This is a genomic window from Robinsoniella peoriensis (genome assembly GCF_000797495.1).
Taxonomy (GTDB): Bacteria; Bacillota; Clostridia; order Lachnospirales; family Lachnospiraceae; genus Robinsoniella; species Robinsoniella peoriensis.
The window spans coordinates 1-115343 of sequence record NZ_JTGN01000006.1 but is presented as its reverse complement, the minus strand read 5'-3'; the positions used below and the strand labels follow the sequence as shown (position 1 = coordinate 115343).

Sequence of the window (115343 nt, the reverse complement as noted above, 5' to 3'; positions counted from 1 at the left end):
AAATAAACGGTCCGATTCCTACCATCTGCGGCTGCAATTCTTTTAGGAATAACAGATCCTCCGCCAGATTCCCGGCAGTCTGACAGGGGGATCCTACCATGAATCCACTTCCCACCTGATACCCAATCTTTTTCAGATCATACAGACAATTCTTTCGTGCTGCTCCGGATAGCTTTGCGGGGTGCAGTCTGGCATAATGTTCTTCATTTGCCGTCTCATGACGCAGCAGATAACGGTCCGCCCCTGCATCAAAGAACAATTTGTAGGTCTCATAAGATTTTTCTCCCACAGACAGTGTGATGGCACAATCCGGATACTTATCACGTATACTTCTTATGATATCCGCCATCCGTTCATCGGTATAGTAGCCATCTTCACCGCCCTGCAATACAAACGTACGAAATCCCAGCAGATATCCCGTTTCACAGCAGCCTAAAATTTCATCTTTACTCAATCTGTAACGAATGGCCTTCTTATTGCCGCTTCGGATACCGCAGTAATAGCAGTCGTTCCTGCAGTAATTGGTAAATTCAATCAGTCCCCGGATATAGACATCGTGGTTGTAATATCTGGTTCTGACCTGTCTCGCCTTTTCAAAAAGGTAGTCACTGACCTCCTGATCATAATTCAGAATCAGATAGGTGAATTCTTCCGCACTAAGAACCTGACAGACAGCGAGCCGGTCAATATATTCTTTGCAAATTTTTCTATGTTCCATATATTTTTTTAACACCTCCCTAATCAGACTTTTGAGTAAACGGTCTTGGTATTGACACCGCTTAGCATTCCCAGTTTACCAGACAGTGCACTGATCGCATCCTGCGGAGCATCCAGGATAACACTGATAATTGAAACTTCTTTCGGACGGTAAGGTACCCCCATCCTTCCCACCACATATTCTGCATATTGGTGGAGCAGATGATTCACTTCCTCTGCCGCCCGGTTGTCTTCTACTATAATTGCAATTACTGCAATCCTTGTATCCATATTTCACTTCCTTTCCACGCAAAAAAGCCGGTACTAATTACAGCACCGGCTATAGAGCATGTTTAACAAATATACACTGCCGGAAACTGCTGTTCCGCCAGTGTTTTCATTTTGCCTAAATTAATGACTTTGTCTTCATGGCCCTTTCCCCTCAGGTGCTGCCCTTTGGAGTTTGGAGATATGATAATTATACCATGGTGCTATATTATTCACAAGATAAAGTTCCTTTTTCTCGCTACTGGCTGGATTGAGTACTAGTTACAAAGTCACAATATCAGAGTCTGTTTGAGAATGCATAGCGCTACCTCCACGTAGTCAGAGTCTGTTTGAGGATTCAGAGCGCTACCTCCACGTAGATGGAACAAATAAAATCAGCATCGGCAGCAGTTCCAGTCTTCCTGCCAGCATATCAAAAGACATCACAAGCTTAGACAGATCGGAAAAAGCCGCATAATTTCCGGTAGGACCTACTACGCCCAGTCCGGGCCCTACATTGTTTAAGGTTGCCGCGATTGCGGTAAAGTTTGTGGTCATATCCATATTATCCAGGGAAATGATCATCAGGGAGATTACAAAAATAACTGCATAGATGACAAGAAATGCATTTACAGAACGTACAACATCATGTTCGACCAGCCTTCCATCTATTTTAACTTTCTTGATGCTCCTTGGATGGGAAATCATTGTAATCTCCTTTTTTACCCCTTTAAATAAAAGGATTATACGGGATACTTTAATTCCCCCTCCGGTACTGCCTGCACAGGCACCAATAAACATTAACAGCACCAGTATCGTCCGTGCTATTTCCGGCCAGGTCTCATAATCTACCGTGGCATAACCGGTGGTGGTGATAATGGATCCTACCTGGAATGCGCTTTGGTGAAATGCCATAAAGAAAGAAGGAAACATATCCCTGACACTAAAAGCAATCACCAGTATGGACGTACCTATGATTCCAAGATATGCCCATAATTCACCGGTCCGCAGCGCTTCCTTCGGCCGCTTAACCAAAAACAGATAGTAAACATGAAAATTAATTCCAAACAAAATCATGAAAACCGTAACAATTCCCTGCAAATAAGTGGAATAACTGCTTATGCTGTCATTTTTAATGGCAAAACCACCGGTACCCGCAGTACCAAAAGCAATGGTAAGGGCATCAAACAATGGCATTCCCCCTATTAAAAGAAATACAATCTCTACGACGGTCATTCCCAGATATATGCCATATAAAATCATTGCGGTTGTCCGAACCTTAGGTACCAGTTTATTAACAGATGGTCCCGGTGATTCCGCTCTCATTAAATGAATGCCCGAATCACTTTTCGTAGGGATAATTGCCAGTATAAATACCAGCACACCCATACCCCCTACCCAATGGGTAAAGCTTCGCCAGAACAATGCTGTCTGGGACAAACTTTCCACTTCTGTTAATATACTGGCTCCGGTTGTGGTAAATCCGGAAACGGTTTCAAAAAATGCGTCCGTCATAGAGGGTATTTCCCCTGATATGACGAAAGGCATGGCACCTAAAATACTCAGTATAATCCAGCTTAGGGCAACAATAACCAGACCTTCCTTTGCGAACATGGTCCTGTCTTTCGGTTTCTTAAATGTCATGGTGAAGCCGATAGCCGCACACAACAGCATAATAGCAGCAAAAGAAAATCCGCTTTTCTCTTTGTATATTATAGATACGATGCATGGGAGTGCCAGGAAGACAGCTTCAAAATAACAGATATATCCCAACATGTATCTAATCATTGCGTAATTCATAGTTCCCTCCGGGCCGCCTTTTACAGCGGCTCAAGAGCGTACACGCTCTATACCTTTCTTTAATTTAGTAAAATATCGCTGATATCGTTCAGCCCCATATTTGTAGTAACAATTACAACCGTATCTCCCATTTTTATTACATCTTTTCCTTTGGGGATAATAATCTGTCCGTTTCTATGAATACAGGCAATTAAAAGACCATTTTTCAGTTCCAGCTCTTCTAATGAAATATTCAGAAGCGGCGCGTTATCTTTTATAATAAACTCCAGTGCCTCTACTTTATTTCCAACCAGCCGGTACAGTGTCTCAACATTACTGCCTATGGAATTTTTCATTGCCCGGACGAAACGGATGATACTTTCTGTCGTAACATATTTGGGATAAACAACACTATCCAGATCCAGCCCATCAATGACTTCATCAAAATTAATGCTGTTGATCTTTGTTACCGTCTTCATCTCGCCTTTACTTCTGGCAAACAACGACAATACAATGTTTACTTCATCCAGGTTGGTAAGCGCGATAAATGCATCCATACGGGCAAGTCCCTCTTCCAGCAATAAATTTTGGTTGATTCCATCTCCGTGAATCACCGTTGCTTTCGGAATCAGCTCACTGAGTACTTCACATCTGTCCCTGCTTTTTTCCACAATTTCCACATCAATTCCCATGCGGAGCAGCTGATTTGCCAGATAATAGGCAATGGAACCTCCTCCGACGATCATTGCTGTATGTGCACGGTTTGTTCCAACCTTAATATGTTTAAAGAAACTATTTGACAATTTTGGCGGTGCAACAATCGATACAATATCTTTTTCATGCAGTACAAAGGTACCGGTAGGAATGATGACTTCGTCCTTACGTTCAACCATACATACCAGAACATTACATCGCAGCTTTGATGTAATTTCCCTTACCTCCATATTATGTAAAACAGAACCTTCACGGATCTTGAACTTCAGCAATTCCACCCTGCCTTTTGCAAAGGGCTCAATTTTAATTGCCGATGGAAATCTCATAACCCGTGCAATTTCCATTGCAGCTTCATACTCGGGATTTATAACCATTGCAAGTCCCAATTCTTCCTTAATAAACCGAATCTCATGATTGTATTCCGGATTTCTTACTCTGGCTATAGTCTGGCAGTTACCTGCCTTTTTCGAAATCAAACAGCAAAGCAGGTTCAGTTCATCCGAACCGGTAACCGCGATCATCAGATCCGCTTCTTCAATTCCCGCCTCTACCTGGGTTAAATAACTGGCACCATTCCCCACCAGTCCTATTACGTCAAATTCATTGGATAAACTCTGCACCACATCATATTTGCGGTCAATTACTGTTACACTGTTTTCTTCCTTACTAAGCTGCTCCGCCAGGGTTGCCCCAACTTTTCCGCAGCCTATAATAATAATCTTCATGTTTTCCTCCAAAGTGTCTTAATAAAATCTTTTTTTCTTTTCGCATAATTTTAATATAAAATTATCATGATTATGTAAAATTTTAATGCGAATTTAGTATTATGCCACCAATTTTAATGTGTTCTTAATACGCATAAAGACATTGTACTCAAAGTGGATGAAATAAGCAATAGGGAAAAGGTTTTTTTAGGATAAACTTATGAATCATTACTTAAAATAAAGAATCCTATGTACAAATAAAAATCTTAGACGTGGAAATGAGAATGCGGCTGGCAATAGCCAGCCTCATTCTCACTCTGTTCACCGCTTCTTATCTGCAATACATATTTTCACAGTAACATTCTGCTACTTTGATACCCCCGCCGTTTCAATCACAAATTTAACACTACTCTCTTTATCATCCGCAGTGCCGGCGAAAGTTTTATACTCCTTTCCGGCATCCAGAACTTTATCCAATCTGTCCAGGACACTCTGAATATCCCCGTCAACCGTATCTTTTAATTTGTCCACTGCCTCTTTATCAAACTTTTTCATGCCCTTATTTAATTCTTTGGCACCATCATACAATTCGCCAACACCAGAAGACAGATCCGTGCCTCCTTTTGCCAAGGCGGCAGTTCCTGTTTTTAACTGCGTACTTCCATCTGCAAGCTTTCCGATTCCATCACTGAGTGTGGCTGCTCCTGCTGACAGCCGGCTGCTTCCCTCTGCTAATTGTTTGGTGCCGTCATACAGTTTTGACGCACCGGTATTTAAATCCTGGCTCTTATCTGTCAGAGCTTTCGTCCCTTCTTTTACCGTTTTTCCGGCCTTTTCCAGATCGGAAGCTCCGGATTTTAATTTTTTCCCTTCCTGTTTAATCCGCGCAGCACCGTCTTTCAGGTTTTTAACTGCTTTGTTTAATTCTGCTGCTCCGGTTCTTAAGTCTTTTCCGGCACCCAATACAGCTGAAGCACCGTCTTTCAGGGCTTTATCGTTGCTACCTAATTCCGCTGTTCCTTCTTTTACCGTTTTACTTCCCGCCTGTACGGCTGCTGCACCGTCCTGGAGCTCTTTGTTATTTTTCTGCAGCTCTGAGATTCCGTTCGTTAATTCCTGGTTGTTTGCCGTCAGATTTTTAGCGCCTTCTGTCAGTCCGTTTAGAGCCTGTGGAAGATCTTTTGTCTGCTCAGACAACAATCCACTTAAACCGCCAAGCTGTTCTAATCCCCCTGCCAGAGATTCCGATCCTTCTGATACTTTCTGAATACCGTTTGCCAGTTCTCTGGCACTCTTCGCCAGCTGGCTGACGCCCTGGCCGTTAATATCATTACTCTGGCTTTGGTTTGGCTGATTTGACTGGTTTGTCTCATTTGACCGGTTAGGCTGTTTCTGGTTTTCCGGTTGCTGATTCTGCTGGGCAACCAGGGAATTCAGGACTGATTTTTGTAATTCAATACTATAGTTCATCTCCTGGATACTTGCATCCAATGCCCCTGAATAAGTTTGATAGGCATCACTAAACTGTGACTTTAAAAGTTCAGGAACGGAAGAAATTTTACTTCTGACATCATTTAAGGTTCGCAGGACTTCTTCATTTTGGGCAATCGATGACTGCAGGCTTGTGATAGCACCTGACTGGTCTGTTCCCACGGAATCAGTCCGGCTGCCCGGATTTCCTGAAGCATTCCCAGATCCGCTTACTGATCCGCTCATAGACTCCAATACCGACGCCAATTGGTCACTTTTTTGATATAAAGTATCCATATTTTCGGATAACTTAGCCGCATTTTCTCCTGCGCTTTTGATTCCGCCGTTAATTCCCGTTATTCCGTCCGGCAGACCGGATGCGTTTTGCCCCAGCTGCTGAACACCTAAAGCAAGGTTTGTTGCACCTGCCACGTATTTTGCCGCACCCTCTTCCACTTTTCCTGCTCCCGCCACATACTGTGCGGTTCCTGCTGCCAGCTGGTCAGCTCCTGTCACATATCCCAAAATTCCGGATGACAGTTTCTTAGAGCCTTCAACATACTGAATTGCTCCTGCTGCCACCTGTTCTGCCCCATCTGCATACTTTGCGGCTCCATCTGTTAATTTTTTAGCTCCATTCACATACCGGGTAGTTCCATCTGCAAGGGCTCCTGCTCCATTTACATATTGTACGGCTCCGTCAGACAGTGTATTGGCACCCTTTATATACTGGCTTAAACCACTGCTAAGTGTACCGACACCACCGGTATACTGACCAATCCCGTTTTTCAGGTCAGATGCTCCGGTGTGCAGAGTTTCGATCCCATCATTTAACGTATTCAGCCCGGTAATCAGTTCTCCCTTTTTACTGTTCAGGGTTCCGATTCCTTCAGCCAGTTCTCCCATTTTTTCATTTACGGTTCCGGTTCCGTCTTTCAGAACTATGCAGGCATTCTTTAACGTCTTTACTCCTTTCAGAAGATCTCCGCTGCCATTTACCAGCTTTTCCGACGCAGATTTCATATCATTCAGAGAATCCTTCAATTCATCAAGGCTGTCTGTCTTATCCAGTCCAAATTCTGACAGAGTATCTGCTGAAGCAACCGTAGCAGTCATAGCCAGTGTAAAATCGGTTGCATCTGCCGTTACATCAAAGGAATCCGGCAAGTCAATATCTTTTCCAAAATCAGTATCCTTTAGTTTCAGGGAATCTGACAGCCCGGGGAATCCCATACCGATTACGATATTTTTACTTCCATCTGAGATTACCTTTCCGTTTGTGACCTGAACATTGGTAAAATTGGCAGTCGGAAGAATAATACCGGTCACCATCGTAAATGGCGTATACACTTCTCCATCTTTGGCTTGGTTGATATAAGAAAAATGGATTCTGACCTTTCCGCTCTTTCCCGCCAGATCATCCGGGCTGATTTCTTTCTCATCCAGAAAATATGTCACTTTCACTTCAACGGGAAGGGGCTTATCCGTCTCTCCCTGGTAGTAAATATCATTGCCGTTCGCTTTCCAGACAAGGCTGCTGCCATTCTGTTTAAATGTTTCATCACCTTTGACATTTTTAATATTCTGCAGATCTGAGGCATCCTGGATTACCACATCCGTTCCTGAATTTTTCAGCCAGTCGCTGACAATCACCTTATCGGTACTTCCATCTGCTTTAGCTTTTACATAAACCGTTTCTTCTTTATCAACATCCTGCTTTGCCTCTGTCTGGTTTTCCACCTTTTTTGTTTCCTGTTTACCATCTTTTTTTCCGGCATCCTTATCGGAAGCATATACCACTCCTGCGTCCAGACAGCAGGTACTGCCAGCCACCATAACAGCTAGACCGGCAGCCAATGTTTTCTTTAACACTCTATTCTTATTCATGATTCTTATCCTCCTCACCTTATTTTTGCTTTTTAGGTTTAAATCCAATGGATGTGTTTATAATAACTTTGTCAAACACTACAAACATTGCGGGCAGTACCAGGATAACTACCACCGTACTGATTATGGCACCTCTTGAAAGCAGTGTACAAATCGAACTGATCATATCAATCTTAGAATAAAGTCCTACCCCAAATGTTGCTGCGAAGAAACTAAACCCGCTGATTAATATAGATTTCATGGAAGACTGGTGTGCCGTCCGGATCGCATCCATTTTCCCTGCTCCCCTGCTTCTCTCCCTCTGATACTTACTGGTCATCAATATGGCATAATCAACTGTAGCTCCCAACTGTATGGTACCAATTACAATACTCGCCACAAAAGGAAGCGTAATACCGGCATAATAGGGAATCGCCATATTTACAAAAATTGCAAATTCAATTACTGATACCAGAATTACCGGGAGCGTAATTGATTTAAACACAATCATAATTATTACAAAGATTGCTGCAATGGAAGCAATATTTACATTTTTCAAATCCACATCGGTTACATCCGCCAAATCTTTGGTGAGGGGTGCTTCTCCTATTACCATAGATTCCGGACTATATCTTTTAACAATCTCATTTACATCAGCAATCTGTTTATTAACTTCATCCGTTGCAGTCTTATAATCCGAGCAGATAAACTGGACCTCATAATGACCACTTTTCAGCATGCTCTTAAGGTCATCCGGAATCATATCGTCCGGCACTCCGGCTCCTACAAAGGAATCCATGCCAAGCGCCCATTTAACGCCTGCCACTTTCTCTATCTCATCCAGCATCTCCTGTTTATCTTTGACATCCAGCCCATTCTTCAGCAGCACCATATATACATTATTCATATGAAATTCATCGCCCAGTTTTTCGTTTGCAACAGAACTTGCCAGATCCCGGGGAAGTGATTTATCAATATTGTAATACACTTTCGTATGCGCATTTCCGTAAGCCGCTGGTATAATCAGAATGAGAAACAGTACCATCCAAATCCGATAATGCCTCGTAATAAATGCTGAAATGTTATCCAGGCTTGGAATCAGGGATTTATGCTTTGTCTTTTCAATGGGCTTATCAAATATTAATATCAGGGAAGGCAGCAGTGTAACACAGCAAATAACGCCAATTACAACACCTTTTGACATTACAACCCCAATATCACGTCCGAGGGAAAATGTCATAAAACAAAGTGCCACAAACCCTGCGATCGTAGTAACGGAACTTCCTGCCACAGATTTGAATGTATTGGATATGGCATGTGCCATTGCACGATTCTTATCTCCTTCAAACCGTATCTTGTTTTCCTCATATGTGTTTAACAGGAAAATGGAATAATCCATGGTAACTCCCAACTGTAACACCGCTGTCAGTGCCTGGGTGATATAGGAGATCTGCCCCAGGAACACATTACTGCCCAGGTTATAAACAATCGCTGCTCCGATACTGAATAAAAATAATACCGGTACAACAAAAGATTCCATAGTCAGGCTTAACACCAACAGGGATAAGAGTGCCGCAATTACCACGTAAACCGGCATTTCCTGCAGAGAGAGATTCTTTATGTCTGTAACCACACCGGACATTCCGCTGATAAAACACTGCTTAGAACAGAGGGTACGCATCTCACTTACCGCTTTCATCGTGTTGTCTGCAGAAGTGGTGTCATCAAACAATGCGATCATCATCGTAGCATTACCCTGGTTAAATGCCTCCCGAATACTGTCCGGCAGCATCTCTATGGGAAAGGTAATATCCATAATGCTGTCATACCAGAGTACATCCTTCACATGATCCACATTTTTAATCTCTTCTTTTAGCTTTACCACATCTTTTGGCTCCATATCTTCCACAATCACCATGGAAAATGCACCCATGCCAAACTCATCTACCATAATATCCTGTCCTTTTACTGTCTCCAGGTAGTTTGGCAGATAGCTCAGGATATCATAATTGATTCTTGTGTTCAGATAACCAATCCCTGCCGGTATCAACAGCAGAAGGGATAGTATAAAAATAGGAATACGAAACTTTACAATCTTTTTGCCAATCTTAATCATCATCCTTTTTACATCTCCTTCTTTCATTTAAATGACCACTAGTCATTTACTTTCAAACATGTTATACTATAAAAGTGACCATTAGTCAATCTTTTGAGTATAAATTTTACAATTCTTTTAGAAATAGAATTTGTCCCATTGACTTTTAGTCATTTCTATAGAATAATGATTGTAACACTTCTATGCGAAGGAGATGATTTTGATGAGTAAATTAGAGAGTAATAAAAAGCAAAAAAAAGATGCCCTGTTAAACACCGCCTTTGACTTGTTCATCACAAAGGGTATTCAAAAGACATCCATTGCCGATATTGTAGAGAAGGCCGGGGTAGCCAAGGGAACCTTTTATTTGTATTTTACGGATAAATATGACCTGCGCAACAAATTAATTTCCCATAAGGCAAATCAATTGTTAAGTTCCTCCTATGAGGAAATGAAGACGAAGAATTTTGAAGCCTTTGAAGAGCAGATGATCTTCATGGTAGACAATATCATTGACCACCTGGTTGCAGACAAATCCCTGCTGTTTTTAATTGCCAAGCATTTAAGCTGGGGTATCTTCAAAAATGCCATGACAAGAATGGATAACGATTACGATAAAAATGTATATGAGCTCTACGAACAGATTCTGGCAGAATCCGGAAGAACTTTTGAGGAGCCTGAAATCATGATCTATATGATCATTGAACTGGTAAGCGGCAGTATATACAGTCCCATACTATATGACCAGCCTGCTCCTATTGAGGTGATAAAACCCTATATTTATGATGACATCCGACACATTATCGGAAAACACAGCAAATAAAAAAGCGATAAACTACGATCGCTTTTTTATTTCTTATATGATTTCCCAGGGCTGCTGCTTAAGGCTGCACCGGCAATTCTGCCTCCCTGCCATCCAGAATTCTCATGAATTCTTCTCCGGTAATGGTTTCCTGATCATAGAGATGTTTTGCAAGTTCATGCAGCTTGCCAATATTCTCTTCTATAATTTTTCTTGCCTTCCCGTGCTGTTCCCGTACTACCTCCACAACTTTTTTGTCCACCACAGCTGCCGTATCACCAGAACACATAAGAGAAGTATCCCCGCCCAGATATTGATTCTGGACAGTTTCCAATGCCACCATGTCAAATTCATCAGACATTCCGAATCTGGTGATCATTGCCCTTGCAAGTTTCGTTGCCTGCTCAATATCGTTGGAAGCTCCTGTAGTGACCGAGTGAAATACCAGTTCCTCTGCCACACGCCCGCCTGTAAAAGTTGCGATTTTATTTTCTATTTCCGCTTTCGTCATCAGGTTGTGTTCCCCTTCATCCACCTGCATGGTGTAGCCAAGGGCACCTGATGTTCTCGGAATAATCGTAATCTTGGTAACCGGAGCCGAGTGGTTCTGTTTTGCAGCAACCAGCGCATGTCCGATTTCATGATAAGAGACTATCAGTTTTTCCTTATCCGACAATACCTTGTTCTTCTTCTGATAACCTGCTATTACTACCTCCACGCTTTCCTCTAAATCTCTCTGGCTGACAAACTTTCTGCCATCCCTGACTGCACGGAGTGCTCCTTCATTGATCATATTGGCAAGTTCTGCACCGGATGCTCCCGATGCCATTCTGGCAATTGCATTAAAGTCCACATCATCCGATATCTTTATCTTCCTGGCATGTACCTTCAGGATATCTTCCCTTCCCTTTAAATCAGGAAGTTCCACCGGAACTCTGCGGTCAAATCGTCCCGGTCTTAAAAGTGCCGGATCCAGCGAATCCGGTCTGTTTGTTGCCGCCAGAATAATAACGCCTTTTCTGCCGTCAAAACCATCCATCTCGGTGAGAAGCTGATTTAAGGTCTGTTCTCTTTCATCATTACCACCCATTCCGCCATTATCACGTTTTTTACCAATCGTATCAATCTCATCGATAAATACGATACATGGTGCTTTTTCATTTGCCTGTTTAAAGAGGTCACGAACCTTTGCCGCCCCCATACCTACAAACATTTCCACAAATTCCGAACCGGAAATTGAGAAAAAGGGAACACTGGCTTCCCCGGCAACTGCTTTTGCAAGCAGCGTTTTACCAGTACCCGGAGGTCCTACCAGCAGTGCACCTTTTGGCATGGTTGCACCAATCTCGGTATACTTTGCCGGATTATGCAGGAAATCAACGATTTCTGTCAGAATTTCTTTAGCCTCATCCTCACCTGCCACATCTGCAAATTTAATACCCGTTGTGGACTCTACATACACTTTGGCATTGCTTTTCCCAAAGGACATGGCATTTCCCATTCCACCTCCGGCACCAACCTTTCCCATCATCTTTTTGATAAAGAAAGTTCCAATTCCATAGAGCAGAACAATTGGCAGTATCCAGGTAAGCAGAAAACTCAGAATCGGTGACATCTGCTGAACGATTTCCTGGGAAAACTTGGCTCCGGAACTGTACAGTCTGTCAACCAGCTGAGGATCATTCATAGCACCGGTCCGATAATAATTAGGCTTTTCTGCTTTGTCCGAGAATAATATTTCGTCACTGGAGACTTCCACTTCATTAATCTGCTTGTTATTCATCATTTCCAAAAATGTCCCATAATCCACATCCTGAACTTTGGGAGACAGCAGTTTTGGAAATAAAAGCCCATTTAATAAAAATATGACTATCACTGCTGTAACATAATAAAAAATAAGAGGCTTTTTTGACGGTTTTACTTCTTTCATAATCCTTTCCTCCTTATCTGATATAAAAGACCGAACATCAATCTTTTATCTTAGGTTAATTATTAATATAAAGTCTATCTTAGGTGAAGTATTCTGAATTGTCAACGAAGCAAGTGTAAAATATTCATAAATAATTTAGAAAGTCTATCCTCATACATTCTTTTTTAATACACAAAAGGGATGGATGCCTGTCTGATGTGAAGGCTTCCATCCCGCAGATACGTTTATAATTATTATTTCTCTCCGGCTAACATTTCATTCAATTGTTCTTCGGAAATCACAGGTATTCCCAGGTCCTGTGCTTTCGTCAGCTTGCTTCCGGCATTTTCTCCAGCCAGAACATAGGATGTTTTTTTCGAAACAGAACCGGAGACTTTTCCGCCGTGCTTCTGAATCAGTTCACTTGCCTCTGTCCTTCCAAGTGTAGGGAGTGTCCCCGTTACCACAAAGGTCATGCCCGCAAACAAATCATCCCCATCTTCCTCTTCTGCAGTCATGTTTACGCCGTATTCCCGCAGTCTCTCCATCACTTCCTGATTTACCGGGTCATCAAAGAATCGGCGGATAGATACGGCACTGATTTCTCCAATATCGGAGACTGCAACCAGCTCCTCTAAAGTAGCCTCTTTTAACCGGTCAATGGAACCAAAATGACGCATCAGCTCCCTTGCCGTTGCCTTGCCTACATTTGCAATCCCCAGTCCGGAGAGCAGGCGCTGTGGTTCATTCTTTTTTGCTTCTTCAATCATCGCCAGTAATTTATCCGTATTTTTCTCTTTTCCGATGATTCCGGCTTCTATCATTTCATCTCTGTGATCTTTAAGCACAAAGATATCTGCGACATTTTTCAGATATCCCTGCCGGACAAGTTCCATAATATAACTTTCGCCAAAGCCTTTTATATCCATGGCATCCCTGCCCACAAAATTAATGATGTGCCGTTCCAGCTGTGCCGGGCAGTTGGCGCCGGTACATTTGATATCCGCCGTATCTTTTTCCCGGACAGCCGGAGAGCCACAGACAGGGCATACATCCGGCAGCACATAACGCATGGCACCTTCCGGCCTTTTTTCCTTTACAACATATTTTATCTTTGGAATAATTTCTCCAGATTTATAAACGACAATGGAATCTCCAATCCTTATGTCCAATTCATCAATAAAGTCCTGATTATGCAGCGTCGCTCTTGCCACACTGGTCCCGCATAGCCTGACGGGTTCAAAGATTGCCGTAGGTGTGATTCTTCCGGTTCTTCCTACCGAGAGTTCAATTTCCTGCAGCACGGTTTCTTTTTCTTCCGGAGGGTATTTATAAGCTACTGCCCACCTTGGCACTTTCGATGTGCTGCCAAGGGTTTCCCTGTCAGAAAGCCGGTTAATTTTCACTACCGCTCCGTCAATGTCATAAGCCAGAGATCCCCGCAGCTCACCTATTTTCTCAATGGCTGCCCAGACTTCTTCCCCTGTATGGCAAATCGTATATTGGTCAATTACCTTAATGCCATTACTTTTCAGGTATTCGTACCCTTCTGTGTGGGTTTCAAATGTCCTTCCCTGGGTTTCCTGGATGTTAAAGATAAACATAGAAAGATTCCGCTCTTTCGTCACCTTGCTCTCTAACTGACGCAGGGTTCCCGCTGCACAGTTTCTCGGATTGGCAAACGGCTTCTTACCCAGTATTTCCTGCTTCTCATTCACCTGGTCAAAAGCAGCATTGGTCATGTAGACCTCTCCACGGATTTCCAGATAAGGAATCGGATGTTTCAGTTTTTTCTTCACATCTTTGATTACTTTTGCATTTTCCGTTACATCCTCTCCCTGAGTTACCCCATCCCCTCTGGTAATGGCTGTAGTAAGAACACCATCCGTGTAGCGCAGAGCCATGGACAGACCATCAATCTTCGTTTCAACCACAAATTCAGGCTCCTGAAGCTGCTGCCTCATGTCCTCTACAAACTGGATTACATCTTCTTTGGAAAAGACATCCTGAAGGCTTAACATGGGAACCCTGTGTTTCACAAGTATTCCGGCTTCCCTCTTTGCACTCCCACCTACTTTCTGCGTGGGGGAATCCGGAGTCACCAGCTCCGGATTCTCTGCTTCAATCTTCTTTAATTCCTGCATCAGCTGATCATATTCATAGTCGCTAATTTCCGGTGCATCCATGTTGTAATAACGATCTGCGTGGTAATTGATCTGTTCTTTAAGTTCGTCGATTCTCTGTTTCATAATATGGCCTCTCTTTACTGATTCTTAAACTCTACAGCAATGTGCTTATATATTTATAACTCATTCATCCCCTATATACGGCTTGTGTATTCCGGTCCATTACTGGAATCCTGTATCATCTGATAAAGTTCTTCGATTTCCTTATCGGTCAGTTTACGGTATGTTCCTGCTTTCAAATGTCCCAGGCGGATATTCATAATACGTACACGCACTAACCTGGTCACTTTATACCCCAGCGCTTCACACATCCTTCGAATCTGACGATTGAGTCCCTGGGTCAGAATAATGCGAAATTGCTTTTCTCCGATCTTCTCCACTTTGCATGGTCTGGTCACGGTATTCAAAATCGGAACTCCTTTTGCCATCTGCCGGATAAATTCATCCGTAACGGGCCTGTTCACCCTGACTTCGTATTCCTTTTCATGATAATTTCCCGCACGCATAATTTTATTCAGGATTTCCCCATTATTTGTCATCAACAGCAAACCCTCCGAATCCTTATCCAGTCTTCCAATAGAAAAAATCCGTTTGGGATAATGCAAAAAATCTTCTATATTATTGCTTCCCCATTTCTTCTCTGAGGTACAGATAATCCCTACCGGCTTATTGACAGCCAATAATATCATCTCTTCTTCTCTGCTTACTCTTTTTCCATTGACACGGATATCCTGAATGGGCAAAACTTTCAGACCCATAGCAGCCGTCTGCCCATCCACAGTCACCTTACCGCTTTCGATCAGCCTGTCCGCTTCTCTTCTGGAACACACACCAGTTTCAGCCAGAAATTTGTTCAGCCGTACCGGTTCATGTTTATCTTTCCCTGAAAATTCTTCCTGCATCCTATTTTTCATAAATATTCTAAAGCCTGCTTTCTTTCACTTTATTACATATCCTCACTATTATATGGTAATTCTAAATGAACTGCAAGTAAGATTTGAGGTTAGATGGGATGTTTTGTTGAGAAGCAGACGCTTTGTAGATGGGGGCAGTGTACGAAAAGATGGGGCGTGGAAAAATTGCATGCCCCATCTTTTCCAGATTCAGGTTGTCGCTACAAAGCTGGTTTTCTCAACTAAATATGTTCAAACTCAATTTTAAGCACATCCTCTTCATATTTTGCACCAGCCACTTCATAACCCCGCAGTTTTGGCGGAAGTATCAGATTACGCCTTTCATTTTTGATCGTAAGTGCCAGTTCCTCTCCTTTTTGTTCCAGTTCCAATTCCCGTTTATCCACAAATGGGATTGCAATTTTTAAGTAGTATTTCTCCTGCTCTTTTTCCAGGACAAATATATTCTGAACCGCCAGAACTGCCGTCGGATCCGTATCTCCGTATACCATATCCGCAGCTGTTCTGAGTCGCTCTGCCGTTCTCAATTCATGCTTTAAAAACTCCATTTCAAATACCGGAATATCAAAAAAACTCTGTCTGATATCCTGCAGGCTGTTCTGCTGGTTTTCTATCCATTGATTAAAGTATCCCGATAAAGATGACCTGGGATACACCTTATTTACAATGATTGCATCTACATTGTAATCATACATGTGGAGATAAGCAAAATTTCTTTTTGCTTCTTTTACCACGATTTTTTCCGGGGTAGTCACGATACGCAGGCTTAGAACATCCTTATCAGACATCAGATCCTGCAGCTGTTCTATTTTGGAACACAAGATCTCTACTTCATCGAAAAGAGTTTCTTTTGGCATGGGAATCTTGGTTGTTTTTTCTACCAGGGGACCTGCTACTTTGATTGCCTTTCTCTTCATCGGCATTATTTTCCCCAGCAAGTCACCAAACATTTCGGGAAATTTTAACAGTGATATTGTCTCACCGGTAGGTGCACAGTCCACAATCAACACATCATAATTTTGCGCTTCGTATATCTCCAGAATTTTAAACAGAGAGAACAGCTCTTCAAATCCTGGAAAAACCAGCAGTTCCTCTGCTTCTATGCTTTCCCCTGATCTGGATGTCAGCAGCTTTTTCAAATAATCCTTTATATTTCCCCAGGCACGTTCGCTTTCCGCTACGGCATCGATTTCCATTGCAAATAAATGCTCCGTTATTTTCACCGGATCATTGCTGAGTTTACAATCAAAGGAGTCACCCAGGCTGTGTGCCTGGTCTGTGCTCATAATCAGAACCCGTTTTCCACTTTCCGCGATTTTACAGGCCGTTGCTGCTGCTATGCTGGTCTTCCCTACACCGCCTTTACCCGTATATAATAATATTCTCATGTTCCTTCCCCCTACTCAATGATCACTTTTTTGGTGCGTTTCGTTTTTTCTGATTTCTTCGTAAAATTATCTCCGGTGTACATATCTGCTTTTTCAGACTCGTTTTCCCGACTCCCATCTCTTTCGTCTTTACAAGATTTCGTCTCTTTTTTTCCAGCCAGATAAATTTCAACCGCACAGTCCTTTAACCAATCTCCCGCTCCGGTCCTCCAATTTTTCATCCTGTCATTTAGTTCATCCGGCAACAGCTCCTGAAATGCTTCTATTTCTAATTTCTTTGCCTGAACAATTTTTGTTATAAATGTCTTATTCATCCTCTTCCTCCTTAACAAACTGTATGTGCAGGGACTGGTCTTTCATCTTTGCGGACTGTACATAATGTCCCCGCAGAGTAGATGGCATGGGAATTGCTCTTTTAAAGTTCCCGATCTTCACAATAAGGTCCCGGCCCGCTTCATGCATTACGATTTCCTCTTTTTTCACACACGGCAGATATACCTTTAAAAGATAGCCATTCTCTGTTTTTTCATAGACTTCATTCGGTATGATTCTCTTTACTGCAAACAGATCATCTTCCTGCAGCGCATCTTCACACACCCGGTCCAGTGACGTGAGACCGTTTAAATCGATATCATACCATTTAATGGCATACACCGGGACGCTTTGGAATACCTCTTTTAATTCCTTGATATACTGCTGCTGGATCCCCAGCCATTCATCAAAAAAGGGATTATTAATATCCGTCGGCAAAACCCGGTTAATATAGAGTCCATCCACATTAAAATTATAGAGATTCAAATACATATAATTTCTCTTTGTTTCCTCCACTACCATTTTTTCCGGTATTGCCACAAGCCTTATACTGCTGATCTCCCTGTCCTTCATCAGCTCCTGCAATTCAGCCAGTTTCAAATACATTCTTTCGATATCATTCATAGCCTTTTTATCCGGCAATTGAATTTGAAAAAGCTTTTTCGTTACCGGCCGCATCACTTTAACCGCCACTTTTCCCAGTGGGAACAGTTTTTCCATATACCAGGAAAGAAGTTCCGGAAATTTCAGCAGGGAAAGCGTCTCTCCGGTAGGCGCACAGTCCACTATAATCAACTCGTACTCTTTACGATTATATATTTCCTGAATTTTTAACAGGGAAAATAACTCTTCGATTCCCGGTATCATATCCAGGTCATTCATTATATTTTCTTCCCCGCTTCCTGCCGGGAGCATATTTGCAAAAGCATTCATCATAGATGAAAAATCATGCTCCATTTCATAGGCAGGATCTATTTCCAGAGCAAATAAATGCTCAGCTACCTGCATTTCTTCTTTTCCAAGAGGCTGCTCAAATAAATCGCTTAAATTATGCGCCATGTCCGTACTTACAATTAATGTTTTTTTCCCTTCTTTGGATGCTTTCCTGGCGTGTGCCGCTGCAATGCTGGTCTTACCTACGCCTCCTTTTCCTGTAAAAATTATGATTCTATTCATAAATCTCCTTTCCCGGAAAATAGCTCCCCGGTTCAACTTATATTATTTCATTTTGTATATTCTATTTATTTCTTCGTTCGAATTATTCGAAACTCGAACTATTTATTATTTTTAAACAGAGCCGCAAAGCTCTGTTAAAATACAGTTTAACCAACATTCAATTTCAGATTACTCAATTGCAATCTTTCGGACTTTTTTCTCCTTTGGCTTTTCACCAGTTTTTTCCCTCTGGTTCAATACTGCAAAGATCTTATCTGCCATGCCAAAGAGGGTTCTCTTCTCCTCTTCCGAAAATGCAGCCATCACTCTGGTAAAATAATTTCCCAGTTCCATCATTTCGTGATACATGAAATCTGTTCCTTTTTCACTGAGTGAAATGGTTACAACCCGCTTATCCTGATCACTTCTCTCTCTGCGTACCAGATGCTTTTTTTCAAGACGGCTGATGACTCCGGTAACCGTATTAAGCGGAATGTTCATATATTCTGCTATTTCACTCATATTCACCTGTTTCTGGCGGTAAACGAACAGTAAAGCAAAGATTTCATTCTTCGAGCAGTTTAGAAACAGATCAAACCGCTGTTCCGGATAAAAAACAAATTTGCATTTATCCATTATTTCAAATACCATTTCCTCTACGGATGCCGGAAACTCACTCATAGGTAATCACTCCTTTACTTCGTTTCTCGAAGTATATTTTAATTCTACTCTCGAAGTAATAATTTGTCAAGAATTTTATATTCCAAACTTGTTTTCTGTGCTATAGTATACATAACGACGCTAAAGGAGGCCTCTTTATATGAAAGAAACCATATATACCATCCCCTTAATGGATGCATTTAATGCAAACGACGAATGTCCGTTTTGTTTTATAGAGCGAAACCTGGAACAGCATGCAATTTCTTTTATTCTTGGTTCTGCCTATATGGAAGATGACGTCCGCATGGAAACCGACAAGATCGGATTCTGCCGCCATCATTATAAAATGATGTTTGACTATGGCAACCGCCTTGGGAGTGCTTTAATACTAAGTACCCATTTCCACAAATTGAATGAAGAACTGCAGGCACAGATCAAATCATTTGCTCCCGGTAAATCATCCATGCTAAAACGTATCAAAAAAACAACCATCGAACCGGAAATCCGTAAAACAAACATTGGAGCCTGGATTACAGAAAAAGAAAATGATTGCTACGTTTGTAATCATTTTAATGATAATTATAACCGTTATCTGGATACCTTTTTTGAAATGTTAAAAAATAATCCCGAATTTGTAGAAATAGTGAAAAACAGCAAAGGTTTCTGTCTCCATCATTTTGCAGATGTCATCGAAACTGCGGAAGATAAGCTGAATGATAAACAAAAAAATCTTTATTACCCCATGCTTTTCAAACTCATGGAAGATAGTATGAAGCGTCTGGAGGAAGAAGTAACCTGGTTTACTGCGAAATATGATTACCTGAATAAGGACAAGGACTGGGGCAATTCCCGGGACAGTGTTCAAAGATGTATGCAGAAGCTGGGCGGCGGTTATCCTGCGGATCCCGTTTTCCAAAGCGATAAATAATTATAATTATGTTTTACTAATATTTAGATATTCAAAAGGGTATTCGGAAAACTCTCCAAATACCCTTTTATCAATTTTCCATATTCAATTAAAAAGTTACATTTCACAAACTTTACCGATCAAGCAGATAGCTGCAGTCCATTTTCAAGCATTCCTGTAGATCAGCTTAATAAAACGAGTGAACCTGTTTTGTCCCAAACTTCTTTTACGTATGGCTCATCGTGTAATCATAGATTGCCTGATACGTATCATTATCATAATGAACACCATCTGCCGTGCCAAATCCATTAGTCTTTAAATACGTATAGGTATCAATATAAAGATTTGGGAAAGCTGCCTTTAGCTGCATATTAAATGGTGTAATATGCTTATTTTTTATAAGATATCCTACGGATGATGCAACCTTGTCATTAACTGGATTTACTGACATCATATAGAATTTTGTATTTGGATAACTTGCAATCAATTCCTGATACACATTGATATACTGTAAGACGGTATTAGATGCGCAGTCATTAACCCCCAGGTTAAATACCACTTTTACATATGGGTTAAAATCCAGCTTCTTCTTAAGCTGAGTAAGCCCTGAAGACATCAGCCAGTTATAACCTTCGCCTACCTTTGCAATATACTGTGCATTTCCATCTTTGGAACCAATTACATTTTCCATTCCTACGGTTCTGGAATCACCTACAAATACATATGTATTATACTGTTTTACTCCGGAACTTCCGGCATTGTCATTGGGACCCTGATTAGTCTGTCCTGAATTACCATAACCCGGATTCTGGTTTTCCGGCTCCTGTGGTGCCTTTGTTTTCTTTCCGTCAGCTCCCACATAATACTTCCCTGCCTTGCAGTTCACGGCCATCGTACCATCCTTCTGCAGATAACGTCCATTCACCCAGCGCTTTTTAACCATAGCTCCTAAATTAGAGCTCTTTTTATCAAAATAGTACTTTTTACCGCCAATCGTATGCCAGCCGGTGTACATGGCTCCTGTTGTTTTAGACAAATAATAACGCTTTCCATTTATTGTTTTCCAGCCTCTTACCAGTGCGCCTTTTTTACTGCCTGTCTCATTTAAATAATAATAAGACTTCTTATAATACTTCCAACCTGTTGTTACATATCCACTCTTATCAAAATAGTAAATTTTATTCTTTATCTTTATCCATTTGTTTTTTGGATAAGTGCCGTTCTTATACTGAAACCATCGTCCTATGTAATTTTGTTTCCAGCTTCCTGATGTACTTTTGACTGTTTTAGCCTTTTTCACAACATTTACAGCAGCTTCCGCTTTTATAGAAGTTACACTGCCTGCAAGTCCAAAAATTAATGCCAGTGTGAGTATTACAACTGAGATTTTGATTTTCTTCATTCTTTACCTCTCATGACCAATCAATTACTTGCTACCTGTAACACTATAACACAAAAAAATAGAAGTCTCAACTATTTTTTAAGAGAAACTTCTATTTTCTTACGATAATATTAAGAAATTGTATACTTTATTGCGCTTCTTTTTTGTTTTTGGAAATTAAATAATATGGTATTGCAACAAACACTGCACCGCCAATCATATTACCAATTGTTACTAAAGAAAGGTTGTAGAAATAACCGCCTATTGTAACTGCCGCATCGCCTTTATTCAGTAAACCTACGCCAATAATACTCATATTCGCTATACTATGTTCGCAGCTGCAAATCATAAATACGTAAATGCACCAAAAAACCATAATCAGCTTAGCTACTTCATTTTTTAATTTAATACTGCACCATACCGCCAGACAAACAAGGATATTACACAATATACCTCTTGTCAGCAGTTCTACCGGTCCAAGTCCCACTTTTGTTGCTGCAGTAGAAGCAAACATTTCCCCAACTGCTCCCTTCGGTACACCGGTCAGCTGAAAAACAAAAACTGATGCGATAGACCCCAGGAAGTTACCAATATAACATATAATCCATAGTTTAATTGTATTACCCCATGTTACAACTTTATTAAGAGATGCAGAGGTCATTACAAAATTATTACCAGTAAATAATTCTGCTCCGGCTGCTACCACCAGACTTAAAGCCGCTGCAAATGAGAAAGCCATTACAGCCTTCATCATCGGATCTCCCGCTTCTTTCAGAGGCGTTCCCATAACAAAGGTTACAAAGGAACCAAATGAAATGAACATTCCAGCTACCATTGAGGAAACAAAATATCCAAGAGGATTATTTTTCAACAACCCATATTTTGCTTTTCCTGAATTACAAACTGCTTGAAATTCTTCCTGAAACATAACAAATACCTCCTCTTTCCTTTAGATCCTCTATATGCAGGAAAGGTCCCCACCTTCCCTGCATATTAAATAATTAGAACAATCCGGAAATCTTTCCTGTCTCGTCTACGTCGATTCTTTCTGCTGCCGGTACTTTTGGAAGTCCTGGCATGGTCATGATCTCTCCTGTGAGGGCTACGATAAAGCCTGCTCCTGCGGAGATCTTTAAGTTACGTACTGTTACTTCAAAGTCTGTCGGTGCGCCAAGCTTTGTCTGGTCATCTGTCAGACTGTACTGTGTCTTAGCAACACAGATCGGGCAGTTCCCGAATCCAAGGTTTTCCAGTTCTTTCGCCTGCTTCTGAGCATTTGCTGTGAGAACTGCTTTCTTTCCGCCATATACTTTCTGTACGATTGCATTTAATTTATCTTCGATACTTCCTTCTAATTCATAAGAATAGTGGAATTCACTTGGCTCTTCTACCAAACGGATTACTTCTTTTGCAAGAGCTTCGCCGCCTTCGCCGCCTTTTGCCCATACTTCAGAAAGTGCTACGTTTACACCAAGTTCTTTACATTTTGCTTCTACCAGGTCTAATTCAGCCTTGGTATCCGTTGGGAATGCATTGATTGCCACTACGCATGGAAGWCCGTATACATTTTTGATGTTGCTTACATGTTTCAGTAAGTTTGGCATACCGTTTTCCAGTGCTTCTAAGTTTTCGTTATTCAAGTCAGYCTTTGGAACGCCGCCATTGTATTTTAATGCACGCACRGTTGCTACGATAACAACTGCGGAAGGGGTAAGCCCTGCCATACGGCATTTGATATCCAGGAATTTCTCYGCTCCAAGGTCAGCGCCGAATCCTGCTTCTGTGATTGCGTAATCACCCAGTTTTAATGCCATCTTTGTTGCAATTACAGAGTTACAGCCATGTGCGATATTRGCAAATGGTCCGCCGTGAACGATTGCAGGCACGTGTTCCAGAGTCTGAACCAGGTTTGGTTTCAGAGCATCTTTTAACAGTGCTGTCATAGCGCCCTGTGCATTTAAGTCGCCTGCGGTTACCGGTTTCTGCTCTGCAATTTTTCCATATGTATATCCAACGATAATCTTGGAAAGTCTCTCTTTTAAATCTGTGATATCTTTTGCCAGACATAATACTGCCATAATTTCAGATGCAACGGTGATATCATATCCATCTTCTCTAGGCATTCCGTTTGTCTTTCCGCCCATTCCGTCTACGATGTTACGAAGCTGGCGGTCATTCATATCCACACATCTTCTCCATGTGATCTTTCTAGGGTCGATGTTTAATGCATTGCCCTGGAAGATATGGTTATCCAGCATCGCTGCCAGTAAGTTGTTGGCTGCACCGATTGCATGGAAATCGCCTGTAAAGTGAAGGTTGATGTCTTCCATCGGAACTACCTGTGCATAGCCGCCGCCTGCTGCGCCGCCCTTTACACCGAATACCGGTCCTAAAGATGGCTCACGAAGTGCAACCATAACGTTCTTGCCCAGTTTCTGTAAACCATCAGCCAGACCTACCGTAGTTGTCGTTTTTCCTTCACCTGCCGGAGTCGGGTTGATTGCTGTTACAAGAACTAATTTTCCGTTAGGAGCATCACTTTCTTTTAACAGATTGTAATCAATTTTTGCTTTGTATTTCCCGTATTGCTCAAGATATTTCTCGTCAATACCTGCTTTTGCTGCGATTTCTGTAATTGGGGACATAGTAGTCTCCTGTGCAATTTCGATGTCTGATTTGTAACCCATAGTTAAATATCTCCTTTCATATTAACCGCTTTTGCGGTGATTTACGTTATAAATTATACTACGGTCCCCGTAAGGACATGCGTCTGCCTGCCATTCTTAACCCATAAAAAAAGCAGTTGAATCATTTGCCACTCAGCAAATAACACAGCTGCCCAATATCGGGACTGCCTGCTATACTGCACAAAGAAATAGCATCTGACCATACACATTCTAAATAATATAGAAATAACAATACATCTTTTACGCAGTAGCGGGAGCGATCTTATAACGCGGAAGTCTCCTTCGTTCACCAAAAGCCTCCCCCTTTGGTGACACTTTACGTATAACATCTACTCTACTTGAACATTATTCAATTTTTAATATAGAAAGAAATAAGTCAAGCAGATTTCTTTCGGTACCGGATAGAATTCTAACACCTAAAGTGTATTAAAAAAGGGCAACATCATAGATAACAAATGCTGCCCAGACGGTCGACCTTATCATATAATTTTGATTTCCCTGTGGTACTCCACAACTATCCGTCAGTAATCAAAACCTTTGTTACGATATATATACTATAAAACAAAGTTAAAATTTTGTCAAGAATTTTGTGGATATTTCACATAAAAATGTTACAATTGATCTCCTTTATTGTTATATTCCATTTCAGGTTCAAATAGAACCACCCGGTTGCGGCCTTCAGCTTTTGCCCGGTAAAGAGCTATGTCCGCTTTTTGATAGAGACTGGTAAAGGTTGTGCCGTCTTTGGGGTACATAGCTGCCCCGATACTGGCTGATATTTCGATATCCCCATTGACCCAGCGGGCAACTCTTTTACGGAGGGTTTCCAGGCGTTTTTCAAGAGCATGGCTGTTCCCAACGTTTTTCATACAAATGACAAACTCATCTCCGCCAAGTCTTGCTATCACATCATCCGCCTTTCCGGCACTTTTTAACGTATAGGCAATTTCTTTTAAGACCTGGTCTCCGATGATATGCCCGTAAGAATCATTCAGCATTTTAAAATTATCAATGTCTACCATAACAAATCCATGGTTATGGCGTTTTTCACTTTTCACTAACATCTTTGTTACCTTTTTCACAGCCTCCGCCCGGTTCAGAACACCGGTGAGGTCATCATTTTCCAGCCGGTACTGCAGTTGGAATTCTTCTTTCTTTTTCTCATCAATGTCGTTTAAGGCCACAAATGCAATAATGTCCTTAGAGTATGGGTCCTGTATCAGCTGTATGTCGCCTTCTACCCAAAAGTAATTTCCTTCCGGATTCAGACGCCGGAACTCACAATGCAGAGTTTTGATACCTTCGCAATAGCGTTTCATCAAGTTGGCATAAGAGAACATAATCTTGTAATTTTCCTGATCTTCTTTATATATGAAGTGTTCCCATACATATGCGGCCGCTGCCGTAAAGGAAGTACGCGCACTTTTAGGGATTTCTTCTCCCATAGTCCCCTTGATATACTCCACAGTATCTCTGGTAATATTATAACGGTAATTTATTACGTTTCCCGTCAGCTGGCTTTCATAAGAACGTTTCCACCGCTCATGTTCGATCTCTTTTTCATGAGCTTTGGTCATATCTTCCATGGATATCACTGCAAAGCGCCCATCATCGGTAATCGTATAGTCATGGCGCAGCCAGACCTGACGGTTCAGTCTGTGGTTGATTTTCACAATGGTATCAGAGGCTGGGATTCCCGCTTTCATCCTTTTGAAAAACTCACGGTATTCTTCCTGGCTTTCTTCTGCCACCATTCCTTCCGTTATGAAGGTCTCCGGCATGTTTTCAATAACCTGGCGGTCAAAAAACTCCGATGATTTTTCATACAAATATAATATTTCTGTATCCAGTTCATAACGGGCTGCCATTTTCTTCGTGTGTTCCCATACAATCAAACGATATGTTTCTTCCTGCCCATACAATCCTTCGACTGCATCTTTGCGAAGGCTAAAATCCAGGCAGATACACATGATTCTGCTGGTCCGTTCACTGTCGCCTTTACATCGCAGCATAAACCAGCCGGTATCTCCATTCTTTTTCTTCATCCGAACCTCCAGCTCCAGAGTTGCAGCCGGATTGCCGGGACAGAAGCCAGCCATATTACACATTTCTTCCCAGTCTTCTTTTAACACCAGTTCCTTCATTTCAGACGGCATTTCCTGCCGTTTTTCATAACCCAGCATTGCATGAAAAGTAGTATTCACATACGTCAAAGACAGCGCCTCGTCTCCCAGAAACTCACAGACTCCTGCAGGAAGTATGTCAAATTGCGCATAATCAACTGTCTCATTCATCATTTTCGTCACATCTACTTTCTCTGTAAAATGATTCTCAGCAGAGCACTCGTTTATTTTACAGTGATTTTTATTACTTTTTTAACACCGTTACATTTTACGGTAATATTTGCCGAACCCCGTCGAAGCCCGGTTACTACACCTTTCCTGTTTACCGCAGCCACTTTGGGCTTTGAGGATTTATAAGTGATTGTTCCTTTCGGAATGGCATTTACTTTTATCGCATATGTTTTATTTTTCTTTACCTGTGCAGAAGTATGCCGCAGGTTAAGGATTGGGTCTTTTACGATTACTTTGCAGGTTTTCTTCACTTTATTTGCTGTCGCCGTAATATATGCAGTACCTTTTCGAACTGCCGTAACCTTACCCTTTTTGTCAACTTTTGCTATCCGCTTATCACTGCTGCTCCAGTTTATTTTATTACTGGCCCCCCGGATATCCGCTTTTAGAATTACAGTCTTTTTCCCAGAGGTGTAAAGCACCGTAGAGGTTCTGTTCAGGCTGACTTTCGGCTTCTTTACCGTTACTTCGCAAACTGCACTTCGCTTTCCTACTTTTGCCTTTATTTCAGCTTTCCCAACTCCCACTGCAGTAATGACACCATTTTTTACAGTAGCTACCTTTTTTTGATTACTGCTCCATGTAATCTTCCTGGAATCTGTTGTATCCGATGGATAAAAAGTTACTTTTAACTTGCTGGTCATCTTGGGTGTAAGCGTTAGTTTTGCTTTTGTCAAAACAATATGATTCAGCGGGGATTTTACTGTAATCCTGCATTGTGCGGTTAGATTCCCCACCCTGGCAGTAATTACCGTACTTCCAGCACGCAGCCCCATCACTTTTCCATTTTTATCCACAGAAGCAATTTTACTGTTTTTACTTGTCCAGGTTACTTTTTTATCAACCGTAGTATCTTCCGGAGAATAAGACACACGAAGCGTAGATGTTCCATTTTTATTTAAGGTCAGATTTGCTTTATTTAAGAAAATTTCCTCAAGCAGTGTGGTACGCGGATTAGGATTCGGAACAGCTGCATTAGCGGTAAATGCTTTGATCCGTACGCTGTAACCTTCATTATCCCCATCATACCATACATTTCCGTTCTTATTACCCACAAAGCTCTGCCCGGCTTCCGTATGGTTTGTTATATGCATATCACTGTATCTCGTATCCGACTTATCAATGTTCAAAAGTACATTTGTGCCGCTCCGATTGGTAAATGTGATAACTACGGAGAATTTTTCTCCTTTATCCAAATGCACTTTTTCTTTCAGTGGAATGGTATAATATCCGGAATAAGACACATTTCCACTTTGCTCACTGGCATAAACCGGCACGCCGCTTGCAGGATTTGTTTTATCCCTGACATTTCGATAGATCTGTATCTTATAAGATAGATTGGGTGTCTCACTCATAAAAGAGACCGCTTCCAGTATCTCTCCGTTTGCTTTCGCTGAAGCCGTTTGATAGATATTTCCGGCGCTGTATCCATTTTGTATCCTTACATAACCATCGTATATGGTACCGTCATACTGGTAAATATAATCGTAATTATCCGCTGCTTCTCCTTCCATTACAAATGCATAAGAGTCGCTTCTGTTCAAATAGTTATCTTCATAAGAAATCCAGAAATATCCCTTGTCTCCCCAGGCACTGCCATAACTGTTTTTTGCCAGCCAGGCTCCGTTATTCTTTGGCTTACAACCCTCCGGAAAATTTTCCCTGCTGTACGTATCATCCCAGCCTACCAGAGTAACGGCATGATTCATGTCATCATATCCCTGATAGTTATAGGCTGCTGTACTGCGGTTAAAAAACTGCGGCTGGTATACCAGTGAAATATATGATGCACCATAATTTAAGATCCATTGCTTTACGGTTGTCCGATCCTTTGTACCAACCCATCTGGCATTTTGCAGATGCACTTTATCCTGATAGGCAATGGCATTATTTAAAGGACGGATGGATGCCGTATTTTTCGGATAAACAGATACCGATTCGTCCGCAGCTCCTGTCCAGCTGCTCATAGCCATCACTGCCCACTGGGCATTCCCGCCAAAATCCAGATACCCCTTGTCCACATTCTGCCTGAGGTAAATCTGAACCTGATCTCCTGCCGTATTCCCAAATAAATCTGCAGCCCTGTAGTATGTAAAATAACCCAGGTGCTGTTCAGATAAATCCAGTCCGGACGCACTCCATCCATCTTTAATTAAAGAAGCTTCCAGCGTTCCCTGAAATGCAAATGCCCAACAGGCTCCCCAGGGATTCTGATCCTTTACCGAAGTAATATATCCGTTATTTCTGGAATCATAAGCTGATGGAAGCGCCATCCTTGCTCTGGGTGCCGCACCCCTCTCACTCTCCGGAATATTGTAGGGCGTCAATTCTTTTAAATCAGGCTCCAGCTCCTTTTGAGCCTCGATTTCATCCTCTGTGAGCGGACGTCCCTTTATATAATCCAATCCCTTGTCTACTTCCCGGGATGCATATACCGTAACCGGAAGCTGAAATAACAAAATCAGCATTCCCAAATAAATAATCCATTTCTTTTTTAACATCTCTATCTCCACTATGTTGCTTTTCCATGTATTCTATGCTAAACTTCTGTACATAATATCTATGCCTTTGATTCATAACAATTGATCTCATTAGTGTGTTATAAAATGTTTCTGCAAGCTGTGTGCCACACATTCCATTAGATTCGCTCCAATTCAGATACTCCGCTGTGATCGGCAGGATATCTGACCCTGGCGGCAGTTTCCAGCTGAATCCCCAAGCGCATCCGTTTGGTTCGTTATCCGCAGAAAAGTGACCTGAATTTGCTGCAAATATGCCGTGCAGTGATGCGCAGTCAGCAGAAATGATTTTCATAGACGCACTGGAAAGGAGTGTAATCACCATGAACTTTACGTTTCAGAAAAATCAGATTGCCTTACACAATACTACCAGCCAAAAGATGCTGGCAGAAGTTACTTTTCCGGATATAGACGAAAATACCGTTGAGGTAAACCATACCTTCGTAGATGAATCCCTGCAGGGACAGGGAATTGCCGGTCAGCTCATGCTGGCTCTGGCTGAACACCTCCGCTGTGAAAACAAAAAAGCGGTTCTCACCTGCTCCTATGCCCAGCACTGGTTTTCCAAACACCCGGAATATAACGGCCTTATAAAAGAAGAATAGCATCTTATTAAAATCTGTTCTTTCATCATGTATCATTACACGGATTTATACAAGAACCGTTTCTTTCTCTAAAAACTGTTCAAATTCTTCAGGCGGCAGAGGAGTGGAAAAAAAATATCCCTGAATATAATCACAGTCCAGGCGCTTCAATATCTCATATTGATTCCTGCCTTCCACTCCCTCTGCCACAATTTGAAACTGAAGTCCCTTTGCAATCTCAATTACATTTTTCACGATCAGAAGATAAACTTCGGATTCTGCGATCTTATCCACAAAACTTTTGTCTAATTTAATACTTTCTACCGGAAGTGTTCCAATATAACTCAGGCTGGAATATCCCGTTCCAAAATCATCTATGGCAAAAGATACCCCAAACTCGATTAACCTCCGCATAATATTTATGATATAATCAAATGAATTGATAATAATGCTTTCGGTAACCTCCAGTTGGATCAGCGCCGGATCTATATGATACTTTTGAACTACCTGTGTAACGTCATCATAAAAAGTGCTTTTTGAAAATTGTACCGTAGATACATTTACGTTAATCTGTACAGGGTCCAGCCCCATTTTCTCCCTTTTGGCAATCATTCTGCAGGCCTCTTCCAAAACAAAGACCCCAAGCTGATTGATCAATCCGCTCTGTTCTGCAATGGGAATAAATTCTGATGGTGATATCCAGCCTAATTTTTTATCCTTCACCCGTAAAAGTGCTTCGCACTTGGTATATGTACCGGATTCAATCTCATAAATAGGCTGATAATAAACTTCAAAAGATTGTTCTGCTGCCTTTTCGCGAATAATGCCTGCTATCTGGTTTTTTCTCTCCATCTGTATTTGTTCCGTTTTTCTAAAATACAGCACTTCACTGGATTCTGTCTTCTTTGCCTTTGACAGCATGTATTCCGCATTATGTATCACCATTTCAGGATTCGGAGCATATTGTGGGAAATCAATTAAAACTACATCTATGAAAAGCCGAAAATTCTGTCCGTTTTTATGTGACTCATCCTGAATCACCTTGACAATCTTCTCCCGGATCAGGTTACACTGTTCCTCACAAGATGCCAGAAATGCAAATTTAGCTCCACCCACGCGATATACACGATGCTTTGGATATATCTCTACACATCTCTCCACAATCAATTTCAGTAATGCATCTCCCTGCTGCCTTCCAAAAACAAGATTGTAATTATTAAAATTCTTCATATTCAAGATACATACACAGCCATTTTTTCCATCTTGGAACAGCATAGACAGATCTTCCATAAAAGACGCCCTATTCTTAATCCCGAGCTGCATATCTTTAAATAAGGTGTCTTTCAACTGATTTTCATAAGCAATACGCTTGGATATATCGTAGCCGGTAAAAATCGCAACCGGTTTTGAGTCTGATCCTAATACTCTTACACTGTCTATGCTTAGATATTTATTTAACTTTTCATTATATATCTCCATTTTCCTGCTGGGATTATCCTCATTCAGATGGGGAATCGGGCAATGACTGCAGGGTTTCTGATTATTCCACAGTGCCTGATAACAAAGATCCTTCTCCTGAATATCCGGCAGCATGTTGCGCAGTTCCTGATTAACAAAACTGATCCTGTAATCTTCCATACCTACAGTATAAGCAGCTGCATGAATACCATCCAGAACAGTCTTCGTCATGCGGATAGACTCTTTTACACTGGTAATATCAACACCAATACATACAAAGCAAAACCCCAGTTTTTCATCCTGATATGCACTATAATCCAACTGCAGCCATTGCTGCAGGCTTTCAATCCACATTACAGATCTGACATTATTTTCCCCCTGCCCGCTTCCCATCGGACAATCCTTACAGACCTCATCACTGCCAAAAAACAGTTTATGGCAGGTAATGTCTTTTTGTAATTCAGGAAACTTCTCCCGCAAAACTTTATTCGTATATAAAAACTGATGCGTATCATAACGTATCGCATAGACAAATGCATCCATATTATCTATGATACGGTCAGTATTCCACTGATCCATGTATGCCTTCTCCTTTAAGTATCTGCTTTTATAATAGCTTTTTAATCTATTATTTAATCTGCTTATTAATCTGCTTTTTTAATCTGCCTGAAGCATAAATAATTATAACATACTTGCCTGCGAATAGGACATACTTTTTCATAAAATCTCTTTTTCTATATCCAGTACTTTATCTGCCCAGTCTCTGTAAAATTTTTCCTCATGGGAAACTAATATGACGCTCCCCTCGAATTTTATCAAAGCATTTTTCAGAGCTTCTTTCGCATCCTGATCCAGATGGTTGGTCGGCTCATCCATGATAAGGAAATTACATGGGGATAAAAGAAGCCTGCAAAGCTTCACTTTAGACTGCTCTCCACCGCTTAAAGTTTTAATTCCCCTTAGCACATGCTCTTCTTTTACTCCACACCGCGCCAGGGCCTTACGCGCCTCCTTATTTTTCATTGACGGATAGCAGTCCGATATAATCTGCAGTGGAGTTCTATTTGGATCTTCCCAACGCAGATCCTGCTCATAATATCCAATCTTTACCTGCTCTAAAAACCGGAAACTGCCTGCTAATTTAGGTATTTTCCCGATCAAAGTCTTTAACAGAGTAGATTTTCCTATACCATTAAATCCTGTGACCACGATCTTCTGGCCACCGTTAACAACAAAGCTAATTTTAGACAGCAGTGGATAATAGTATCCGATTTCCAGATTGGTAACTGAAAGTGCCTTTCCCGGCGATATTTCCGTCTCCTGAAACTGTATTACAGGCTTTGTGGTAAAGTTTGGCGGTGCGATCCGCTCCAGACGGTCTAATTGTTTCTGCCGTCCCCTTGCCATTTTTGCATTCACTCCTGCTTTATTTTTTCGTATATATTCTTCTGTTTTTTCAATTTTCCGTTGCTGGGCATGATACTGCCGGATGTAATCTTCCCTGAGATGCACTTTCTGATCCAGGAACTTCAGGTAACTTCCACTGTACTTACGCACTGTTCCAAACTCGATATCCAAAATCCCCGTGGTGATCTTCTCCAGAAATTCAAAATCATGAGATACCACAACAAATGCCCCCTCAAAACAGTTCAGGAATTCAGACAGCCAATCCACATGCTCTTTATCCAGAAAATTAGTAGGTTCATCAAGCAGCAAAACTTCTGGCTTAGATAATAATAATTTTGCAAGAATTACCTTTGCCCGCTGTCCCCCACTCAATTTTTCTAACGGCTGCTCCATCCCAACCGCATCCAGCCCAAGTCCCGTAGCAACTTTGCCAATCTTACTCCCAATCTCATAGAATTCTTCTGTAATCAATTGCTCCTGATACCTGCCTGCCCGTATCAACAGCTCTTCATTTGCCTCTTCGGCCCCCTCCTGATACAGTTTTTCCATTTTTTCTTCCATGGCATAGAGATCTGCAAACGCCGTCTGCAGATATTTCATAATGGTCATTTCCTGTTTAATTACTGCATACTGGTCAAGATGACCAAGCTGAATACCTGACTGCCACTTTACTTCCCCATGGTCAGGTACCACATCACCAAGCAATATTTTGATCAGGGTACTTTTTCCGGCTCCATTCTGACCGACAACTCCAATGTGTTCCCCTTTAAATAAATGAAACTCCGCATTCTGGTACAATGCTTTTTCTGCAAAACTGTGTGTTAATTCTGTAACGTCTAATAAACTCATATCATTTCCTCTTTTCTATTTCATAATCATAAATACAAAAAAACAGAGAGACTGCACCTGTAAGGTACGGACCCTCTGTTTTGTCAACAAACTATTTTTCTGCAAAACAAAAGGCCATGGACAAAGCAACTTGTCCATGGCCATATCTATCATTCATCTCATACGCCGGCAAATAAGTACACAAACCAAGCATAGCCAGCTGCTACACCTTGAATACTTTATCTGCCGATGAAGAACAGGGCCTAAACCCTCTGATTAACCTCTGCACAATGCTTCACCGAATCAATTTCCAGTTGTACAGAGTTAAGTTTCTCGACTAACTTCACGAATTTGTTACATATCGTAATCATAATGAATTCCTTTCACAGATCATGCCCCTTTGGAAAGACGGCTTCTGTTTGTTCTACAGTATATATACCATATGAATTTGGGAGTGTCAATGAGTATTTAAAATTATTCCGATTTTATGAAAAAAATATCTTGACGAATCCTGTCAGATCAGGTTATAATACCAAAGGTTGTTAAGTAATATATTCATAAGCAATATGATCTTAATGATATGCGGATATGGCGGAATTGGCAGACGCGCCAGATTTAGGTTCTGGTGGGAGACCGTGCAGGTTCAAGTCCTGTTATCCGCAGGCTACACATCTTTTTCAAAGCTTGAGAAAGATAAACCATAACTTGGTTTTGATTTTTAAAATAACCCCGGAGTAATTTTCCGGGGTTTTTTTAAATTCATATACCCCGTTACACTTTAGATCCCTTCTGTCCATCCGGTGAATCCATTATCCTGTAATCTGTCAAATAAAAAATTTGACAAATTTACCAAATCATAATATACTAAAAGTGTATTATCAACTATGATAATATATTTGACTCATAGCCCAGATCCCACGTCTGGGCTATACCCGACTATATTCAGTATCAAAAGGCATTTTTTACTTCCAAAGATCATGTTTGCAATGCCTGCTCTTTTAATAATCTTATAAAATCACTGCCTCGAATCAGCTATCTGGCATACTTCCAAAAATTGTTAAAAATTTTTTTAAATTTGAATTGCATTATTTGCCAAAATGTGCTAAAGTAACTATTGTATTAGCGAACAGCTAATATATTTCATAACTCACACTTCGCAGCCCCCACACGCTGCGAAGTACTCCCTAATAGCCGGTATTGTTTGCCAGAGCTATTTTTTTTATGCCTTTTTTAGAAAATTTGTATATTGACATTTATTTCACAAAGGACTATATTGAACATGAAATTAATACAGGCGTTTCCCATCGTCGCAGAGACACCTGCAATAAACACGCGACGGAGAAAAGAGGCAGAAATGATGTTAAAATTGATGAGAGCACCAGCAAAATATGTTCAGGGACAGGACGCACTGTCACAGGTATATGAAGAAACTAAGGACCTGGGAAAATCCTTTTTATTTATTTGCAGCAGAAGCGGCCATAGGAACTGCTATGAGAAGATTGGGAAAAGTTTTTCCGGAAAAGATGCAAAAATATTATTTGAAATCTTCGGGGGCGTCAGCTCTATTGGGGAAATTGAAAAAATGCAAGGTATCGTGAAAGACCAGAAAATCGATTGTGTTGTAGGTGTCGGCGGAGGTTCCGCTATCGATACTGCGAAAGCAACTGCATACTACGAAGGTCTTCCTGTTGTGATTATCCCTACCGTAGCAGCAACCGATGCTCCCTGTACAGGACTTTCTGTTATTTATAATAATGACGGTACTTTTGCAAAATATATATTCTATCCTAAAAATCCAGATGCAGTTCTTGTTGATACCGATGTAATTGCACATGCTCCTGTAAAATTCCTGATTGCAGGAATGGGCGATGCTCTTGGAACTTTCTTTGAGGCAAGAGCCTGTGAGAAAGCTAAAGCACCAAGCCTGGAGAACGGCGGCATCACCAAATCTGCAATGGCTCTTTGTAAACTGTGCTACGAAACCCTTTTAGAAGATGGTTATAAAGCACTGCGTGCCTGCGAAAATGGTGTTGTAACCCCTGCTGTAGAATCTATAATTGAAGCAACTACTTATCTGAGCGGTGTCGGGGCAGATAATGGCGGGCTTGCAGTATCCCATTCTGTATATAATGGTTTTACAGCACTGGAAGAATGTGAAAAAACAATGCACGGTTCTATTGTGGCATTTGGAACCATTGCACAGTTAATATTAGAAAATGCACCGATGGATGAATTGGATGAAGTCATCGACTTCTGTGTAAGCGTTGGACTCCCTGTTACACTGAATGAAATCGGAGTAACCGATATGAATCGCGTTCATATCGCTGCTGAAAAAGCCTGCGCTGACGGTGAAAGCATTCACAATATGATCGGTGATGTGACTCCTGCCCAGCTGTACGATGCATTAATTGCAGCCGATGTATTGGGGAAAGAATATCTGGGAGAATAACATACTGCCAAAGGCCAGACAGCTGTCTGGCTTTTGGTCTTTAATACTGCAAATTTCTATATCTTACACTTTATCTTTCCATTCTTATCATTCTATGCTAAAATACCTTATACTTTTATACAGTGTCTTTTTACAGTATCAAACTACAGACAGGAGCATTTCGTCATATGCAGGCAAAATTTAAAATCATCCTATCCATGGCTGTTTTTGGAACGCTGGGTATTTTTATTAAAAATATACCCCTGTCTTCCGGAGAAATAGCCCTTTTCCGTGCTGTCATAGCCGCAATTTCCATTTTACTATATAAATTTGTAAAAAACGAAAAGATCCCCTTTGACGAAATAAAAAAGGATCTTCTTCTTCTGTTCCTCTCCGGAACCGCAATGGGATTTAACTGGATCTTTCTGTTCCAGTCCTATCGCTATACCTCCGTATCCATTGCTACTTTGAGTTATTATTTCGCTCCGGTAATCGTTATGGCTGTCTGCCCCATATTATTTCGTGAAAATCTAAATTTGAAGCAGATCATATGTTTTGTGATGTCAACCCTCGGTCTGGTACTTGTTATTGATCCCGGGAAAATTTTACCCGGCAGCAATAGTTTTATTGGCATCTGCTTTGGATTAAGCGCCGCAGTGCTCTATGCCACTGTGATTATTTTAAATAAACTCATTAAAAATGTAACCGGAATTGATCGCACACTGATCCAGTTTTTTGCAGCGATTATCATTCTTTTTCCTTATGTTGGCCTTACAGACGGAATACATTTGTCTGCAGCCGGAACCTATGGAATAATTAATTTGCTAGTTGTGGGCATAGTCCATACGGGAATTACTTACTGCCTCTATTTTTCATCTCTTAAAGACTTAAAAGGACAGGAAGCAGCAATTTTAAGCTATACCGATCCGTTGGTAGCAATTATTGTGTCCGTATCCTTTCTGGGTGAAACCATTAGTCTGACGCAGATACTGGGCGGCATACTTATTTTAGGTTTTACTTTACTGAACGAGATTAAATCCCATGATACGTAAATACCCACGAACATAGAAACTGGATTGAAAAACCTCCCGGTACCACTTATGAGGACTTATCCCTCTATCCGGATATCCTTCCGGGGGCATGGTTTTTCCTTAAACCAGAAACTGCACCAGGCTCGCCTCCATTTATCAGGTACTCTTTCCCGGTTTCAAAACAGCTGAAAAACAATAATCTTCCCGATATCCGGGTTCTTCTATCATTTTCAATACAACCTCTGCCGATTTCCTTCCAAAAGATTCCTTCGGATGAATTATGGTGGTGATCTGCTTTCCCATTCCGGCATATTCCGTGTCTTCAAATCCTGTCACTGCAATGTCTTCAGGAACCCGAATTCCTCTTTCCTCCAGAAAACGAATCAGATAAAAAGCAACCCGGTCATCATTGCAGACAATTGCCGTACAATTCCTTACTTTTTCCCAAATTCTTTCTCCATGGGGCTGTGTAAATAGTTCATTTTCCGTTTCATTTGTATACCATATTACCTGCTCATTTTTTACCGGCAGTTTTAAATTCATCGAAGCTCTCATATATCCTTCATAGCGTTTCATTCCGGTCTGCTCATCCATCTTGCAGATTGCCCCAATATTCCGGTGCCCCTTATCAAACAGATGTTTTACCAGAAGCTCCCCGCCGCCTCTGTCATCCACTGTCACTGCTGATGCTGGAAACTGCGTATGCAAAGTCTGGGTAAATACTACCGGTATATTTGCTGTCAGCCTTTCATACAATCCATCATTAATCATAGGAAGTGCTGATTTTACAGGCTCCATGATGATACCCTGAACTCCTCCGTCAAGAACAGATCGCAGAAATTCTTCTTCTAAAGCTACCTGCTGGGATGTAAGAAATAATTGAATCCCATACCCTCTTGGGCATAACTCATCGTGAATCCCCTTTATTACGGCTGGAAACAAATAATCCTCAACTCTGTTCAAAATAACTCCAATGCATCTGCGTTTCTTTTCCTGATTTCGAAAAGGCGGAATCTGAACCTTTCTGCTCACATAAGTCCCGCTGCCCTGTACCTTATACAATAACCCCTCATTTTCCAGCACTTTAATTGCCTGTCGAGCTGTCTGACGGCTTACCGAGAACTTAACACATAATTCTTCTTCCCCCGGTATTTTTACTCCACCGGGAAATTTTCCGGAATAAATTTCATTCTTAAGCCAGTCCGCCACCTGGGAATATTTAAAATTTGCCATAGAAGATCTCCTTGTAACATTTGTACCTCCATTATACTAGGACAAATTCAGGTTTTCAACATTACAATACGTCATTTCTATTTTAATTAATAAGTAAAATATTTTTTAATTCTTTTATGTTTTTAATTCTTTTATGTTTGTATCTATCTATTCGTTCTGTTTATTATCCCTTTATATCCAAATCCGAATAATCTATTTTAGAAAGAATATAATAAATAAAAACAAAATATTTACTCAGAAAGGGAATTTATGCTAAATATCGGCTCTCACCTATCCTCTGCAAAGGGATTTTTAAACCTTGGTAAAGATGCCTTAAAAATTGATGCGAACACATTTCAGTTCTTTCTTCGAAATCCCAGGGGGACACGGGCAAAAGCCTTGAATCAGGAAGATATTGATTCCCTCCGGAATTTCATGATGGAACATCACTTTGGTCCGATCGTTGCCCACGCACCCTATACCTTAAATGCATGTTCCTCCAATGCGCATACTAGGGAACTGGCACAAGAAATGTTTCATGACGACCTTGCCATCATGAAACATCTTCCCGGCAATTATTATAACTTTCATCCCGGCAGCCATCTGGGTCAGGACAAGGATACAGCAATTTCCTTCATTTCTTCCATGCTAAATAAGGAACTAAAGCCGGGTCAGCCTACCATGGTTCTTCTGGAAACCATGGCCGGTAAAGGAACGGAGATCGGCAGGACATTTCAGGAACTGCGCGAAATTATTGATCAGGTTGATCTGCAGGAACATATCGGAATCTGTTTTGATGCCTGCCACCTTTCCGATTCCGGCTATGATATTGTTCATAATCTGGACGGCATCCTGGATGAGTTTGACCGGATCATCGGACTTGGATACCTTCACGCTTTCCATATAAATGACAGTCAGAATCCTCCGGGAAGCCACAAAGACCGACATGCGTTAATCGGAAATGGCTACATTGGATTGGAAACAATCGTACAAATCATAAATCATCCCCTGCTGCGGCATCTTACGTTTATTTTGGAAACGCCTGCCGATCTGGATGGACACGCCGGGGAGATCCGGCTGCTGCGTTCCTTGTTTCAGGATTAATAACATATTTTATTTTTAATATAGATGCCGGCATCCATCCAGATCATCTGAAGATATACAGATGGATGAAATAAATAGGAAAGTGCCCCGAGGTATGCCGGCATCTGCGGATTATCTTATTTATCTTATTACTTTCCTATATTTTACCAAAGAATACGGACCATATATTTTCTTTTTCCCTACTGTTCGGTAGGCACGTACCTTGTAATAATACGTTTTCTTTTTTGTAAGTCTGCTATCCTTATAGGTTAATGTCTTTCCTTTCTTTATCGTGGCAATGCTATGGTAAGTTCCCTTTTTACTTACAGCCCGCCTGATTTCATATCCGCTTGCTCCGCTCACTTTTTTCCACCGGAGCTTCAGATGCTTTCCGGAGAGATTTGTAACCGAAGACAAGATCACTTTTCCGGGTACCGGTTTTTTTGACTTCACTTTTGAATAACCGCTAAGCACCGTCCTGCTTTTTTCTGTGGCATAAGCACGCACCTTATAATAATATTTCTTGCCGGTCGTCAGCTTTTCATTCACATACGTGGTTTTGCTTCTGCCTTTTACCGCGGCAATCTTTTTGTAAGTTCCATTCTTTTTGGTTGAACGGTAAATCCGATAGCCGTCCGCCCCCGTAACCTTAGACCAGGTAATTTTTACTTTATTGTAACTTTTAGCTTCTATTTTCGTAATCACCGGTGATGCAAGATTCGCCGGCTGAGGCGTTGGCTCCGGTGTCGGCTGCGGCATCGGCTCTGGTTTTGGTTCTGGTGTTGGGTCTGGTGTTGGCTCTGGTGTTGGCTCCGGTGTTGGGTCTGGTGTTGGCTCTGGTGTTGGCTCCGGTACCGGGTCCGGTTTCTTCACCAAATCCGCCTGCGCTTTTATAAGTGCTTCCCTGGCTGCATCTACCGCTTCCTGTGAAATCTTCTGATCCTCTTCTGCTTTCCGTGCCTCATGTAATGCATTTTGAAATGTACTCCAGCTTTCCTCCGTATAGTTTCCCTGTTCTGTAACCTTCTCTGCATCTGCTATGGTTTGCCGAAGTGCTGTTTTATCAGTGATTCCGGCTATTTTATCGATATCACTGAGTTTAAACTTGGCCTGTCTGATATAACAGAGATCTGTCGTCACCCCTCCCTGCCAGCTCTCTGAAAAATCTTTATCCCAATGGCCGTAAGAATTCATGATAAAAGTACCGTCCGGCTGTACGATAATCCCTGCATATCCCGTATCTCCCGACTTTGCATTGTTTGCCCAGTCTTCATCAATTAAAATTCGGTATTGTCCTTCATTTTGTTCCATTAAGTCTTCGTATGTGCCGACCCAGGCTGCCCAGTCACCGGCTTTCCAGTCATTGCCGCCGTCAAATTGCTGGTTGCCGTTGAGATCGTAAATAATTTCCCTAAATGTAATCAGAAGCCGGTTGCTCACCGGATCATAAACAGCCTTGTGCCGTTCACCTGCCAGTGATCCCGGCAGATCCATCGGCCTGCTCCAGGTTTCCCCCTCATCGTCAGAATAGATCAGGGTTGCAGGATTATTATGAGACTGGCTTCTGGCGAGACCTGCAATCCGTTTCCCATCGGGAGATCGGAACATACCGATTTCACACATCTGATACGTACTTTCGATGGAACGGTAAGCACTTAGATACGGTTCAGGCTCGCTCCACTGTTCCTTTCCGTTTTCATCAAATGTGAGATAAGTCTTATAATTAACATAATCATAGTTGTGGTATACGCCCATCCATTTCTGCATGTCATTACCGTCAGCATCTTTTAACTGAATGAGGCTTGCCATGGCTACAATGGATTTATTCGGAGTACCATCGGCATGATTCGTATACCAGTGTTTATACTCTGTCCAGGTCTCTCCTCCATCATCCGAATACGACGTATTCCATCCTGTAGCATTACCTTCCAAATCCTGTCCCCAGCCCGGACAAGCTGTAATCAGCATTAATCTCTGGGTTCCGTCTTTCAGGTGAAGCTTGTACATGGTAGGCGTTTCCTGTGACCCTTTGAAGGATTCCGGTGTCTCTTTTTCTACCCAGGTATCTCCGGCATCATAGCTGATTTTCAAAACCAGAGGTCCTTTTCCGTGTCCAACCGGATAGGAGGTAACCAATGTTTGATTGTCATCCAGCATGACCATATCCGGCTGGCCTAAATACTGACGGGGTCCGCCCGGATCTTTGTCAATATCAGACAGATACTTTTCATCCAGCTCATATACCGGAAGCTGATTTGTAATGTTTAATTTTTTTGAAACAATAACTGTTACCGTATCACGATATCCCGCCGCCTGATTTTCCACGGCAATCGTTACATTCCCCTTTTTATGTGCCGTTACCAGCCCGTTTTCATCTACTGATGCCGTCTCCGGATCACTGGAAGTGTACACAATCGTCTTATCCTCCTGATCACTAATGAGATTTGTCTGTATGGCAAAATGTTCACCCACATTCAGCTCCTTATAGGTCTCCTGAATGTTCAGGCCTTTCGTCTGCATGATTGCAGCGATTTCTTCTGCTGACAGCACTCTGTTAAAAATTTTCAGCTCATCAATTTTACCGGTAAATCCACTACCGCCGATGATATCCGCCGGACATGGAAAATCATGGTTTACGGTCCATCCATTTGTCTGTATCAGAGTACCGTTTATATACATGGATAGCCCGTTCACCTTATCCTGTGTCCATGTCACATGCACCCAGGTATCTGCTGGAAATACATAATTAAAGGTCAGTACGTCCCCACTTCCCGTTCCCACATGTACTCCTGCTTTCTCTCTGTTGTCCGCCAGTCGTACGTCAAAAGAATAATTTCTGTCGTTACTCATCAATACGGAACTGCGCACAGGATCTTTCGTGCTGTTGTTCACCCAGTATCCTACCGTCCAGGTATCCGAAAGACCGGAATCGCCCTGTAAACGGACCGACTTTTCTGCCTCTGTAACAGTCAGCGCTTTTTCCGATCTGCCCGGAGAAAGTACCGCCCCCTGGTTGATGCCGTCTCTGGTCCCCCATTCATCCTTCACCACATTGTTGTCCATATGGTCAAAGGAATAGTATGCTGTCTTCGCACTCTCTTCAATAGTGATTCCTGTCACTGTTACGGAAATTTCTGTACTTTTAGAAGTATCCAGCACAGACGCCGCCGTAATGACAGCCTTTCCCATCTGCCTTGCAGTTAAAACCCCCTGTTCGGATACGGATACCACCGCTTCATCTGAGGAAGACCAATTTAATTTTTTATTGATCACATTGGATGGCAGGATCAATCCATGAAGCTGCAGTGTCCTGCCAATGGATAATTCCACACTGCCGCCTTCCTCAATCGTAACAGCTTCCACCTGATCCGTCCCCGCTTCTTTCAAAGCGAGATACTTGCCGGTAAGTTCCGCTACACCTTCTTTGAAAGTATCCATTTCCTCTGACAAAATTGCTATTTTTTCCGGGCTTAGATAAGTTTTCCCGCTGCCCGCCGTGGTGCTGACTGCATCATACAAAGCAGCGATATCTTCCTTCAGGGACGGAATCTCCTGCTCCATATATTTTAACTTGTTTACATCCCGCACGCCTTCTGCCATCTTCTCCAGGCGGACGGAACTTTTCCCGACTGGTTCTGCGGCATCTTTATGATCCGGATAGAAAAGGAAGCAGTCTCCCGGTTCAAAAGCGTTGTGGGTGACATCCGTAAGAGGGTCGGCAACCCATGCATCATATGCCCAGCGCAAAAATCCTGCCGTTCCCATTTTCCCCGCATTAATCATTGACCAGTAGCTCTCTGCCGGAGCGCTCAGTGCATAATTTCCGGGCATATGTTCCGTACACGAATACAGTGTTGTCCGAAATCCTTTTGCTTCTCTTTCCTTTAAAAGCTCTGCAAATTCAGCAGCGTTAGCCTGTGCCGCACTGTCGCCAACATTTAAATCCGTGACACGCAGTGCCAGTTCTTTTTTGTCCGCAAAGTGATCCATAGCCCCGGCTGTCTTTAATGATTCACCATGAATGTTTTTCACGGATGCAATCAAATCAAATGCTTCTTTGCTAAACCCTCGCTCATCAATGCCGATATAGGATTCGTCAAACCATCCTTTTTCCATCAGATGTTCCGTCAGTTTTTGCAGAAAATCCCCCCAAACCTGCACATACCGGGTACTCCCAGGAGTAAAAGCTTCATAGGTTAATGTTCCGTTTTCCCAGTAAGTAAATGAATTATGCCAGGGTGCATTACTGTAAAGCACAATTTTATCCCCAATTCCAAGTCCTTTATTAAATGCGATCCACTTGTCAAAATCAGTATAATCATATTGAAAGCTCCCGTCAGGGTTCCTGCTCCATTTGATCATAGAAGGGTAATGCACGTCATTAGCACTGTATGTCTGACCGTCCCACGCCTCTTCTACTATAGAAGCCGTGATTGCATGTCCTCCGATTTCCTTATACTTTCCCATAGCAGGTTCCAGGATTTTCAAATGTTCCGGTGAAAAAGGCTCCACTCCATAATATTCAGCACTGGTGTAAGGATACTGCCATAATTCAATATCAAATCCATCCTTAAATTCTTCTGCATCCGGAAGCTGTACATCCTGGACTTCTATTTCATACTGAAATACCAGCGGATTTTCAACCCCATCTGCCGTAACAGACAGCAATCCTGTATAGTTGCCTGCGGCTTGCCCTTTGGGAATATTAAATTCCACCCATACAGGCTGTACGCTATTAAATGGTATATCAACCGGCCCGGTCTGATACAGGATATCCGAAGCCTCACTCCGGTTGGATTCCGTAGCTTCCGGCACAGGCCGGTCTTTACTGCCATAACCCAGATATGCACCGTTATAGGCTAATGTGGATTTCACAAAGACTGCCCTTATCTGGTCTGCCGGAATAATGTCATCTCCATTAGACAGATCACCGGGGGTAACTGCCACGTTTTTCAGACTGCTGCCTTTGGTTAGCAAAGCCAGCTCACTGACAGCCTTATCATTTTTCCATGCCGTGAGTTTCCCCGACATTACATGTCTGTCCAGTATTTCTTCGTAACGGTTCTGGGTATACTGGGTATTGGTGTCCACAATTGTTCCCTCCAGCCGTCGTACCCCGGCAGCCACTGTCACGGATATTTCTTTTGAAATACCGGCTTCTTCACTGGTCATGCGGATCATTGTACTTCCTTCTGACCGGGCGGTTATGACCCCGTCTTTCGAAACCTCCGCCACCTGGCTATCCATACTATCGTATACAAAATCGGTAACTTTCGCATATTCCGGTATGACGGTATAACCAATCTGCCTTGTCTCATCTTCTGTCATTTGAAACTCTGTATCGGTTAATTCAATATCCTCTGGCACATAAGGGGCATGGGTAATCTGAGCATATGCCGCCTGATTTACGATCCTGTTCCCTGTCGCTTCATTCAGCGTTACCGCCTTCAGTACATGCCTGCCTTCCGGCAAATCACTTACAGCATATACGGATTGTGCCTCTGTACGTGTCTCATGATATAAATCTGCCGCCACTACATTTTCATCATCAACAGAAAACTGAACCTTTCCATGAATGGGACTCTTGTTCGAGAATATCTCAACCTTATTTCCCACAAATGGAATTTCATAATAGCATTCCTGTGCCCGTTCATCGGAGGCACCCAGATCAATATAGGCTTCGTCCTCAGAAACCGTCCATTCTTTTCCCTGGTAAGAAGTAAAAGAAAACTTATTCCAGAAACCCTCCGTCATTTTTGGCTTCACAGTTAATATCTCCACCTCCATGGCAGCATCTGTGGATTCCTGTGCAAAAACCGGTAATACATCAGAAGTAATTACCATCGAAAATACAAGCAGCATACAAAAAAATCTTTTCCATGAAAATCTCATCATAATTCAACTACCTCTCCTTTAAATACGCTCAAATACAGGAGTTTATCTGAAAAAAGCCCGCCTGCCAGAGATGTCTGTATCAAATATTTTCATTTCCACTCCTACTGATTTACAGTTGTCAATTCTCAAAAATATTCCTTATCTTTTGTTTTCGCAATCCTATAATGCATGATGTAAAACGCTTTTCCCTCTTCACCCCCTCTTTTCAGCACATTCATTCATTATTAAGCTTTAATCTTTCAGCTTATAGCGATATGCTTACTATTATATATAAAAGATATTATTTTTTCAATTATATTAATTAAAAAATATTTTTTCTTTTATTTTTTAACATGAAAAAACTCATTGCAATTTTTACTTTGCAATGAGCCTCTGTTTCATTTGAATTCAAAATACTTATATACAACACTTTTAATTATGGGTCACCACAGCCCCGCTGCCCCCATACATTTCCACTTTTCCTTCTAATTCCACTTTCAGTACAGTAACCTGTTCATGGCAGTCTTTTTCATTCATATAAATCCACGTAATTCCAGGAATGTGGAACCAGGGCACGCCGCCGTGTACGTCATAGGCAAGCTCTTTTCCGGAGTGAAGTACAGTAATTTTCCGTATTTTATTGCACAATCCTTTTATACTTATATTCTCACGGGGTTTATCCTGCACAAATAAATACAGTGTTTCCCCATCCATGGAAACAGTGCTTCCTCCTGGATAATAGCGGATCATAATCCCTTCTTTCGTTCCAAATACAGCCTCTTCGTGCTCACTGATCCATTTTCCGAGTCCCAAAAGAATTTCTTCCTGTCTGGGATCTACTGTTCCGTCTTCCTTTGGCCCTATGTCCAGGAGCATATTTCCGCCCATGCTGATACATTCACAAAACATCCGTATAATCTGGTTCAGGCTTTTGTAGTGATGATCATCCGGGGCATACCCCCAGGAATCATTTATGGTAGTACAGAACTCCCAGGCCCCTTCCGGTCTGGTAATCGGCAATCCCTGCTCCGGCGTTTTATAATCTCCGTAACCGCATAACCTGGAATTAACCACCAGTTCAGGGTTAAAACTTTTCAGATACTCCTTAAATTCCGGCAGTCCCCATTGGGATGCACTTCTTTCCCAGTCCCCATCAAACCAGATAAGATCCGCCGTCCCATAATTTCCAAGTACTTCTGAGAGCTGGTTTTTATTAAAGTCCAGAAAACGCTGCCATGCCTCTTCATCCTGGATTCCTTCAACCGGATTGGAAAACGGATTTACCTTAGACAGATCCTCAGGAATAACACCTCCCTCATAGACAGAAGCATAGTCTGGATGTGACCAGTCCAGCAAAGAATAATACATTCCCACACGTATTCCTCTTTTGCGGATTGCTTTGGCATATTCATCCACAATATCCCGTTTCGCCGGTGTTTTCTTTACCACACTTAAATCACTGTATTTTGTATCAAACAGAGCCACGCCGTCATGATGCTTTGTGGTTAGCACTGCATATTTTGCTTTGCTGCCTGCAATTAAATCTGCCCAGTATTCCCCGTCAAATTTTGAAGCCGTAAAACCGTCCAGCTGTTTCATATAATCCTCATAGGAAATCTGTTTATTATAAAATGACCAGGACTCCGCTATACCGTTAACCGCATATATGCCGTAATGAATAAATATTCCAAGCTTTGCATCCCTAAACCATTGTGGAACCATCGTAATATCCTCCTGTTTTCTTTTGCTTAGTGATTCCCCGTCCCGAACTCACGGTGCCTTTACTGCAAACGTGCCACGCTGGAATTACAAAACGAATCCCGGATAATCCTGGTGAGGGTTTTCGTCGAATCACAGCTGTATTCCCAAAACATCATTCCTGCCAGACCATGCTCTTTTACATAATCCGCCTTACAGCTGATGGATTCCCCATCTTCGTAGCTGATAAACGTATCTCCGTTAAACAGCCATGGTGCTTTTGCTTCATCATCCCAATAGCGCTTAAATCCGTTTTTATCAATATACCGGTCAGCAAGCTCCCCGTAATCCGGCCCATATCCGCCGGTAGACTCCGCCATCTGCATCCATCCGTGATTGGCATCCGGAACCCCTTTCCACATCCGGGAATAAAAGGCTGCCCCAATCACCAGCTTCTCCCCTGGTACACCTGCTTTTAGATAAGCCTGCACTGCCCGGTCCGTACTGACATCCATCAGATCTGCCTGATTGTCATACAGGTTCGTGTGGTGTCCAGTCTCAATGGTAAATCCGCCCCTCAGGTCATAAGTCATAATCTGAACATAATCCAGATATGCTGACGCTTCCCCCATATTAGTACACCGCAGGAAATAGTTTCCCCCTCCGCCGGCAATATTCAGAAGACAATGGCGGTCTTCTATCTGATCCAGACTGAGCCGAAGCTCTTTTAGCATAAGTGTAAAATTTTCCTTATCCTCTCCGGAAGATTTAATTCCGCTGATTCCGATACAAGGATACTCCCAGTCAATATCAATCCCGTCCAGCTGGTACCGTTCAACCAAATTCCGTGCGGACCGGGCAAATTGTTTTCTTCCGGCATCTGTTGCCATTGTTTCGGAAAAGCCCCCTGCTCCCCATCCGCCAACGGACAGCACCATTTTTAAATCCGGGCTTTCTTTTCTGATCTTTAAGAGACAGTCCCGATATTCTTCCAGATCACAGATTACATTTCCGTTTTCAATCTTTCCAAAAGAGAGGTTTAAAATGGAAAGCATCTTTGCATCTTCAACCGTAAGCCCGGGTAAATGATTTGTATAAATATAGCCTATTATTTGTTTATCCAATTTATCAATCAGTGAATATCATAGACGCTGCGGACGCGCAGACCGCTGGTCCTGCCGCTAATGACAGTCACTCTCCTTTCTCCTGCATTCATGTCAAAATAATTGTCAGACAGAACCAGATCCTCTTCTTCATTCAAAATTTCCACACTCTTTGCATAAGCATCTGCCGTCACAACAATATCATCGCCTTCTGTACGCAGCGTTAGGCCGGGATCCTGAAAGTGAAAATATTTCGGGTAAGTAAACAGGACGGTTCCCTCCGATATCACAACTCCGTTTTCCTCTGCCTCATAGCTTACATACTCATTCATATAATCCAGATCCGGCAATTCCACTTTATCCATCCAGGCCGCAGAAAGTGCTGGAACCTTTATGGTTTCCTCCATCAGGCGAAGAATCGCTGCATCTGCATTTCTTAAAGCCCACCGTACTTTTACGGTACGCTCCGTCAATGTCTCATTTGCTGCATTTAACCGGATTGACTTCTCAAAGTGGAAATGCTGGCGGTTCATATCCGCTTCCTGGGTCATCCAGCTTTCTTCCTCACAGGAAATCATAAACGGTGCAAAGAAACGTTTCGCATAATACAAAAGTGCTTTCCATCTACCGCTTGAATCTATGGCTGACCAGGAAATTACCGGCCAGCAATCATTTAACTGCCAGAACACCGTCCCCATACATCTGCCCCGGTTTCTCCGAAAATGCTCCACGCCATATCGGATCCCATCAGCCTGCAAAAGCTGGGAGGCATAAATCAAAGTTGAAAAGCTTGTGGGGTATAAATACATCTGCTGCATATATTTCACAATTTTTCCATTTCCCCCATTATTCCGTTCGTGCTTCTCGCAGACATAAGAAAACAGGTTCAAATCTTTCGGATCATCTGTAATTTCTTCCAGCGTCTTTAAAGAAGGGAGGGACTGAAACCCAAACTCAGAAATATAGCGGAAATAATATTTGCGGTATTCCGAAAAAGGTTTATTTCCATGCCAGACTTCCCAGTAATGCACATCCCCTCTGTCCGGGTCATTTGGATAGTCAAAAGATCCCCCTGAGGAGGGGCTTGCCGGCCAGTAAAAGGTATCCGGATCATGTTCCTTTAAAACTTCTGGAATCATTTTCTCGTACATAAACAGATAGTCCCGGACTTCAGTAGGCTTCGTCACCCAACAGCGCTGTTCCACAAACATTTCCATTTCATTATTACCACACCAGAGCCCCAGGGAAGCATGGTGGCGGATCCTTTTGATATTTGTGATAAATTCTTCCCGGATATTAGCTTCGAACTCCGGGGTGAGTTCATAGACAGAACAGGCAAACATGAAGTCCTCCCACACTACAAGCCCCATCTCATCACAGGCATCAAAAAACCAGTCTTCCGGGTAATAACCGCCCCCCCAGATACGGACTGAATTAAAATTAGCCAGTCTGCACTGTTCTAAAAGGCGGTAAGTGCGCTCACGTGAGGTTCGCCCCACCAGATGATCCTCCGGAATATAATCCGCCCCCATGGCGAAGATTGTCTTTCCGTTTATTTCATGGGCAAAGCTCTCTCCCCACTGATCCTTTTCCCTGCGTACCGTCATGGTCCGTAACCCTATTTTACGCTGCCAGATATCTAACACTTCATCCCCATCATACAGCATCACCTTAATCTCATAGAGAGGCTGTTCTCCGATACCATTTGGCCACCATAGCCGGGGATGATCCACGGTAAACCTATCGGTCTCTGACTCTTCACACAAAATCCTGCCGTCGGGATCGGAAATAAGAATCGTATAATGCAGCCCCTCTTGATTGGAATGTTCTGCCCGGATCAGATTCTTATCTGCCGTTCTGTTTGTATTACAGCTATGTCCGTCCCTCTTCTTGTTCTGTTCTGCCTCCACAGAAAACGTTAATACTGCCTGCCCGGATTCATGCTCCTGATGAACCCTTACATTATCAATTCTGGCAGAGTGGATCCCCAGCAGCGATACCGGGCGGAAAATCCCTGCATCGGGGAGACACGCACCCCAGTCCCACCCAAACATGTAATGGGCTTTTCTCAGGTGCATAAATCCCTCTACCGTATCTTCATTTCCAATGTTTCCATACTTTTCATAAGCCTCTGCCAAAAATTGAAGCGGTGAGTGGAATACCACCTTTAATTCATTTTCCCCGGCTTTCAATATATCCTGCACCTCATATTCCCAGATCCGGTGCATGCTGAATGCCTCTCCTGCCTTCTGGCTGTTCACATAGATATCCGCCAGTGTATCCAAACCGTCAAAATGCAGCAGTATCCTTTCACAATCTTTAAAATCCTCCGGTTCATACACAAACCGGCACACATATTCATAGTCCTTGTTCATAAGCTTCTTGGCACGGATCTCATTGTCCTTAAAAAACGGATCCTCCATGTTCCCGTTCCTAAGCAGGTCGGTATAGACACTGCCCGGAACCACCGCTTCCTGGAATGCCTCTCCCAGAGGTCTCATTTTCCAGCCATGATTTAATTCCAGTCTTATCACGCTATTCCTCGTTTCTTTGGATTACTTTTTTTCCGGCTTTCCTATTTCATATCCCGTAAGAAATCGGCAAACCAGAATATCACATGGGAAACTCTGTACAATTCAGATTCCCTGCTGATACTTCTCCACATTTTTTTATATTCACAGAACCAGCATTCCAGCTTTTGTGCAATCACTTTTGCCTGATCCGCACATCCGGCCATTCCCTGAAAGCTGCTCTTATAGATTAGTAATCCCATACTGTTCAGCACTGCAATACCTTCTGCCGCTATCAGGAAATCATGAACCGCCTTCTTCTGTCCGGCATTCATCTCTTTTGCACATTTTTTCAGTTCCAGTTCCTCTGACTTAAGAATTTTATTCTCTTCCTCTGCCTTAAGAATTTCTTTTTCCCTTGACTTAATCCGTTCCATACACCAGGTATCTTCTATTCCGGATTCCGTCAATTCCTGGAACCGCACCGCCATCTCCCAGTCAAATACGGCATGTCTGCACATACGGCTGACAACAGACATCAGTCTTTCGGATCTGTCCTGATACTGCAGAACAGAAATCATACGGTTTATTTCTTCAAATGATATTTCTTTTCGGTTCCAGGAAAATGCGGCTCCGTAGATCATGCCCGGCATACTGAAATCCGGATGGTTAATGTGCCCGAAATCACCCCAATCCGTATTCAGCATACCGATTGCCCGGTACTTTTCGCCAAATGCGCACATTCTGCTGATATTCATATAGGCAGATTCCATTAGGTTAATAAACTGATTCCAGCCACCTGCACCCGGGCAAACATACTGGGTAGCCCCGGCTTCTGCCAATGCCTTTGTTCCGTCTTCACACTGATTCCATGCATATCCCCAGTTTAAACAAATGGTTTCTTTTGGAAGTTCCTTCATGAGCTCCGGAAATCCGCAGATTACATCCCCCCAGAACATAGGTCGATATCCTTTGTCCACAAGGTACCCGCAAAGCTTCTTCACGTAGTCAATGTACATCCGGTCTATGCCTGCTTCCTCTGCGTAAGTTTTACTTTTTCCTTTTCCCAGGTCAAAGGTTTCATCCGCGCCTATGTTAAACTGCTTCGAAGTAAATAATGGCATATATTCTTCAATCATTTTAACTGCAAGTTCATAACTTTCTTCCATGGTGACATTCAGGGTATGATGCATCTGACGTCCCCGGAAACTGAACGGCATCTTCACAGGATCCGCAAGTTCACAAAGGTGTTCATAAGTTCTTGTGCTGAGAAGCTTATACAAATGTCCGAAAGAAGACAGAGACGGTACCAGTTCCACCCCTGCTTTTCTGCAGTGGGCATCCAGTTCCAGAATATCCTCTGGCGTCAGCGGCGTGTCATCTCTCCACATCTCGCTGAGCCCCTCAAACAAAAAGCTGTGTTCAACGTATAGCTGCAGCTGGTTTATCTTATAAAAGCTTAACGTATCAGCCAGCTTTTTCAACGTTTCCAGTTTAGGTATCCTGCCTCTGGTAACATCATGATAAAATCCCCGAAACTCCATTGCCGGTTCATCTTCGATTTCAACAAGCGGCAATACACAGCCTTCCTGGCGGATTATCTGGCGCAGCGTTTGTATTCCGTAAAGAATACCATGGTATCCTCCTCCGGTAATCTGGATTCCCTCCTCCCGGATTACCAGAACATAGCTTTGTTCCTTTAGTGAATCCTCTAATTTTAAAACAATTTCTGCTCCCCCATTTGTCCCCTTAGTTCCCCGGCTCAAGCTGTAATCCATTCCGGTAAAATCCAGAATCTCTCTTTTTAAAATATCTGCTGCATAAGATACATCCTGTGGACAGGAAGCGTCCATCTCGATCTTTCCATAATGAGGAAGGGCAAAAGCCCCTTCCTTTTTCATAATTTTCTGTGGTGCCGGTAATATATACATAGACTCCATTGATCCCTCCTTAAACTCCTTCCATTATTTTTACTTCAGGCAAAAAACCCTGGCAATCGGCGCTGTTTCTTTACCGTACTCCTGCAAATGAAGAACATAACCGGTATCTTTTCTGGTAAACTCCACCTCTGCCCCGGTATCCTGCATCGTTATGGATGTCACTGTTCCCTCATAAGGAATCCAGACTTCTGCCCTTACCGGATCCGATTCTTTATCAAAAGTTTCAATTGCATAGACTAAGTTTTCTTTCTTTGTAAATGCAATTCCATCTTTTTTATAAGGAGCACATACTCTGGTCCCATAAATGGCATCTCCATAAACCGAAAGCCATTTTCCCATATCTTCCAGGCATTCCACAGCGCCTCTTGGAAGTCTGCCATCCGGCTGGGGTCCCACATTAATAGCGAGATTTCCTCCCTTTGCCACAATGTCCACCAAAAGTGCTATCACTTCCCGGCAGGTTTTATAACGGTCTTCATAAGCAAAGGAAAAGGAAGTGCCAAGGGTGATACAGCTTTCCCATGGTACGTTCAGGGGTTCCTTGGGAACGCACTGTTCCGGTGTAATATAGTTTTCATAAGGTCCACCCATAGTGCGGTCCGCGCAAAGCATTCCGGGCTGGAATTTCCGGATCTCTTCTATAGTCTCTCCTAACCCGATATCACTGACCCAGCCTGCATCAAACCACATAATGTCCAGTTTTCCATAACTCGTTGCCAGTTCCTTTATCTGATTCTGGGTGAAATCCACAAACTTTTTCCACTGCTCCGGATGCTCCAGGGGTACATATGACGGTCCTCTGTGCATATAGTTACCCCTTGCATATCCATCACTCCAGTAACTGTCCACATGCCAGTCCGCTTTTGAGAAATATGCGGCGATACCGATTCCTCTCTTTCGGAAGGATTCAAACAGGTGGGCACAGATATCCGCGTATTTATGGGTATGGAACGGACAATCCTCTGCCGTTACTTTATAGTCTGAATAAGCACTGTCCCACATGCAGAAGCCATCATGGTGTTTGGTTGTAAAGATCAGATACCGGATACCTGCTCTTTTCGCCAGATCTGCCCATTTCTCCGGTTCAAAGCGAACCGGATTAAAGGTTTTGTTCAGATTAAAATATTCCTTTTTAAACTCTTCGCCTGTAATCTCCCAGTCAACACCACCCCTGGACCACTCTGCATCGGCATCAGACAGTGCCCAGGACTCCACAAGACCCAGCTGGGAATATGCTCCCCAGTGCATCATCAGCGCCAGCTTCTGATCCTGAAACCACTGGAGCTTTTGAAGAACCTTTGGATCATCCGGCATGACATATTCCTCTTCTGCACTGTAATTATGTACACCGGCAGCGACTTTGTCTTCTACTGTTTCTTCTGTTTCTTCTGTTTCTTCTATTTCTTCTATTTCTTCTATTTCTTCTATTACATCTTTTGCGTCCTCTATTTCTACGTCCTTTATGTCTTTTGCATCCATTATGTCATTCGCACCCTTTTTCTCTTTCGCCGGTTTAATGTCTTCTGCATCCTTAATGTCCTCTGCCTTTTCTTCTGATCTTAACATATCCTGTAAATGCATACTTTCTTCACTCATGGTGCCTCCTTACTGCTTATCTTTCTATTGTGCTGTTTCCGTTACTGCTTCCTCCGTTGTCTGCAATGCTTTTTCACGTATTGTTATATACTCCTGCAGACCCAGTGTATTCAGCTGCTCTAAATAGCTGTCCCATTCCTTATCAATATCTGACTGTCCCGCAATCCATTCTGCTGCCTTTTGGGCAATGAAATCCCGAAGAGAAGTCTGGATATCGGAAAATTTAGCAGAATCATCTATGGATACCCAGTAAGATGGAATTGCTTCCGTCAAATACGGCTTATAAACTTCATCTGCCTTGTCTTTTTCCGGATACATCGGCACATCTTCTTTAAATTTGAATCCCTGGGGCAGGTAATGCGGCAAAGACTGTGGGAACAGGTTCGCCCAGGAATACTTCTTTTCATCTTCCGGAGAAAGGGTTGCCTTATCAATGGCGCGGTATCCATCCCCATCTTTAAAAATGCATATGTCTAAAGGACCTGACAACTTCTGTGCAGAGTTCTGGAATTCAAATAAATCATCCCACCATCTGACAATTGCCCCTACATCCTTCGCTTTATCTGTAATAACAACCTGCGTCTTCATAACAGAAGCTCCATCCGAAGCTCTGAGCCATACAGGATTATCCGTATCCGGGCTTTTCAAAACAGGAAGGGGTTTAAAATCTGGTTCTTCTCCCGCCAGATACGGTACAATATCATTGCTGGCATACATCATAGAACAGCCATAGCGGTCCTGGGAACCTTTAGCCTTCCACTGGCTTAAATCCTGCGTAAATGCTTCCGGATCAATCAGCCCCTGGGAATATAACTTTTTAAGCCATTTAATGCCATTCTTATATTCTTCGCTATTGGCTCCGAATATCAGTTTTCCATCCTTCATACTCATTCCGTAATTATCAACCGGCATACCGAAATATCCGCACAGATAACCAATATGTTTATTATTCGGGTCAAAAGACATTGGTATCTCATCATTTGGGTCCCCATTTCCATTGGCATCTTTTTCTTTAAACTCCATCAATACTTTTTCGAACTCATCTGTGGTGGTCGGCATTTCCAGCCCCAGATTTTTCAGCCATTTTTCATTGATAAAAGGTTCATAATCTACCAGCGGAGCATCTACTACGTATGGTATGGTATAGATGTGTCCATCCGGAGCTGTCATTGCTTCTCTGACGCCTTCTCTTTCCAGAATCTTCATAATATTTGGCGCATATTTCTCAAAATAGTCTTCCAGGGGAATGAAAATCTTCTGGTCAACACCGTATTTCAGGATGTCGCTGTCCTGGAACAGCCATCCACCGATACAGTCCGCATAGTCTCCCGAACTTAATGCCAGAGACAACTTTTCCTTTGCCACCTCATTTGGGAAATACTCTAAGTTCACCTTGATATTCGTCTGCCTTTCCATCTCATCCATCATCCAGTACTCACCATTTTCAGAAGAGTCATCACAGAAGAGTGAAAAACTATAGGCATCTTTATCAACAATCGGAAGCCCTGTTTCGTAAAATACACCATTTACCTTTCCATCTTCATCCACTTTGTCATTAGCCGGACCGGCTGCTTCTAATGAAGCACTGTTTTTGCTGCATCCTCCCATACCCATTGCAGTAAGGGCTGCTGCACATACTAAAACTGCCAACACTCTTTTTCTTTTCATACTCATACTCCTTTTCTTTTAGATTTTTATTTTGACTGCCACATACACTTAGCATGTTATGTGTTACCCTTTAACTGACCCAATCATAACTCCCTTTACAAAATACTTCTGGACAAAGGGATACATAATCATGACTGGAATACTGGAAATAATAATCAGCGAATATTTCATAAGTTCAACTAACTGCCGCTGTGCTTCCAGTGCTACCTGGGCTGAAACACTTGTCACCTGCTGGGCAAGGGCCGCCTGATTCTGAATCAGAATGGAACGAAGCACTAACTGCAGCGGGAACTTTGCATCATCTTTCAAATAAAGCAATGCGCTGAAATAAGAGTTCCAATGTCCTACACCATAATACAGCACCATAATTGCAATAATTGATTTGGACAGCGGTAAAGCAATTTTAAAGAAAAACTTTGTCTGGGTACAACCATCCACACTGGCTGCTTCCCATAGTTCCTCCGGCAGATTGCTTTGAAAAAACGTTCTGGCAACAATCATATTGTAGACACTAAGTGCCCCCGGAAGAATTAACGACCACATAGTATCCAGCATATGCAGATTTTTGACAACCAGGTAGGTCGGAATCATACCACCGCTGATAAACATCGTAATCATATAGAACCAGGTCACGATTGTCTTTCCGCCGAACCTGCTTCTGGATAAGGCATAGGCGGTAGGAATCGTCACGACCAGATTGACACAGACACCACATGCTGTGTATACGATTGCATTGATAAATCCCGATACGACTAAAGAATTCTTAAACACTTCCCGGTAACCCGCAAAATTAATTCCTACCGGCAGAAATGTTACCATTCCGCTGGCAACTGCCTTGGGGTCGCTGATGGAGGAAATTATAATAAAGTAAAGGGGATAAGCTACAATGATTAAAATAACTGTCAGTATAATAAACAGGGAAATATCAAAGAACTTATCGGTTGCTGACTGTTGTCTGAATTTCTTCATCAATCAATTCCTCCTCTCTAGTACAAACTAATACCCGAAGACTTACGGGCTATTTTATTTACAGTGATCAGCATCACTGCATTGACCGCCGAATTGAACAGACCAATTGCCGCTGAATAGGAAACATTATTTTCAACAAGACCAACCTGATATGTATAGGTAGAAATAATTTCAGATACGCTCTTATTCAAGTCGTTCTGCAGCAGGAATACTTTTTCAAACCCTACTGAAAGAATACTTCCACAGCTCATAATCAAAAGGATAATTGCGGTGGGCATAATACTAGGTAAATCAATATGCCGGATAAGCTGGAATTTATTTGCGCCATCCATAATTGCTGCTTCATGCAGGTCCGGGCTGACTGCCGAAAGAGCCGCAAAATAAATAACCGAATTCCACCCCATGCTCTGCCAAATACCGGACCATACATAGATGTGTCTCCAGTAAGACTTGTCTCCCATAAAATTTATCGGTGCAATGCCGAAAAAAGAAAGTATCTTGTTGATAATACCGGCATCCGGTGAAAGAAATAACAACAGCATACCGCACATAACAACCACGGAAATAAAGTTCGGTGCATAGGTAACTGTCTGAATTACCTTACGGTATTTCTTATGCTTAAAAGAATTCAGTCCCAAAGCCAGAAGAATCGGAATGGGGAACCCGGCAACCAGAGAATAGATACTGATTAAGAAGGTATTCTTTATTGTAGATGCAAAATAAGGAGATTCAAAAAACCGGATAAAGTATTTAAACCCAACCCATGGACTTCCCAAAAACCCCAGTCTTGGATTAAAATCCCGAAACGCAATCTGTACTCCATACATGGGAATATAACTGAAGATAAATGTCAGAATTAATCCCGGCAGGACAAACATCCACAAAGAGATGTCCCCCCTTACTGCAGATTTACTTCGTACTTTCTTCACTTTAAGGGGTTTGTTGCTAACCTTATCGTTTTTTTTCATTTTCTGTCTCTCCTTTTCTATTTATTGTTCAATATTATTTAACATAGCTTTTTAACAAAATATATAAATATTATACATTTGATAACTGCTATATCTGCTCTTATTTTACATATGCTATATATATTTGTCAATATAAACAATTCATTTTTGTATTTATTTAACATTTTGCACAATTCAGGAAGAGTTTTTTATTATATAATGTATATTGAAAACGTTATTTTTTAACATAATGTTAAAATTAATTTTTATTAAACATATCTAATTTACCCAGCAGGATATAAAGTATTATTGAGCCACTCATCAGATAAAAGATGCAATCCTTTTCTATACGCAGAAATATATACATAACTAAACGTGAAAACGATGTACAAAAAAATAAGAAGCAGAAAAAGATAGCGGATTTTTCCTCATACGAATTATCCGCGATCCTTCTGCTTCTTAAATTTACTTCCAAATGCATTAAAACCTTCTGCTTCCAAAATCTTTTAACTTTCATTTCTCTTTTATTTTCAATTCTTTTACTTGCAAACAATGATCCGGCTGCTTAGCAAAAATTGTTATACACATTTTCCTATAATTCTTTTTTTACATTTTTTCTTATTTTTAACATCAGTTTTAACATTTTAAACAAAACCTATTGCGAAACCTCCTGTGATTTGGTAGAATAATAAAAAAAGATATCTGCTAAAGTTTAATCGTTTCCGTTCTCACGCAGACATCTTACATGATGTGCGAGGTATATAATATGAAAAAACCAACTATGCAGGATATTGCAGAGGCCGCAGGCGTCTCCCGTGTCACCGTCTGGAAGGTACTGAATAATCATCCGGGCGTTTCCGAAGTTAAGAGCAATCTGATTATAAAGGAAGCTGCCCTGCTTGGCTACCCACTGCCGGAACAGTTTACAAATAATACAGTACATGCAAATCCGGCTCTAATGACCAATACCAGTCACGAGAGCGCTACTATATCCGTCGTAGTGTCCAGACCCGATTCTTCCGTGTTCTGGAGCAATATCATACATGAAATTGCGAAAGAGGTCACACAAGCCGGATGCAGCCTTATGTACACCTACGTCCCTACCGAAATCCCGAAGGATTATATTTTGCCGCCACCACTCACTTCCGGTCAGGTACAGGGGATTATTATTCTAAACGTGTACGATGCAAAGCTCCTGTCCATTTTAAACAGACTTCCAATCCCAAAGGTATTTTTGGATGCCGTAACCAATTTTTCTCTGGATACACTGACTGGAGACATGCTTTTGCTGGAGGGCAAAAGCTCCGTAGAAAAAATTACCGACTATCTGTTTGCCTCAGGGCGCCAAAAGATCGGATTTATCGGAGATATCAACTATGCCCTGACTAACAAACTGCGTTACGAAGGCTACACCGCATCCATAACCAGGCATGCGTCCCATATTGATCCTGCTTACTGCAAAACAGGTACCATTGGAATAGAAACTTATGTAGAAGAAATCCATAATTATTTATCCGGTCTTCGGAAGCTGCCGGATGCCTTTGTGTGTGTCAGTGACTTCGTTGCCCATGTAGTTTACCAGGAGCTGATGCTCATGGGTATCCGGGTCCCGGAAGAAGTGAACCTGACAGGCTATGACAATATTGCCGATTATATTGATATGAAGGATTTCTTAACAACCGTTAACATTAATACATCAGCTCTTGGAAAGCGTCTGATCAGGCAGCTTTTTTACCGGATTGAAAATCCGGACACACCTATTGAGGTTATTTATCTGTATTCTGAGATATTGTATCATTGAATGAAACGGCGTTCAGACAGCGCGTTAGTTTATCATTGTTTTCCGAGAGCGTGTTAGAATATGCTTTCTGACAATTGTGTGTATACTAAAAGCGGTGATGAAAGCAAAAAATTGGAAAGCCTTGTTGATTGGTTTTCCAATTAATTATTTGGTGTAATATCAGGGATTCCAAAAGTGCCCAAATAAAAAAGTCATTTTTGTAACGATATTTGACGACTTCTTAACGTGTCAGATATGACTAACTTGTAGCTGAACCAAAATAGCGGAAACACCTGTATTTACAGACATTTCCGCTATTTTATAGTAATGAGACATCGGGGATTCGAACCCCGGACAACTTGATTAAAAGTCAAGTGCTCTACCAACTGAGCTAATATCCCGTATTTAATTTTTAACCATACTATGGGTTTATATTTCTTACGGCTTTCGCCAAACTGGGCTAGTTGGATTTGAACCAACGAATGCAGCAGTCAAAGTGCTGTGCCTTACCGCTTGGCGATAGCCCAATGTGTGGTTAGGGTGGATAAAGGGATTCGAACCCTCGGCCTCCAGAGCCACAATCTGGCGCGCTAACCAACTGCGCTATATCCACCATATTAATTTTGCTTTCTTTGCAGCAGACATATGATCTCTGCAAAGAAAAACGAGCCTGAAGGGATTCGAACCCCCGACCCACGGCTTAGAAGGCCGTTGCTCTATCCAACTGAGCTACAGACTCAAACAGCGGGTGATGGGAATCGAACCCACGTATCTAGCTTGGAAGGCTAGTGTTCTACCATTGAACTACACCCGCATATCTGCGTTATTTTAGGAACAAGTCGGGGTGACAGGATTCGAACCTGCGACCTCCTGGTCCCAAACCAGGCGCTCTAGCCAAGCTGAGCCACACCCCGATGGTGTCTTGTTTGTTTTTGTTGTTTCGTCTGTTCCCTGACGCAAGACATATTATATTATAGCTCACACCAAATGTCAACAACTTTTTTCAAATATTTTTTTATTTTTTTGAAAAAGCCCGAAAGTGTTGAATATTCGGGCTTTTTCGCCAATTTATTTTTTGGATTTATTTCTTCAAATTGGTCAAATCGAGCTCTTCACCCTAAAAAATTTATTGTAAAATGTGCTTCTCCCTTATTATCAAGTTCCATGATAATATAGCTTGGTTTTCTTCCATCCTGTCTGGGATAGGATAAACTGCCCGGATTTAATGCTATAATATCTTCCTGTATCTCTAAAACCGGCCTGTGTGTATGTCCAAACATTACAATGTCAAATCCTCTTGCTTTTGCCTCTTCTTTGATCGAACGTGTATCCAGTGATACATAATAATAATGTCCATGAGTGAGCAGAATTTTATATTTCCCAAGCTGCAATTCTTCTTCACGTGGTAAATCACTGAAGAAGTCATTATTTCCGCTTACAATATGTACCGGGCAGTCAGCAATCTGCCTGATATAGTCCTCACTGCCCTCAGAATCCCCCAGATGGATTAATTTGTCGATCGGGCTAACTTTTAATAAGACCTCTTTTAAATTGGCATCTCTGCGATGCGTATCACTTACAATCAGGATCTTCATCTGGCACCATGCTCCTCTAAATTTTATTTTTTAATTGTTCTTTCATCGCCCGAAGCGCTTTTCCTCTGTGGCTTAATTCATTTTTCAATTCCATATCCAGTTCTGCCGTCGTACATTTATACTGGGGAAGATAAAATATAGGATCATAGCCAAAACCATTGCTTCCTTTTATCTCATATCCAATCATACCTTCAATGGTTCCTTCCGTAGTCAAAATTTCACCATTTGGAAATGCTGCTGCAATGACACATACAAAACGAGCCGTCCTTTTTTCATCAGGCACACCATTCAGACGCCCGATAAGATTATTATTTTTTATATCATAAGAAGTATCTTCTCCCATATATCTTGCAGAATAGATACCCGGCTCTTTATTCAGGTAATCAATTTCTAACCCTGAATCATCTGCCAGTACAATATCGCCGGTCATTTCCATAATAGTCTTAGCCTTAATAACAGCATTTTCTTGAAATGTTGCTCCGTCTTCTACAATATCGGCTTCAATTCCGGCTTCTTTCAATGAGACTACCTGAACATCCAGATCAGCCAGTATCATTTTTATTTCTTTCATTTTTCCCTGATTACCAGTTGCGAAAATAATTCTCTTACTCACTGTTCCACCCTTTTCCTAATGTTAATTTTTCTTATGTAAATTTACCAAAATTATAACACACCGGGATTGCGTCTGTAAACCAATACCGTTACTGCGCATCCCTGGTGTATACCTTCAGACAGACATTGCAGGAATGCTCTGTTTCTGTTCTTGTCCAGGAATATCCGCTCATACTGATATACCCTTCACCATCGGCAATATCCACGTTCTTAGTTGCTTCATCTGCCTGATATTCCGTTGCAACCGGATACTGCAGACCGGGAGATTTTATTTTTATCATAACTGCATAACGCTGGCCTTTAGCCACTTTCACCGGCTCCTCCAGATCTACGGTATAGTACCCTCCGTTGCCAAATTTACCGCTCTGGGCAGGACTCCAGGAAATCAAGGAGGAAGGCCCGTCAAACTCTTCAATGATATGAATGTCATACTCCGTATCTTTCCCCGTAGCATAGAATCCCACTGCACTCAGAGTTTCATCCTGCTTTGCTTCATATACATTTGCAAAATAGCAGGTATCAGAGCCATACCCGATCTGCCCTACCCAGCCGCACAGGTCTGTCTGGTAAATATGGTCATAATTCCCCGTATTTTCGATCCTGGAATAGGCAACACAATTATTTCCAAGATTGGCATCTTCGTATGAGACATAAAAAATGCCGTCTTCCCCGAAGTCTGCCCCCCAGCTGTTCTGGCAGATAAACGCCCCATCCTTCTTAATATCCGCATTAAATTTGTCCGCCGGATAGTGGTCATCCCATCCAATAATTAAAATATCATGATTAGAGCGGGCATTTCCCACATAACAATACGTATTGTTAATCTTATTAAAAAACACCGATGAACTCACTGTATTCTGAAGATCCATATAAAGGGAAGACTGGACAGCACCATGGTCATAAACTGCCCGTTTTATTGCATCATAATCCTTATCCTTAATCATCTGGATCTCCTGTACATGCTTCACCGGTGTCAGCCCATCCGGTGAAACACCATCTCCATAAGGGTCATCCTGTTCCAGTACAGGTCCCTGCCATCCGGCAAGATACGCCATTGCCATGGTATAATCTCCGCCATCGTTCTGATTCTTTGCAAAATGATTCCGAAGTGATATATGGTCCGCAGAAAATACAAGGTGTTCCCTTGGAAGCAGGGAGGATTCCAGCGCCGAGGACGTGGCTACCGCCCAGCAGGTGCCAAGCTCACCCTGATTTTTAATAACAGGAGCCCTTGCTTCATTCCGGCTGTCATATGACTTTGGCAGCCTTACATTTTCATCCTTGCCCGCCGGCTCTGTATTATCTTCCATGCTGCTGTCCCGGGTATTGGAACCACTTTCCGTTTGCCTGTGTTCCTGCTGCTTTTTGCCGTCTAACAGCGCACGTATCTCCGGCTCCATATATTGAAATGCTCCGTATCCAATCAGCAATACAATTAGAATCACAATGAATGTCTGAATTTTTTTAATCAATGTCTACCCCTTATTTTTTAATCTTAGGCGGTCTGGGTCCCAAGAATTGATAAAAATATGTTTTTATCATTCCATTATAAATCTTTCTGTTCTTATCTGCTTTTTTTCCAATATACTTTTCCGCATCTTCATAAGAGGTAATCAGATATTCTGACCAGGAATCCAGCCGCTTAAAGCTCTCTCCTATCTCCCGGTACAATCCCGGCAGGTTTTCTTTATCTTCAATTCTCTCTCCATACGGTGGATTGGTAATTACAAATCCGTATTTTTTTGGATGATTCAGCTGGGAAACGGCTCTTTGCTGAAAATGAATCAGATGATCCACGCCTGCCAGCTTTGCATTTTCTCTGGCTGATTTTATCACGTCACCGTCCATATCATATCCCTGTATATCCACTTCTATCTGATCATTTACATTTTCTCTTGCTTCATCCATTGCATTGTACCAGTGTTTCTTCGTTACCAGGTTGTCCCAGTCTTCCGATAAGAAAGAACGGTTCATCCCGGGAGCTATGTTGGCAGCCATTAAAGCTGCTTCTATTGGAAAGGTACCGCTTCCGCAAAAGGGATCAACCAGTATTCTGCTTTTGTTCCAGGGTGTCAGCATAATCAGTGCAGCCGCAAGTGTCTCTGTAATCGGTGCCTTACTTGTAAGCTGACGGTATCCGCGCTTGTGAAGGGAGACTCCGGATGTATCAATACCAATAGTAGCTTCATCTTTCATAAAAAATACACGTACCGGATAAGCCGGACCTGTTTCTTCAAACCACTGTATGCCATATACGCCTTTTAAACGTTCAACCATGGCTTTTTTCATGATCGACTGTATATCCGTAGGGCTAAACAGCTGGCTCTTAATAGAAGTAGCCTTAGTCACCCAGAATTTGCCATCCTTTGGAATGAAATTTTCCCATGGAAGTTCTTTTGTGCACTCAAACAATTCATCAAAAGTCTCAGCATGGACTTTCCCGACTTTTAATAATATACGCTCTGCTGACCTTAAAAATACATTGGCATAGCTCACAGCTTCCATATCTCCTAAAAAGGTAACTCGTCCATCTTCTACCTGACTGACTTCATATCCAAGGTCAATGATCTCACGCTTTAAAACGGCTTCCAGCCCAAAGTGGCAAGGTGCTATTAATTCAATTTGTTTCATTTTTTCTCCTATCTGTCTGCATTTGCAGGTTTCTTATAATGCTTTTTTCTTATAATGCCAGTTGTTTCACGGTATTTCCTTCAAAATCTTTAATTGAAAATACTCCATTTTCTAAAATTCCATACGTTGGCACATTTCCCTCTTTTGGCAATGACACGGAACCCGGGTTTAATAAGGTAAAATGCTTATACTTTTGGGCAACGGGTACATGGGTATGTCCATGAATAAAGATATCCCCTTCTGCCAAAGGAGGCAGATTGTCTTTGTGGAAGACATGACCATGACTGGCATAAATTGTGTTATCCCCCTTCATAATAATACAGTAATCTGCCATTACAGGGAATTCCAAAACCATCTGATCCACTTCTGCCTCACAATTGCCCCTTACTGCATAAATCTCATTTTTCAAAGGATTCAACATGGAGATGACCTCTTTGGGAGCATATTCCTTTGGCAAATCATTTCTTGGTCCATGATAAAGAATATCTCCCAGAAGCACCAGGCGTCCTGCCTTTTCTAATCTGTATGCCTCTAACATCTTTTTACAGTAAAAAGATGATCCGTGTATATCTGACGCAAACATAAGTTTCATTTGCATTTCCTCCATTCTTTTCATCTATCTCCTATATTAATGCCAGTGTCTGCCCCTGTCAATATTTTTACTTCCTTAATATTTTCTAAAATACGAACTATAAGGTATGGCGATAGGATTCCAGGTATCTTCCACGGTAAGCGTGGATTCCACCGATCATTGTCTTTACACGATAGCCTTTTTCCGCAAGTTCCCTGGCTGCAGCCATACTGATGGAACCACGTTCACAATATACGATAATCATCATATCCTGGGGCAGTGTATAACAATTGCCCAAACTTTCATATGGGATATTTACAGCTCCTTTTATATGACGTTCTACGAATTCGTCCGGTGTTCTGAGATCTATAATAAATGCGCTTTTATCCCTGACGTACGTATCCAGTTGTTTCGGTGCAATCATCTCAAAATTCATAAATACATACACTCCTTCCTGACTTAATATATGCAGAAATCTGGAAATGTGTGCAAAAAAACAGAGCCCCGGCCGTATTGTGGCCAAGACTCCATCTCTCTTTAAAACCGGTTGATTTTACTTGCTGTCCCTACCTGATGTCAAATATCCGGTTTTAGTAGTTGCAATCGCTGTATTCATCAGATTCGTGGTGACAGTCTGAAGAAGCATTGCGGCTTGCATTTTTGGAAGTATTGTTGCTTGTAGCGTTCTTAGAAGAATTGCTGTTCTTGTAAGAGTTATAGGAATTCTCGGATTCATTAGTACTGTTGTAAGCACTGTTTTTTTCGCTTGCATCCTTATAAGAATTGCTAGCTTTGTTACTTGCTTTGTTCTTTGATTCTACATTAGATTCATAGTTGTTCGTACTATTTTGAGTCTGGTTTTTAGAATTCATATTCTTTGCCATAGTTTCATTCCCTCCTGAATAATAAATATTTTTATTACAAAATTTATTATCTCAAAAATAGTAAAAAATATGTATTGCATTTTTTTCCAATCTATATTATAATTTGAGATGTAAAAAGAATTTACCCTTCAAAAAATTTTTTTTACAAACCCCTTATTAATTATTTATACTCCCCTCGAAAGACCCAAGTAGCTCCCCTGCTTGGGTCTTTCACTGTCTAAATATTCTCCAAAGAACAGTTCCGGTTCCTATTCTGCCTTTATTTTTTTCCACTTCTTATTGCGAATCATATCGAACACAGAGTCCATAATAAATACTGCCAAAGCGATCATTCCTGCTATTTCAATCGTCTGAAGCAGTGAATTCATCGCCTTTTGCTGTTCCCCTAAAAAGATCTGATAAACCGTCCGGTACATACCGGCTCCCGGCACTATAACCAGAATTCCCGGGATTAAGAATACCGTTACCGGAGCTTTAAATATTCTGGCAAACACATGGGAAATCAATGCGATCACAAGTGCTGCGAGAAAGTTCGCCATTACAATTCCCTTACTGTCTGCATTCAGCAGATACACAAGCCACCCTGCCGCTCCGATCAGTCCACAGTACACCAGATATTTTTTCGGTACCTGTATCACCGTTGAAAACGCTAATATTGCAACAAATGCACTCACTACCTGTACAATCATGCCTTTACACCTCCCATAATAATCATTCCGAATGCCACACCAATAACAATTGCAACGGCCTTTACAAATGCCTCCAGGGCTTTTGCACCGCCTGCAACATAATCCCCCTGAAGCGTATCCCGAATAGCATTCGTAATGGCAGCTCCGGGCACCAGGGGCATAATGGTACCAATAATGATCATGTCCATATTCATAACGGTAAATGGTATTCTGGACAGAAGGATCGCACCCACCGCTATTACAGCAGATGCAGCAACATCTTTAAAAAATGGATTAAAACCAATTTTAATTCCCAGCTTTAACACCAGTACCAGCAGTGCACCATCAATTGCCGCACCTAAAGCATCCATAGCCGTTCCGCCCAATAAAAGCGCAAAGGCCGATGCAACTACAATAGTAGAAAGATCCAATACTTTCTGGGAATATTCCCGGGATTCCAGGTGTTTCAGATCATGAAATGCTTCTTTCAGGGTAATTTCCCCGGCACAAAATCTTCTGGATATGGTATTTACAAGAGTAATTTTATTAAGATTTGTCTCCCGGTCTGCAATTCTTCGAATAACGGTCAGCGAATCGATCTGGGGATCATCCAGCGTAACAATCATACCGGTAGTTGTAACGTATGCTTCTGTGGTCTTTAAGCTGGATACTTTTAAGATACGGTGAATGGTGTCTTCCACACGGTAAATTTCGGCACCGTTTCGCAGCATGATCTGTCCTGCCAGCACCGCCGTATCCAGTAATAGTTTATAGTCTGTAATCTGTTCCATTTTTGCAATTCCTACTCTTTTTATTTTCAACGCTGTTATTCCAATATTTGCTTACATTCTACAATATTTTTCCCATAAAAGAAAGCTGTTATTAAAATAAAATGAAATTGCATTTCAATGCCCGAAAAAAATTCTTTCCATATAGAAAGCGCCGGTAAACTACCGGCGCCTGATAATCCTTATGCTTCAAATAATTCTGTTGAGAGATAACGCTCTCCGGTATCCGGAAGTAGCGCAACAATGGTTTTTCCTGCATTCTCCGGCTTTTTCGCGAATTCAATTGCAGTGTGAAGAGCTGCTCCGGAAGAAATTCCAACCAGAATACCTTCTTTTTTTGCAATCAGCTTTGCAGCCTCAAATGCTTCTGCATTTTCTACTGTTACAATTTCATCATAGACATTCTGATTCAGGTTCTTGGGTACAAAACCGGCACCAATTCCCTGAATTTTATGAGGTCCGCCGGTACCTTTTGATAAAACCGGTGACGCAGCAGGCTCTACAGCAATGACTTTTATTTCCGGTTTCTTGGATTTTAAGAATACGCCGGTTCCGCTTAATGTTCCGCCGGTACCAACTCCGGCAATAAACATATCTACCGCACCTTCCGTATCTGCCCAGATCTCCGGTCCTGTTGTAGCCGCGTGGATTGCCGGATTGGCTGCATTTTCAAACTGCCCGGGAATAAAGGCATTCGGAATATCTTTTGCAAGTTCTTCCGCTTTTGCAATTGCGCCTTTCATTCCCTTAGCACCTTCCGTCAGCACAATTTCCGCACCGTATCCCAGAAGTAATTTTCTTCTTTCAATACTCATCGTCTCCGGCATGGTAAAGATAGCTTTATAGCCTTTTGCCGCTGCTACGCTGGCAAGCCCGATACCGGTGTTTCCGCTGGTTGGTTCAATAATGGTAGCACCCGGTTTTAAGATACCTTTATTCTCAGCATCTTCCACCATAGCCTTTGCCACTCTGTCTTTTACGCTTCCGGCCGGATTGAAGTATTCTAATTTCACTACCACTTTACCCGCCAGACCTAAAGCACTTTCAATATTTTTTAATTCCACAAGGGGAGTTTTTCCTACCAATTCTGTAATACTTCCATATATTTTAGCCATTTTAAACATCCTTTCTTAAATGCGTCAGGCTCCTGGTTCCCTTACTTAGCAATTGCCTGAAATGCCTGATCCAAATCATAAATAATATCATCAATGTGTTCCGTACCGATTGATAACCGGATTGTATTTGGTTTAATGCCGGAACCTGCAAGTTCATCTTCTGTCATCTGGGAATGTGTAGTACTTGCCGGATGTATTACTAATGATTTTACATCCGCTACATTGGCAAGTAAAGAGAAAATTTCCAGATGGTCTATGAAATCCTGTGCTTCCTGAGATCCGCCCTTGATTTCAAAAGTAAAGATCGAAGCCCCTCCCTTAGGGAAATAACGCTGATACAGCTCATGATACGGGCTGTCAGAAAGCGCCGGATGATTTACTTTTTCTACCTGGGAATGTTTGCTTAAATAATCAACTACCTTTAAGGCATTTTCTACATGACGTTCTACACGCAGCGATAATGTCTCTAATCCCTGTAAGAAGATAAATGCATGAATCGGGGAAAGTGTAGCTCCGGTATCACGCAATAAAATTGCACGGATCTTGGTCACAAATGCTGCCGGACCAACGACTTTCGTAAAGCTTACTCCATGGTAACTTGGGTTTGGTTCGGTAAGTGACGGAAACTTTCCGGATGCTTCCCAGTCAAATTTTCCGCTGTCAACAATTACCCCTCCAATGGTTGTTCCGTGTCCTCCAATAAATTTCGTTGCAGAGTGTACTACGATATCTGCTCCCAAATCAATAGGGCGTACCAGGTAAGGTGTCGCAAAAGTGCTGTCAACCACTAATGGTATTTTATGCGCATGGGCAATTGCCGCCACCTTTTCAATATCAATCAGACTTGCATTGGGATTGCCGATGGTCTCTATAAAAACTGCTTTGGTATTTTCCTGAATTGCCGCTTCAAAACTGCCTTCCACATCCGGATCTACAAATGTTGCTGTAATCCCGTATTCCGGAAGGGTATGTTCCAGAAGATTATAGGTTCCGCCGTATATTGTCTTGGCTGCTACGATATGATCGCCAGCATGTGCCAGATTCTGAAATGTATATGTAATTGCTGCGGCTCCGGAAGCTACCGCCAGTGCTGCTACTCCGCCTTCCAGCGCTGCTATACGCTGTTCGAAAATGTCTTGTGTGGTGTTGGTAAGCCTTCCATAGATATTACCTGCATCTGTAAGGTTAAAACGTGCTGCGGCATGTGCGCAGTTCTTGAAAACATAAGAAGATGTCTGATAGATCGGTACTGCCCTTGCATCGGTTACCGGATCCGGATTTTCCTGTCCTACGTGTAATTGAAGTGTCTCAAATTTTAATTCTCTCTTTTCACTCATAATATTTCTCCTCACTTTTCACTATATTCTCATTGTCTGAACGAGTTATGCTGGTGCAGCCTTTCATATGCTGCAGCACGTGGCTTTTACCACAAATTTATTTTCATACTGTGCTTATTTTATGCACTTAGTATTCCAATTAACATTATTTACTTAGTAGGAATTATTTCTGAAAGAATATTACGTATTATAATTATTATATATAGTACATATATTCTTCTTCCCCATTTAATTTCTGATACTCTTCTACTAAATCAGCCAGTGTGGTGCTTTCCAGATAATGATTTACCTGCTGGTTGATCTTCTCCCAAACCAGTTCATTAATCGCCATTTGTACTTTATCCTGCTGCTCATTGGGCGCCACTTCATCTATAATACTGAACTTGCCTTCCAAAGCTGTTAATATATCAGATACCTGCATCTCTTCCGGCTTCATTGCAAGCATATATCCACCCTGCGGCCCTTTGATACTTTTTACTAATCCGGCTTTTCGGAGTGTTGCAAAAACCTGTTCCAGATAATTGACGGATATTTTCTGCCTGTTGGCTACGCTTGCCAGTGATACAGCTTCACTTGTAGAATGCGATGCTAAATCAACCAGCGCCCGCAGGCCATATCTTCCTTTTGTTGAGATTTTCATTTCATCACCTTTTTCCTGTTTTATTTCCTACCAAACCGATATGTTAAATAATATATCTATGTTATACAGGATAATTCTGTAAATGTCAATACCTAATTTAAAAAAACATTAAAAAAATAGAACTGCTCTTATCCTGCAGCTCTATTTTGTATTAACGCTAACTGGCTTTTTTGAGCAGATCTTCCAATCTGGTCTCTTTCGCAGCATCCTTGATCAGCTCCCACATTTGATTCCAGACACGCCTTGTAGGACATTTCTCACAATCTATTCCACAATCGGTTGACTTAATCAGGCATTCAACCGGCGCCAGGTTTCCTTCCACTGCAGTCAGAATATCATAAACCATAATTTCACCGGCAGGCTTCGCCAGGCAGTATCCGCCTCTTGCCCCCCGGGTACTGCTCACCAGATTTGCTTTCTTAAGCATACTGATAATCCGCTCCAGATATTTTTCTGAAAGATTTCTCCTGCCCGCAATATTCTTAATACTCTCTAAATGCTCTGAATCAGAATGCATTGCCAGATCCACTGCTATTTCTAAGGCATATATGCCTTTCGTAGATATCTTCATCGGCGGCCCCTGCTCTTAAACAGTGCCACAACAAGCACGATTACTATAATCGGAATAAAGAATCTGGAAAGAATTGCAATTGCGGATCCCAAAATGCTGAGCAATACAACTAAGATTACTACAACTCCCGTAATCACCAGCCACTTTGGTATCCCTGTCTGAAGATTAAAAGAATGAAAACTGCCATTCGGACGCCTGTTATCATTCTCATCCTCCTGAAAAGAAGATCCCTGACTCTGTGCCTGATAACCTGTTCCTTTAGCTTTATTACTAGTCTCAATAATTGTTCGTGCAATCAGTAATGGACTCCCGATCTCGTTTAATATCTGGAATTCCGATTTTCCATTTTCGACTGCGTCTCTGATATATTCATCATAATACCGGATATTCTCTTCCACTTCCCGTGAACTGATCTCTCCTGATAATTGTGAACGCAAAGTATTCAAAAACTCTTGTCTATTCATCTTCGAATGTAAATCCTTTCTGCAGGCAGAAACTGCCTCATTACAAAGTTAGTAGTATTCCCACACTTGACAGCATACATATTGTAAGCTTGCTTACGATATGTCCAAATAAACAGTGTAAAAGTGCTTTCTTCCACACTACCTGTCGTAATTGTTGACATTATAGCATAGGTTTCTACTATTTTACAAGGCATTCTCCGCAAAACTTATCAGAGCGGTTTGTTATTTTCATCTTCAAATAATTCTGTGCTATAATAACGTTCCCCTGTATCCGGGAGAATGGTAACCACTCTTTTTCCGGGTCCCAGCTTTTTGGCAAGGCGCATGGCTGCCGCCACATTGGAACCGCTTGAGATTCCGCATAGCAGCCCTTCTTCTCTGGCAAGGCGTTTTGAAACATCCAGCGCTTCTTCATCTGTCACGATACAGATATCCTCATAAATATCCATGTTCAGATTCTCCGGAATCAGTCCGTCCCCGATTCCCATCTGCAAATGTGTTCCGATGCTTCCGCCTGATAAAATTGCCGCATGTTCCGGCTCAACAGCCCAGATCACAATATCGGGGTTTTGCCGTTTCAAAACTTCTCCAATGCCGGATAGTGTGCCGCCCGTACCCACTCCGGAACAGAAACCATGAATTGGTCCTTCCACTTGTTCTAGTATTTCCACGCCTGTATGGTATTTATGCACCAGCGGGTTATCCGGATTAATAAATTGCTGTGGAATATAGGCATTGGGATCTTCTGCTCCGATGCGCAGGGCTGTCTGCAGACACTCTTCAATGCAGGCTCCGATGTCTCCCTCATCATGAACCAGTATTACTTCCGCCCCATACTGTGTTACCAGTTTCCTGCGTTCTTCACTTACAGAATCAGGCATCACAATTTTTACCTTATATCCTTTTACAGCCCCAACCAAAGCCAATCCAATTCCCTGATTTCCACTGGTAGGCTCAACGATAACCGAATCTTTGTGTAGCTTTCCTTTTTTCTCTGCCTCCGCAATCATATTATACGCGGTTCTTGTCTTCACGGATCCCCCCACGTTTACACCTTCGTATTTCACCAGAATCTCGGCGCTGTCCGGCTGAGACAGCCTGTTTAAACGAACCATGGGAGTATGTCCGATCGCTTCCAATACATTATTATAGATCATTTCCTGCGGTTTCCTTTCCATTTCTTTATTTTCAACTCTTTAAACTGGCATCGTTTTCGATACTGAAATTTATGCTGATTAATATCATGATAATCTGTAAAGTCCTGTTTTAGACCTACAATTTTCTAATAGGAAGTATAGCATAGACCATTTGGATTGGCAATATGCTCCGTCCTCCAATCCCATATTTTATCACGCATTCCCGTAAACCATCACCCATTTTTTCTTATCGGGGAAAAAAATCAGCTTCACATTCTTCATAATCCCTTCTGCCACCATCTCACATTGATATTCCATGGAAGAAACCCCGGCAAAGTTCTTCTGCTCGGAGCACAGTACACGAATGTTGCCAATCGTGTGAATTTCTCCTTCTTCATCCTGGTATTTCACTAATCGCGGTATGCTGATTCCTGTTCGGGTAAACCAGCAGTAACATGCTATTTCTATCTGCTTTCCCCGAATTCTTCCCGCATCCGGTGAATCCATATTAATCCCTGTACCAAACGCCATGATAATTCCTCCTTACGTTTTTCGAACATTTGTTCTGTTTTTGTTATTATATCAGAATCTGTTCTTTAATTAAAGTAGTAATTAAAGGAAAACCGTAACCTAAGATCAGCAATATTGTATTCTTTCTCTGATTTTTCATATAAAAATCACATTTACCGTATATAATAGACAATCAAAGCATGTCTGTAAAATACCTGCATCAAAGATATATGAATTTAATTTTAGCAGGACAGAGCGTGCCGATTATTGCAATAATTTATCAGACTCAAAAGGAGGTGTGTATCTTGGAACTTTTATTTCAGAATGAAACGTCTTATGATGATGGATTTGAAAAATTATATTATGATACCTTGTTAGAAAATGATACTCCGGCATTTAAAGCAGTGAAACGTTACCAGCTTTGGGGAATTGGCTTTCTGCTCGTAAGTGTTTTGGCTTTAAGCCAGGCCCCGCATTTAAGAAGCTGGAGCCTGGGTGCTGCCGGAATGTGTGCATTGGTTTTTGGAATTATCTTTATTTATTTTGCAAAAGATTTTTACAAGAGATCCTTTGTTCGTAAGCTTCGCAAGTCAAAACAATCCTGCCTTTGCGGCAAAAAGATGACTTTTCAGATTACCCCCAGTACGCTCACACAGATCACTCCGGAAGAAACAACGGTTGTGGACTGGTCCGGCATTAAAAGCTGGACATTAATTGAAAATTATTATTTTCTGGAGCATGGCAGCAGATATATGGCTCTGGGAAAAAATAATTTTACAATCGGCTCAGCCGAGCACTTTCAAATCTTTTTAGACAATAAGTTTAGGAAGGAAAAGCTTAATCTGAAACAATGTTCTTGTTCCCAATAAAAATAGATCGCTGCAGAAATCATTTCTTATACCGGACTGCATTTCATATCTGGTTTGAAATTTGCTCTGCAGCGATCCCTTTTTTTCTAAAATATTCTAAAATTGATTTTCAAATTCTTCCGCAGGTATCGGCCTGCTGATCAGATACCCCTGGATATAATCACACCCAAATTCACGTAGCAGCTGCAATTGCTCTTCTGTTTCCACACCCTCAGCCACAACCTTCATATTCAATGCCTTCGCCATGGAGATAATACTGGATATAATAGTCTGATGACGAGGCTCCTTCAGGTTTTCATTACGGAAAAACATCATATCCAGCTTCAGTATGTCTACGGTAATGTCTTTTAGCAGATTCAGGGAAGAATACCCGGAACCAAAATCATCCATAGAGAAGAAAAAACCGCTTACGCGCATGGTACGCATAACCATTTCCAGAAGTTCTGCATTCTCAACCAGCACTGATTCCGTACACTCTAATTCCAGCAGGCCATTCGGTATATTATATTTTTCCTTTAGCCTGATATAATGTCTGGAAAAATCCCGTTGAAATACACTTATTCTGGAGACATTAACCGATATTTTAATGGGCTCCCGTCCTTCATCCAGCCATTTGCGCAGAAAACGGCAGGCTTCTTCAAACATATAACTGTCCAGATCAATAATAAAACCATTTTTTTCAAACAGCGGAATGAATCTGTTGGGCGGAACCACACCATAACCCGGACGTATCCACCTTGCCAGGGTCTCTGCCCCACTTACCCGTATTCCGTCCTGAATCTCAGCGATAGGCTGAAAATAAGCGCAGAATTCCCGGTTCTCCAAAGCTTTATACATAGCCGATTCCATTTCTTTTTCCGATAGAATCTGCCTGCGCATTTCTTCTGTATAGACTGCATATTTACTGCCTTCTAATACTTTTACACTTTTTTGAGCAAGATTGGCACAATCTATCATATCTTCTATCCCTATGGTCTTCCCGTGTTTTTCTACCAGATAGATCCCCGCAACCATTTCCAGCAGCAGTTTTTTTCCGGCCAGTCCTTTGAATTTTGCCAGTAGCCCTGCATTTTTCTGGAACCGCATCTCCAGCTCATCGATACTGTCATACCAAAGTAGGGAAACAAAGTGATCTGCCGACACCCTGGCAAATATTTCTCCTTCGCGCTGGTCCCGGCTGCTGATCTTTGCCCAATACTGCAGTACTCTGTCTCCAAAATCATAGCCATAGACATTGTTTACTAATTTAAAATTACGCAGATCACAATACCACAGCGCATATTTCTTTTCATTTCTGTTTTCCAAAATTTGTTTAGCTTCTATTTTAAACCTGCTGAAATTAGAACAACCGGTTAGATCATCATATTCTGCCCTGTATTCAAGCTCCCGTCTGTTTCTAGTAGCTTCATCTACATCTGTTATTGTAAACAGAGACCGGTTAACAGAACCATCCTCCGCCCTTAACACGGTAAGAACAATATGACACCACATGAATTGACCGTCCGTTTTTTTCAGACGAACGGTAGTTCCTGCATTCATGGCACCATCCATCACTTTTTTAGAAATCATTCTAGCCTGTTCCCAGTCATTGGGGTGAACATCATCCCGGGTAATAAAGCGCTGGTTTCTGTCGCTCCCTACATTTTTGATTAATGTAAACTGTTTTGCCGGAGGCGATGCATAGTAACTGTCATCCTCTCTGTCATATTCCAGTAATATTGTCCCTGACAATTCCATGATTCGTCGGTAACATTCATCTTCAATCTGTCTGCGTACCTGTATCTGGAGAGTACGGTTTTCTTCCTCACGGATTTTAACAGCATGGATATCCTGAATAAAACACAGGTACATTTCATCATCATTTCCACCGTTCATAGGCACCAGAGAAAACGCCTCCCATTTATAGTTGTCTCCCTGCGCTCTTCCTCTGAATTCTCCATACACCGTTGTTTTGCCTTCCTGCATCGCTTTTCTCACCAGGTCCCAGTTCGTAAACTGTTTAAAGCGTACCCCGTCTTCGGGATGAATCCGGTCTTTGACTATAACCTCCAGTTCAGCATGGAGATCTCCCTTCTCCCATTTATGCAAATTTTCTTCGCTCTCATTCAGCATCCGCCTGTAATAATTCTTTGAAACATTCATGACGATCATATCTTTAAAAATATGATGAACGGAATTTAAATAACTGTAAATCAGATTACTTTCCTCCAGATGGTGCATGGCATTAATCTCTGCAAGATACTCTTTACTGCCTATACTTTTATGATTCTGACTGCCGGATTGGCTGCCTGTACCGGATTCCCCTTCATCCTTACATCTGTTTCGGTCCTTTTGTTTGTGTTCCATTCCCTGCTGATAGAATACAAACTGATTGCGTCCCATCTCCTTGGCTGTATAAAGTGCGGCATCCGCACGCATATAAAGTTCGTCAAAGCTGGTTCCGTCCTTTGGATAAACTGCCACACCCATACTGCCGGATACACAGATTCCCTCCTCATAATGCTTTGAAAGCTGCATGACGATATTTCCAAGCTTCTGTTCCAAAAGCGTATTCAGGGGGATATCCCTTAAACAAATTACAAATTCATCCCCGCCCAGACGCCCAACAATATCATTTATACGAACGGAAGTCTTTAAAATATTGGCAATCTCTCTTAAAACCTGGTCTCCAAACTGATGTCCCATCTGATCATTCAAAGATTTAAAGAAATCAATGTCCACCATTATAAAAATATGCCTGCTGGACAGCGGACTGTTATCTAACAGTCCCGATACTTCTTCGATAACCGTACCCCGGTTCAGCAGTCCCGTCAGGGGATCGATTTGAGAACGATTCTCCAGTTCAATGCTTCTTCTTTTTTCTTTGTCAATATTTCGAAACAGGATCATTGCTTTGACTTCATCTGTATCAAGATCCGGAAGTAAAAATGTGCTGATCTCCGTCCAGAAAAGTTTACCCTGGGAATCCAAAAACCTGCAGTCAATTTTAAGGCTGCAGTCTTTTTTATAATACTTTTCAATCAATCTGCTTCTGGTAAAAAAACGCTCAAACGTTTGTCTGTCTTCCTCAAAGACCCACTGTTTTGTCACAAATGCAGCCAGTTCATCATAGGTATCTATTTTTTGCGGAAGTTCTTCCGCCATGGGACCGCCGACATGTTCCACCGTATTCTCATTCAGATTACATTCATAGGACACAATCTCCCCTGCAAGCTGGTTCTCATTATACTTCCGCCATTTTTCATAGGCGGCTTCTTTTTCCCGCTGAACCGTATAATCCTCATATATGATAATGCCCCGCAGCACTTCGCCGTTCACACTATAAGTAAGCCGGTATTTCATCCTATACCAGTTGAGACTGCCCTTTCTGTTTTTTAAACGTACTATAATTTCCCCCATCGGAATACCATCCAGCATCGACTGGAAAAAACGGGATACTTCCGCTTTACTATCTTCAATTACCACCTCCGTATTCAAAATTTCATCCGGCATATTTGTAATAACTTCCGGAAGTCCAAAACTTTGAGCTCCCCTTTTTTCTATGTACAGTGTTCTTGTTTTGATATCAAATACATCCATGATTTTACCGGTCATTGCAAAAGCGATTCTGTTTTCTTCTTCTTTTAATGCCAGTGACTCTTCTGCACTCTTTTGGTTCGTAATATCCGTAATAGCGCAGGTAAGTGTACCACCCTGACCCGGATCATAAGCGGATGCTACTCTCATCCACAACAATTTGCCGGATCTGTGGATATAACGGTGCTCACATTCAAAATCATATATATTTTGCGCAATCTTTTTATGCAGCATACGGACAAGTCTCTGATAATCCCCCGGATAGATTATCTTCTTTGCGTTGTTTAATTCTTCCTGCCCAGCTTCTTCTCCTGTATATCCGAACGTTTTATAATAACGGTCATTTGCCCATAAAATAGTAAATACTTTATCGCATTTCATCCTGCACACGCCGCAGGGGATATTGTTCCCGTAGTTCTTGTTATTTTCTGTCTCCATGGTTCCTCCATATACGGACGCTTCAGTCAATAATTCGTTAATTTGGAATGCTTTTATTATACCTTGCTTTTCTGCAAAATTCAATTATATAGCATGCAGAAAAACCATAATTTTCTGCACGCTATCCCTGCTTTTTCATATAATATACAGATACCATAATATAGAAAAGATGTGATACTTTTGGCAATTCGTATCTTTGTAGACCAGGGACACAATCCCAGCGGCTTCAATGCCGGAGCCGAGGGCAACGGTCTTCGGGAGCAGGATATCACCTACACGGTAGGAGCCTATCTTGCAGATCTACTCGCCGCGGATCCCCGTTTCGAGGTTCGTACCTCCCGTAATTCACCTACTGAAGTTCTCGGTACCAGTAATGCCACCAGCCTTCGTGAACGTGTAAATATGGCAAACAGCTGGCCTGCTGACTATTTTATCAGCATCCACGTCAACTCTAATACAAATCCTGCCATCAACGGTACTGAAGTCTACGTCTATCGCCCGAACTCAGCGCCTTATTATCTGGGACAGGAAATAGTGGATGAAATTGTGCGCCGGGTAGGGACAAAGGATAATGGTGTCCGGATCAATCCCGGCCTGTACGTACTGCGCCGCACAAATATGCCGGCGGTTCTGGTAGAACTGGCTTATATCAGCAACACCAGCGATGCACAGCATTTAAGGGATGACCAGTATCAGTTTGCATATGGCATTTACGTGGGACTTTTGAACTACCTGGGACTGCCCCAGCTGTAATTGTAATAACGTTTTTCAGCTGTTTTTTGTAATATCCGTTCCCTCCCGCTCTTTCATCAACAATTTCTGATCAATTTCAACATTTTTTTCTTTCTTGTCATGTTTTTGTATGATATAGTATAAAGAGTTAAAAATAATCATAAAACAGGGAGGGAATTTTCTTGAACGAAAGAAAGATCATTCAAGTTGAGGACAAGGTACCATTTAAACTGCTTGCTCCTCTGAGTATTCAACACATGTTTGCCATGTTTGGCGCATCTGTGCTTGTTCCATTTATTTTTGGAATCAGCCCCGCAATCGTATTGCTTACCAATGGTATCGGTACTCTGCTATTTATCCTTATTACAAAAGGGAAAGCTCCTGCATATCTCGGATCTAGTTTTGCCTTTCTTGCACCCGCTGGTATTGTAATTGCCAAATGGGGGTACTCATACGCCCTGGGCGGTTTTGTTATCGTCGGTTTATGCGGATGTATCCTGTCATTTATCATTTACAAATTTGGGACAAAGTGGATTGACATCGTTCTGCCGCCGGCAGCCATGGGTCCTGTGGTAGCCCTGATCGGACTGGAACTGGCTGGAACGGCTGCTTCTAACGCCGGAATTTTATCATCTACATCTTATACTCTGGATCAGGCATCCGGCTTGTATGAGCAGACGGTTACTCCGGTAGCAATGAATAACCTGATAGTATTCTTAATCACATTAGGAGTTGCGGTATTCGGAAATGTACTTTTCAAAAAGTTCCTGGCAGTCATACCAATCCTGATCTCCATTATTGCCGGTTATATTTCAGCCGTCATTTTCAATGTAATTGACCTTGGCACTATTAAGGAAGCACTTGCAACACCCTTTATTTCCCTGCCAAGCTTCCAGCTTCCGCACTTTAAGGCTGAAGCTGTTCTGATACTGCTTCCGGTTATACTGGTAATTGCTTCTGAGCATATCGGGCATCAGGTTGTAACCAGCAAGATCATTGGCCGTGACCTGCTAAAGGATCCGGGACTTCACCGTTCTTTATTTGCCGATAACTTCTCTACCATGTTATCCGGTCTTGTAGGCTCCGTACCTACTACTACTTATGGTGAAAATATCGGTGTAATGGCTATGACAAAAGTATACTCCGTTCGCGTAATCGGCGGTGCTGCCGTGCTCTCGATCCTGTGCTCTTTCATCGGACCGATGTCCGCATTAATCAACACCATTCCAGGACCCGTTATCGGCGGTATTTCATTCCTGCTTTACGGTATGATCGGAACTTCCGGTATCCGTATCATGGTAGATGCCGGTGTAGATTACGGCAAAAGCCGTAACCTGACACTGACTTCCGTAGTCTTTGTCACCGGACTCTCTGGGGCGGCACTTACACTTGGTAATGTAGAATTAAAAGGTATGGTACTTGCATGTATCGTTGGTATGATTTTATCCCTTTTATTCTATATCTTTGATAAGCTGAAGCTGACCAACGACAGAGAAGAAGCCTAGAGCGTGTTTTAAAATTGCTTTCTGGCAGCTGTGCGTCACAGTTTGTGGGAGATTTGTCCCGGATGAAGGGCGCGTAGCGGGCTACGTAACCTGAATTCGGGGCAAATATGCCGCAAAGTGGGGCGTACAGATGGCAGGAATGAATTTTCAAACACGCTCTGGAACGTGTTTAAGAATATAAAAATCTCTTTTCCAAAAGGTTAGCCCCAACGGAAAGAGATTTTTATTTAACCGGATTTTTTACAAGAAATTTACCCTTGACTTTTGAAAACTTTACATCCATTTCCTATAATTTTTATGGCGGCACAAGAATTATCTTATTCCAGAAACTTTCAAGTGAACTTCCAGGGCTATCCGCCCTTACAAACCATAACAGAGAGGTATCTTTCTATGAAATTTAAATTGACTGCCTTAGAAAAGCAATGGATCTTATATGATGTGGGAAACTCTGCATTTATTCTGCTCGTCTCTACCATCATCCCTATATATTTTAACTATCTCGCTGACAACGCCAATATTTCGTCTGTCAATTATCTTGCTTACTGGGGTTATGCTGCATCCATTTCTACCATTTTAGTTGCCCTGATCGGTCCAATTGCAGGAACGATATCAGACACCAGGAGCTATAAGAAAAAATTCTTTATCCTTTCCATTGGCGTCGGAATTGCAGGCTGTATTATTCTTGGTTTCCTTCACTCCTGGATCTGGTTTCTGGGAATTTTTATTATCACTAAAGTTGGTTATTCTTCAGCAAATATTTTTTATGACTCTATGCTCACCGATATTACGGTATCTGAACGTATGGACAGAGTATCTTCCCATGGCTATGCCTGGGGCTATATCGGAAGCTGCATCCCTTTTATTGCAAGTCTCGGTCTGGTACTGGGTGCAGGTAAGCTGGGACTCACCATGACACAGGCAATGGCTATGGCTTTTTGCATTGTGGCAGTCTGGTGGCTGGTTTCTTCCCTGCCTCTGATTAAAAATTACAGACAGATACATTATGTAGAAAAATCAGGCAATGCTGCAAAAGAAAGTTTTGGAAGGCTTTTTAGAACCCTGAAAGATATGAAACGCCAAAAGCATATTTTTATGTTCCTGCTGGCTTTTTTCTTTTATATCGATGGTGTGTACACCATCATCGATATGGCAACAGCGTATGGTACCTCACTGGGTCTTGATACCACCGGTCTCTTACTGGCTCTTTTACTGACACAGATCGTTGCTTTTCCCTGTGTTCTTATCTTTGCACGGATTGCACAAAAGCAGGATACTACCCGGCTCATATCCATCTGTATAGCAGCATATCTGGGCATCACCCTGTTTGCAATGCAGCTGGATTCCCAGTTAGAGTTCTGGATATTAGCTATATGCGTCGGCATGTTTCAGGGAACGGTACAGGCACTGTCCCGCTCCTTCTTTGCCAAGATTATCCCTCCCGATAAATCCGGCGAATACTTTGGTATTCTGGATATCTGCGGAAAAGGAGCCTCTTTTCTTGGAACCACTCTGGTAAGTATCATCAGCCAGATTACCGGTAAGGTAAATCTGGGTGTGGGTGCCCTTGCAATTATGTTTATCCTTGGGTTCGTTTTTTTCAGACGGGCAGTACGACTTACGAAAGAACTGCAGTCATCCCAGTCAGAACCGGATACCATGACTACCACTTCCTGACAGCATCCGTAATTAATTTCTATTTTTTGTACTTTCTCCCAATTCCACCCTCCATGTGGTCTATGGGGGTCTGTACAAATACAGCGCGTTTCAAAGCATCTAATCCGTATCTTTTTCTGATATGATCTACAGCTGCGTCAAGCTTTTCCAACTTTTCAAAATCGATTGGATCAAACAACTGCATTTGACGGATGTAATCCTGTTCATGTATCCTTCCTGTATGAATACCCAGATGCCGTATCGGCACACCATCCCACAATTCATCAAACAGCCTCGCTACCGCATGGTAAATTTCCAGCGTGATATCTGTGGCCTCCGGCAAAATACACTGATGGGATTCGTAGTGGAGTTCATAATTTTTAATACCCACTGCCACTATTTCTGCTTTTACACCGTCATGGCGAAGCCTTGCCGCCACAGTTTCCGCAAGTGCCAGCAAAACCATCTTTGCCGTTTTTCCATCCACTACATCAAAGGGTATCGTTGTAGAATTTCCGTAACCCTTATTCGGGGGCGGCACCGGTTCTACTACCGATACATCTATTCCATTTGCAAATCCCCAGATAACCTCCCCATGCTTTTTCAGATGGTCTCTTAAAATCTGCAAATCTGTATGCGCCAGTTCTCCAATTGTCCGTATGCCTAACTGTACTAATTTTCTCGTGGTTGCCCTGCCCACAAAAAATAAATCTGACACCGGCAGCGGCCACATTTTCACAGATATCTCTTCGGGAAAAAGAGTATGTACCATATCCGGCTTTTTAAAATCGGATGCCATCTTCGCCAAAACTTTATTTTTAGAAATACCAACATTTACGGTAAACCCTAATTCCCGGAATACCCGGTCTTTTAAGGAACAGGCTGCTTCTATGGGATCTTTCCAAAATCCCTGAGTACCTGTCATATCTAAAAAAGCTTCATCGATACTGTATTGTTCCACAACCGGAGTGAAATCCCTTAAAATATTCATTAACGCTGCAGATGCTTTTTCATACAATTCAAAATCAGGAGGAACCAACACCAGTTCCGGGCATTTCACCCGGGCCTCTGCAATAGTTTCTCCTGTTTGTATCCGGTATTTCTTTGCAGGAATGGATTTCGCCAATATAATTCCCCTGCGCTTGCTACTGTCCCCGCCCACAGCAGATGGAATTGTACGCAGATCCTGTACAGCTCCCAAATGCTCTAAACGGTATACGGCTTCCCAACTCAAATATGCGCAGTTTACATCTACGTGAAAGATTAGTTTTTCAAACATATGTTCGCCTCCTGTTTTCATCTTATAAGAACATATATAGGATGTAAACAGGTAAATACTGGATTATCTATAAGAAATCCAAGGTCTGCTGAACATATTCCGAACTGCCTTTCAAACGTGCGGGAATCTGATGCAGAAGCTCCTTTGCCCTGTATTCATCAAAGATCCAGTCCCTGAGCTCCTCGCTTTCCAGTATCAGGGGCATCCGGCTGTGTACGGGTTTCATTGTTTCATTCGCATCCGTGGTTAAAATTACAAAACGTTCCTGTCCTTCATACAGATTATAAAATCCTGCAAGTAACAATATTTTTCCGTCCTCTCTCTGAAACGTAAACTTATTCTTATGAGCATCCCATTCATAAAAACGTTTCGCAGGAATCACACATCTTCTGACCAATATGCTTTCCCGGAACATTCTCTTTTCCAAAGCCGTCTCGGATCTGGCATTAAAAATTACACCTTTTTTATCGAATCCCAAAAATCCCCAGGTGAATATTTCTTCAGCAAATTCTTCCTCTCTCCCAAGGATAACAGGTGCAGCAGCTGTGGGACAAATATCTCTGGAACTATATTCTTTCCACAGCTTTGCATCTACCTGACGGACTATTTTTTCCATTTCTCTTGCCGTATCATCATCTATATAATATCTTCCACACATAGGGAAGCCTCCTTTTTCTATATTTTCTTAACCCGGACTTTTTCAACCCGCCTTTCCTTCATCTGCAGCACTGTAATTTCCAGATTCTTATAAGAAAAACAGTCCCCTTCTTTTGGAATTCGGTCAAGTTCCTCCATTACCCAGCCACTGACGGATACCACTTCAAATTCCTGTTCCATATCCAGTTCTTCAAACAGCTTTTCAACATTCATACAGCCAATCACAACGTATTCGTCCTGTCCGGTCTGCTCCATTTCATGAACAACCTTGTCGTGTTCATCCCATATTTCACCAACCAGTTCTTCCAATATATCTTCCAGTGTTACAATACCAACCGTTCCTCCAAACTCATCAATCACAACTGCAATATGGGATTTCGCCGCCTGCAGCTCCTTAAGCAGAATACCTATTTTCTTATTTTTAGTGGTATACAAAGCCGGTCGGATAATGGCAGCCAATTCCTGCTCCGTGTGATAAATATGATTGTGGAAATCCTTCTGATACACAATTCCTTCAATGTGGTCAATGTCTTCTTTATAAACCGGAAGCCTTGAATATCCTGTCCTTGCAAAAACACCTGCGATTTCTTCTTTCGCCGCATCCAGAGGTATGCCAACCACATCCACTCTGGGTGTAAAAATATCAATAGCCTCTATTTCCGTAAATTCAATGGCACTTCGTATGAGCGTACTTTCCTGCTCATCGATTCCGCCTTCCTGCTCTGCTTCGTCTACAATTGTCAGCAGTTCTTCTTCTGTAATTGTTCTGTCCTCTGAATTTTTAAACATCTTCGACAACAGTTTCTTCCACTGGCGGAAAAGAAAGTTAAAAGGCGTTAAAATCCAGACAAAACAATTCAATATGGTGGCTGAAAACATAGCGAATTTTTCCGGTGACTCTTTTGCTATACTCTTTGGGGAAACTTCACCAAAAATCAAAACTACTATAGTCGTAACAATTGTAGATATGCTGGCACCCAGGTCCTCTCCCAATAGTTTTACAAAAAGTACGGTAGCAAGCGATGCCGACGCTATATTTACTATATTATTGCCAATTAAAATGGTAGATAACAAACGGTCATAATCCTGGGACAGCTTTAACACCAGAGCCGCCTTTTTATTCCCTTTTTCCGCCATATTTTTGATTCGAATACGGTTCAGAGAAGAAAAAGCTGTTTCTGTAGCCGAAAAATACGCAGACATTATAATACAAATTACAATAATTATAAGTGACACACTGTTACTATCCATCTAATAAAATCCTCCTTCAGATATGTTCCCTGTTTTCATTAGCTTCACTTCCATCATACAGCTTCCGCCCCATTCTTTCTGTCATAATCATATAAAAATACACAAAAAGACATAGCCTGTACTTCACAAATACAGGTTATGTCCATTTTTATTTTCATATTTACTTATAAACCGATTAAAATAATAAAATAAAGGTCGGTCAGCGTCGCTATCGGCGTCGTCCATTTGTTCTTCCCTCTCTTAATACTGCTGTTATTATTTTGTAATTATGTTATATTATATGCTATGCCAATAAAAAAATCAATAGGCTTTGGTGCCTTTGTATAATATTATCCAGGTATTCCAGATCTTCGTAAAGCTGCTCCATTGGGATATCCTATCATTACTGCCATATCAATCCGGCTCTGTTTCAAGCAGCCGCATCTCTGAAAGATGGAGTGTGAGATAATTACATGTTCCATACCAGGCGGCTGAGCTGCGAAAACCATCTGGATTTCACAGCGAATGTCCGCGGGCCGTCAAAAAGTGCTCCACTCCCTGCATTTTTCTATCTTAATAGTAGGATCGAATCCCTGTTCTTTTCCCATATTAGATAATACCTCACATGGGAATTCCGGACAGACACCGCAATGATCATATTTATTTTTCTCACAGCAGCTTTTCACCTCACAGGTTCCGCCCCAGAAAGGTCCTTCCATATTCAAACATCCTTTGCATGCCACTTTGTCCTTTCTTTCACAGGAATTGCAGCAAACGCCGCATCTTGATTCATGCATAAAAATACCTCCTTAAAATTTTCATTCATTTTCCAAATTTTTTTCTCCATCTGCATCTTTGTCCAGGTATTCTCTCATAAATTTCAAAATCCACGCTTCCATGGAAGATGCCATCAGATACTGTTGTTCCAATATTGTTTGTCCTGTCATTGGGATATGGGTACGCTTCTGCGAATTTTCCCCAATCACCTCTTTCAGGTCTGAGATTCCTTCCCGGATATGTTCCAGCAATTCTTCTCTTTTTGCAGGCGCTGCGAAATCCAGGTTCATAATAACAGCATTAAAATCCAGGAAAATACTTACCGACTGCATTGCCGTCTTCTCCATAAGTTTCTCGAAATATGCATCGCCTTCCGGCGTAATCATATAAACAGATTTTTCCGGCATTTTTCCATCCTTCATTACATTTCCTTTAATATACCCCTTGTCCTCCATCTGGACCACTTTCTTGTATATCGATGGCGTACTGATTTTTACCCATCTGGAAATATTGCGGTACTCCACACTTTTCTGCAGATCATATGCACTTTGTGGTCTCTGCTTAATCATTCCTAACACAATTAGATCTATTGCTGCCATTTTTCCTTTCCTCTACCTCTCTGCTATATTTTATACTACTATACTTTATATCACATGTCAATAAAAACATATTACTTTGCTTATGTTCTATAAACAGCGGACACTGTCCCCAATAATCAGCTCTGTATTCACATAGATCTTAACGGATTCTTCCACATCCCCCTGGATTCGCTCCACCAGCCTGTCGATGGACACATAAGCCTTTCTGTCATGCAAGGCACAAATGCAGGTAGGCTGATAATCCATGAGGGCAGTGTCCGGAATCGTATCAAAACCCACAATTGAAATATCATCGGGTATTTTATAACCGTTATTTTCCAAAGCTTTACTGATCCCGATCGTAACCTCATAATTTTCCGAAAAGATAGCCGTTGGGATATGTTTTTTATCTTCTATGTAACGCTGCATGCCTTCAAAAGCTTCCTGGGTTCCCCCTCCGATATCCACAATTCTTTCATTTCTCCGGCTCTGAAGTCCCTTTTTCTCCATAAACCGGTTAAAAGCTTCCCGGCGTTCGTACATATTATAAAAATTATTTGTATTGCGGAAATAGAGGATATCACGATGCCCGTTTTTATAGAGATAATCCAATCCCATTATGACTCCCTGATGGTTATTCAGCATAATATTGTCTGTATGCAGATCATTAAAATCCTGATCGCAGACCACAAAAGGTATTTTAAAATTCAGGAAGCTGGCATAATCATCCTCTTCCATATAGGCTGCATTCACATAGACACCTGCCACATTATCCCGGATACATTCATCCAGAAACGCTCCAATATCATCTTTTCCCCGGATTACATTTACCAGATCCATCTTATATCCGTATTCCCTCGCCCGCCTGGATGCCTGTTCGAACGTTATGTACGTCCTGGTATTCTCAGAACTGTCCCAATATGGCCGGTCTTCCAAAAAAGCAAGCATGCGGATAATTTTTTCATTTCCACCTGCGGACTCATCCTCCGCTGTCTTACTTTCCAGATAATCCAATACCCTTCTCCTGGTATCTTCATTTACACCCGGACGGTTATTAATTGCCAGGGAAACCGTAGCTGTAGAAAGCCCAAGCTCCTTTGCAATATCCTTAGCCTTCACCCTCATAAAAACCTCCTATGACGCACTAATGCGATTTTAATAAAAAGAAATAACATACATTATTTCACAATTGTCCTTTAATTTTTTAAATAAATTTAAATTCTTTTAAATTTATTGTACCTTTGCACATCAGTTTTGTCAACACACAAAGCAAAAAAATGGTTTTTTTGAAAAAAGGACACTTTGTAGACGGGGGAGTACGACTACTACCCTCCTATACAAAGCGTCCTTAATCATCTAAACATTTCTTTATAAAAAGCCGGATGTTTTTTTCTTCTTCTTCTTTATTTTGCGTATCCCTTCCCAACCGGTCACACAGGCCAAGGAGCGCTACTTCCTGCAGATCTGTTCTTTTCTTCATTCCTTCCAGATCTGCATGGGGCAGCCCTTTCACCACAAACAAAATCTGCATGTGATAGCGCACCAGTCCACATACTGCTTCTATAAAATTATTATCTTCATCGAAAAAGGACAGGAATTCCCTTGCCAGCTGCTCACCTGCCTGGTCATGGTTATAGGAAGTGATTCTGCCCTTTTTCATTCTCGTTGTAGAGGGTTTTCCAATATCGTGAAGCAGGGCCGCCCACATAAAAACTCTGGGATCCCTGCTCCGCTTTCTTACTTTTGCCGCTACATCAATAACCTGCATCGTATGAATCCATACATTTCCTTCCGGATGATATATTGGCGACTGCTCTGTATTGCGGAGTTCATAAAGCATTTGAAAGGGGTAGTCCTTAAACAAACCTCTTTCATACATTTCATTTAAATAAGATGACGGGTTTTCATCTTCTATCATATGGGTCTGCATTTCCAGAAATATTTCTCTCTGGTTCATCCCTGCACCTCTCTGTAGATCACAATCCCGCTTACCACACTGCCCGGATGATAAATGTGAAAATTCTTTACTTCCACAAGTTCATCCCTGATCTGCCCAATCAGCCGGATAGGTCACATATAGAAATCTGGCACTCTGGAGCACCGAAAACTGAATTTTGGAGCCTTTGGGAATGAGTATTATTTCACCCGGGCCCGCTGTTACACTTTTCCCATTGGCAATAATCGTAAGGGAACCTTCGATTACGTAATCTATTTCATCATAATTTAATGTCCAGTCAAAAGTAGTTTTCTCCATCTCCATAATTCCGCATCCAAGTCTGGGACTTTCCGGCAATGTAAACAGATCATGTGTATAGACCTGATCTGTTCCTTTCCCGGTATCAAGACGGTCGGAAGGTTCCACTTTTACCGCCGGAACTTTAACCTTTATTATATTACCGGCTGTCTCTTTTTGATTATCTTTTGTCAGCTGCCCCATCTGTCCTAATTTTTCTGCCAGAATCTGGGCAATCATTTGCTCGATTGATTCTTTATTTATATCCATTGACGGCATTCTCCTTCTATAATCATTCTACTTTGCAGAAGCCTGTCCTGAATGATCCTCTTTTAATGTCCTGTTAGAAATAAAAACAGCTACCATTACCGCTGTAATCCCTCCTACCAGTTTTCCAATAATCATTGGAAAAATCATAGTAGAATTAAATCCTGCGGTAAATCCCAGATGATCACCGAAAACAAAGGCTGCCGATACGGCAAACGCCACATTTAATATCTTTCCCCGGTTGTCCATATCTTTCATCATTCCAAACATAGGAATACTGTTTGCCAGACTGGCTACTAATCCTGCTGCTGCAATGTCATTCATCCCAAGTACTTTTCCAAGCTTCATCAGTGGCTTTTTGAATACTTTGGTAATTACATAAACCAGTGGAAACGCACCTGCCAACACAATTGCGATGTCTGCAACTACGGTAAATCCTTCACTTAAAGGATTCATACCTTTGATCAGGACAATTCCCGTCAACTGCTCGATGATTCCCACACCCAGTCCCAAAGTAATAACCGCCACAACAAATTTACCGAAATAAGTAAATCCTTTTACCATGGCATTTTCAAATTTCCAGAGTCCCAGAGCAATCAGAAGGGCAAAGATAATAATTGGAATCAGATTGCGCAGTACCATTCCAATGGAATACCCTGCTACAAGTCCTCCAACGAAGGAACCGATGGGAATGGTGATGACTCCAGCCAGAACACCCGTCGCCAGATATTTCCGGTCAGACTCTTCAATAATTCCCAGTGCAACCGGAATGGTAAATACAATTGTAGGTCCCAGCATAGCCCCTACAATCAAACCACCAAAATTTCCAGCATTGGGATCTAAAGCCAAGGCTTCTGCAAGTGGCGCTCCACCCATATCATTTGCCAGAATCGATCCGGCAAACATAGCCGGGTCAGCGCCCAGAAATCCAAACAGCGGTACGATAACCGGTTTTAAAAGATTCGCAATGACCGGTGCCAGCGCAATAATACCCACCATGGATACTGCCAGGGCGCCAATCGCCATAATACCTTCTTCAAATTTTTCCCCCAGGCCAAACCGGTTGCCGATAATCCGGTCCAGGGCGCCTAATGCGGCGAAAAATACCATAATATAGATAATGATCTCATTGATGCCCATTTTGAACACCTCCATTGTTATTTGCAGATTCCTGGATATCCAGAGAATCTATAATTCCTATTACTGCTGCATCTATCGGAGTTTTTCCATCTCCTACTACCATTCGTGCGGGATTTCCCCGGCAAACCAGTACCATATCACCAACTCCTGCTCCGATTACATCGGCTGCAACAATAAATGACTCATCTTCCTGCCTGGATCTTTTCATGATATCGATAACCAAAAGCTTTTGCCCGTTGATCCCTTCATCTTTTTTCGTTGCCCAGACATTTCCTATTACCTTGCCAATTTCCAAACCCTCACCCCTTAATTTCTTATAACCGCCATATTGTGATTCGAAATGTAATCTCTGGCCAGCGGTGTAATAATCGTATTTTGCCCCAGCAATATAGTGATGCTGCCGGTTCCCCGAACCTTTATCAGGTCCGATTCCCGTAAGAGGCGAAGGCCGCTCAGATCCACATAGTCCTCTGTTTCAGGTCTTGGTTGTATGCGGTTTTCTTTTGCTATTTCTGACGTATAGCTGATCAGTTCTATCCCAAATCTTTGAACAGCAGCTTCATATTCCTGATAGAGATGATATAAAGTCTTGTATGCTGTCTCTTTGTATCTCCGGTATTCCAGACCGGACTCCAGGAGATATACCCGTTTTCCTTCCAGCAATGCCCGTAAGATACATGCAGCCTGCGGTTCTGATGGAATTCCAAGAACCAGATCAGCCATTAATTTTATCGGCATCTGTGCCAATACATAGATATCGCAGCTTTCTGCCTCCGAAAACGGGATGATCTGATACGCAGCTTTCAAAGCTTTTTCTTCGCCCTCAGGCAGTACGCCCAATACCATAGCTGACCTTCCGGCTGCATTTTTCATACAGTCCTGGCCAATTTTACGCTTTAATTCCCGAATCACTTCTTCTATTAAAACTTTCTCATCCATAGGCTCTTTCCCTTCCTTTGAGCATATTCAAACATGGCAAAACACACTCTAGAGCGTGTTTGAAAATTGCTTTCTGACAGATGTGTGTCACAGTTTGTGGTAGATTTGTCCCGGATGAAGGGCGCGTAGCGGGCTACGCAACCTGAATTCGGGGCAAATATGCCGCAAAGTGGGGTGTGCAGATGGCAGGAATGAATTTTAAAATACACTCTAGTGTACAATTCTGCAGAAAGTTCCTTTTTCAAACCCACAGGCATTGGCTTCATCATAATCAATGTGAACATACGTGTCAAAATCTTTACTGACTCTGGCTATAGTATCTTCAAATATAACCGGCCTGCTGCCAAATACCTTTATTTTCAACGCCTGTCCATCTTTGACCTGGAAACGGGCGGCATCTTCCGGAGTAATGTGCATATGGCGTTTTGCTACTATTACGCCTTTATCCTTTACTACCTGCCTGTCCCCATTAGAAAAAATGGCTCCCGGCGTACCCGCGATATCTCCGCTTAAGCGCACCGGCGGTTTTATTCCCAATACCAGTGCGTCAGTCATAGAGATCTCAGCCTGGGTCTCTTTCCTCTCAGGCCCCAGAATTACAACATTTTTTAACGTCCCTTTCGGACCTGTCAGCGAAATGCGTTCCTGGCACACAAACTGCCCTGGCTGGGAAAGATCACGTACTCTGGTAAGCTGATAGCCTTTTCCAAATAACGCGTCCACATCCTCCCTGCATAAATGCACGTGCCTCCCGGAAGCCTCAACTTCCACCATCAGTTTCTGGCGAAGTTCCCTGACAACTGCTTCTACGATATTATCTACAAGTTCATTCATAGTGATACCTCCTGCATATCCCAGGCCTGCCTGCGATACTGCCTTAATAAGTAGTTTGAAAGCGCTTTTCTTTCAAACTGCCTCCTTGCATATTACAATCCTGCCTGCGATATGCTTAAATTAGCATTGTGAAAGTGTACCTCTTTCACACTTTACACATTTGCGGATCTGTTTCTTCATATTTTCCCGTTAGGTATTTGAACATCATGATCCAAAACAGAGAAGAAAGCCTGTTTAAGACCCGGATTATATCTTCCCTTTCCACATCCCCTGATTCCATTTTAAAAGCCCGGTATGCCGCCAATTCAGTTTCTCTGGCTTTTGTACGAAGGCGGTTTAAATATGCCACGATTTCGCCATGCTGATAGGTCGGCAGGAAATGTTTCATCCCATAGTACTGGCTTGGATGATGGGAATGTGCCCGCATTTCATCCGTATTCAGACCCTGCATCAATATTTCACCCACCGGCTCTCCTGAGACTTCACACCGGAGAGTCCACCGTATGGTCTTGATAATTTCTTCCAGATCCTGTGTCATCCTGTGAAGCTGCTTTTTCTCGGTCAATGTCTGAAAAAGAATGATTTCAGATTCCAGAGAATCAATTGCCCCTCTGAACGCAATTCGCGGATGGTCCTTGAAGACAAGCTCTTCTCCTCTTAAATGCGTCATATGCTCTGGTTTTCCATTTATTGCCTGACTGACCGCTGCGGTAACGATTCTGCGGATTTTGTCTCTTGATTCTTCCATGGTTATTAAGCCTCTTCGGAAAAGGTACCTGCCGCTCTTTCAACCTGGTGGGGTAAAATTACATCTACTTCTGTATGCGGGCGGGGTATTACATGCACAGATACCAGTTCTCCCACGCGTTCTGCTGCAGCTGCTCCTGCATCGGTAGCTGCTTTAACTGCTCCTACATCGCCTCTGACCATAACGGTTACCAGACCTGCGCCAATGGATTCTTTACCAACCAGCGTTACATTTGCTGCTTTTACCATCGCATCTGCCGCTTCGATAGCTCCAACCAGACCTTTTGTTTCAATCATACCCAATGCATTTGTATTAGCCATTTCCATTACCTCCGTAATTTTAAATTTAAGATTTCATGTTTTATATTTCTTATTATTTATTTCTATCGTATTATTATTCTACAATTGCTCATATTCATTCATCGTTGTTTCACGGGCCTTAGCGCGTGTTTGAAATGCCTGTATCTGAATCAGATAAGCTCCTTCATAATTTTTTCAACGATGGAGTCTATCATCTCCTGGCTTAGTCCCAGGCTGGATGCCGAAGTGCCATGTCCGCCTGCCGTCTGTGCTTCTCTTCTGATCTCTGCTAACTCTTTTGTTCCAAACGCAACTCTTTTAATATTAATCACATCTAACGGACCAATGTTGTTAGAAGTAGAGCTTCCGCCCACGGCTCCGCAGCCAAGAGTCAGCGCAGGAAACAGTCCTGTCGTCGCTCCGATTCCACCCAGGGCTCCGGGTGTATTTACCAGAAATCTGGATGCCGGAATCTGCAGTGCAAATTTACGCACCAGAGCTTCATCCTCTGCATGCATGGAAAACGTATGCCCTGCACCTTCCATATGCAGAATCTCTATACAGCGTTCTAACACCTTATCTGTATTCTCTTCTACATACATCCCCAATACAGGTGCCAGTTTTTCTCTGGAATAAGGCGCACCATCTCCAACCTTTGTCTCTCTTCCCACCAATACTCTTGCTGTGGAAGGAATTCCGGTCAATCCTGCGTACTGTGCAATTGTAGCTGTGCTTTTTCCTACTATCATTGGATTCATCGTTCCGTTTGCTCTTAAGATGAACTGTCCCAGCTGTTTGGTCTGAGCATCATCCATAATATAGGCACCCTGTTCTTTTAATTCCTTTACAACCTTTTCTTCCATGGACTTCTCCACCACGATAGATTGTTCGGAAGCACAGATTGTCCCGTTATCAAATGTTTTAGAATCCAGAATTCTCTGAACGGCTTTTTTTACATCAGCACTTTTATCAATAAATGCGGGGCCGTTTCCTGCCCCCACCCCAATTGCCGGTGTTCCGGAAGAATATGCGGATTTAACCATTGCGCCGCCGCCGGTAGCCAGAATCAGAGAGGTGCTATCATTGCTCATAAGTTCCTTGGTTGCGTCCATCGTAGGTACACTGATGGCGGAAATGGCTCCTTTTGGGCATCCTGCTTTCTGTGCGGCATCTGCTATAATTCGAACGGTTTCTAAAATACATTTTTTTGCACCCGGATGCGGTGAAAATACAATAGCATTACCGCCTTTTAGTGCAATCATCGCCTTGTAAATCACAGTGGATGTTGGATTAGTAGAAGGTATAATTCCGGCAATAACCCCTACCGGTACACCAATATCCCAAACTTTTCTTTCTCTGTCTTCGTGAATAATTCCAATAGTCTTTTCATCTTTAATCCCATCGTACACTACTTTTGAAGCGAACAGGTTCTTAATCACCTTGTCCTGCCAAATGCCAAATCCCGTTTCTTCATTTGCCATTTTTGCCAGATGCTCTGCACTGTTTGTACCTGCATCGCTGATAGCCTTTACAATCCGGTCAATCTGCTGCTGATCCATACGTGCCAGCTCCTTCTGGGCCGCTTTCGCTTCTGCTAAAAGATTCCTCGTCTCCTGGACAGATATCAGGTCTTTATCTCTTAATTCCATTCCTTACTTCCTCCTCTTATTCGTATTCCCTTGGCGCATCAGCTACGGACCGTACTGCCTGGGCAAAAGCGGAACACGCAGCCTTGCATGCGGACTGGCTTCCGGTTAAAAGCCCGCCTCCAAAATTCGTCTCAGAAGGTGGTTCATATAAGGTTACCAGTTTTACATCGGCAGCCTTAAGTGCTGCATCCAGTCCATAGATTGCTTCCAGAGGAGGTGCGATCAGGTAAGCCAGGGCTTCTCCTTCCCGGATTCCTGCTATCTTGGATAAATAAGACCCCGTCCTTGATACAGTATGAGCATAATACACAATGGAATCATCTTCATTTGCACTTACAAAGCAGGCTCCATGCTGCATAAAATTAATAATTGAATTTAATCCGCTTCTCACCTCTGCCGGACTTGGTCCGCCGATAATGCCAATTACTTCCCCTGCCAGTTTGGTAGAGGCATTTCCGGCTCCTGCGTACATAGATTTGGCATAGACTACATCCACATCTGCATCCTTTGTTGCCTCATCCAGTGCTGTATAAGTGACATCATCCATATCTGCCGTAATAATTCCCAGACTCTTATGCCTTGGATCTAACCCTAAGGATTGAACCAGATCATCGCTGACATTAGATATAATCCGTATAGCCAGGATATTCGGCCGCAATTCATCATTTTTCATTTTTACACCCACTGCATATAGCAGACTTATCTGCTATAGCTGCCTTTCTCATTTATTTTAAGTCAATGCCGCTGGCCTTCTTTTCCAGCATTTTCATGATCAGTTCTGCTGCATGAGCACCTGCTTCAACTGCTGTAGTTCCGCCTTTGTGTATATTACTGATTACCGTCCGCTTAGCTTCCGCCAAACCATGTCTTGGCTGATATGCAATATACGCTGACATGGATTCTGCCGTTACAAGCCCCGGTCTTTCTCCTACCAGCATACAGATTACATCAGCATCCGTAACTTCACCAACTGCATCCATGGCGCCAACCCTGGCGTATTTAATAAATAAAATCGGCGGCAGGGTAATTCCATGCATCTGCAGCCCCTGACGAATAGCAGGGATCATATCTTCCACATTTGCTTCAATTGCAGACGAAGACAGTCCGTCACCTACAATAACCAGAACTTTGGGATGGCTTCCACAGGTTTTGCGGATAACATCCAGAGCTTCACTTGGAAATCTTCTTCCCAGATCCGGTCGGGTCAGGTATTGATCCTTATCCTGGCACAGCGTCTGTACAAATACAAAGTCACATTTTTTAATAAACTCTTCTGATACATCACTGAACACAGCATCCTGGGCTGCTGCATGATCCGCACGTACCCGAAGCATAGTCGCTGTCCGGTATCTGGCACCTGCCTTTCCTATCCCAAGTCTGGCTGGGGTTTTGGCTTTCATTGCCAGATATCCTGGTGCATCTTTGGGATCCTTTACCAACAGCTGCTTGCGCAGATCCACTTCGGTAATATCCTCCAGACATCCGCCGGTATCTTGCGGCGCCTGTTTTTTCAAATTTTCTGCTGTGGTCTGTATGACCTCAGACCGCTTGGGTTCCGGTGCTTTTCCAGTATTCAGCATCTGCTCCAGAACCTTCTCTACCATAGACCTTATTTCTTCATCTTTCACGCTTGTTTTCCTCCTTGTAGAAACAAATAATAATTTCTTTATCCGATACAGTTTTAAACGCTCTAGAGCGTGTTTTATAATTGCTTTCTGGCAGATGGCGGGAATGAATTTTCAAACACACTCTAGAACAATGTAGAGGCATCTCCCGCTTTCTTCGTAAGTCTTCCCCGTTCATCCACATAACCCATTTTTAAAAGCCATTCATGGAATGGTTTTATCGCAGTCAGTCCATAGATTTCCCGAAGCGCTGCTGTTTCCTGAAAACCGGTTGTCTGATAATTCAGCATAACGTCATCTCCGTGAGGAATACCCATAAAATAGTTACAGCCCGCAGCAGTCAGTAATACGGATAAATCTTCAATGGTATTCTGATCTGCCTTCATGTGGTTGGTATAGCAGGCATCACAGCCCATGGATATTCCTGTCAATTTCCCCATAAAGTGATCTTCCAGTCCGGCGCGGTTTACCTGGCGTCCATCATACAGATATTCCGGCCCTATAAATCCCACTACGGTGTTTACCAGGAACGGTGAAAAATGACGCGCAAATCCATAACACCTGGCTTCCATCGTCACCTGGTCAGTATCATGATGCGCTTCCGATGACAGTTCTGAGCCCTGCCCCGTTTCAAAATACATCACATTGGGTCCCTGTGCCGTTCCCTTGGTCAACGCCATCTGGCGTGCCTCTTCAATCGTAGCCGCATTAAATCCAAAAGCAGTATTTCCCAGCTCGGATCCTGCTATAGACTGGAAAATCAGATCGGTCGGCGCTCCCATTTTAATTGCTTCCATCTGAGTTGTAACATGCGCCAGTACACAGGTCTGGGTTGGTATCTGATACTTCTGTTTGATTTCTTCGAAACGCTTCAGTATCCGGGTTACACTTTCAGCTGAATCATCTACCGGATTCAAACCAAGCAGTGCATCTCCGGCTCCAAAGGTCAGCCCTTCCAGAAGAGATGCCATAATTCCGTCGGGATCATCGGTGGGGTGATTTGGCTGAAGTCTGGATGACAATGTTCCCGCTTCCCCGATAGTCGTATTGCAATGTGCAGTTACCCGGATTTTTCTGGCACCATAGACCAAATCCAGATTCGACATCAGCTTTGCCACAGCAGCTACCATTTCTGAAGTCAGTCCCCTGGAGATACGCCGGATCTGATCTCCCGTAGTCTCTTCATCCAGAATCCATTCCCGAAATTCGGAGACTGTCATACGTTTAATCTCGTTATAAATAGACTCATTTAAATCGTCCTGAATAATTCTGGTAACCTCATCTGTTTCATAAGGTACCGCCGGATTATTCCGCAAATCTTCCAGCGTAATCTGAGACAGTACAACCTTTGCTGCAACACGCTCCTCTGCCGTCTCTGCAGCAAGTCCCGCAAGCTTGTCCCCGGATTTCTCTTCATTGGCTTTCGCCATTACTTCCTTCAGGGATTTGAAGGCATATACATGCCCAAAAAGTTTTGTTTTTAAAATCATATTTATACCCATTGCATATTACAGGCCTGCCTGTAATACTGCCACAATTAAACCGGTTGAAAGAATCACATCGTGGCATCCTTTCTGCATCGTAATTTTCTTTCAACCTTTCTTCCTGTGCCGCACTTGCTGCGGCTTCCTATCTGTAAGTGTGAAACGGTTTCCTTTCACACTTTTCCCTCCTATACTGCATTTACTGCAGCTTTATATCTGAAAGTGTCAAGTAATTTTCTTTCACACTTTTACTGAGTTTTAAATACCAGTGTTTTTACCACCACCGGAAGCACACAGCCCTCCGCAATCGGCCTCCCGATGTCAATATAATCACCTTCCGACAAATGTATACTGTCCAGACAGATCACCTCTTTATTCCACTCCAGCAGATGGTACATGGTCTGCCCCAATACCTTAGCCATATCACTTTCTACAATCACAATAACAGGAAGCTTTGCTTCAATCAGCGCTTCTGCCCCCATCAAAATATCTTTTGCATAGATCTGTACTCTGGAAAAAGAAGGGTTCCTTTCTCCATCTATAGCTATTGCAACCTGCGCAAGTTTCTCTTCCACCCGAAACCAGTCCAGCTTTCTTTTAATTGCATCTGCAAGCTTCCCCGGCTGTTCCTCTTCCCGGGTGAGTTTCAGGACCGGAAGGTTTTTCACCGGAAATGCATCGCTGGTATACGTGATGGTACTTCCACTGATCTCCGTAGTATGGCTGCCAGCTCCGACTACCGTAGCCCGGATCGTCTCATCACTTTCTATGACTTTGAGCTGCCTGACAAGCAGGGAATCTTTAATGGCTTCTCCCAGTAAAATGCCGATATCGCCAAATTGAAATGGATCTGTAAATTTTTCCGGATGATAAATAGCATCCGCCACCCCGCCGGAAAAACTGATACATTGAATCTGATCCTTACACTGGATATTCTTATTTGTGATCATCAGATTAAAATACTCATCTTCTTCTTTTAACCCGACACTTTGCTCCAGCACCTTTACCATCATTTGAAGTATGGGCTTCAGGTTCTGTTTATCTGCCACTGTTCCAACAGCCAGAGGCATTTTTTCTTTTTCAATTATCTGCAAAAGCTTAGGTGCTATATAAGTGATCTTGTGGGTTCGTGCCTCCACTTTAATTAACCGGCCACCAATATCCAGGCAGCCCGTATCAATTGTATCCCCTCTTTGAAACACCGCCAGATTACTGGTTCCGCCGCCAATATCCATATTGACCGCCGTCACATGGTGTTCCTTGGAATACAGGTCTGTCCCTGCTCCCTTACCGGAAATCACACTCTCCAGATCCGGTCCCGCCGTTGCTACCACAAAATCTCCGGCAAACCCGCTAAGGGCATTGACTACTTCTTCTGCATTTTCTTTCCGTGCAGTCTCTCCGGTGATGATAACAGCCCCGGTATCAATCTGCTCTTTTTTAACACCTGCTTTTTGATACTCTTTCTCCACAATCCTGCGTACCTCTTCGAAATTAATCCTCGTCTGGTCTACAAGGGGTGTGAAGTAGATATCACTTTTGTACTGAATCTGTTTTTGTGTGATCACCATCCTGGGAACGGTATAGCTGGTTGCCATATTTTCTACGATAAGCTTTGAAAAAATAAGCTGTGTAGTACTGGTTCCAAGGTCAATTCCCACACTCAGCAATTCTTCTTTCAATTTATACCCACCACATATTGCAGGCTTGCCTGCAATACTGCCACAATAAAGCAGGTTGAAAGAATTCGTGGCATGACTTCCTTCCCGTTTCATAATTTTCTTTCAACCTATACCGCCTCCTTTTCCAAATAATTCATCAAATCCGAAATTCCAATCCCATCCGGTGTATCCACTTCGAAAATAGGGGATGCCCCTGCCTTAACCAGTTCCTTCCTGGCTTTCTCAATTTTCTGTGGTTCCGTCTGGTTTATTTTTGTAATGATACCAATTACTTTTTTTCCGAATATTCCGGCAAAGGCAGGCGGAATTGCCCGGTATTCAGAAGTGGGGTCTGCCACCAGCGCTATCACCTTTGCATCCACAGCAGTCATAATCAGAGCATGGTAAAAATGGCGGTTTTCTAAATACTCGCCCGGAGTATCAATCGAATCCCCGTAACGCTCCACTGCCTGGGTTTTTCGATATTTTATCGTCTGCTCATTCAGTTTCTGGCACAAAGTGGTCTTGCCACAGCCTGTCTGACCGATAAAAATAACTTTTTTCATACACTTTCCCCCTGAATATTGCAAGTAATCCTGGAATATGCCTAAATAAGTAGTGTGAATTTATTCACACTTTCCCCTCTGCCATTTTAAATCCCCATTAAGTCCTGGTAATGGGTGCCCTGGTAAATCCCAGATCCTGCTCCATCGTTCTTAAAATATCCTTGATCGCCGCTTCTACTGAACTGATATCTCCGGTAAAAACTAACGCTCCGCTAAAGCGGTCTATAAAGCCTAAGGTAATATCGGATGCCTTTGTCGCAATATCAGCTGCTATAATCGCTCCTTCACTGGGCGTTATGGTAAGAATGCCTATGGCATCCATTTCCTCTGGCTCCAGACCAAGCTTGGCGTAAATACCCGGATTCGGTCCCGCGATTACATGTGCCAGCGTAATCTGTTTTCCCGGAACAAATTCCTGAATAATCCGCTGTTTTTCTTCTACTTCCATCAAATGCACCTTCTTTTATAAAGCCTGTTTTAAAATATCCAGAATATCTTTTTTCGAAACCACCCTGGGATTCGTAACAATACATCCATCCGCAAGTGCCCCTTCTGCAATCTGCTCCTCCGCCTTATGAAACTCATCCGGTTTTAGTCCGCATTCCTTAAAGCTCACGGGCATTTTCATCAGCTTTTGCATTTTCTGTATCTGGTGAATCAGATTTTTCACAGCCGACCGGATATTCACCCCTCCAATTCCATACAAAGAAGCAATCGCTGCATATTTTTTTGCAGCTGTCTTATATTCCTTTGTATTATAGTCCTGAATTTCCGCATTATAAGCAATTACATAAGGAAGCAGTATGGCATTTGTCCTGCCATGGGCCACCCCAAACTTACCACCTATATTATGGGCAATTGCATGATTTACACCCAGGGAAGTCATATCAAATGCCAGTCCGGCCATGCAGGAAGCATAGTGCATCTGTTCTCTCGCTTCCATATCCACCGGGCTTTCATAAGATTTCACCAGATACTTCAAGACCGTGACAGCTGCCTTTTCCGCCAAAGCATCCGTAAATGCGTTCGCCTTGGTAGACACATATGCCTCCAACGCATGGGTCAGTACATCCATCCCGGTATCAGCCACAATGGAAGGCGGCAGGCTTTTCACAAGTCCCGGATCCAGTACTGCAATATCCGGCAACAGCGATTTATCAACCAGGGGATATTTCACTCCCTTATCTTTATCTGTAATAACCGCAAAAGAAGTTACTTCTGATCCCGTACCGCTGGTAGTTGGAACCGCAATAAATTCCATGTCCGGCAGATCACCGATCTGTTTGGAAAAGTGCATAATTGCCTTTGCCTCATCAATGGCGGAACCACCGCCCAGCGCAATCACCGTATCCGGCTTATAAGCCATTACTTCCCTGACTCCTTCCACTACAAGTTCCAGTGGGGGATCCGGTACCACATTGCTGAAAATCATATATTCTTTTTCTTTCAGCTGTTCCGTTATCCGATCAACCATCTTTGATTCCACCATAAACGGATCCGTTACGATAAAAATCCGTGATGCGGTAAGATTCTTCAGACAATTCAGGGCATCCGCCCCAAAACACACAGCCGTTTGTATTTTAAATTCCTCCATGTTTCACCATCCCTTCAAAAGCTTTCCTTATTTAGCTATCTTTTGTGAAATGAGACAAGATTATACAATAAAAATAAAAATTGTTGGATTTCTGTGCATTTTTATAACTTTCCGACTCATTAATATTTCCAATATTTTAAATTCCAAACTAATCTTCCTAAAAAAACAAAAAAAGATCCACTCAAAAGTGGACCCGCATAAACCATATTCATGTTATTTTTTCAAAGACTTTAAAATTATTATTCAAAAAACTGCTGAGCTCGCAAATAGCCCAACAGTCTTGATTTTTGCCTCTTATAGCTGCACCGGATGGTGTTCCTTTAGCGACTGTGCAGCCGCATAAGCAATCTTTGTAGATTTTGTACCATCATATACCGTTACATCCGGCTTACGTCCCTCCCGGATACAAGCAATAAATTCTTTCATTTCCAATACATACGCATCCGCGAAGCGCTCCGGAAAAGAGCCCACACACTCCACTACCGCCCCATTTTTATCATAAATCATTGCCAGATTTTTTGCTGGGACGGGGCTGATACGGATTGAACCCTCGGTACCTACAACTTCCGTTTCTACATGATACCCGTGTGCCGCCGTCCTGCCTACATGTATCTGTCCAATTGCACCATTTTTGAACCGGAACATGGCGCAGCCAGTTTCACAATCGCCATTCGCTTCAAACTCCGGATGTTTGAAAGTGCATCCTAACGCATACACCTCAGTTACCTCATCTCCCAAAAACCAGCGCATTAAGTCGATGTCATGACTTGCCATATCAATGTAGATTCCACCGCTGGTACTGCAGAATTTGATGGAACCCTCCACCAGACTTTCGGGATCAATTCCTGTCGCCTTTACCAGATAAGGCTTGCCGATTGCACCTTCTTTTATCTTCTGCATGGCATAGGCATAGGACGGATCATAGCGCCGCATAAAGCCTAAAAAGAATATCTTATCCGGATATTTTTCTACCGCTCTTTCTGCCGCTTTACATTCCTCTTCATTAATACCCAGTGGTTTTTCACAAAACACATGCTTTCCCGCTGCCAATGCCGCTTCGATCTGCCAGCAATGTTCACTGCTGGTAGTAACAATCGCTACGGCATCAATATCTGCACTTTTCAGCATTTCCAGGTAGTCTGTATACACATCCGATACATCCAGTTCATTTTTAGCATACTCTAATTCCGCCTCTGCGACTGAGCATGCTGCCGTTAATTTTGCCCCCGGGATTTTATAGCAAATATTGTTTGCATGTACCTTTCCCAGGCGTCCTAATCCGGCAATCCCGACCTTTACTTCATCCATGGTTTTCCCTTCTTTTTCTATATATTTTAATGATGCTTACTTGTAGTCCATCATTGTGCAATTAACAGTGAATTGAGCACCCGCTATCTATGTGAGAAGCGCGCCTCTGCTTTGCGGCAGTAACAAACCGGTATCCGGTTCAGCAGACAGCGTACAAATCAGGCTTACGCATCATTTGTATTTCCATGAACCTTCCGGTATTACGGGAACGATTCAGCGTATCTGCCGCAACGCAGGCAGCATAACCATCCCACGCACCCGGGCCATTGCAGCTATTGTTTTCTACCGCTCTCACCCACTCATTTAACTCAATGTCATAAGCTTGAATAAACCTTTGGGACCAATCGGTAAGTATAGGAACGCTGCGCCCTGCATCGGACCGAGTCACAACTGCGTAAGGATCCGGTAAACTGACTGTTCCCTTTTCACATACTACCTGACACTGAATATCATAGCCATAACCATCGGACAATTGTACCTCTACGTCAATGCGGCATCCTGAACCGGTCTCCAGAAGCACGATCTGCGGATTGTCATACCCTTTTACTGAGTAAGAAGATTGCCTTACTTTAAGCACTTGTCCATTTTTATACTCATCGCCCAACAGCCATCGGCAGATATCCAGCTCATGGATTGCTATATTTGACACACCCATCTCGCTGGTAAGTCCCTGAGGCTGATGCATGTTGCGGTGACTGGCATGAATCATAAGAGGATTCCCCAGTTCACCGGATTCCACAATGCGTTTCATTTCCCGGTATCCCGGATCATATCTCCTCATAAATCCAACTTGCACCAGGCGTTTACCAAGTGCCAATTCTGCTTCAATAATTTTTTCACAGTCAGCCGATGTCTGGGCAAGTGGTTTTTCACAAAACACCGGCTTTCCCTGCTTCAGACTCTCAAGAACATAGCCCGCGTGTGAAGTATCCGAAGAAGCAATCAGTACCGCATCCACTTCCCCACTTCCAATCAACTCTTCCCCGGTATCAAATATATGGCTGATATCATATTGCTGTGCGGTTTTTTCTGCTGATTCCCGGAAATAATCGGAACAGGCCGCTACTGTGGCTCCGGGAACAAGATTGCGCAAACGGCGAATATGGTCACGTCCAATTGCACCGCATCCGATAACCCCGATTTTTAACATATCAATTCTCCTGACTATATGAATGATTGATGTTTTATTTTGCAGCCATACGTCTGGCCTTTGCTTCCATTCGTTCACGAGTTACGTCAATAAGTACTGCCAGGATGATAACCAGACCAACAACAATATTCTGGATTGCCGTAGAAGCACTGAGCAGCTGCAGACCATTTCTGATCACAGTAATGATAAGCGCACCGATAATAGTACCGCTCATAGTTCCTTTCCCGCCATTAAAAGATGCGCCTCCGATAATACAGGCAGCAATAGCATCTGTGTCATAAGGCTGAATAGCATTGGCTCCATTGGCGATCCCGCCGCGTCCAATCAGTACAATACCTGCCAAAGCACTCATAAATCCGGATAAAGTATAGCAGAATGTAAGTACATTGGAGCTCTTAATACCAGAGAGGCGGGCCGCTTCAAGGTTCCCCCCTACACAATAGATAGAGCGCCCCAGAACCGTCTTGGAAAGAAATACACCCATAACGGCAAACAACACAATTACTAATATAAAACTTACTGGAAAACCACCCAGCAGTGGTATGGAATTAGGCAGCGTTGCCTCTCCCAGCCATGTAACCTGTACCGGAAATCCGGAAACAATCTTAGAACCTACCACCACCAGGGCAAGCCCCCACAAGACATTTTTCATACCGAGGGTCGATACAAAAGGATGTGGTAAGTGCAGGCGGGTCAGCAGTGTACCATTGATGAAGCCAAAAAACGTGCCTGCAACTAAACCTGCAATGATAATTAAAACAGGATTTGTAATTCCGTTTTGTAAAAGCATTCCCATCACACAAGTACAAAAGATGGCATTCGCTCCTACAGAAAGATCAATGCCTGCAGTGATGAGGCACACCAACATACCAGTAGAAATCAATGCATTTACCGATGTTTGCTTAAAGATGTTCATGAAATTCGCAAGCGTTAAGAAGCTTGACGTAGCAAAGCTCAAAATTACACATAATACAAACAGGGCAATCAGGGATCCCAGCTTATTGACCAGGCCCGAATTGGATTTTAATTTTACTTTATTCATCTAAGGTTCCTCCCCACGCAGCTCTCATAATATCCTCCTGATTGAAATGATCACTTTCTCTGTCTAAAGTTCCCGTTACCCGACCACCTCTCATTACCACAACCCGGTCAGACATGCCCAAAATTTCGGGCATTTCAGAAGAAATCATAATTACGCACTTTCCTTCTTTCACAAGATTATTCATTACATTATAAACCTCTATTTTGGCACCAACGTCAATACCTCTTGTCGGTTCATCAAAAATATAAATATCCGCATCGGAATTGATCCATTTTCCAATAACAACCTTTTGCTGGTTTCCGCCTGAAAGCTGACCCGCAATTTCATCTAGCGACGGGGTCTTAATGCGTAACGAAGTAATATTATCTTCTCCCGTCTCCTCAATATGTTTCTCATCCAAAAATAAACCTCTTGCAAAATTTTTCATGTTAGCCATAATCAAATTAGCCCGGATACTTTGTGTCAAAACAAGCCCCTGATTTTTGCGGTCTTCTGTCAAAAATGCAATTCCTGCATTGATTGCCTGTCTTGGGTTTGCGATTTTCATCTCTTTATCATGAATATAAATTTTGCCGCCATCGATGGGATCGGCACCAAATACAGCCCGCATTGTTTCGGTTCGCCCAGCACCAACGAGTCCTGCGAAGCCCAGAATCTGTCCATCGTATGCTTCAAAGCTGACATCGAATAATACACCGTTTTGTCTCAAATTTTCAACTTTCAGAGCACAGCCGCCTTTTACTCCCATTACTTTGGGAAACTTATTGGCAAGGGAACGTCCTACCATCGCTGTAATTAAGTCATCATTATTTACTTCTGTGATAGGCTTTGTCCAGATATGCTCTCCATCACGTATTACTGCAACACGGTCACATAATTCGAAAAGTTCTTCCAGCTTATGGGATACAAACACAATGCTGATGCCACGGCTGCGCAATTCTCGGCAAATATCCATCAGCTGCTGAACCTCCTTTTCTCCTAATGATGAAGTAGGTTCATCCATTATAATCATCTTAGCCCCAACCGAAAGTGCTTTGGCAATTTCAATCATCTGCTGTACTCCCATGCCCATAGTACCTGCTGCTTTGTCAGGATCGATATCCTGCCCAAGAGATAGCATCACCTCCCGCGCTTTTTTATTCATAGCCTGATAATCCAACAGGCCCTTCTTCCCCCGTATCCACTTATTCATAAAAATATTATCTGTAATGCTCAAAAGCTTTTCAATATTTAATTCCTGATAAACACAGGCAATGCCAGCCTCCGCAGAATCATTCGGATTACGGAAATGTTTCTCTTCCCCTTCCACAAATATACTGCCTTCATCTGCCGAATGTACTCCTGTCAGTACCTTTATCAGAGTAGATTTTCCGGCACCATTTTCACCAATCAACCCCAGTATCTCCCCTGGCTTTACAGCCAGGTTCATGTTTTTTAAAGCTACAACACCAGGAAAGCGTTTTGTGACATTTTTTAATTCCACAATATATTCACTCACTGCATACCTCCTTATTCTTCATGCTTAATCAATAGATCGATTTATTTACCAAGCTGAGATTTCAAAGTATCCAATTGTTCCTGTGCATTTTCTTTTGTCACAATTTTACTGCCAGAGTCAATAAACTCTTCTATTTTTTCACCATTTATTGCTTTCACACAAGCTTCAACAGCCTTATATCCCATATCGTAAGCATTTTGTGCAACAGACATTGTTTCTTCACCGCCTAAAATAGCATTACATGCAGACTGAATACCATCAAATCCACAGAAAACAGTATTCGCATATGCCTCATTTCCCTTCGCTGCACGAGCAGCTGCTATAGCCATATCATCATTGTTGCAAACGATCATTGCAACACCGTCCGGGTGATTTTGTATAATAGCTTCCATGGAAGCAAATGCCTTGTCAGCAACTGCATCTGCATATTGGATTTCATCCGATAAAAATGTACCGCCTGCTTCTTCGATACCTGCTTTATAGCCGGTCAGACGTGCTTCTGCAGTAGAATCACCCTGAACTCCAGTAATGGCAATGGCATTTAATTCTGTAAATCCTGCCGCTTTCGCCGCCTCAACAGCTGCCAATCCGCCTGCTTTCGCTGCTTCTTCATTACCGGTTCCTACAAAAGATAATACTTCCGGGGCTTCTATTTTCGTATCTACAGAAATAATCGGCTGCTTAGCACCCGCAATTTTGGAGATTACCATATCCGCCTGTAATGGAGCAATAACAAAACCATCAAATTTCCCTGCTGACAGATTAGTTTCAATGATATTCAACTGCTCATCATAGGAAGTTTCCGACGCTGCACCCTGGATTTCAACATTTACATCCGGATTCTTATCGCTGTATGCCTGGGCACCGGCTAATACGTATCCCCAATACTCAGAAGCAGTAGTTTTCAGGATTACGCTAATGTTAAGTTTATCACCGGTTGCCGATGATACATTTTCGCTCCCGGCAAGATCACTGCCGGCAGCCGTCTCATTGTTGCCAGCTGCCCCTTTGTTGTCAGCTGTTTCATTGTTGTTAGTTGTTTCATTCTTGTTAGTCGTTTCATTGTTGTTAGCTGTAGTAGTACCACCACAAGCAGTAAGGGATAATCCCATAAGCCCCACCATAAAGATACTTAAAATTTTTTTCTTCATACAAAAATCCTCCTTATTTTTTATATAGTTTATTTTTTTGCCGTATGGCATTATGTCCCTTACAAAACCCCATTAATATGCATGAGCATAATATGCACAAGTCATTTTCAAAAAACGCTCAAAATATATGCAAAACATTATATTTTTTAGTATTTATCCAGATTATAACACTACATTTTGGTTAAGTCAATAAGTTTTTTCCAATTTTTTGTGTGCATATTGTCCAGTTTTAATCCTATATTGTGCATTATCTCTATTTCTCCTTCCACTCTGTATGCACATATTTGCATATTATGCATATGGAATTATGCACATTTCTGAATTACTTTGTGAGGAATTTGTTTCAAAAATACGGGGTGAGCTTACACGGAAGAAAAGGTTAAATATGAAAGAATTGATTCCATAGATGTAATATATCTAAGAAGCACGTCAGGAACAGAAAGTCCGGCGTGTAATTTATAAGAAAGATTATTCATACGTTTGTCGTGATTATTCACATTTTAGTTGACTTAAACTTAAAAATGTATTATTCTTCAATATAGTTAAAATACAGAGAGTCGGATAATAATCTGCAAATTCTCTACTAAAAATCATCTGTTTTTAAATAAACGGTATGATATCCCCGACTCATTGTTTATAGGAGACGTATATATGATTACAACCCAAGAACTTGCCCGGTTAGCCGGCGTAAGTCAATCAACGGTATCAAGAAGCCTTCAGAATTCTTCACGAATCTCTTTGGAAACCAGGATTAAGGTTCAGGAATTAGCAGCACAGCACGGATACACAATAAAAAAAAGGGCCGGCATATCTAATATTTCCGGGAACAATGGGGGAATTGCTATTATTCTGGGCGCTGATAAAATGCATTCCCCCCTTGACCTCTATCTGGAATATTTGTCTAATGAGGTTATCAGGCAAATTGAAAAACAAAATTACTACTGCGTAATCTCATCCTACGATGCAAGTGACCATTCCTTTAATTACATTCAATCAATCATTGAAACAGCCGATATTAAAGGCATTGTTATTATTAATGGCAACTATCACTCTGCACTGGAAGATTATTTAAGCCATTTAAATATTCCTCATATTTACACCCAGTATTTTTCACGTCCTATGAAAAAAAGTTTAAATATAATTGATGTTGACCACTTTACCGGCGGTTTCATCGCTACTAATCACTTATTGGCATTAGGGCATCAGCGTATCGGTACCTTTACCTCTGCCGGAAGTGATTTCAAAGAACGAACAGAAGGATATTGTACTGCACTCGTAAATAACAATCTTGAATGCAATCCTGATTGGATAATTCAAACAGGACTAACTTACGATGACGGATACCAAAACATGCAAAGCAGTTGGAACCAGCTGTGTGACTGCACTGCATTTTTTGCTCAGACAGATATTCTTGGCATTGCTATTATTAATTATCTGACCGATCATGGATATAAAGTTCCTCAGCAATATTCCGTAATTGGCTTTGACGGAATTCCTGAAGGCAATTATTGCCGTCCCAGGCTAACCACTGTTATACAGCCCGTTCTCAAAATTGCGGAAAGAAGCATAGAACATCTTACCTATCTGATAAAGCAGAAAAGTACCAGCGCTGCTCATTTATTCGTACAGCCTGAATTGTATCTGCGTAACTCCACATCACATGTGAAGTAATCAAACGTATAAGTAGTACTTTTCAGACAGTGAAAAAGGCTTTACCCTGAAATAACAATTCATTTAACTATAAATGCCATGGCAAAAAGCTCCCGAAGTGCTTTTTGTCATGGCATTTTTGGTCTGGAACAGCAGTCACCGGAAGACTTTTCCGGTATCACATTACAAGTCGTGAACTACCCTGTTGGAAAACACTCCCTTTAATCCTACCATCTCAACTTTCTTTTTAATTTTATTTATATCCATCAGATACAAGCCTCTATCTTTCATCCGTTTAAAATAAACAGAGCCGGAAAAGGTATATTTTCGTTCTATTCCTTCTTCCGTCCCCATTTCTTTTTTTACAAATGCAATCATGTCACCAACCGCCAGACTCTCCGGCAGAATTAAAGTCTCCAGGCCTGATGCTTCTCTTACACTGTTATACCCGGCCAGAATCCCCGTCACAATTGCCTCCGTATGACCAACCAGCAGCCCTGCCTTTTCACCTGCACAATATAAATTCTCTGCTCCCTCTACTTTCAGACTGTTGTCCCGCGGCGACATTGCCATATATCGGATGGAATTTCCCTTTCCGCCCGCATAGGGATCTTCATACCTGGCATCTTCAAATCCCGGAATCCGCCTGAGTTTATCGATTGGAAAATAAGACGTCATCAACTTGGCATGCCCTGTATCCAATAAAATAATATTTTCCGTAAAATCATCAAGTGCATACTGCTGGCATGCCTTCTCAGACAAATGATTTTCCCTCAGATCCTCTGGTAAAGGTATTACTGCCACTCCTTTTTCTTCTAACTGGCCAATGATTTCTCCGGAGAGAGACTCTTTAAAAATCTTACAGGAACCACTCATTGCACCTAATTTTCCATTTGCCCGCTTTCCCTGTATCTCCGGAATCCCCGCCTCTCCCGTCAGACTGATTCTACCGCCAAAACTGGGGCATCTGAGAATGCACATGGCACATCCGTTACCAAACTTTCTGCAATTATTCATAGGCCCCGCACTCCCGGTAGCATCAATGAACATCTCGCCGCCAAACTTTCTGCCATCATCCGTCTGTACATTTAAGATCCGTTTCCCATCCATCTGCACTTTAGACATACGCGCCTGAAATTCAATTTTCGTTCCTATCTTTTTTAAAAACCGGTAGATAACTCCGGATATTTTACCAACATCATATAAAGAAGCATGCTCATGACCGGGAAACTCAACATTCTTATGCCTTACGTTTTCATCAATAATCCGAAAAATCTCTCCTCCGCCCAGAGCGATCATTTCTTCCGTTGCCGTGTACCGTCCGTTATTTCTCATAATTCCGCCAACCAGTCCTGTACCAAGCAGCATATCCGTTTTTTCCAGCAGCGTAACCTTTGCGCCCTGCAAGACTGCCCCATATGCCGCGGCGCATCCCGCCCAGCCTCCTCCTGCTATTACCACTTCTATACTCATGTTGTCTGCCTCCATTCTTCTGATGAACCTAACTTTTTCCATGCAGTGTGTAAACAGTTTCCTTTCACACTTTTCCGCCTGATTTTCACGGGCTATAAACTCTCATACTTTAATGTATGGACATGTTAGCCTGTTTATTCCTGAAATCGGTTAAATTCCATCCGTCTTACATCCCACCCAGAAATTTCATTCCGGTTCTCCAAAGAAACACCCCTACATAAAAAAATGTAAGTAAACTCCCTGCACCGCATAAAACCTTACTGATCAAGCCATCAGCCCGGCAGAGATCCAGACTAATTCCCCATTTGAGAGGGTAAAGCAGACGAACATTCTTATAATTAAAAATATCTGCAGCGATATGTGAAAGCATAGAAATGATAAAATAGGGAACCAGAATGGGATAGATAATATATAAAATAAAGCTCAAAATCCCAACCGCCGGTAAAGAATGCATAAAAGACCTGTGAGGTCTGCTCTTACCAAAGATACATACCCCCAGAAAAGCAGTCATACCCATCACCAGTCTCACCAGGTTACTGTTACGCATAAAACTCGCTGTTATCCCAAGTTTCCACTGATATTCCATAAAAACAGTGGCGATAACCGCTAACAGCGTAATTGCAATTACTTTGTTTACATCTCTTCTGGCTTCCGAAGTGCTTACGTCTATGTCACTGATTACAGAGCCTACAGATGCCGTCCCGATACACAACACAACCTCTCTGATATTTTCCGGCTGTCCAATCAATAATGCCGCCGCTGTTCCTATTGCCACATGTGTTTTTCCTGTCATACGGTTCTTCTCAACTTTCCTCATTAGTCTTGTAAATCTTAAGTTTTCCCCTGGAACGTGTTTGAAAATTGCTTTCTGGCAGCTGTGCGTAACAGTTTGTAGAAGATTTATCCCGGATGAAGGGCGCGTAGCGGACTACGTAACCTGAATTCGGGGCAAATATGCTGCAAAGTGGGGCGTGCAGATGGCGGGAATGAATTTTCAAACACGTTTCAGGCCTACTTGCGTAATTATACAAAAATCCATCCTTAAACGCAAGCTATTTTTCCGTATGTATGTTCTTATAAAAAGGCCGCTGCAAATTCATTCCAAACACTGACATACGAACTAATTACCATGGGATTATATTTCCCAATCCATGTCAGATAAAGAATCATTTTACAACGACCTGCTCTTCATTTCAATTTATTTACATTTATACTTTTCCGATTCTCTTACAACGTTTCCTGCTGATTTTGGGAAACCATCCTTGCAAATACCAAAACAACAAGCATAAGCACGATTCCAAAAGGAAGTGCAATCCAGGCACTTTGTACAAATCCCGCTAATATATAGGTCAGGAAGGATACAACGGCTGCCGTAACCGCATAGGGAAGCTGTGTTGTCACATGATTCACATGGTTACATCTCGCCCCTGCCGATGCCATAATCGTCGTATCCGAAATCGGAGAACAATGATCTCCGCAAACTGCCCCCGCCATACATGCTGAGATAGAAATAATCATTAATTCCGGATTAGATTTTTCAAATACTGCAACCACAATAGGGATGAGAATACCAAATGTACCCCAGGACGTACCGGTTGCAAAGGCCAGCCCGCATCCAACCAGGAAAATGATTGCCGGCAGAAACTTCATTAAGTCTCCTGCACACTGCGCCATAGCTCCTGCCACAAAATCTGCTGCTCCCAGGCTGTCTGTCATGGCTTTTAAAGTCCATGCAAAGGTAAGTATTAAAATAGCCGGTACCATTGCTTTGAATCCATCCGGCAGACATGCCATACAATCATTGAAATTCAATACTTTTCTAATATTATATAGTATTATTGTAATCACCATTCCAAAAAAACTGCCAAGAGCAAGCCCTACAGAAGCATCGCTATTAGAGAATGCAGTAATAAAATCTTTTCCTGCGAAAAATCCGCCTGTATAAATCATACCAATTACACAGCAAACAATTAAAGATAATATAGGAATCATTAAATCCAGAACGCTTCCATGGGGATTGGAAATATCATCTTCATCAAAATTTCCTATTTTGTCTCCTGTTGAAAAAAGATCACCTTTCCGTGCATTTTTTTCATGAACCGCCATAGACCCAAAGTCTACTTTCAGCAATACAAGTCCCACCATCATAACAATCGTCAGCAAAGCATAAAAGTTATATGGAATTGCTCTGATAAAGATAGAAAACCCATCTTCACCTTCCACAAAACCTGTAACAGCAGCTGCCCAGGATGAAATAGGTGCGATGATACATATCGGTGCTGCCGTAGCATCAATCAGATACGCCAGCTTTGCCCTGGACACCTGATGCTGGTCAGTAACCGGACGCATTACACTGCCTACTGTCAGACAGTTAAAATAATCATCAATAAAAATTAATACCCCTAAAACAATTGTTGCTAGCTGGGCACCAACTCTCGTCTTTATTTTCTTACCAGCCCATCTTCCAAACGCAGCCGAGCCTCCGGCTCTGTTCATCAGACTGACCATACATCCCAGAATAACCAGGAACACCAAAATTCCCACATTATAGCTATCCGATAACACTTTGATGAATCCATCATTAAAAATGTGTGTCACAGTCCCTTCAAATCCAAATCCGGAAAAGAACAGTCCTCCAACCAAAATACCTAAAAATAATGAACTGTAAACTTCCTTAGTAATCAATGCCAGAACAATTGCTACTACCGGTGGTATCAACGCCCAAAAAGTTGCATACATGGCGGGCTTCGCAGCTCCTTCTTCTGCAGCCAGAACCGTCATGGGAAGCAATGCCGTGAATATCAGTAACATGCTGATACCCATAAACAACCTTCGTTTTGAAATCCTCATTCCTATATCCTCTCTTTCCCTCCAAGAAAAAACCATGAATGAAAGTCTCCGTGGGGACATACATTCATGGTCATTTAAGGTCAGATTTCCCTATACCACTTCAGATAGCGCTCCACATATCAGTGACAGTCCGCAACATATTCTGCTGCGTCCCAGAGCTAATTCCATGGACCGGAATATACTCTTCGGCGATCTTCCCTTTTCTCCAAAACGGCTGTCCTGCCACTTGTCCCGGAGTACTGATGAATATCGCACCTCTATCATTTCATTTTTATTTCTTGTCTAGTTATATGTTTCTATTTTAACATTTTTTCGACAAAAAGCAAAGATTAAAATTTTGTTTTATTCCTGCTTTATTTTCAGATAGCTTCCATTCCGCAAGCAATCAAAATTCATGCCGCAGCTGCAAAATAAATAATTGGAAATTCTTCTGACAGCCTCCAGAAATCATTATTCCCAGCCAGCTTGTCTACCATATCATTGATAAACCTCTCAGCTATGTAAAATACAATTTGAAATTCTAACATCATCCAAAGATTAGCCGAACAAATACTTTTTCATTTATTCCGCTAATCACTTCTTTAGTGAATTAAGCAAAAAAATAAGTCCTTGCAAAATTTTCATTTTACAAGGACAATCACGTGCGTGAGAAGATTCGAACTCCCGGCCTTTTGGTCCGTAGCCAAACGCTCTATCCAGCTGAGCTACACGCACATATTTAATTGATGATTCTGAATGCCGGCGACCGGAATCGAACCGGTACGGGAGATTAGTCCCGCAGGATTTTAAGTCCTGTGCGTCTGCCAGTTCCGCCACGCCGGCATTTCATGGTATCACTACCAAATGGGACCTACAGGGCTCGAACCTGTGACCCTCTGCTTGTAAGGCAGATGCTCTCCCAGCTGAGCTAAGATCCCATGGGATATGTAATTAATAAATCCTACATCTTTCGATGTAACGACCCAGATCGGACTCGAACCGACGACCTTCGCCGTGACAGGGCGACGCTCTAACCAACTGAGCCACTGGGCCAAACATTAATAACAACAGACAAATGGACCTTCGGGGACTCGAACCCAGGACCGACCGGTTATGAGCCGGTTGCTCTAACCAACTGAGCTAAAGGTCCAAAGAGCCGATGATCGGACTCGAACCGATAACCTGCTGATTACAAATCAGCTGCTCTGCCAATTGAGCCACATCGGCATATGACGTATGTTGTTATTAGTGACTCCAAGGGGATTTGAACCCCTGTTACCGCCGTGAAAGGGCGGTGTCTTAACCGCTTGACCATGGAGCCTTGCTTTACTTGCCTTTTATCCTTTTAAATACTTAGCCATTTTGTTAAGTATTTAGCTCCCCGAGTTGGGCTCGAACCAACAACCCTTCGGTTAACAGCCGAATGCTCTACCATTGAGCTATCGAGGATTATACTGCTTTTTKGAAAAGCCATATACCTTCAAAACCACATACAGAAATTCATCAAATATCATCCGTTCTTGCATTACCAACTTCGTTGATYATATCAACTTTATTGACATTATCCTAAACCTTATGGATAAGCCTTCGACCTATTAGTATTAGTCAGCTCCATACATTACTGCACTTCCACCTCTAACCTATCTACCTCGTCGTCTTCAAGGGGTCTTACCRCTTATGYGGGGGATATCTCATCTTGAGGGGGGCTTCACGCTTAGATGCCTTCAGCGTTTATCCCTTCCCGACTTGGCTACCCGGCCATGCTCTTGGTAGAACAACCGGTACACCAGAGGTCAGTCCAACCCGGTCCTCTCGTACTAAGGTCAGCTCCTCTCAAATATCCTGCGCCCACGCCGGATAGGGACCGAACTGTCTCACGACGTTCTGAACCCAGCTCGCGTACCGCTTTAATGGGCGAACAGCCCAACCCTTGGGACCTACTACAGCCCCAGGATGCGATGAGCCGACATCGAGGTGCCAAACCACTCCGTCGATGTGAACTCTTGGGAGTGATAAGCCTGTTATCCCCAGGGTAGCTTTTATCCGTTGAGCGATGGCAATCCCACTTTATACCACCGGATCACTAAGTCCTACTTTCGTACCTGCTCCACCCGTCGGTGTCACAGTCAAGCCTTCTTTTGCCTTTGCACTCTGCGAATGGTTTCCAACCATTCTGAGAAGACCTTTGAGCGCCTCCGATACCCTTTCGGAGGCGACCGCCCCAGTCAAACTCCCCGCCTGACATTGTCCCACCACCGGATCACGGTGGCTGGTTAGAAATCCAATACTGCAAGGGTGGTATCCCAACAATGACTCCTTCACAACTGGCGTTGTGAATTCTCAGTCTCCCACCTATCCTGTACATGCAATACCGAATCCCAGTATCAAGCTGGAGTAAAGCTCCATGGGGTCTTTCCGTCCTGGCGCAGGTAACCAGCATCTTCACTGGTATTTCAATTTCACCGGATGCCTTGTCCAGACAGTGCTCAAATCATTCAGCCTTTCG

General features: G+C 42.3%; 94 protein-coding genes, 15 tRNA genes, 1 rRNA gene and 3 riboswitches (1 of these 113 running past the window's edge). Of the genes, 16 read left to right on the top strand and 94 right to left on the bottom strand.

Annotation, left to right across the window (positions count from 1 at the left end; genetic code table 11):
• The 6 genes from hydE to QR40_RS13570 all read right to left on the bottom strand — a co-directional run.
• On the bottom strand, positions 1 to 718 hold the 5' portion of the coding sequence (gene hydE / locus QR40_RS13595; protein WP_044295506.1) for a [FeFe] hydrogenase H-cluster radical SAM maturase HydE. 344 nt of this gene lie to the left of the window's left edge; the window shows 718 of its 1062 coding nt (coding positions 1–718); it begins with the start codon at positions 716 to 718; the stop codon falls past the left edge of the window.
• Between the two features lie 23 nt (positions 719 to 741).
• Complete coding sequence (locus QR40_RS13590) at positions 742 to 987, bottom strand: TM1266 family iron-only hydrogenase system putative regulator (RefSeq protein WP_044295504.1); 246 nt, start codon at positions 985 to 987, stop codon at positions 742 to 744.
• A 342-nt stretch (positions 988 to 1329) separates the two neighbouring features.
• Entirely contained in the window at positions 1330 to 2763 is a 1434-nt protein-coding gene (locus QR40_RS13585; protein WP_027296556.1) for a TrkH family potassium uptake protein, read from the bottom strand.
• 59 nt (positions 2764 to 2822) lie between these two features.
• Positions 2823 to 4181 carry a Trk system potassium transporter TrkA gene (trkA, locus tag QR40_RS13580; RefSeq protein WP_027296555.1) on the bottom strand — a complete coding sequence of 453 codons (1359 nt, stop codon included), beginning with the start codon at positions 4179 to 4181 and terminating at the stop codon, positions 2823 to 2825.
• A gap of 345 nt (positions 4182 to 4526) precedes the next feature.
• Positions 4527 to 7517 (bottom strand): YhgE/Pip domain-containing protein, encoded by a 2991-nt coding sequence (locus QR40_RS29845; RefSeq protein ID WP_052430846.1) that lies wholly within the window; start codon positions 7515 to 7517, stop codon positions 4527 to 4529.
• Between the two features lie 19 nt (positions 7518 to 7536).
• Complete coding sequence (locus QR40_RS13570) at positions 7537 to 9612, bottom strand: efflux RND transporter permease subunit (RefSeq protein ID WP_044295803.1); 2076 nt, start codon at positions 9610 to 9612, stop codon at positions 7537 to 7539.
• A gap of 202 nt (positions 9613 to 9814) precedes the next feature.
• Between QR40_RS13570 and QR40_RS13565 the strand changes: the two genes are divergently transcribed.
• A complete protein-coding gene (locus QR40_RS13565) occupies positions 9815 to 10414 on the top strand; it encodes a TetR/AcrR family transcriptional regulator (RefSeq protein ID WP_027296553.1) in 600 nt (199 codons plus the stop codon).
• A 58-nt stretch (positions 10415 to 10472) separates the two neighbouring features.
• Here the strand turns inward: QR40_RS13565 and ftsH are convergent, their stop codons facing one another.
• The 7 genes from ftsH to QR40_RS13530 all read right to left on the bottom strand — a co-directional run bounded on the left by ftsH (position 10473) and on the right by QR40_RS13530 (position 18938).
• Positions 10473 to 12323 (bottom strand): ATP-dependent zinc metalloprotease FtsH, encoded by a 1851-nt coding sequence (gene ftsH / locus QR40_RS13560; protein WP_044295503.1) that lies wholly within the window; start codon positions 12321 to 12323, stop codon positions 10473 to 10475.
• Positions 12324 to 12556: 233 nt separating this feature from the next.
• Positions 12557 to 14551 carry an NAD-dependent DNA ligase LigA gene (gene ligA / locus QR40_RS13555; RefSeq protein ID WP_044295501.1) on the bottom strand — a complete coding sequence of 665 codons (1995 nt, stop codon included), beginning with the start codon at positions 14549 to 14551 and terminating at the stop codon, positions 12557 to 12559.
• A 71-nt stretch (positions 14552 to 14622) separates the two neighbouring features.
• Positions 14623 to 15402, bottom strand: a complete 780-nt coding sequence (locus QR40_RS13550; protein ID WP_044295500.1) for a pseudouridine synthase — start codon at positions 15400 to 15402, stop codon at positions 14623 to 14625.
• Positions 15403 to 15623: 221 nt separating this feature from the next.
• The gene (locus QR40_RS13545) at positions 15624 to 16790 is read right to left on the bottom strand and encodes an ArsA family ATPase (RefSeq protein WP_044295498.1); all 1167 of its coding nucleotides are present in this window, start codon (positions 16788 to 16790) and stop codon (positions 15624 to 15626) included.
• An 11-nt stretch (positions 16791 to 16801) separates the two neighbouring features.
• Positions 16802 to 17104 carry a hypothetical protein gene (locus QR40_RS13540; RefSeq protein ID WP_044295497.1) on the bottom strand — a complete coding sequence of 101 codons (303 nt, stop codon included), beginning with the start codon at positions 17102 to 17104 and terminating at the stop codon, positions 16802 to 16804.
• Positions 17097 to 18278, bottom strand: coding sequence for an ArsA family ATPase (locus tag QR40_RS13535; RefSeq protein ID WP_044295496.1), 1182 nt, complete (start codon positions 18276 to 18278; stop codon positions 17097 to 17099). The genes QR40_RS13540 and QR40_RS13535 overlap by 8 nt, the downstream gene beginning before the upstream one ends.
• Positions 18279 to 18446: 168 nt before the next feature.
• Positions 18447 to 18938 (bottom strand): MarR family winged helix-turn-helix transcriptional regulator, encoded by a 492-nt coding sequence (locus tag QR40_RS13530; protein WP_027296547.1) that lies wholly within the window; start codon positions 18936 to 18938, stop codon positions 18447 to 18449.
• A gap of 139 nt (positions 18939 to 19077) precedes the next feature.
• On the opposite strand from QR40_RS13530, the gene QR40_RS13525 reads away from it, so the two are divergent.
• The gene (locus QR40_RS13525; RefSeq protein ID WP_027296546.1) at positions 19078 to 19845 is read left to right on the top strand and encodes a DUF6062 family protein; all 768 of its coding nucleotides are present in this window, start codon (positions 19078 to 19080) and stop codon (positions 19843 to 19845) included.
• Positions 19846 to 20050: 205 nt separating this feature from the next.
• Here the strand turns inward: QR40_RS13525 and QR40_RS29840 are convergent, their stop codons facing one another.
• The 5 genes from QR40_RS29840 to QR40_RS13495 all read right to left on the bottom strand — a co-directional run bounded on the left by QR40_RS29840 (position 20051) and on the right by QR40_RS13495 (position 28747).
• Positions 20051 to 21226: a hypothetical protein gene (locus tag QR40_RS29840; RefSeq protein WP_052430845.1), complete on the bottom strand. Its 1176-nt coding sequence runs from the start codon at positions 21224 to 21226 to the stop codon at positions 20051 to 20053.
• A 127-nt stretch (positions 21227 to 21353) separates the two neighbouring features.
• Positions 21354 to 22133: a formate/nitrite transporter family protein gene (locus QR40_RS13515; RefSeq protein ID WP_027296544.1), complete on the bottom strand. Its 780-nt coding sequence runs from the start codon at positions 22131 to 22133 to the stop codon at positions 21354 to 21356.
• Between the two features lie 73 nt (positions 22134 to 22206).
• Positions 22207 to 23892: a formate--tetrahydrofolate ligase gene (locus QR40_RS13510; RefSeq protein WP_044295494.1), complete on the bottom strand. Its 1686-nt coding sequence runs from the start codon at positions 23890 to 23892 to the stop codon at positions 22207 to 22209.
• 246 nt (positions 23893 to 24138) lie between these two features.
• Positions 24139 to 24231, bottom strand: a riboswitch (THF riboswitch).
• 114 nt (positions 24232 to 24345) lie between these two features.
• Positions 24346 to 24431, bottom strand: a riboswitch (ZMP/ZTP riboswitch).
• Positions 24432 to 24503: 72 nt separating this feature from the next.
• Positions 24504 to 26189 (bottom strand): sensor domain-containing diguanylate cyclase, encoded by a 1686-nt coding sequence (locus tag QR40_RS13500; RefSeq protein WP_027296541.1) that lies wholly within the window; start codon positions 26187 to 26189, stop codon positions 24504 to 24506.
• 50 nt (positions 26190 to 26239) lie between these two features.
• Complete coding sequence (locus QR40_RS13495) at positions 26240 to 28747, bottom strand: Ig-like domain-containing protein (protein ID WP_044295492.1); 2508 nt, start codon at positions 28745 to 28747, stop codon at positions 26240 to 26242.
• A gap of 341 nt (positions 28748 to 29088) precedes the next feature.
• Between QR40_RS13495 and QR40_RS13490 the strand changes: the two genes are divergently transcribed.
• Positions 29089 to 29370: a GNAT family N-acetyltransferase gene (locus QR40_RS13490; RefSeq protein WP_044295491.1), complete on the top strand. Its 282-nt coding sequence runs from the start codon at positions 29089 to 29091 to the stop codon at positions 29368 to 29370.
• Between the two features lie 45 nt (positions 29371 to 29415).
• Here QR40_RS13490 and QR40_RS13485 read toward each other — a convergent pair whose 3' ends face one another.
• The gene (locus QR40_RS13485; protein WP_044295490.1) at positions 29416 to 31386 is read right to left on the bottom strand and encodes a putative bifunctional diguanylate cyclase/phosphodiesterase; all 1971 of its coding nucleotides are present in this window, start codon (positions 31384 to 31386) and stop codon (positions 29416 to 29418) included.
• Positions 31387 to 31524: 138 nt separating this feature from the next.
• Complete coding sequence (locus QR40_RS13480) at positions 31525 to 33063, bottom strand: ABC-F family ATP-binding cassette domain-containing protein (RefSeq protein WP_027296537.1); 1539 nt, start codon at positions 33061 to 33063, stop codon at positions 31525 to 31527.
• A 561-nt stretch (positions 33064 to 33624) separates the two neighbouring features.
• Here QR40_RS13480 and QR40_RS13475 point away from each other — a divergent pair.
• The 3 genes from QR40_RS13475 to QR40_RS13465 all read left to right on the top strand — a co-directional run bounded on the left by QR40_RS13475 (position 33625) and on the right by QR40_RS13465 (position 36522).
• Positions 33625 to 33704: transfer RNA gene (locus tag QR40_RS13475), tRNA-Leu, on the top strand.
• A 695-nt stretch (positions 33705 to 34399) separates the two neighbouring features.
• A complete protein-coding gene (locus QR40_RS13470; protein WP_044295489.1) occupies positions 34400 to 35491 on the top strand; it encodes a glycerol dehydrogenase in 1092 nt (363 codons plus the stop codon).
• A gap of 167 nt (positions 35492 to 35658) precedes the next feature.
• Positions 35659 to 36522, top strand: coding sequence for a DMT family transporter (locus tag QR40_RS13465; RefSeq protein ID WP_044295488.1), 864 nt, complete (start codon positions 35659 to 35661; stop codon positions 36520 to 36522).
• A gap of 135 nt (positions 36523 to 36657) precedes the next feature.
• Here QR40_RS13465 and QR40_RS13460 read toward each other — a convergent pair whose 3' ends face one another.
• Positions 36658 to 37734, bottom strand: a complete 1077-nt coding sequence (locus QR40_RS13460; RefSeq protein WP_027296534.1) for a GntR family transcriptional regulator — start codon at positions 37732 to 37734, stop codon at positions 36658 to 36660.
• 249 nt (positions 37735 to 37983) lie between these two features.
• On the opposite strand from QR40_RS13460, the gene QR40_RS13455 reads away from it, so the two are divergent.
• Positions 37984 to 38817 (top strand): deoxyribonuclease IV, encoded by an 834-nt coding sequence (locus QR40_RS13455; RefSeq protein ID WP_044295487.1) that lies wholly within the window; start codon positions 37984 to 37986, stop codon positions 38815 to 38817.
• A 120-nt stretch (positions 38818 to 38937) separates the two neighbouring features.
• Here the strand turns inward: QR40_RS13455 and QR40_RS31790 are convergent, their stop codons facing one another.
• From QR40_RS31790 to QR40_RS13410, 9 genes are all read right to left on the bottom strand, one after another.
• Entirely contained in the window at positions 38938 to 44691 is a 5754-nt protein-coding gene (locus tag QR40_RS31790) for a glycoside hydrolase domain-containing protein (protein WP_052430844.1), read from the bottom strand.
• 411 nt (positions 44692 to 45102) lie between these two features.
• Positions 45103 to 46398 carry an alpha-L-fucosidase gene (locus tag QR40_RS13445; protein ID WP_276325439.1) on the bottom strand — a complete coding sequence of 432 codons (1296 nt, stop codon included), beginning with the start codon at positions 46396 to 46398 and terminating at the stop codon, positions 45103 to 45105.
• 53 nt (positions 46399 to 46451) lie between these two features.
• On the bottom strand, positions 46452 to 47492 hold the full coding sequence (locus QR40_RS13440; protein WP_044289735.1) for a glycoside hydrolase family 18 protein: 1041 nt from the start codon (positions 47490 to 47492) through the stop codon (positions 46452 to 46454).
• An 8-nt stretch (positions 47493 to 47500) separates the two neighbouring features.
• Positions 47501 to 50005 carry a beta-mannosidase gene (locus tag QR40_RS13435; protein WP_044295485.1) on the bottom strand — a complete coding sequence of 835 codons (2505 nt, stop codon included), beginning with the start codon at positions 50003 to 50005 and terminating at the stop codon, positions 47501 to 47503.
• 41 nt (positions 50006 to 50046) lie between these two features.
• On the bottom strand, positions 50047 to 51921 hold the full coding sequence (locus QR40_RS13430) for a beta-N-acetylhexosaminidase (protein WP_242858523.1): 1875 nt from the start codon (positions 51919 to 51921) through the stop codon (positions 50047 to 50049).
• A gap of 30 nt (positions 51922 to 51951) precedes the next feature.
• The gene (locus tag QR40_RS13425; protein ID WP_242858522.1) at positions 51952 to 53517 is read right to left on the bottom strand and encodes an alpha-L-fucosidase; all 1566 of its coding nucleotides are present in this window, start codon (positions 53515 to 53517) and stop codon (positions 51952 to 51954) included.
• Between the two features lie 24 nt (positions 53518 to 53541).
• Positions 53542 to 55185 (bottom strand): extracellular solute-binding protein, encoded by a 1644-nt coding sequence (locus QR40_RS13420; RefSeq protein ID WP_044295483.1) that lies wholly within the window; start codon positions 55183 to 55185, stop codon positions 53542 to 53544.
• A gap of 63 nt (positions 55186 to 55248) precedes the next feature.
• Positions 55249 to 56154: a carbohydrate ABC transporter permease gene (locus QR40_RS13415; protein ID WP_044289734.1), complete on the bottom strand. Its 906-nt coding sequence runs from the start codon at positions 56152 to 56154 to the stop codon at positions 55249 to 55251.
• 17 nt (positions 56155 to 56171) lie between these two features.
• Positions 56172 to 57122 carry an ABC transporter permease gene (locus QR40_RS13410; protein WP_027296525.1) on the bottom strand — a complete coding sequence of 317 codons (951 nt, stop codon included), beginning with the start codon at positions 57120 to 57122 and terminating at the stop codon, positions 56172 to 56174.
• Positions 57123 to 57867: 745 nt separating this feature from the next.
• On the opposite strand from QR40_RS13410, the gene QR40_RS13400 reads away from it, so the two are divergent.
• The gene (locus QR40_RS13400; protein ID WP_027296523.1) at positions 57868 to 58902 is read left to right on the top strand and encodes a LacI family DNA-binding transcriptional regulator; all 1035 of its coding nucleotides are present in this window, start codon (positions 57868 to 57870) and stop codon (positions 58900 to 58902) included.
• Positions 58903 to 59209: 307 nt separating this feature from the next.
• Here the strand turns inward: QR40_RS13400 and QR40_RS13395 are convergent.
• The 22 genes from QR40_RS13395 to QR40_RS13290 form a co-directional block, all read right to left on the bottom strand.
• Positions 59210 to 59282, bottom strand: a tRNA-Lys gene (locus QR40_RS13395).
• A 54-nt stretch (positions 59283 to 59336) separates the two neighbouring features.
• A tRNA-Gln gene (locus QR40_RS13390) sits at positions 59337 to 59408 on the bottom strand.
• Positions 59409 to 59420: 12 nt separating this feature from the next.
• Positions 59421 to 59494 (bottom strand) — tRNA-His (locus QR40_RS13385).
• A gap of 52 nt (positions 59495 to 59546) precedes the next feature.
• Positions 59547 to 59620, bottom strand: a tRNA-Arg gene (locus tag QR40_RS13380).
• Between the two features lie 4 nt (positions 59621 to 59624).
• Positions 59625 to 59695: transfer RNA gene (locus QR40_RS13375), tRNA-Gly, on the bottom strand.
• Positions 59696 to 59720: 25 nt separating this feature from the next.
• Positions 59721 to 59795, bottom strand: a tRNA-Pro gene (locus tag QR40_RS13370).
• Between the two features lie 198 nt (positions 59796 to 59993).
• Positions 59994 to 60476 carry a metallophosphoesterase family protein gene (locus tag QR40_RS13365; protein ID WP_027296522.1) on the bottom strand — a complete coding sequence of 161 codons (483 nt, stop codon included), beginning with the start codon at positions 60474 to 60476 and terminating at the stop codon, positions 59994 to 59996.
• Between the two features lie 16 nt (positions 60477 to 60492).
• Positions 60493 to 61089, bottom strand: a complete 597-nt coding sequence (locus QR40_RS13360; RefSeq protein WP_044295481.1) for an XTP/dITP diphosphatase — start codon at positions 61087 to 61089, stop codon at positions 60493 to 60495.
• Positions 61090 to 61177: 88 nt separating this feature from the next.
• Positions 61178 to 62560 (bottom strand): lectin like domain-containing protein, encoded by a 1383-nt coding sequence (locus QR40_RS13355; protein WP_027296520.1) that lies wholly within the window; start codon positions 62558 to 62560, stop codon positions 61178 to 61180.
• A gap of 10 nt (positions 62561 to 62570) precedes the next feature.
• Positions 62571 to 63719, bottom strand: a complete 1149-nt coding sequence (locus tag QR40_RS13350; protein ID WP_044295480.1) for a THUMP domain-containing class I SAM-dependent RNA methyltransferase — start codon at positions 63717 to 63719, stop codon at positions 62571 to 62573.
• A gap of 49 nt (positions 63720 to 63768) precedes the next feature.
• Positions 63769 to 64311 carry a phosphodiesterase gene (gene yfcE / locus QR40_RS13345; RefSeq protein WP_044295794.1) on the bottom strand — a complete coding sequence of 181 codons (543 nt, stop codon included), beginning with the start codon at positions 64309 to 64311 and terminating at the stop codon, positions 63769 to 63771.
• A 97-nt stretch (positions 64312 to 64408) separates the two neighbouring features.
• A complete protein-coding gene (locus QR40_RS13340; RefSeq protein WP_044290453.1) occupies positions 64409 to 64726 on the bottom strand; it encodes a rhodanese-like domain-containing protein in 318 nt (105 codons plus the stop codon).
• Between the two features lie 154 nt (positions 64727 to 64880).
• The gene (locus tag QR40_RS13335) at positions 64881 to 65174 is read right to left on the bottom strand and encodes a hypothetical protein (RefSeq protein ID WP_052378025.1); all 294 of its coding nucleotides are present in this window, start codon (positions 65172 to 65174) and stop codon (positions 64881 to 64883) included.
• A 248-nt stretch (positions 65175 to 65422) separates the two neighbouring features.
• Positions 65423 to 65863: a threonine/serine exporter family protein gene (locus QR40_RS13330; RefSeq protein ID WP_027296516.1), complete on the bottom strand. Its 441-nt coding sequence runs from the start codon at positions 65861 to 65863 to the stop codon at positions 65423 to 65425.
• On the bottom strand, positions 65860 to 66663 hold the full coding sequence (locus QR40_RS13325) for a threonine/serine exporter family protein (RefSeq protein WP_242858520.1): 804 nt from the start codon (positions 66661 to 66663) through the stop codon (positions 65860 to 65862). The genes QR40_RS13330 and QR40_RS13325 overlap by 4 nt, the downstream gene beginning before the upstream one ends.
• 149 nt (positions 66664 to 66812) lie before the next feature.
• The gene (gene cysK / locus QR40_RS13320) at positions 66813 to 67745 is read right to left on the bottom strand and encodes a cysteine synthase A (protein WP_027296514.1); all 933 of its coding nucleotides are present in this window, start codon (positions 67743 to 67745) and stop codon (positions 66813 to 66815) included.
• Positions 67746 to 67786: 41 nt separating this feature from the next.
• Positions 67787 to 69082, bottom strand: coding sequence for an O-acetylhomoserine aminocarboxypropyltransferase/cysteine synthase family protein (locus QR40_RS13315; protein WP_027296513.1), 1296 nt, complete (start codon positions 69080 to 69082; stop codon positions 67787 to 67789).
• Positions 69083 to 69278: 196 nt separating this feature from the next.
• Positions 69279 to 69722, bottom strand: coding sequence for an RrF2 family transcriptional regulator (locus QR40_RS13310; RefSeq protein WP_027296512.1), 444 nt, complete (start codon positions 69720 to 69722; stop codon positions 69279 to 69281).
• 157 nt (positions 69723 to 69879) lie between these two features.
• Entirely contained in the window at positions 69880 to 70293 is a 414-nt protein-coding gene (locus QR40_RS13305) for an RrF2 family transcriptional regulator (protein ID WP_027296511.1), read from the bottom strand.
• Positions 70290 to 70757, bottom strand: coding sequence for a DUF1700 domain-containing protein (locus tag QR40_RS13300; RefSeq protein ID WP_027296510.1), 468 nt, complete (start codon positions 70755 to 70757; stop codon positions 70290 to 70292). The genes QR40_RS13305 and QR40_RS13300 overlap by 4 nt, the downstream gene beginning before the upstream one ends.
• 209 nt (positions 70758 to 70966) lie before the next feature.
• Entirely contained in the window at positions 70967 to 71935 is a 969-nt protein-coding gene (gene cysK / locus QR40_RS13295; RefSeq protein ID WP_330373741.1) for a cysteine synthase A, read from the bottom strand.
• A gap of 171 nt (positions 71936 to 72106) precedes the next feature.
• A complete protein-coding gene (locus QR40_RS13290; protein WP_027296508.1) occupies positions 72107 to 72424 on the bottom strand; it encodes a hypothetical protein in 318 nt (105 codons plus the stop codon).
• A 284-nt stretch (positions 72425 to 72708) separates the two neighbouring features.
• On the opposite strand from QR40_RS13290, the gene QR40_RS13285 reads away from it, so the two are divergent.
• On the top strand, positions 72709 to 73272 hold the full coding sequence (locus tag QR40_RS13285) for a YcxB family protein (RefSeq protein WP_047833337.1): 564 nt from the start codon (positions 72709 to 72711) through the stop codon (positions 73270 to 73272).
• A gap of 96 nt (positions 73273 to 73368) precedes the next feature.
• Here the strand turns inward: QR40_RS13285 and QR40_RS29835 are convergent, their stop codons facing one another.
• Positions 73369 to 77286 carry an EAL domain-containing protein gene (locus QR40_RS29835; RefSeq protein ID WP_052430843.1) on the bottom strand — a complete coding sequence of 1306 codons (3918 nt, stop codon included), beginning with the start codon at positions 77284 to 77286 and terminating at the stop codon, positions 73369 to 73371.
• 171 nt (positions 77287 to 77457) lie between these two features.
• Here QR40_RS29835 and QR40_RS13270 point away from each other — a divergent pair, with 171 nt between their 5' ends.
• The 5 genes from QR40_RS13270 (at position 77458) to QR40_RS13260 (ending at position 81197) form a co-directional block, all read left to right on the top strand.
• On the top strand, positions 77458 to 78039 hold the full coding sequence (locus tag QR40_RS13270) for an N-acetylmuramoyl-L-alanine amidase family protein (protein ID WP_465231365.1): 582 nt from the start codon (positions 77458 to 77460) through the stop codon (positions 78037 to 78039).
• 161 nt (positions 78040 to 78200) lie between these two features.
• Positions 78201 to 79523, top strand: coding sequence for a uracil permease (uraA, locus tag QR40_RS13265; RefSeq protein ID WP_027296505.1), 1323 nt, complete (start codon positions 78201 to 78203; stop codon positions 79521 to 79523).
• 13 nt (positions 79524 to 79536) lie between these two features.
• Positions 79537 to 79617, top strand: a complete 81-nt coding sequence (locus QR40_RS33680; RefSeq protein WP_465231368.1) for a DUF6783 domain-containing protein — start codon at positions 79537 to 79539, stop codon at positions 79615 to 79617.
• Positions 79618 to 79704, top strand: a complete 87-nt coding sequence (locus QR40_RS33670; protein WP_334295875.1) for a DUF6783 domain-containing protein — start codon at positions 79618 to 79620, stop codon at positions 79702 to 79704.
• Between the two features lie 209 nt (positions 79705 to 79913).
• Positions 79914 to 81197 carry an MFS transporter gene (locus QR40_RS13260; RefSeq protein ID WP_044289733.1) on the top strand — a complete coding sequence of 428 codons (1284 nt, stop codon included), beginning with the start codon at positions 79914 to 79916 and terminating at the stop codon, positions 81195 to 81197.
• A gap of 19 nt (positions 81198 to 81216) precedes the next feature.
• Here the strand turns inward: QR40_RS13260 and QR40_RS13255 are convergent, their stop codons facing one another.
• From QR40_RS13255 to QR40_RS13205, 11 genes are all read right to left on the bottom strand, one after another.
• Positions 81217 to 82455, bottom strand: coding sequence for a DNA polymerase Y family protein (locus QR40_RS13255; protein WP_044295474.1), 1239 nt, complete (start codon positions 82453 to 82455; stop codon positions 81217 to 81219).
• Positions 82456 to 82522: 67 nt separating this feature from the next.
• Positions 82523 to 83113, bottom strand: coding sequence for an SOS response-associated peptidase (locus QR40_RS13250; RefSeq protein ID WP_044295473.1), 591 nt, complete (start codon positions 83111 to 83113; stop codon positions 82523 to 82525).
• A 17-nt stretch (positions 83114 to 83130) separates the two neighbouring features.
• Positions 83131 to 84363, bottom strand: coding sequence for an HlyC/CorC family transporter (locus QR40_RS13245; RefSeq protein WP_044295472.1), 1233 nt, complete (start codon positions 84361 to 84363; stop codon positions 83131 to 83133).
• A 518-nt stretch (positions 84364 to 84881) separates the two neighbouring features.
• Positions 84882 to 85139 carry a DUF3795 domain-containing protein gene (locus QR40_RS13240; protein WP_027296501.1) on the bottom strand — a complete coding sequence of 86 codons (258 nt, stop codon included), beginning with the start codon at positions 85137 to 85139 and terminating at the stop codon, positions 84882 to 84884.
• A 21-nt stretch (positions 85140 to 85160) separates the two neighbouring features.
• Positions 85161 to 85718 (bottom strand): PadR family transcriptional regulator, encoded by a 558-nt coding sequence (locus QR40_RS13235; RefSeq protein ID WP_044295471.1) that lies wholly within the window; start codon positions 85716 to 85718, stop codon positions 85161 to 85163.
• Between the two features lie 87 nt (positions 85719 to 85805).
• The gene (locus QR40_RS13230) at positions 85806 to 86822 is read right to left on the bottom strand and encodes a LacI family DNA-binding transcriptional regulator (RefSeq protein ID WP_044295470.1); all 1017 of its coding nucleotides are present in this window, start codon (positions 86820 to 86822) and stop codon (positions 85806 to 85808) included.
• Positions 86823 to 87045: 223 nt separating this feature from the next.
• Entirely contained in the window at positions 87046 to 87654 is a 609-nt protein-coding gene (locus tag QR40_RS13225) for an HD domain-containing protein (RefSeq protein ID WP_027296498.1), read from the bottom strand.
• Between the two features lie 81 nt (positions 87655 to 87735).
• Positions 87736 to 88200: a cupin domain-containing protein gene (locus QR40_RS13220; protein WP_044289732.1), complete on the bottom strand. Its 465-nt coding sequence runs from the start codon at positions 88198 to 88200 to the stop codon at positions 87736 to 87738.
• A gap of 27 nt (positions 88201 to 88227) precedes the next feature.
• The gene (gene eutH / locus QR40_RS13215) at positions 88228 to 89337 is read right to left on the bottom strand and encodes an ethanolamine utilization protein EutH (protein WP_027296496.1); all 1110 of its coding nucleotides are present in this window, start codon (positions 89335 to 89337) and stop codon (positions 88228 to 88230) included.
• Positions 89324 to 89632, bottom strand: a complete 309-nt coding sequence (locus QR40_RS13210) for a EutN/CcmL family microcompartment protein (protein WP_044289731.1) — start codon at positions 89630 to 89632, stop codon at positions 89324 to 89326. Before QR40_RS13210 ends, eutH begins: the two co-directional genes overlap by 14 nt.
• A gap of 11 nt (positions 89633 to 89643) precedes the next feature.
• The gene (locus tag QR40_RS13205) at positions 89644 to 90276 is read right to left on the bottom strand and encodes a hypothetical protein (RefSeq protein WP_044295468.1); all 633 of its coding nucleotides are present in this window, start codon (positions 90274 to 90276) and stop codon (positions 89644 to 89646) included.
• Between the two features lie 80 nt (positions 90277 to 90356).
• On the opposite strand from QR40_RS13205, the gene QR40_RS33665 reads away from it, so the two are divergent.
• A complete protein-coding gene (locus QR40_RS33665) occupies positions 90357 to 90422 on the top strand; it encodes a DUF6783 domain-containing protein (RefSeq protein WP_394910230.1) in 66 nt (21 codons plus the stop codon).
• Positions 90423 to 90486: 64 nt separating this feature from the next.
• Here QR40_RS33665 and eutD read toward each other — a convergent pair whose 3' ends face one another.
• The 16 genes from eutD to QR40_RS13125 form a co-directional block, all read right to left on the bottom strand.
• On the bottom strand, positions 90487 to 91110 hold the full coding sequence (eutD, locus tag QR40_RS13200; RefSeq protein WP_027296494.1) for an ethanolamine utilization phosphate acetyltransferase EutD: 624 nt from the start codon (positions 91108 to 91110) through the stop codon (positions 90487 to 90489).
• Positions 91111 to 91255: 145 nt separating this feature from the next.
• Positions 91256 to 91858, bottom strand: a complete 603-nt coding sequence (locus QR40_RS13195) for a hypothetical protein (RefSeq protein WP_052378022.1) — start codon at positions 91856 to 91858, stop codon at positions 91256 to 91258.
• Between the two features lie 5 nt (positions 91859 to 91863).
• Positions 91864 to 92178 carry a BMC domain-containing protein gene (locus tag QR40_RS13190; RefSeq protein ID WP_027296493.1) on the bottom strand — a complete coding sequence of 105 codons (315 nt, stop codon included), beginning with the start codon at positions 92176 to 92178 and terminating at the stop codon, positions 91864 to 91866.
• Positions 92179 to 92327: 149 nt separating this feature from the next.
• Positions 92328 to 93806, bottom strand: coding sequence for an acetaldehyde dehydrogenase (acetylating) (locus QR40_RS13185; RefSeq protein ID WP_044295466.1), 1479 nt, complete (start codon positions 93804 to 93806; stop codon positions 92328 to 92330).
• A 16-nt stretch (positions 93807 to 93822) separates the two neighbouring features.
• Positions 93823 to 94479 (bottom strand): ethanolamine utilization microcompartment protein EutL, encoded by a 657-nt coding sequence (eutL, locus tag QR40_RS13180; RefSeq protein WP_027296491.1) that lies wholly within the window; start codon positions 94477 to 94479, stop codon positions 93823 to 93825.
• A gap of 52 nt (positions 94480 to 94531) precedes the next feature.
• Positions 94532 to 95434, bottom strand: a complete 903-nt coding sequence (eutC, locus tag QR40_RS13175; RefSeq protein WP_027296490.1) for an ethanolamine ammonia-lyase subunit EutC — start codon at positions 95432 to 95434, stop codon at positions 94532 to 94534.
• A gap of 122 nt (positions 95435 to 95556) precedes the next feature.
• On the bottom strand, positions 95557 to 96921 hold the full coding sequence (locus QR40_RS13170) for an ethanolamine ammonia-lyase subunit EutB (RefSeq protein ID WP_027296489.1): 1365 nt from the start codon (positions 96919 to 96921) through the stop codon (positions 95557 to 95559).
• A 242-nt stretch (positions 96922 to 97163) separates the two neighbouring features.
• Positions 97164 to 98690: an ethanolamine ammonia-lyase reactivating factor EutA gene (gene eutA, locus QR40_RS13165; RefSeq protein WP_330373738.1), complete on the bottom strand. Its 1527-nt coding sequence runs from the start codon at positions 98688 to 98690 to the stop codon at positions 97164 to 97166.
• Between the two features lie 14 nt (positions 98691 to 98704).
• A complete protein-coding gene (locus QR40_RS13160; protein ID WP_027296487.1) occupies positions 98705 to 99142 on the bottom strand; it encodes a EutP/PduV family microcompartment system protein in 438 nt (145 codons plus the stop codon).
• 97 nt (positions 99143 to 99239) lie between these two features.
• A complete protein-coding gene (locus QR40_RS13155) occupies positions 99240 to 99590 on the bottom strand; it encodes a BMC domain-containing protein (RefSeq protein WP_044289730.1) in 351 nt (116 codons plus the stop codon).
• 15 nt (positions 99591 to 99605) lie between these two features.
• The gene (locus tag QR40_RS13150) at positions 99606 to 100736 is read right to left on the bottom strand and encodes a 1-propanol dehydrogenase PduQ (protein ID WP_027296485.1); all 1131 of its coding nucleotides are present in this window, start codon (positions 100734 to 100736) and stop codon (positions 99606 to 99608) included.
• 294 nt (positions 100737 to 101030) lie between these two features.
• The gene (locus QR40_RS13145; protein ID WP_044295465.1) at positions 101031 to 102044 is read right to left on the bottom strand and encodes a Gfo/Idh/MocA family protein; all 1014 of its coding nucleotides are present in this window, start codon (positions 102042 to 102044) and stop codon (positions 101031 to 101033) included.
• 139 nt (positions 102045 to 102183) lie between these two features.
• Positions 102184 to 103194 carry a Gfo/Idh/MocA family protein gene (locus QR40_RS13140; protein WP_044295463.1) on the bottom strand — a complete coding sequence of 337 codons (1011 nt, stop codon included), beginning with the start codon at positions 103192 to 103194 and terminating at the stop codon, positions 102184 to 102186.
• A 34-nt stretch (positions 103195 to 103228) separates the two neighbouring features.
• Complete coding sequence (locus tag QR40_RS13135; RefSeq protein WP_027296482.1) at positions 103229 to 104236, bottom strand: ABC transporter permease; 1008 nt, start codon at positions 104234 to 104236, stop codon at positions 103229 to 103231.
• Positions 104229 to 105734, bottom strand: a complete 1506-nt coding sequence (locus tag QR40_RS13130) for a sugar ABC transporter ATP-binding protein (protein WP_044295462.1) — start codon at positions 105732 to 105734, stop codon at positions 104229 to 104231. Before QR40_RS13130 ends, QR40_RS13135 begins: the two co-directional genes overlap by 8 nt.
• A gap of 41 nt (positions 105735 to 105775) precedes the next feature.
• Positions 105776 to 106885: a sugar ABC transporter substrate-binding protein gene (locus tag QR40_RS13125; RefSeq protein WP_044295461.1), complete on the bottom strand. Its 1110-nt coding sequence runs from the start codon at positions 106883 to 106885 to the stop codon at positions 105776 to 105778.
• Between the two features lie 651 nt (positions 106886 to 107536).
• On the opposite strand from QR40_RS13125, the gene QR40_RS13120 reads away from it, so the two are divergent.
• Positions 107537 to 108556 carry a LacI family DNA-binding transcriptional regulator gene (locus QR40_RS13120; RefSeq protein ID WP_027296479.1) on the top strand — a complete coding sequence of 340 codons (1020 nt, stop codon included), beginning with the start codon at positions 107537 to 107539 and terminating at the stop codon, positions 108554 to 108556.
• A gap of 162 nt (positions 108557 to 108718) precedes the next feature.
• Here the strand turns inward: QR40_RS13120 and QR40_RS13115 are convergent, their stop codons facing one another.
• From QR40_RS13115 to QR40_RS13060, 14 genes are all read right to left on the bottom strand, one after another.
• Positions 108719 to 110008 carry an FAD-dependent oxidoreductase gene (locus tag QR40_RS13115; RefSeq protein WP_044295459.1) on the bottom strand — a complete coding sequence of 430 codons (1290 nt, stop codon included), beginning with the start codon at positions 110006 to 110008 and terminating at the stop codon, positions 108719 to 108721.
• Between the two features lie 166 nt (positions 110009 to 110174).
• On the bottom strand, positions 110175 to 110801 hold the full coding sequence (locus QR40_RS13110; protein ID WP_160295810.1) for a metal-dependent hydrolase: 627 nt from the start codon (positions 110799 to 110801) through the stop codon (positions 110175 to 110177).
• A 10-nt stretch (positions 110802 to 110811) separates the two neighbouring features.
• On the bottom strand, positions 110812 to 111006 hold the full coding sequence (locus QR40_RS33195) for a DUF6783 domain-containing protein (protein ID WP_081998925.1): 195 nt from the start codon (positions 111004 to 111006) through the stop codon (positions 110812 to 110814).
• Between the two features lie 229 nt (positions 111007 to 111235).
• Positions 111236 to 112858: a Na+/H+ antiporter NhaC family protein gene (locus QR40_RS13105; protein ID WP_044295786.1), complete on the bottom strand. Its 1623-nt coding sequence runs from the start codon at positions 112856 to 112858 to the stop codon at positions 111236 to 111238.
• Between the two features lie 97 nt (positions 112859 to 112955).
• Positions 112956 to 113126, bottom strand: a riboswitch (Lysine riboswitch).
• A gap of 124 nt (positions 113127 to 113250) precedes the next feature.
• Positions 113251 to 113388, bottom strand: a complete 138-nt coding sequence (locus QR40_RS31785) for a hypothetical protein (protein WP_160295809.1) — start codon at positions 113386 to 113388, stop codon at positions 113251 to 113253.
• Between the two features lie 110 nt (positions 113389 to 113498).
• Positions 113499 to 113572, bottom strand: a tRNA-Arg gene (locus QR40_RS13100).
• Between the two features lie 22 nt (positions 113573 to 113594).
• Positions 113595 to 113680: transfer RNA gene (locus QR40_RS13095), tRNA-Leu, on the bottom strand.
• A gap of 22 nt (positions 113681 to 113702) precedes the next feature.
• A tRNA-Val gene (locus QR40_RS13090) sits at positions 113703 to 113775 on the bottom strand.
• 41 nt (positions 113776 to 113816) lie between these two features.
• Positions 113817 to 113890: transfer RNA gene (locus QR40_RS13085), tRNA-Asp, on the bottom strand.
• Positions 113891 to 113913: 23 nt separating this feature from the next.
• Positions 113914 to 113987: transfer RNA gene (locus QR40_RS13080), tRNA-Ile, on the bottom strand.
• A gap of 4 nt (positions 113988 to 113991) precedes the next feature.
• Positions 113992 to 114064: transfer RNA gene (locus QR40_RS13075), tRNA-Thr, on the bottom strand.
• Between the two features lie 22 nt (positions 114065 to 114086).
• Positions 114087 to 114158 (bottom strand) — tRNA-Glu (locus QR40_RS13070).
• Positions 114159 to 114214: 56 nt separating this feature from the next.
• Positions 114215 to 114286 (bottom strand) — tRNA-Asn (locus QR40_RS13065).
• A 126-nt stretch (positions 114287 to 114412) separates the two neighbouring features.
• Positions 114413 to 115343, bottom strand: a 23S ribosomal RNA gene (locus QR40_RS13060); the annotation flags it as partial.

Bases quoted from the DNA above. Each gene is read 5' to 3' on its own strand.
- QR40_RS13590 (WP_044295504.1), bottom strand. From the start codon at position 987: ATGGATACAAGGATTGCAGTAATTGCAATTATAGTAGAAGACAACCGG.
- QR40_RS13585 (WP_027296556.1), bottom strand. From the start codon at position 2,763: ATGAATTACGCAATGATTAGATACATGTTGGGATATATCTGTTATTTT.
- trkA (WP_027296555.1), bottom strand. From the start codon at position 4,181: ATGAAGATTATTATTATAGGCTGCGGAAAAGTTGGGGCAACCCTGGCG.
- QR40_RS29845 (WP_052430846.1), bottom strand. From the start codon at position 7,517: ATGAATAAGAATAGAGTGTTAAAGAAAACATTGGCTGCCGGTCTAGCT.
- QR40_RS13570 (WP_044295803.1), bottom strand. From the start codon at position 9,612: ATGATTAAGATTGGCAAAAAGATTGTAAAGTTTCGTATTCCTATTTTT.
- QR40_RS13565 (WP_027296553.1), top strand. From the start codon at position 9,815: ATGAGTAAATTAGAGAGTAATAAAAAGCAAAAAAAAGATGCCCTGTTA.
- ftsH (WP_044295503.1), bottom strand. From the start codon at position 12,323: ATGAAAGAAGTAAAACCGTCAAAAAAGCCTCTTATTTTTTATTATGTT.
- ligA (WP_044295501.1), bottom strand. From the start codon at position 14,551: ATGAAACAGAGAATCGACGAACTTAAAGAACAGATCAATTACCACGCA.
- QR40_RS13550 (WP_044295500.1), bottom strand. From the start codon at position 15,402: ATGAAAAATAGGATGCAGGAAGAATTTTCAGGGAAAGATAAACATGAA.
- QR40_RS13545 (WP_044295498.1), bottom strand. From the start codon at position 16,790: ATGAGAATATTATTATATACGGGTAAAGGCGGTGTAGGGAAGACCAGC.
- QR40_RS13540 (WP_044295497.1), bottom strand. From the start codon at position 17,104: ATGAATAAGACATTTATAACAAAAATTGTTCAGGCAAAGAAATTAGAA.
- QR40_RS13535 (WP_044295496.1), bottom strand. From the start codon at position 18,278: ATGAATAGAATCATAATTTTTACAGGAAAAGGAGGCGTAGGTAAGACC.
- QR40_RS13530 (WP_027296547.1), bottom strand. From the start codon at position 18,938: ATGAGTGAGTTTCCGGCATCCGTAGAGGAAATGGTATTTGAAATAATG.
- QR40_RS13525 (WP_027296546.1), top strand. From the start codon at position 19,078: ATGAAAGAAACCATATATACCATCCCCTTAATGGATGCATTTAATGCA.
- QR40_RS29840 (WP_052430845.1), bottom strand. From the start codon at position 21,226: ATGAAGAAAATCAAAATCTCAGTTGTAATACTCACACTGGCATTAATT.
- QR40_RS13515 (WP_027296544.1), bottom strand. From the start codon at position 22,133: ATGTTTCAGGAAGAATTTCAAGCAGTTTGTAATTCAGGAAAAGCAAAA.
- QR40_RS13500 (WP_027296541.1), bottom strand. From the start codon at position 26,189: ATGATGAATGAGACAGTTGATTATGCGCAATTTGACATACTTCCTGCA.
- QR40_RS13495 (WP_044295492.1), bottom strand. From the start codon at position 28,747: ATGTTAAAAAAGAAATGGATTATTTATTTGGGAATGCTGATTTTGTTA.
- QR40_RS13490 (WP_044295491.1), top strand. From the start codon at position 29,089: ATGAACTTTACGTTTCAGAAAAATCAGATTGCCTTACACAATACTACC.
- QR40_RS13485 (WP_044295490.1), bottom strand. From the start codon at position 31,386: ATGGATCAGTGGAATACTGACCGTATCATAGATAATATGGATGCATTT.
- QR40_RS13480 (WP_027296537.1), bottom strand. From the start codon at position 33,063: ATGAGTTTATTAGACGTTACAGAATTAACACACAGTTTTGCAGAAAAA.
- QR40_RS13470 (WP_044295489.1), top strand. From the start codon at position 34,400: ATGTTAAAATTGATGAGAGCACCAGCAAAATATGTTCAGGGACAGGAC.
- QR40_RS13465 (WP_044295488.1), top strand. From the start codon at position 35,659: ATGCAGGCAAAATTTAAAATCATCCTATCCATGGCTGTTTTTGGAACG.
- QR40_RS13460 (WP_027296534.1), bottom strand. From the start codon at position 37,734: ATGGCAAATTTTAAATATTCCCAGGTGGCGGACTGGCTTAAGAATGAA.
- QR40_RS13455 (WP_044295487.1), top strand. From the start codon at position 37,984: ATGCTAAATATCGGCTCTCACCTATCCTCTGCAAAGGGATTTTTAAAC.
- QR40_RS31790 (WP_052430844.1), bottom strand. From the start codon at position 44,691: ATGATGAGATTTTCATGGAAAAGATTTTTTTGTATGCTGCTTGTATTT.
- QR40_RS13430 (WP_242858523.1), bottom strand. From the start codon at position 51,921: ATGGAGTCTATGTATATATTACCGGCACCACAGAAAATTATGAAAAAG.
- QR40_RS13425 (WP_242858522.1), bottom strand. From the start codon at position 53,517: ATGAGTGAAGAAAGTATGCATTTACAGGATATGTTAAGATCAGAAGAA.
- QR40_RS13420 (WP_044295483.1), bottom strand. From the start codon at position 55,185: ATGAAAAGAAAAAGAGTGTTGGCAGTTTTAGTATGTGCAGCAGCCCTT.
- QR40_RS13415 (WP_044289734.1), bottom strand. From the start codon at position 56,154: ATGAAGAAATTCAGACAACAGTCAGCAACCGATAAGTTCTTTGATATT.
- QR40_RS13410 (WP_027296525.1), bottom strand. From the start codon at position 57,122: ATGAAAAAAAACGATAAGGTTAGCAACAAACCCCTTAAAGTGAAGAAA.
- QR40_RS13400 (WP_027296523.1), top strand. From the start codon at position 57,868: ATGAAAAAACCAACTATGCAGGATATTGCAGAGGCCGCAGGCGTCTCC.
- QR40_RS13365 (WP_027296522.1), bottom strand. From the start codon at position 60,476: ATGAAGATCCTGATTGTAAGTGATACGCATCGCAGAGATGCCAATTTA.
- QR40_RS13350 (WP_044295480.1), bottom strand. From the start codon at position 63,719: ATGAAACAAATTGAATTAATAGCACCTTGCCACTTTGGGCTGGAAGCC.
- yfcE (WP_044295794.1), bottom strand. From the start codon at position 64,311: ATGAAACTTATGTTTGCGTCAGATATACACGGATCATCTTTTTACTGT.
- QR40_RS13340 (WP_044290453.1), bottom strand. From the start codon at position 64,726: ATGAATTTTGAGATGATTGCACCGAAACAACTGGATACGTACGTCAGG.
- QR40_RS13335 (WP_052378025.1), bottom strand. From the start codon at position 65,174: ATGGCAAAGAATATGAATTCTAAAAACCAGACTCAAAATAGTACGAAC.
- QR40_RS13330 (WP_027296516.1), bottom strand. From the start codon at position 65,863: ATGATTGTACAGGTAGTGAGTGCATTTGTTGCAATATTAGCGTTTTCA.
- cysK (WP_027296514.1), bottom strand. From the start codon at position 67,745: ATGGCTAAAATATATGGAAGTATTACAGAATTGGTAGGAAAAACTCCC.
- QR40_RS13315 (WP_027296513.1), bottom strand. From the start codon at position 69,082: ATGAGTGAAAAGAGAGAATTAAAATTTGAGACACTTCAATTACACGTA.
- QR40_RS13310 (WP_027296512.1), bottom strand. From the start codon at position 69,722: ATGAAAATCTCAACAAAAGGAAGATATGGCCTGCGGGCGCTGGTTGAT.
- QR40_RS13305 (WP_027296511.1), bottom strand. From the start codon at position 70,293: ATGAAGATATCTACGAAAGGCATATATGCCTTAGAAATAGCAGTGGAT.
- QR40_RS13300 (WP_027296510.1), bottom strand. From the start codon at position 70,757: ATGAATAGACAAGAGTTTTTGAATACTTTGCGTTCACAATTATCAGGA.
- cysK (WP_330373741.1), bottom strand. From the start codon at position 71,935: ATGGAAAGGAAACCGCAGGAAATGATCTATAATAATGTATTGGAAGCG.
- QR40_RS13290 (WP_027296508.1), bottom strand. From the start codon at position 72,424: ATGGCGTTTGGTACAGGGATTAATATGGATTCACCGGATGCGGGAAGA.
- QR40_RS29835 (WP_052430843.1), bottom strand. From the start codon at position 77,286: ATGGAGACAGAAAATAACAAGAACTACGGGAACAATATCCCCTGCGGC.
- QR40_RS13260 (WP_044289733.1), top strand. From the start codon at position 79,914: ATGAAATTTAAATTGACTGCCTTAGAAAAGCAATGGATCTTATATGAT.
- QR40_RS13255 (WP_044295474.1), bottom strand. From the start codon at position 82,455: ATGTTTGAAAAACTAATCTTTCACGTAGATGTAAACTGCGCATATTTG.
- QR40_RS13250 (WP_044295473.1), bottom strand. From the start codon at position 83,113: ATGTGTGGAAGATATTATATAGATGATGATACGGCAAGAGAAATGGAA.
- QR40_RS13245 (WP_044295472.1), bottom strand. From the start codon at position 84,363: ATGGATAGTAACAGTGTGTCACTTATAATTATTGTAATTTGTATTATA.
- QR40_RS13240 (WP_027296501.1), bottom strand. From the start codon at position 85,139: ATGCATGAATCAAGATGCGGCGTTTGCTGCAATTCCTGTGAAAGAAAG.
- QR40_RS13235 (WP_044295471.1), bottom strand. From the start codon at position 85,718: ATGGCAGCAATAGATCTAATTGTGTTAGGAATGATTAAGCAGAGACCA.
- QR40_RS13230 (WP_044295470.1), bottom strand. From the start codon at position 86,822: ATGAGGGTGAAGGCTAAGGATATTGCAAAGGAGCTTGGGCTTTCTACA.
- QR40_RS13225 (WP_027296498.1), bottom strand. From the start codon at position 87,654: ATGAACCAGAGAGAAATATTTCTGGAAATGCAGACCCATATGATAGAA.
- QR40_RS13220 (WP_044289732.1), bottom strand. From the start codon at position 88,200: ATGGATATAAATAAAGAATCAATCGAGCAAATGATTGCCCAGATTCTG.
- eutH (WP_027296496.1), bottom strand. From the start codon at position 89,337: ATGGGCATCAATGAGATCATTATCTATATTATGGTATTTTTCGCCGCA.
- QR40_RS13205 (WP_044295468.1), bottom strand. From the start codon at position 90,276: ATGGATGAGAAAGTTTTAATAGAAGAAGTGATTCGGGAATTAAAGCGT.
- eutD (WP_027296494.1), bottom strand. From the start codon at position 91,110: ATGAATGAACTTGTAGATAATATCGTAGAAGCAGTTGTCAGGGAACTT.
- QR40_RS13195 (WP_052378022.1), bottom strand. From the start codon at position 91,858: ATGGAAGAATCAAGAGACAAAATCCGCAGAATCGTTACCGCAGCGGTC.
- QR40_RS13190 (WP_027296493.1), bottom strand. From the start codon at position 92,178: ATGGCTAATACAAATGCATTGGGTATGATTGAAACAAAAGGTCTGGTT.
- QR40_RS13185 (WP_044295466.1), bottom strand. From the start codon at position 93,806: ATGGAATTAAGAGATAAAGACCTGATATCTGTCCAGGAGACGAGGAAT.
- eutL (WP_027296491.1), bottom strand. From the start codon at position 94,479: ATGAAAAATGATGAATTGCGGCCGAATATCCTGGCTATACGGATTATA.
- QR40_RS13170 (WP_027296489.1), bottom strand. From the start codon at position 96,921: ATGATTTTAAAAACAAAACTTTTTGGGCATGTATATGCCTTCAAATCC.
- eutA (WP_330373738.1), bottom strand. From the start codon at position 98,690: ATGAAACGGGAAGGAAGTCATGCCACGAATTCTTTCAACCTGCTTTAT.
- QR40_RS13160 (WP_027296487.1), bottom strand. From the start codon at position 99,142: ATGAAAAAAGTTATTTTTATCGGTCAGACAGGCTGTGGCAAGACCACT.
- QR40_RS13155 (WP_044289730.1), bottom strand. From the start codon at position 99,590: ATGGAAGTAGAAGAAAAACAGCGGATTATTCAGGAATTTGTTCCGGGA.
- QR40_RS13150 (WP_027296485.1), bottom strand. From the start codon at position 100,736: ATGGAGGAATTTAAAATACAAACGGCTGTGTGTTTTGGGGCGGATGCC.
- QR40_RS13145 (WP_044295465.1), bottom strand. From the start codon at position 102,044: ATGGATGAAGTAAAGGTCGGGATTGCCGGATTAGGACGCCTGGGAAAG.
- QR40_RS13140 (WP_044295463.1), bottom strand. From the start codon at position 103,194: ATGTTAAAAATCGGGGTTATCGGATGCGGTGCAATTGGACGTGACCAT.
- QR40_RS13135 (WP_027296482.1), bottom strand. From the start codon at position 104,236: ATGAATAAAGTAAAATTAAAATCCAATTCGGGCCTGGTCAATAAGCTG.
- QR40_RS13125 (WP_044295461.1), bottom strand. From the start codon at position 106,885: ATGAAGAAAAAAATTTTAAGTATCTTTATGGTGGGGCTTATGGGATTA.
- QR40_RS13120 (WP_027296479.1), top strand. From the start codon at position 107,537: ATGATTACAACCCAAGAACTTGCCCGGTTAGCCGGCGTAAGTCAATCA.
- QR40_RS13115 (WP_044295459.1), bottom strand. From the start codon at position 110,008: ATGAGTATAGAAGTGGTAATAGCAGGAGGAGGCTGGGCGGGATGCGCC.
- QR40_RS13110 (WP_160295810.1), bottom strand. From the start codon at position 110,801: ATGACAGGAAAAACACATGTGGCAATAGGAACAGCGGCGGCATTATTG.
- QR40_RS13105 (WP_044295786.1), bottom strand. From the start codon at position 112,858: ATGAGGATTTCAAAACGAAGGTTGTTTATGGGTATCAGCATGTTACTG.
- QR40_RS31785 (WP_160295809.1), bottom strand. From the start codon at position 113,388: ATGATGTTAGAATTTCAAATTGTATTTTACATAGCTGAGAGGTTTATC.